Annotated in this window: 81 protein-coding genes; 37 read left to right on the top strand and 44 right to left on the bottom strand. The window is 72.7% G+C overall.

What is annotated here, in order from left to right; genetic code table 11:
- Positions 1–166 precede the first annotated feature (166 nt).
- From ACZ7HT_RS32810 to ACZ7HT_RS32795, 4 genes are all read right to left on the bottom strand, one after another.
- Positions 167–1675: a DUF4246 domain-containing protein gene (locus ACZ7HT_RS32810; protein ID WP_471172644.1), complete on the bottom strand. Its 1509-nt coding sequence runs from the start codon at positions 1673–1675 to the stop codon at positions 167–169.
- Between the two features lie 92 nt (positions 1676–1767).
- A complete protein-coding gene (gene lanL / locus ACZ7HT_RS32805; protein WP_471172641.1) occupies positions 1768–4311 on the bottom strand; it encodes a class IV lanthionine synthetase LanL in 2544 nt (847 codons plus the stop codon).
- A gap of 2 nt (positions 4312–4313) precedes the next feature.
- Complete coding sequence (locus ACZ7HT_RS32800; protein ID WP_471172639.1) at positions 4314–4484, bottom strand: SflA family class IV lanthipeptide; 171 nt, start codon at positions 4482–4484, stop codon at positions 4314–4316.
- 256 nt (positions 4485–4740) lie between these two features.
- Positions 4741–6129: a glycosyltransferase 87 family protein gene (locus ACZ7HT_RS32795; RefSeq protein ID WP_471172636.1), complete on the bottom strand. Its 1389-nt coding sequence runs from the start codon at positions 6127–6129 to the stop codon at positions 4741–4743.
- A gap of 113 nt (positions 6130–6242) precedes the next feature.
- On the opposite strand from ACZ7HT_RS32795, the gene ACZ7HT_RS32790 reads away from it, so the two are divergent.
- Positions 6243–7418 carry a molybdopterin-dependent oxidoreductase gene (locus tag ACZ7HT_RS32790; RefSeq protein ID WP_471172634.1) on the top strand — a complete coding sequence of 392 codons (1176 nt, stop codon included), beginning with the start codon at positions 6243–6245 and terminating at the stop codon, positions 7416–7418.
- The gene (locus ACZ7HT_RS32785; RefSeq protein ID WP_471172631.1) at positions 7415–7837 is read left to right on the top strand and encodes a hypothetical protein; all 423 of its coding nucleotides are present in this window, start codon (positions 7415–7417) and stop codon (positions 7835–7837) included. Before ACZ7HT_RS32790 ends, ACZ7HT_RS32785 begins: the two co-directional genes overlap by 4 nt.
- Here ACZ7HT_RS32785 and ACZ7HT_RS32780 read toward each other — a convergent pair.
- The 3 genes from ACZ7HT_RS32780 to ACZ7HT_RS32770 form a co-directional block, all read right to left on the bottom strand.
- Entirely contained in the window at positions 7810–8478 is a 669-nt protein-coding gene (locus ACZ7HT_RS32780; RefSeq protein ID WP_471172628.1) for a class I SAM-dependent methyltransferase, read from the bottom strand. The two genes, ACZ7HT_RS32785 and ACZ7HT_RS32780, sit on opposite strands and share 28 nt — an antisense overlap.
- Positions 8475–9089 (bottom strand): TIGR04282 family arsenosugar biosynthesis glycosyltransferase, encoded by a 615-nt coding sequence (locus tag ACZ7HT_RS32775; protein ID WP_471172661.1) that lies wholly within the window; start codon positions 9087–9089, stop codon positions 8475–8477. The genes ACZ7HT_RS32780 and ACZ7HT_RS32775 overlap by 4 nt, the downstream gene beginning before the upstream one ends.
- A 139-nt stretch (positions 9090–9228) precedes the next feature.
- On the bottom strand, positions 9229–9906 hold the full coding sequence (locus ACZ7HT_RS32770) for a glycosyltransferase family 2 protein (RefSeq protein WP_471172656.1): 678 nt from the start codon (positions 9904–9906) through the stop codon (positions 9229–9231).
- Between the two features lie 133 nt (positions 9907–10039).
- On the opposite strand from ACZ7HT_RS32770, the gene ACZ7HT_RS32765 reads away from it, so the two are divergent.
- Together ACZ7HT_RS32765 and ACZ7HT_RS32760 are read left to right on the top strand one after the other, a co-directional pair.
- Positions 10040–10768, top strand: a complete 729-nt coding sequence (locus ACZ7HT_RS32765) for a response regulator transcription factor (RefSeq protein ID WP_471172625.1) — start codon at positions 10040–10042, stop codon at positions 10766–10768.
- Positions 10765–11877, top strand: a complete 1113-nt coding sequence (locus ACZ7HT_RS32760; RefSeq protein WP_471172624.1) for a sensor histidine kinase — start codon at positions 10765–10767, stop codon at positions 11875–11877. Before ACZ7HT_RS32765 ends, ACZ7HT_RS32760 begins: the two co-directional genes overlap by 4 nt.
- 6 nt (positions 11878–11883) lie before the next feature.
- On the opposite strand, the gene ACZ7HT_RS32755 is transcribed toward ACZ7HT_RS32760, so the two are convergent.
- On the bottom strand, positions 11884–12945 hold the full coding sequence (locus ACZ7HT_RS32755; RefSeq protein WP_471172621.1) for an NAD-dependent epimerase/dehydratase family protein: 1062 nt from the start codon (positions 12943–12945) through the stop codon (positions 11884–11886).
- Positions 12946–13052: 107 nt separating this feature from the next.
- Entirely contained in the window at positions 13053–13667 is a 615-nt protein-coding gene (locus ACZ7HT_RS32750) for a hypothetical protein (protein WP_471172618.1), read from the bottom strand.
- 579 nt (positions 13668–14246) lie between these two features.
- On the opposite strand from ACZ7HT_RS32750, the gene ACZ7HT_RS32745 reads away from it, so the two are divergent.
- The gene (locus tag ACZ7HT_RS32745; RefSeq protein ID WP_471172616.1) at positions 14247–15062 is read left to right on the top strand and encodes a lipase family protein; all 816 of its coding nucleotides are present in this window, start codon (positions 14247–14249) and stop codon (positions 15060–15062) included.
- A 32-nt stretch (positions 15063–15094) separates the two neighbouring features.
- Here the strand turns inward: ACZ7HT_RS32745 and ACZ7HT_RS32740 are convergent, their stop codons facing one another.
- Positions 15095–15958 (bottom strand): NAD(P)H-binding protein, encoded by an 864-nt coding sequence (locus ACZ7HT_RS32740; RefSeq protein ID WP_471172615.1) that lies wholly within the window; start codon positions 15956–15958, stop codon positions 15095–15097.
- 127 nt (positions 15959–16085) lie between these two features.
- On the opposite strand from ACZ7HT_RS32740, the gene ACZ7HT_RS32735 reads away from it, so the two are divergent.
- Complete coding sequence (locus ACZ7HT_RS32735) at positions 16086–16538, top strand: MarR family winged helix-turn-helix transcriptional regulator (RefSeq protein ID WP_471172613.1); 453 nt, start codon at positions 16086–16088, stop codon at positions 16536–16538.
- Positions 16539–16637: 99 nt separating this feature from the next.
- Here the strand turns inward: ACZ7HT_RS32735 and ACZ7HT_RS32730 are convergent, their stop codons facing one another.
- Complete coding sequence (locus ACZ7HT_RS32730; RefSeq protein WP_471172611.1) at positions 16638–17483, bottom strand: SDR family NAD(P)-dependent oxidoreductase; 846 nt, start codon at positions 17481–17483, stop codon at positions 16638–16640.
- 129 nt (positions 17484–17612) lie between these two features.
- Between ACZ7HT_RS32730 and ACZ7HT_RS32725 the strand changes: the two genes are divergently transcribed.
- The 4 genes from ACZ7HT_RS32725 (at position 17613) to ACZ7HT_RS32710 (ending at position 24142) form a co-directional block, all read left to right on the top strand.
- The gene (locus tag ACZ7HT_RS32725) at positions 17613–18188 is read left to right on the top strand and encodes a TetR/AcrR family transcriptional regulator (protein ID WP_471172608.1); all 576 of its coding nucleotides are present in this window, start codon (positions 17613–17615) and stop codon (positions 18186–18188) included.
- Between the two features lie 127 nt (positions 18189–18315).
- Positions 18316–18621 carry an AFG1/ZapE family ATPase gene (gene zapE / locus ACZ7HT_RS32720; protein ID WP_471172606.1) on the top strand — a complete coding sequence of 102 codons (306 nt, stop codon included), beginning with the start codon at positions 18316–18318 and terminating at the stop codon, positions 18619–18621.
- 221 nt (positions 18622–18842) lie between these two features.
- Positions 18843–22742, top strand: coding sequence for a Pls/PosA family non-ribosomal peptide synthetase (locus ACZ7HT_RS32715; RefSeq protein ID WP_471172604.1), 3900 nt, complete (start codon positions 18843–18845; stop codon positions 22740–22742).
- 44 nt (positions 22743–22786) lie between these two features.
- Complete coding sequence (locus tag ACZ7HT_RS32710) at positions 22787–24142, top strand: M1 family metallopeptidase (RefSeq protein ID WP_471172602.1); 1356 nt, start codon at positions 22787–22789, stop codon at positions 24140–24142.
- Here the strand turns inward: ACZ7HT_RS32710 and ACZ7HT_RS32705 are convergent.
- Positions 24063–25121 (bottom strand): MFS transporter, encoded by a 1059-nt coding sequence (locus tag ACZ7HT_RS32705; protein ID WP_471172653.1) that lies wholly within the window; start codon positions 25119–25121, stop codon positions 24063–24065. The two genes, ACZ7HT_RS32710 and ACZ7HT_RS32705, sit on opposite strands and share 80 nt — an antisense overlap.
- Here ACZ7HT_RS32705 and ACZ7HT_RS32700 point away from each other — a divergent pair.
- From ACZ7HT_RS32700 to ACZ7HT_RS32690, 3 genes are all read left to right on the top strand, one after another.
- Complete coding sequence (locus ACZ7HT_RS32700; RefSeq protein ID WP_471172665.1) at positions 25021–25248, top strand: hypothetical protein; 228 nt, start codon at positions 25021–25023, stop codon at positions 25246–25248. The genes ACZ7HT_RS32705 and ACZ7HT_RS32700 overlap by 101 nt on opposite strands.
- A gap of 400 nt (positions 25249–25648) precedes the next feature.
- Entirely contained in the window at positions 25649–26863 is a 1215-nt protein-coding gene (locus tag ACZ7HT_RS32695; RefSeq protein ID WP_471172599.1) for a neprosin family prolyl endopeptidase, read from the top strand.
- Positions 26850–27158, top strand: coding sequence for a hypothetical protein (locus ACZ7HT_RS32690; RefSeq protein ID WP_471172596.1), 309 nt, complete (start codon positions 26850–26852; stop codon positions 27156–27158). Before ACZ7HT_RS32695 ends, ACZ7HT_RS32690 begins: the two co-directional genes overlap by 14 nt.
- On the opposite strand, the gene ACZ7HT_RS32685 is transcribed toward ACZ7HT_RS32690, so the two are convergent.
- From ACZ7HT_RS32685 to ACZ7HT_RS32650, 8 genes are all read right to left on the bottom strand, one after another.
- Complete coding sequence (locus tag ACZ7HT_RS32685; protein ID WP_471172593.1) at positions 27125–28495, bottom strand: Ig-like domain-containing protein; 1371 nt, start codon at positions 28493–28495, stop codon at positions 27125–27127. The two genes, ACZ7HT_RS32690 and ACZ7HT_RS32685, sit on opposite strands and share 34 nt — an antisense overlap.
- 38 nt (positions 28496–28533) lie before the next feature.
- Positions 28534–29622, bottom strand: a complete 1089-nt coding sequence (locus tag ACZ7HT_RS32680; RefSeq protein WP_471172592.1) for a WD40 repeat domain-containing protein — start codon at positions 29620–29622, stop codon at positions 28534–28536.
- Positions 29619–31343 (bottom strand): hypothetical protein, encoded by a 1725-nt coding sequence (locus ACZ7HT_RS32675; protein WP_471172590.1) that lies wholly within the window; start codon positions 31341–31343, stop codon positions 29619–29621. Before ACZ7HT_RS32675 ends, ACZ7HT_RS32680 begins: the two co-directional genes overlap by 4 nt.
- 2 nt (positions 31344–31345) lie before the next feature.
- Entirely contained in the window at positions 31346–36010 is a 4665-nt protein-coding gene (locus ACZ7HT_RS32670; RefSeq protein WP_471172587.1) for a hypothetical protein, read from the bottom strand.
- A gap of 14 nt (positions 36011–36024) precedes the next feature.
- A complete protein-coding gene (locus ACZ7HT_RS32665) occupies positions 36025–39570 on the bottom strand; it encodes an NACHT domain-containing protein (RefSeq protein WP_471172586.1) in 3546 nt (1181 codons plus the stop codon).
- Complete coding sequence (locus tag ACZ7HT_RS32660) at positions 39567–42233, bottom strand: DUF6603 domain-containing protein (RefSeq protein WP_471172583.1); 2667 nt, start codon at positions 42231–42233, stop codon at positions 39567–39569. Before ACZ7HT_RS32660 ends, ACZ7HT_RS32665 begins: the two co-directional genes overlap by 4 nt.
- Before the next feature lie 230 nt (positions 42234–42463).
- The gene (locus ACZ7HT_RS32655; RefSeq protein ID WP_471172580.1) at positions 42464–43534 is read right to left on the bottom strand and encodes a ferritin-like domain-containing protein; all 1071 of its coding nucleotides are present in this window, start codon (positions 43532–43534) and stop codon (positions 42464–42466) included.
- Between the two features lie 39 nt (positions 43535–43573).
- Positions 43574–44449 carry a hypothetical protein gene (locus ACZ7HT_RS32650; protein ID WP_471172577.1) on the bottom strand — a complete coding sequence of 292 codons (876 nt, stop codon included), beginning with the start codon at positions 44447–44449 and terminating at the stop codon, positions 43574–43576.
- A 259-nt stretch (positions 44450–44708) separates the two neighbouring features.
- On the opposite strand from ACZ7HT_RS32650, the gene ACZ7HT_RS32645 reads away from it, so the two are divergent.
- The 6 genes from ACZ7HT_RS32645 to ACZ7HT_RS32620 all read left to right on the top strand — a co-directional run bounded on the left by ACZ7HT_RS32645 (position 44709) and on the right by ACZ7HT_RS32620 (position 50045).
- Positions 44709–44993: an alpha/beta fold hydrolase gene (locus tag ACZ7HT_RS32645; protein WP_471172575.1), complete on the top strand. Its 285-nt coding sequence runs from the start codon at positions 44709–44711 to the stop codon at positions 44991–44993.
- Positions 44994–45161: 168 nt separating this feature from the next.
- On the top strand, positions 45162–46067 hold the full coding sequence (locus ACZ7HT_RS32640) for an ABC transporter substrate-binding protein (protein ID WP_471172573.1): 906 nt from the start codon (positions 45162–45164) through the stop codon (positions 46065–46067).
- A 2-nt stretch (positions 46068–46069) separates the two neighbouring features.
- Positions 46070–47038, top strand: a complete 969-nt coding sequence (locus tag ACZ7HT_RS32635) for an amino acid ABC transporter permease (protein WP_471172570.1) — start codon at positions 46070–46072, stop codon at positions 47036–47038.
- An 8-nt stretch (positions 47039–47046) separates the two neighbouring features.
- Complete coding sequence (locus ACZ7HT_RS32630; RefSeq protein ID WP_471172650.1) at positions 47047–47799, top strand: amino acid ABC transporter ATP-binding protein; 753 nt, start codon at positions 47047–47049, stop codon at positions 47797–47799.
- A complete protein-coding gene (locus ACZ7HT_RS32625; protein ID WP_471172568.1) occupies positions 47796–49010 on the top strand; it encodes a M20 family metallopeptidase in 1215 nt (404 codons plus the stop codon). Before ACZ7HT_RS32630 ends, ACZ7HT_RS32625 begins: the two co-directional genes overlap by 4 nt.
- 162 nt (positions 49011–49172) lie before the next feature.
- Positions 49173–50045 (top strand): MurR/RpiR family transcriptional regulator, encoded by an 873-nt coding sequence (locus ACZ7HT_RS32620; protein ID WP_471172566.1) that lies wholly within the window; start codon positions 49173–49175, stop codon positions 50043–50045.
- 267 nt (positions 50046–50312) lie between these two features.
- Here the strand turns inward: ACZ7HT_RS32620 and lanKC are convergent, their stop codons facing one another.
- Positions 50313–52913: a class III lanthionine synthetase LanKC gene (gene lanKC, locus ACZ7HT_RS32615; RefSeq protein ID WP_471172564.1), complete on the bottom strand. Its 2601-nt coding sequence runs from the start codon at positions 52911–52913 to the stop codon at positions 50313–50315.
- Between the two features lie 91 nt (positions 52914–53004).
- Here lanKC and ACZ7HT_RS32610 point away from each other — a divergent pair, with 91 nt between their 5' ends.
- Positions 53005–53835, top strand: a complete 831-nt coding sequence (locus ACZ7HT_RS32610) for a DNA polymerase domain-containing protein (RefSeq protein WP_471172561.1) — start codon at positions 53005–53007, stop codon at positions 53833–53835.
- 32 nt (positions 53836–53867) lie between these two features.
- Here ACZ7HT_RS32610 and ACZ7HT_RS32605 read toward each other — a convergent pair whose 3' ends face one another.
- From ACZ7HT_RS32605 to ACZ7HT_RS32585, 5 genes are all read right to left on the bottom strand, one after another.
- The gene (locus ACZ7HT_RS32605) at positions 53868–54890 is read right to left on the bottom strand and encodes a zinc-dependent alcohol dehydrogenase family protein (protein WP_471172647.1); all 1023 of its coding nucleotides are present in this window, start codon (positions 54888–54890) and stop codon (positions 53868–53870) included.
- A gap of 70 nt (positions 54891–54960) precedes the next feature.
- Positions 54961–55917 carry an NmrA/HSCARG family protein gene (locus tag ACZ7HT_RS32600; protein WP_471172558.1) on the bottom strand — a complete coding sequence of 319 codons (957 nt, stop codon included), beginning with the start codon at positions 55915–55917 and terminating at the stop codon, positions 54961–54963.
- A 168-nt stretch (positions 55918–56085) separates the two neighbouring features.
- Positions 56086–57948, bottom strand: coding sequence for a molecular chaperone DnaK (gene dnaK / locus ACZ7HT_RS32595; RefSeq protein WP_471172557.1), 1863 nt, complete (start codon positions 57946–57948; stop codon positions 56086–56088).
- Between the two features lie 185 nt (positions 57949–58133).
- Positions 58134–59711 (bottom strand): glycerol-3-phosphate dehydrogenase/oxidase, encoded by a 1578-nt coding sequence (locus ACZ7HT_RS32590; protein WP_471172554.1) that lies wholly within the window; start codon positions 59709–59711, stop codon positions 58134–58136.
- On the bottom strand, positions 59708–60307 hold the full coding sequence (locus ACZ7HT_RS32585) for a TetR/AcrR family transcriptional regulator (RefSeq protein ID WP_471172551.1): 600 nt from the start codon (positions 60305–60307) through the stop codon (positions 59708–59710). Before ACZ7HT_RS32585 ends, ACZ7HT_RS32590 begins: the two co-directional genes overlap by 4 nt.
- Before the next feature lie 74 nt (positions 60308–60381).
- Between ACZ7HT_RS32585 and ACZ7HT_RS32580 the strand changes: the two genes are divergently transcribed.
- The 5 genes from ACZ7HT_RS32580 to ACZ7HT_RS32560 all read left to right on the top strand — a co-directional run bounded on the left by ACZ7HT_RS32580 (position 60382) and on the right by ACZ7HT_RS32560 (position 66207).
- The gene (locus ACZ7HT_RS32580) at positions 60382–61977 is read left to right on the top strand and encodes an FAD-binding oxidoreductase (protein ID WP_471172548.1); all 1596 of its coding nucleotides are present in this window, start codon (positions 60382–60384) and stop codon (positions 61975–61977) included.
- A gap of 62 nt (positions 61978–62039) precedes the next feature.
- Positions 62040–62921 (top strand): diacylglycerol/lipid kinase family protein, encoded by an 882-nt coding sequence (locus ACZ7HT_RS32575; RefSeq protein ID WP_471172546.1) that lies wholly within the window; start codon positions 62040–62042, stop codon positions 62919–62921.
- A gap of 133 nt (positions 62922–63054) precedes the next feature.
- The gene (locus ACZ7HT_RS32570; RefSeq protein WP_471172545.1) at positions 63055–64227 is read left to right on the top strand and encodes a serine/threonine-protein kinase; all 1173 of its coding nucleotides are present in this window, start codon (positions 63055–63057) and stop codon (positions 64225–64227) included.
- Positions 64118–65158: a serine/threonine-protein kinase gene (locus tag ACZ7HT_RS32565; RefSeq protein WP_471172543.1), complete on the top strand. Its 1041-nt coding sequence runs from the start codon at positions 64118–64120 to the stop codon at positions 65156–65158. The genes ACZ7HT_RS32570 and ACZ7HT_RS32565 overlap by 110 nt, the downstream gene beginning before the upstream one ends.
- Positions 65125–66207 carry an outer membrane protein assembly factor BamB family protein gene (locus ACZ7HT_RS32560; protein WP_471172541.1) on the top strand — a complete coding sequence of 361 codons (1083 nt, stop codon included), beginning with the start codon at positions 65125–65127 and terminating at the stop codon, positions 66205–66207. Before ACZ7HT_RS32565 ends, ACZ7HT_RS32560 begins: the two co-directional genes overlap by 34 nt.
- Positions 66208–66274: 67 nt before the next feature.
- On the opposite strand, the gene ACZ7HT_RS32555 is transcribed toward ACZ7HT_RS32560, so the two are convergent.
- From ACZ7HT_RS32555 to ACZ7HT_RS32540, 4 genes are all read right to left on the bottom strand, one after another.
- Positions 66275–68026, bottom strand: coding sequence for a glycoside hydrolase domain-containing protein (locus ACZ7HT_RS32555; RefSeq protein WP_471172538.1), 1752 nt, complete (start codon positions 68024–68026; stop codon positions 66275–66277).
- A gap of 92 nt (positions 68027–68118) precedes the next feature.
- Positions 68119–68853, bottom strand: a complete 735-nt coding sequence (locus ACZ7HT_RS32550) for a D-Ala-D-Ala carboxypeptidase family metallohydrolase (protein ID WP_471172536.1) — start codon at positions 68851–68853, stop codon at positions 68119–68121.
- Positions 68854–69080: 227 nt separating this feature from the next.
- Positions 69081–69965, bottom strand: coding sequence for an alpha/beta fold hydrolase (locus tag ACZ7HT_RS32545; protein ID WP_471172535.1), 885 nt, complete (start codon positions 69963–69965; stop codon positions 69081–69083).
- Between the two features lie 155 nt (positions 69966–70120).
- Positions 70121–70585 (bottom strand): Lrp/AsnC family transcriptional regulator, encoded by a 465-nt coding sequence (locus ACZ7HT_RS32540; RefSeq protein ID WP_471172533.1) that lies wholly within the window; start codon positions 70583–70585, stop codon positions 70121–70123.
- A 110-nt stretch (positions 70586–70695) separates the two neighbouring features.
- Here ACZ7HT_RS32540 and ACZ7HT_RS32535 point away from each other — a divergent pair, with 110 nt between their 5' ends.
- A complete protein-coding gene (locus ACZ7HT_RS32535) occupies positions 70696–71691 on the top strand; it encodes a DMT family transporter (RefSeq protein WP_471172531.1) in 996 nt (331 codons plus the stop codon).
- Between the two features lie 47 nt (positions 71692–71738).
- Here the strand turns inward: ACZ7HT_RS32535 and ACZ7HT_RS32530 are convergent, their stop codons facing one another.
- Positions 71739–72650: a LysR family transcriptional regulator gene (locus ACZ7HT_RS32530; RefSeq protein WP_471172529.1), complete on the bottom strand. Its 912-nt coding sequence runs from the start codon at positions 72648–72650 to the stop codon at positions 71739–71741.
- Between the two features lie 70 nt (positions 72651–72720).
- Between ACZ7HT_RS32530 and ACZ7HT_RS32525 the strand changes: the two genes are divergently transcribed.
- The gene (locus tag ACZ7HT_RS32525) at positions 72721–73473 is read left to right on the top strand and encodes an SDR family oxidoreductase (protein WP_471172527.1); all 753 of its coding nucleotides are present in this window, start codon (positions 72721–72723) and stop codon (positions 73471–73473) included.
- Positions 73474–73968: 495 nt separating this feature from the next.
- On the opposite strand, the gene ACZ7HT_RS32520 is transcribed toward ACZ7HT_RS32525, so the two are convergent.
- Complete coding sequence (locus ACZ7HT_RS32520; protein ID WP_471172525.1) at positions 73969–74214, bottom strand: hypothetical protein; 246 nt, start codon at positions 74212–74214, stop codon at positions 73969–73971.
- 324 nt (positions 74215–74538) lie between these two features.
- Positions 74539–75021, bottom strand: a complete 483-nt coding sequence (locus ACZ7HT_RS32515; RefSeq protein WP_471172523.1) for a YjfA family protein — start codon at positions 75019–75021, stop codon at positions 74539–74541.
- A gap of 508 nt (positions 75022–75529) precedes the next feature.
- Here ACZ7HT_RS32515 and ACZ7HT_RS32510 point away from each other — a divergent pair.
- The gene (locus ACZ7HT_RS32510) at positions 75530–76363 is read left to right on the top strand and encodes a hypothetical protein (RefSeq protein ID WP_471172520.1); all 834 of its coding nucleotides are present in this window, start codon (positions 75530–75532) and stop codon (positions 76361–76363) included.
- Positions 76364–76639: 276 nt separating this feature from the next.
- Here ACZ7HT_RS32510 and ACZ7HT_RS32505 read toward each other — a convergent pair whose 3' ends face one another.
- Positions 76640–77413 (bottom strand): glycosyltransferase family 2 protein, encoded by a 774-nt coding sequence (locus tag ACZ7HT_RS32505; RefSeq protein ID WP_471172518.1) that lies wholly within the window; start codon positions 77411–77413, stop codon positions 76640–76642.
- A 193-nt stretch (positions 77414–77606) separates the two neighbouring features.
- Here ACZ7HT_RS32505 and ACZ7HT_RS32500 point away from each other — a divergent pair, with 193 nt between their 5' ends.
- Positions 77607–78230, top strand: a complete 624-nt coding sequence (locus ACZ7HT_RS32500; protein ID WP_471172664.1) for a hypothetical protein — start codon at positions 77607–77609, stop codon at positions 78228–78230.
- A 497-nt stretch (positions 78231–78727) separates the two neighbouring features.
- On the opposite strand, the gene ACZ7HT_RS32495 is transcribed toward ACZ7HT_RS32500, so the two are convergent.
- From ACZ7HT_RS32495 to ACZ7HT_RS32485, 3 genes are all read right to left on the bottom strand, one after another.
- Positions 78728–79642: an outer membrane protein assembly factor BamB family protein gene (locus ACZ7HT_RS32495; protein ID WP_471172515.1), complete on the bottom strand. Its 915-nt coding sequence runs from the start codon at positions 79640–79642 to the stop codon at positions 78728–78730.
- A 66-nt stretch (positions 79643–79708) separates the two neighbouring features.
- Positions 79709–80872 carry a bifunctional class I SAM-dependent methyltransferase/NUDIX hydrolase gene (locus ACZ7HT_RS32490; RefSeq protein WP_471172513.1) on the bottom strand — a complete coding sequence of 388 codons (1164 nt, stop codon included), beginning with the start codon at positions 80870–80872 and terminating at the stop codon, positions 79709–79711.
- Positions 80873–81114: 242 nt separating this feature from the next.
- Positions 81115–83058, bottom strand: a complete 1944-nt coding sequence (locus tag ACZ7HT_RS32485) for an ATP-binding cassette domain-containing protein (RefSeq protein WP_471172510.1) — start codon at positions 83056–83058, stop codon at positions 81115–81117.
- A 430-nt stretch (positions 83059–83488) separates the two neighbouring features.
- Between ACZ7HT_RS32485 and ACZ7HT_RS32480 the strand changes: the two genes are divergently transcribed.
- On the top strand, positions 83489–84538 hold the full coding sequence (locus tag ACZ7HT_RS32480) for an LLM class flavin-dependent oxidoreductase (protein ID WP_471172508.1): 1050 nt from the start codon (positions 83489–83491) through the stop codon (positions 84536–84538).
- Positions 84539–84656: 118 nt separating this feature from the next.
- Here ACZ7HT_RS32480 and ACZ7HT_RS32475 read toward each other — a convergent pair whose 3' ends face one another.
- Together ACZ7HT_RS32475 and ACZ7HT_RS32470 are read right to left on the bottom strand one after the other, a co-directional pair.
- Positions 84657–85319 carry a response regulator gene (locus tag ACZ7HT_RS32475; RefSeq protein ID WP_471172506.1) on the bottom strand — a complete coding sequence of 221 codons (663 nt, stop codon included), beginning with the start codon at positions 85317–85319 and terminating at the stop codon, positions 84657–84659.
- Positions 85316–86437: a sensor histidine kinase gene (locus ACZ7HT_RS32470; protein WP_471172503.1), complete on the bottom strand. Its 1122-nt coding sequence runs from the start codon at positions 86435–86437 to the stop codon at positions 85316–85318. Before ACZ7HT_RS32470 ends, ACZ7HT_RS32475 begins: the two co-directional genes overlap by 4 nt.
- Before the next feature lie 372 nt (positions 86438–86809).
- Here ACZ7HT_RS32470 and ACZ7HT_RS32465 point away from each other — a divergent pair, with 372 nt between their 5' ends.
- Positions 86810–88276, top strand: a complete 1467-nt coding sequence (locus tag ACZ7HT_RS32465) for an alpha/beta hydrolase family protein (RefSeq protein ID WP_471172500.1) — start codon at positions 86810–86812, stop codon at positions 88274–88276.
- 78 nt (positions 88277–88354) lie between these two features.
- On the opposite strand, the gene ACZ7HT_RS32460 is transcribed toward ACZ7HT_RS32465, so the two are convergent.
- From ACZ7HT_RS32460 to ACZ7HT_RS32450, 3 genes are all read right to left on the bottom strand, one after another.
- Positions 88355–89314: an EamA family transporter gene (locus ACZ7HT_RS32460; RefSeq protein ID WP_471172498.1), complete on the bottom strand. Its 960-nt coding sequence runs from the start codon at positions 89312–89314 to the stop codon at positions 88355–88357.
- Positions 89315–89497: 183 nt separating this feature from the next.
- Positions 89498–92743 (bottom strand): hypothetical protein, encoded by a 3246-nt coding sequence (locus ACZ7HT_RS32455; protein WP_471172496.1) that lies wholly within the window; start codon positions 92741–92743, stop codon positions 89498–89500.
- A 10-nt stretch (positions 92744–92753) separates the two neighbouring features.
- Positions 92754–95069: a CHAT domain-containing protein gene (locus tag ACZ7HT_RS32450; protein WP_471172494.1), complete on the bottom strand. Its 2316-nt coding sequence runs from the start codon at positions 95067–95069 to the stop codon at positions 92754–92756.
- A gap of 136 nt (positions 95070–95205) precedes the next feature.
- On the opposite strand from ACZ7HT_RS32450, the gene ACZ7HT_RS32445 reads away from it, so the two are divergent.
- From ACZ7HT_RS32445 to ACZ7HT_RS32425, 5 genes are all read left to right on the top strand, one after another.
- Positions 95206–95541, top strand: a complete 336-nt coding sequence (locus ACZ7HT_RS32445; protein ID WP_471172492.1) for a CATRA system-associated protein — start codon at positions 95206–95208, stop codon at positions 95539–95541.
- Complete coding sequence (locus ACZ7HT_RS32440) at positions 95528–97105, top strand: CATRA conflict system CASPASE/TPR repeat-associated protein (protein ID WP_471172490.1); 1578 nt, start codon at positions 95528–95530, stop codon at positions 97103–97105. The genes ACZ7HT_RS32445 and ACZ7HT_RS32440 overlap by 14 nt, the downstream gene beginning before the upstream one ends.
- 261 nt (positions 97106–97366) lie before the next feature.
- The gene (locus ACZ7HT_RS32435) at positions 97367–97801 is read left to right on the top strand and encodes a hypothetical protein (RefSeq protein ID WP_471172488.1); all 435 of its coding nucleotides are present in this window, start codon (positions 97367–97369) and stop codon (positions 97799–97801) included.
- Position 97802: 1 nt separating this feature from the next.
- Positions 97803–99215: a M64 family metallopeptidase gene (locus tag ACZ7HT_RS32430; protein WP_471172487.1), complete on the top strand. Its 1413-nt coding sequence runs from the start codon at positions 97803–97805 to the stop codon at positions 99213–99215.
- A 76-nt stretch (positions 99216–99291) separates the two neighbouring features.
- Entirely contained in the window at positions 99292–103308 is a 4017-nt protein-coding gene (locus tag ACZ7HT_RS32425) for a WD40/YVTN/BNR-like repeat-containing protein (RefSeq protein ID WP_471172484.1), read from the top strand.
- A gap of 166 nt (positions 103309–103474) precedes the next feature.
- On the opposite strand, the gene ACZ7HT_RS32420 is transcribed toward ACZ7HT_RS32425, so the two are convergent.
- The gene (locus ACZ7HT_RS32420; protein ID WP_471172480.1) at positions 103475–104134 is read right to left on the bottom strand and encodes a rhomboid family intramembrane serine protease; all 660 of its coding nucleotides are present in this window, start codon (positions 104132–104134) and stop codon (positions 103475–103477) included.
- 202 nt (positions 104135–104336) lie between these two features.
- On the bottom strand, positions 104337–105464 hold the full coding sequence (locus ACZ7HT_RS32415) for an NADH:flavin oxidoreductase (protein WP_471172478.1): 1128 nt from the start codon (positions 105462–105464) through the stop codon (positions 104337–104339).
- A gap of 118 nt (positions 105465–105582) precedes the next feature.
- Here ACZ7HT_RS32415 and ACZ7HT_RS32410 point away from each other — a divergent pair, with 118 nt between their 5' ends.
- The gene (locus tag ACZ7HT_RS32410; RefSeq protein WP_471172477.1) at positions 105583–106017 is read left to right on the top strand and encodes a MarR family winged helix-turn-helix transcriptional regulator; all 435 of its coding nucleotides are present in this window, start codon (positions 105583–105585) and stop codon (positions 106015–106017) included.
- Positions 106018–106447 lie beyond the last annotated feature (430 nt).

The following is a 106447-nucleotide window of genomic DNA, read 5'->3' as shown; positions in this document are numbered from 1 at the left end:
ACCCACACAGACTGGGGAAAAAACGCAAACAACACGCCCCCCTTATGCAGGGGGGCCAGGGGGCACTTTCCCCCCCCCTGTCCCCGCGCCTGGGGGGGGGGGGGGGGGGGGAACCCCCCCCCCCCCCCCCCCTCGACGCACCTCCGGGTCGGCCTCGCCCGGGCCTTCAGTGCTCGCAGAGCGAGAATTCCCGTTCGTAGAGCTGCTCGTTGTGCTCGTCGACGAAGAACTTGCGTTCCCGCATGAGCTCTTCGCGGTATTCCCTGGCCTGTTCCAGCGTCATGGTCGACGTGTCGGACCACGGCTGCTGCGGCGGCACATCGGACGTCGAGACGATCCTCTCCGACGGGTCGACCAGGAAGAACGCGAGTATCTTGCGATGCCCCGGACGGGTGGCGTCCGCGAGGCGGAACGAGCCGACGCGGTGCTGCAGGACGTTCGGGAACGCCAGACAGCGGCCCGCCGGCGTCGACGCCGACCCCAGTACCTGGTTCAGCGCGTCCTCGTCCTCAAGACCGAAGACGTCACGCAGACCGTCGTCGTCGTTCTGCTCGTACTCCGGGTCGTCCAGCGCCGCCCGGAAACTCAGCCGGCTCTCGGTGATGTTCTCGCTGTCCCAGTAGCAGATGGCGGTCGAGACGATCCGCTCGTTCAACATCCCCTCGACATGCCAGGAACCGCCCTGGTACTCCGGCTTGTCCGGCGTGAGATGGATGGTGGCGAGCTTGACGATGACCTGGAGACTCCGCCCGCGCAGGTCCACCCGTGCGGACTCCTCGGGCGACTCGGGCCGGGTGTACTCCGGGGCGTCCGGGACTTCCGGGCGGCGGTTCTCCCACCACGCGTCCATCGCCTGGTCCCAGGCGCGGCGGGCCTCCGCGTAGGCCTCGTCGTCGCTGTAGGAGGCCTTGCTCGGGTACTCCGGCTCCGCTCCGTACCACTTGTACGGATCGGCCTCGATCCGCGGGGGGCGAGGATGGCGCAGGTCGGTGAGCACGTTCTCGAACAGCGGGCGCACGCGCGCGAACAAGTCCGGGAGGACGGCGGCCAGTTCGCCATGGGCCTCGGGGTGGACGTTGTCGACGTACGACCGGAAGGCGACGTCGCCTTCGTCACCGACCTCGACGTCCGTGGGCAGCCACTGGAACCTCTCCGAGAACTCGTACCGCGAGTAGTGGTTCGTCGGGTTGCGCCAGGCCCGCTCGGGGGCGCCGCTCACCTCGTTCACGAGGCAGAACAGGGACGGATGAACCAGATCGAGCACCTGGCCGTCGGACCCGGGATGCCAGTCCCGTTCCGCCTCGGGGACCTCTTCCAGAACCCGGACGGCCTCGCGCAGCCGGCTCCTGAGCTTGTCGTCGAGCATGGCGTCCGACTGCCACACGCCGTCGACGGCCGACACCTCGATGCCGGTTCGTTCGTCCCGCAGCGAGGCGTAATGGGCGAGTTCGGCGAGCACGTAACGAACCTGCGCCTCGGTGAGGCCCTGGTCGAGTGCTTCCCGCGTCCACCGGGAGACGATGTCGGCGTCGTTCATCTTGTCGAACCATCCGGGCTTCGCCCTGAGGTGCGAGCTGCACTGCATCATCTGAAGTTCCCTCAGCGTTCGGGGATGTGCGAACGGCAGGGAACGGGCGGCGTGAAAGGGCAGCGGGAAAGCGGACAGCTCAGTCAATTCTCTTGGTCCTACCAGTCGGTGTGAGGTGCCGGGAACGATACGTCAGCCGACTGACACCGCCGTGGTGGAGGAAGGCGGGCTCGTGGGACTCATGCGAAGCCGAGCCGCGGGCCGCCCGGGTCGCGCAGACGTCGGAAGAAGGCGAGCACGCCCGCGGAGCCACCGGCCCACGTGCCGCTCGCCCGGGCGAGACCGGTGTCCGGGAACACCGGCCGGGACCATGTGCCGCCGCTGCGGCTCAGGATGAGCAGGGCGACGGTCTCGGCCGCGTCCCGGAACTCCTCGGACGCGGAGGCCTCCGCGAGGTCCACCATCAGTTCGCCCACTCCGGCAAGGCCGCAGCACTGCGTGACCAGCGGCATCCGCGGTGCCAGTGCGGCACAGGCCCGCGCGGCCCGCCGGGCGAGGTCGAGGTGTCCGGGCTCGTCGAGGCGTTCGGCGGCCCGGACGAGCACGCTCCCGATGCCGGCCAGGCCCCGGCACCACGAGCCGTAGCGGCGCGTCGCCCCCGGTGCGGCCGCCGCCGCGATGATGTCCGGTGTCAGGACGGCCAGGCGTGCGGCGGCCTTCTCGGAGCGGCTGATCGCGTCCGGGTCCGCGGTCGCGGCGCCGTACTCGAGCAGGAACCAGGCGACGCCCGCCTCGCCGTGCGCGATGCCCTCACGGAGCGCGGCGCTGCCGGCCGTGTCCGCACCGGCCGGGGTCAGTCGGGCGGTGCCCGATGCCAGCATCCGGTCGCAGTCGGCGGCGACGGCGAGGTGCCGGTCCGCCGCGTGCCGCTGCCCGGAGCCGAGGGCGTGCCGGGCGAGGAGCAGTCGGCCGAGGCCGGTTCCGGCGGCGCCCGCGATCAGGTCCGCCTCCGGAGGCCCGCCGTCCGGCGCGCGGTCCGGCAGCACGGGGTGTCCGGACTTCGCTTCGACGGCTGCCCCCGCCCGTGACGCCGCCTGGGTGAGGAAGAGTTCGACGCCGGTGCGCCCGGTGTAGAAGCCGGGCGGCAGGTTCCGCGACTGCTCCGCCGTCCAGTGCGCCAACTCGGCTACGGTCGAACGCACATGGGGCCGGTGGGCGTGGTGCAGGAGTTCGAGGCCGAGCCCCGCACTGCCGCCGTAGACGTCGATCGAGGTGGGAACGTTCAGCTGTGCGGCCCGTTCCGGGTCCACGATCGCCTGCGCTTCACCCACGCAGAAGGCGGTCGTGTGCGCGATGATCTCGTCCAGCAGGTCGCCGTCGATCCGGGGGCGCGCGGGCCCGCGTACGGTTCCGGGCGTGCCGGAGCGCAGACGCTCGGCCGAGACGGTCCGTACGGCCGGGTCGAAGCTCAGCAGGCCGGTGATCGTCGCCCGGATGCCCCGGTGGGCGTGCCCGGGGAGTGCCCCTGCCAGGCAGGCCAGGGTCCGGTCCCGATTGACCTCGTGGTTGGCGTCGACGATCACCGGGTCCATGCCGGTGGCGGCGAAGAAGAGGGTCGCGCCGAGGGCGTAGTAGTCGTCGGCTGCGGCGGCCGGTCCCGTCGCGGGCAGAACGGGCTCGCTGTATCCGGGGGTCGCCCCTCCGGGGCCGGTGCCGTCCCACTCGCTGATCCCGAAGTCGATCACGTGGCACCGGCCGGGGCCCGAGTCGTCGAGTACGACGTTGTCGGGCTTGAGGTCGCGGACGACCACGTTCCGGCCGTGGACCGCGTCCAGGACGCGCAGGAGCCGGGAGGCGAGGGCCGGCAGGCCGCGCGCCGACCGGGTGTCGTCGTCCCGGTAGGGGCCGTTCAGCAGAACGTCCCTGCGCAGGTCCCGCGTGCCGCAGTCGCTCATCACCAGATACTCGTCCGACTGGTGAGCGAAGTAGTCCAGCGCGCGCGGTACGCCCGTGACGCCGTCGAGCGCGGCCAGGACCGTGCGCTCGTTGCGCAGCCGGTGGCGGGCGTCCGTACCGGATGCGTCCTCGCCCACGAAGGCCCTCGCCTGTTTGACCACCACCGGCCGCCCGTGGGTGCGGTCGACCGCGCGGTAGACGTTGCCCCGGGGTGCGCGGGCGATGCCCGCGGTGACGGTGTAGCGCCCGCCGCCGAAGCCGGGCGCGACGGCCCGCTCGTCACCGCGCCCGGAGCCGGTCGCGAAGGGGTCCTCTGCCCAGGGAGGGCACCGGTAGCGGCCGACGGCCAGGCCGTCGAAGATCCGGCCGTCCGGCCCGGTCATGACCGACTCGAGCCGTCCGCTCCGGCCGGTGCGGTAGTCGCCCGTGAAGGGGCCGTAGCGGTAGTAGACCGGGGCCCTCGGGTCGACCCGCCGGTCGCTGACGACCCGCGGGCCCTCCCGGTCACGCAGTACGGCGGCGAGGTCCCGGGCGACGTCGACCACGGCATCGGCCACGGGGTAGACGGTGATCGCCTTGCCGACGGCTCCGGCGCTCACCACCCCGGAGTTGAGGCGGCGCAGGGTCTCCGGGTCACGGGCGAACTTCGCGTGGCAGACGTACCGGGACAGCACCGGCAGGACGAGCCGGGTCACGGCGTCGAGGTCGCCGGGACGCGCCGAGACGTGCAGTTTCCATCCGTGCTCCATCGCCGGCATCCGCGGATCGTTGAGGTACGACCATGTGGCGTCGGACCAGCCGCTGCGGCCGGCGATGGAGACGGCCACCGCTACGAGTTCAGGTCACAGGCGAAGCGGGTGGTGGCGGTCACCCAGGGGTCGGCGAGACACGCCGTGTGCTCGCGGTCACCGCGGTCGTCGTCCTCGAACGCGATCGCCTCGTCGTCGATCTCCAGCGGACCCGCGTCGCGGAATCCAACGGTTTCCAGAAGATCCGGCACGGCTAAGGGCATGTGACGCCTCCATCGTGTGTCGTGCACTGAGGAGCGGACAATGGCCGACGCGGGCCGGTGGACCCGCTGGGCCGGGACTCGCTGCACAAAGGTAGGGAGCGGGCGAACGCGCTGACAAGAGGGCCGCAGACGCCACTCCCGAGGACTCCCACGTTCCGGAACGGGCGTCAGATCCCGCCGGAAACATCCCGTTCTCGCCTTGCGCGTTGCGGTTCGTGGTCGCGGCTTTCCGGGAGAAAGCGCGTCACCTCGTGGGACTGGACACGCTGCGCAGGCCGACGCTCATGCTGCGGCGTCCCACGCTCCGTCGTCGTGACCACCACACGACGACGACCAGGATCCCCGCCGCCCCGTACGCGGCGGACACCACCACCGGGCCCGCGAGGTACGCCACCGCGCCGGCCAGGGCGACGCCGAGCCACTCCCAGCGGCCGTCCAGGGCGACGAGGGCGATGAGCAGCAGGGCGTACCAGGAGTAGCCGGGAGTCAGCAGGAGGAACGTGAAGCCCGTGGTCGACAGGGCGCCGTGCCAGGGGCGTTCGGGGTCGCCGCGCCACCACACCGCCGCCGACACCGCCGCGATGCCGAGGAGCGCCACGGGCAGCGCCCAGGTGTCGGGCAGCACGAGGCGGAGCAGGGCGTAGCGGCCGCCCGCGCCCGCGTCGTCGTAGCCCTCCTCCCGGGCGTAGCCGCTCAGGTAGCCCAGGACCGAACCGTCGGAGAGGAGGACGTACGGCAGGTACGTCAGCGCCACCGTCCCCGCGGCCGTCAGCGTCACGGCCGCGACCGTACGGGCCCGTCGGATTCCGGACAGCGCCCCGGGCAGCAGCACCGCGGGCAACAGCTTCGCGGCGACGGCCAGACCGAGCAGCACTCCGCCCGTGACGTGGCGGCGGTCTGCCAGCAGAACGAGCGCGCCGACGGACAGGAGCACGGCCAGGACGTCGACGTGGGCGTTGTTCACCGCCTCGACGGGGACCGCCGGGCACCACGCCCACAGGGCGGCCCTGCGCGGATCCCCTCGCCGGCGCAGAGCGCCGAGCAGGAGGCCGCTGACGGCCAGCGCGAGAACGGCCGAGCCCGCCTGGAGCCCCTTGTGGCGGACGCCTCGCGGAGACAGGGCGTGGACGAGGAGGAACCAGCCCTCGGCCACCGGAGGGTAGATCGTATGGACAGCAGGCCTGTTGATCCGGGTGCACCGGCCGTCGCCGAGGGGCGCGAGCGCGGCGCCGTCCCGCTCGCAGACCGCGGCGCGCGGGAAGAGCCAGTCGTCCCGGAGCCCGGCGAGGGCCGGGTCCGCGGGCGCGTGATCGTACGGGGAGGTGCCGGACGCCTGAACCCGGCCGTCCCACGCGTACCGGTAGGAGTCCGTGCTCGTCCGCGGCGCCGCCACCAGGCCCGTCGCCGTCACCGCGACCGCCCCGGCGAGGACGAGCGGGACGACGTGCCGGCGGGGGACACGACGCAGGGCGATCGCGGCCGCCGCGAACACCGCCCACGCACCCGCGTACTCGGCCAGGAAGCCGGTTCCGTGCGCGCCCGAGCGGAGCAGCAGGGCCAGCGACGCGGTCAGGAGCGACAGCAGGAGCGTGGTGACGACGACGGGAAGCGGGAGACGGCGGTCGCGGGTCATGGGCGCAGACTGGCAGCGCGTACGACGGGGGCGGAGGAGACCCGGCGGAGCGTTCGGGTTTCGTAAGGTGTCGGACCGCCCACGCCGCCGCACGCCGCGGTGTCATGGACGGCATGACGATCCGTATGCCCCGGCTGCCGCGGCCCGCGTTCCGGCCACCGGCCGTCCGGCCGCCCGCGTTCGCCGGGCGCCTCCACGACGCCAGAACCGCGACGGCCGTCGGCCGGTGGCTCGGGGCGGCCTTCGCCGTCTGCCTCGTCACCGGCCTCGTCAGCCACTACCTGCAACACCCGCCGGCCTGGCTCGCCGACCGTCTGCCCTCCCGGCCGGTCTGGGGTTACGCGTTCACCCAGGGCCTCCACGTCGCCACCGGACTGGCGGCGATCGTGCTGCTGCTCGTCAAACTGTGGGCGGTGTACCCCCGGTTGTTCGTGTGGCCGCCGGTGCGGTCCGTGCGGCACGCCCTTGAGCGGCTGTCCGTCGCGGTCCTCGTGGCCTCGGCCGTGTTCGAGGTGCTGACGGGGCTGCTCAACATCGTCGAGTGGTACCCGTGGCCCTTCGCCTTCGTCCCCGTCCACTTCGCCGTCGCCTGGGTGGCGACCGGCTCGATCCTGCTGCACCTCGCCGTCAAGGCCCCCGAGATCAGGGACCACTGGGGCCGTCGCTCGGCGGGCACCGGGGCCCTGCCGGTCCAGGACGCCGTCGACCGGCGCTCGTTGCTCCTCGCCACCGGCGGCGCCGTCGGCGTGGTGACGCTGACGACCGTCGGCCAGTCCTTCACCCCTCTGAAGGCCTTCGACCTGCTCGCACCCCGGCATCCCGACCACGGCCCGCAGGGACTGCCCGTGAACCGGACGGCCGCCGCGGCCGGCGTGACGGCGCGCCGTCTGGCGGGCTGGCGTCTGGAGGTCGCGGGACCCCGCCCGTACGTCCTCACACTCGACGCCCTCAGATCGATGCCCCACGCCGGAGCCCGGCTGCCGATCGCCTGCGTCGAAGGCTGGAGCGTCGGCGCCGACTGGGGCGGAGTACGCCTCCGGGACCTGATCGAGCGGGCCGGCGGCCGGCCCGGCCGGGACGCCGTGCGGGTGACGTCGCTTGAAGTGAGTGGGGCCTACCGGGTGATGGAGATGGGCGCGGAGTACGCGGACGATCCGCTCACCCTCCTCGCCCTCACCCTCAACGGGCGGCCGCTCACGCTCGATCACGGCTTCCCGGCGCGGATCATCGCCCCCGACAGGCCCGGGGTCCTGCAGACGAAGTGGGTGCACAGGCTGGAGGTGCTGTGAGAACGGTCAGCGTGCTGCGGTACGGGCTCGGCGCGCTGGGCGTCGCCCTCGTGGGGCTCGGAGCGTGGCTGGTGGCGGACCGGCCGGATCCGCTCGGTGTGTTCGTGTGGCTGGCGGGCGCGCTCGTCCTGCACGACGGGATCGTCGCCCCCCTCGTCCTGGCCGTGGGACTGCTGCTCGTGGGACGGCGCCGACGGGGCCTCTTGCGTGGGGCGTTGCTGGTCGCGGGGAGCGTGGTCCTCGTGGCGCTCCCTCTCCTCGTACGGCCGGGAGCGCCGCCCAACCCCTCGGCGCTGCCCCTCCCGTACGGGCGGAACCTCGCGATCGTCCTGGTGGCCGTGACCGTGGTGACGGGCGTGCTGTTCGCCGTACGGCAGGGGCGGGAGCGCCGTCAGGGGCGGGAGGCGGCGGACGACTGAGGGGCGCCGAGCGACAGGAACGTACGCCCGTCCAGGGCCCATTGTTCGCACACGTCCCACCCGGCACGTCGCGCGTGCGCGGCCAGGGCGCGGCAGCCGACCCGGGCCCAGGGGAACGGCGCCCCGCGCCCGCCCCGGCCGTCGTCGACCCGTACCTCGCAGCACTCGTCGACGTCCACGGACGCGCATTCCACGAGGGCGCGCCCGGAAGGCGACACGATCTGCCGGAGCCGGCGCAGCAGGGCGGTCGGGTCGCCACCGATCCCTATGTTGCCGTCGATGAGCAGCGCGGTGTCCCAGCGCCCCTCGGCGGGCAGCGGTGCGAAGACCGACCGGCACAGGGCCGCCCCGCCGAGCCGCAGCGTGCGGGCGACGGCCTCGGGGCTGACGTCGACACCCAGGGCGCGCCGGCCCTCGGCGGCCAGCGCGGCGACGAGCCGGCCCGGCCCGCAGCCGACGTCGAGGACGGCGCCCCGACACCGGTCGAGCACCGAGCGGTCGGCGCTGTCGGGGGCAGTGCACCAGCGCTCGATCTCGAGCGGCAGGAGCCAGCCGTCGTGCCGGCGCAGGAACAGCGGGCCCCTGCCGGTGCGCAGGGCGCAGTCGTACGGGTCGGCCCGCCACGCCGTGGTCGTGGTCAACGGCCCGCTCCCGTGGTCGCGGCGGTGAGCTCGGCGTACCGGGCGGCGAAACGGGTCCCCGGCGCGTCGGCCGCCACCTGCCGGGCGTCCGACGCCGTGTCCACGTCCCGCAGGACGGGCAGGGAGCCGACGCGCAGCCCGGCCGCCCGCAGGCGGGCGTACTGGACGGCCCCGGTGTCGGGTGCGGACATGGGGACGCCGTGGAGGAGGGAAGGGGCGGGGCGGGCGAGACCGAGGGCCCAGAATCCGCCGTCGGCGGCGGCACCGAACCAGGCGTCGTACGCGTCCCAGCGCAGCGCGGGGGCCAGGAGCTCCGGTGTGACCTGTGGAGTGTCCATGCCGATGAGCAGGGCCGGTCCCGGGCAGCCGGCGAACGCGGCGGCAAGGCGCACGTCGAGCCCGCCGCCGGTCTGGGGGACGACCGCGAAGCCCGGTGGCAGCCACGCTCCGGGCCGCCCGTCGAGCACGAGGACGTGCCGGTCCGCGGGGACGCGCGCGGCGGCGGAGAGCGTGTCGGCGAGCGAGGCCTCGGCGAGCGCGGCGGCCTCCTCGGGGGTGAACGGGGGAGTGAGCCGGGTCTTGACGCGGCCGGGCCGGGGCTCCTTGGCGATGACGAGGAGGGTGGTGACGAGGGGCGTGGTGACGTGGGGTGTGGTGACGAAGGGTGTGGTGACGAGGGGCGTGGTGACGTGGGGCGTGATCACGGGCGGCCACCGCCCGATGCTGCCGGTTCGTCCGGAAGGAAGGTGATCACGGACGGCCACCGCCCGTCGGCGCCGGCTCGTCGAGCACCTTGCGCATGTCGTGGACCGCCTGCCACGTGCCCTTCCACGTGCCCGTGACCTTGGACCGGCCGGCCCGGGGCAGGTACGGGACGTCGACCTCGCGCACCCGCCAGCCCGCGTCGGCCGCCCGGACGACCATCTGCAGCGGGTAGCCGCTGCGCCGGTCGTCGAGACCGAGCCCGAGCAGCGCCTCGCGGCGGGCCGCCCGCAGGGGCCCGAGGTCGTGCAGCCGCAGCCCGGTGCGCCGGCGCAGCAGCCGGGACAGGGCGAGGTTCCCGGCGCGGGCGTGCGCCGGCCACGCGCCGCGCTCGGTGGGGCGCCTGCGGCCCAGCATCAGGTCGGCGGAGCCGTCGGCCACCGCGCCGACGAGGCCGGGCAGCAAGCCGGGATCGAGGGAGGCGTCGCAGTCGCAGAAGCAGACGAACTCGGCGTCGGAGGCGAGCAGTCCGGCGTGGCAGGCGGCGCCGAAGCCGCGCCGGGGCTCGTGCACGACGGTGGCGCCGAGCGCGGCGGCGACGGCCGCCGATCCGTCGGAGGAGCCGTTGTCGACGACGATCGCCCGCCATCCGGCCGGAACGCGGGCCAGAACCCAGGGCAGGGCATCCGCCTCGTCGAGGCAGGGAAGGACGACATCTACGGTCATGGGGGTCACATGCCTCACCGTAGGAACCGGGGGGCCTTCCGGGGCCGCTCCACTCCTTACGAAACGCGAACGTCCTCCGACGTACGCCCGGGTGGCGGTGACCGCCCGGCGGGAGGATGCGACGCTGTGCGGCATGAGCGAGCACAGCGCCCCGCCGTCCCCGGCCAGGATCCTGGTGGTCGACGACGATCCGACCGTGGCCGAGGTGGTGACCGGATACCTCGGCAGGTCCGGCTTCGCCGTGGAGCACGCGGCCGACGGCCCCGACGCCCTGCTGCGGGCCGGGGAACGGCGGCCGGACCTCGTGGTGCTCGACCTGATGCTGCCCGGTCTCGACGGTCTCGAGGTGTGCCGGCGGCTGCGCGCCGCCGGACCCGTCCCGGTGATCATGCTGACCGCGCGGGGCGACGAGGAGGACCGGATCACGGGCCTTGAGGTGGGCGCGGACGACTACGTGACGAAGCCGTTCAGCCCGCGCGAGCTCGTACTGCGCGTCGAGTCCGTGCTGCGGCGCAGTCGCGGAGCCGGGCCGGCGGTCGGCCGGTCGGTCCTGCGTGCTGCGGACCTCACCGTCGACCCGGTCACCCGGAGGGCCACCCGAGGCGGCCGCGAACTCGCCCTCACCCTCCGTGAGTTCGACCTCCTCGCGTACTTCCTGGAGCGGCCCGGCGCCGCGCACACCAGAGAGGAGCTGATGCGCGGGGTGTGGGGCTGGGACTTCGGCGACCTGTCCACGGTCACGGTCCATGTGCGGCGTCTGCGCGCCAAGATCGAGGACGATCCGGCGCGACCCCGGCTCATCCAGACCGTATGGGGCGTCGGATACCGCTTCGAGCCGCGGAACGACGGGGGAGCGGCATGAAGGACGTCCTGCTGATCGCCGGTTTCGCCCTGGCGGGAGCCGTCTGCGCCGGTCTCGCCGGAGCGGTCGTCCTCCGTCTCGTACGGCACCGTTCGGTCGCGGTCTCGCTGACGGTGGTCGCGGCCGTCACGGTGACGGCGATGCTCGCCGGGACGCTCGCCGTCGCGCAGGCGATGTTCCTGTCGGGGCACGACCTGTGGGTGGTGACGGTCGTCGTCGCCATGGCGGCCCTCGTCTCGCTCGGCACCGCCCTCGTGCTCGGCCGCTGGGTGGTGGCCCGCAGCCGGGCCCTCGCCCGCGCCGCACGCGACTTCGGCGACGGCGGCAGCTTCTCGGCGCCCGACGGCGCGGCCACCGCCGAACTCGCCGCGCTCACCCGCGAGCTGGCCGCCACCAGCGCGAAGCTCGAAGCGTCCCGGGCCCGCGAGCGCTCCCTCGAGGCCTCCCGCCGGGAGCTCGTCGCCTGGATCTCCCACGATCTGCGCACCCCGCTGGCGGGGCTGCGCGCCATGGCGGAGGCCCTGGAGGACGGCATGGCCGACGACCCCGCCCGCTACCACCGGCAGATCCGCACCGAGGTGGAGCGCCTGACCGCCATGGTCACCGACCTCTTCGAACTCTCCCGCATCCACGCCGGCGCCCTGATCCTCAGCCCCAGCCGCATGTCCGTGTACGACCTGGTCGGCGACGCCCTGAGCGGAGCCGACCCGCTGGCCCGCGAGCACAGGGTGCGGCTCGTGGGAGAGGAGGTCGCGGCTGTGCCCGTCGAGGTGGACGGCAAGGAGATGACCCGGGTCCTCGCGAACCTCCTCGTCAACGCCATCCGTCACACGCCGGCCGACGGGACCGTCGCGGTCGCGGCCGAACACCGCGCGGACGCCGTCGTCCTGTCCGTCACCGACGGCTGCGGAGGCATCCCCGACGAGGACCTCACCCGCGTGTTCGACACCGGCTGGCGCGGCACCGAGGCCCGCACCCCGCCGGCCGGGGCCGGGCTCGGCCTCGCCATCGTCCGCGGCATCGTCGAGGCCCACGCGGGCCGCGCCGAGGTCCGCAACGTCCCCGGCGGCTGCCGCTTCGAAGTCACCCTGCCGGCGGCGGCGAACTGACCGGGGTCAGGAGAGGCCCACCGAGGCCCGCTGTCCGGCCCCGGCGAACTCCGTCATGCCCTCGGCGAAGCCGACCACGGGTCGCCAGCCGAGCTCGCCGCGCAGCCGCGACGAGTCGGCGGTGACGTGCCGGACGTCGCCGAGACGGTACTCGCCCGTCACCACGGGCTCGGGGCCACCGCACGCCCGGGCGAGCGCGAGGGCCATGTCGCCCACGGTGTGCGGCTCGCCGCTGCCGGTGTTGTACGTGCTGAGCGCGCGGGCCGGCAGACCGTCGGCGGCCTCGAGGGCGACCAGGTTCGCCGCCGCCACATCCCGTACGTGCACGAAGTCCCGACGCTGACCGCCGTCCTCGAAGACGCGGGGCGCCTCGCCCCGGGCGAGGGCCGAGCGGAAGAGGGAGGCCACACCGGCGTACGGGGTGTCGCGGGGCATCCCCGGCCCGTACACGTTGTGGTAGCGCAGCGAGACCGCCGTGCCGCCCACCGCGCGCGCCCATGCCGCCGCCAGGTGCTCCTGGGCGAGCTTCGTCGTCGCGTACACGTTGCGGGGGTCGACGGGGGCGTCCTCCGCGACCAGGCCGGGGGCGGGTTCGGCGCCGCAGGCGGGGCAGCGCGGCTCGAAGCGGCCGGCGGCGAGGTCCTGGGGCAGGCGGGCGCCGGGCCGTACGGCACCGTGCGCGGGGCACTCGTACCGCCCCTCCCCGTACACGACCATCGACCCGGCGAGGACGAGCCGCCGCACGCCGGCGTCCGCCATGGCGGCGAGCAGCACCGCCGTACCGAGGTCGTTGCTGCCCACGTACTCCGGGGCGTCGGCGAACTCCTTGCCGAGACCGACCATGGCGGCCTGGTGGCACACCGCGTCGACGCCGTGCAGTGCGGCGTGGACCGCGAGCCGATCCCGGACGTCCGCGTGGAGGAACTCCACGGCCGGCAGCTCCGGGGCCACGCCGTGCGCGCTGGGCAGCAGGGCGTCGAGAACCACCGGCTCGTGCCCGGCCTCCGTGAGGGCGGTGACGATGTGCGAGCCGATGAATCCGGCTCCTCCTGTGACGAGTACACGCATGGGAGCGACGCTACGGACCGGATCAGGGATCAGCGGGAGCCCGCGCCGGTCCGTAAGACTTCCGTCACGTCCATGCGGGCCATGGGGCTCGTCGACATGGCCGCGGGTCAGGCCAGGACGTTGACCGCGCGGGCGACCACCAGGCCGAGGATGAGCAGGGAGACGAGGGACTGGACGCCCATGGTGATCTTCGCCCACGGGGCCAGGGGCATGACGTCCGTGGGGCTGAACGCGGTGGCGTTGGTCAGCGCGAGGTAGAGGTAGTCGACGAACTGGGGCCGCCAGTCGGCGCTCGCCACTTCGGGGTTGAGCTGCTGGGGGAAGGCGAGCGCCGGCGCTGCGGGCATGTGGTGGGCGCGCGCCGCGGCCCCGCCGCAGTCGAGCTCGAAGTAGAGCAGGGAGAAGGCGAGGACCGTGCAGGCCCACACCGTGCTTCCGCTCTGCAGCAGGCTGGTGGCGGAAGCGGTCTCCTTGCCGCCCTGGAGGATGTCGTCGACCAGCCGGACGGTGGACCAGACGGCGCTGAGCGCGAGCACGCCCACCAGGGCGATCGACAGGGAGCGCAGCACCGTCGAGCGCCGGTCGATCCGCCCCGGGTCACCGGCGATGAGCGCGAGCAGCAGCAGTCCCTCGACGGCAGGGAGCACCCAGCGAGGCGCCAGACGGAGGTCGTCGGGAAGCAGGAGGGTCAGCGCCATGGCGGCGACGACGGCCGCGGCCATCGGCCACCGGTGCTCACCGACGGGCCCGTGCGGACTCGTTCTCTCGGCTGGCTCGGGGATGCGTCCGGTCACGGTGGCGGTCCCTTACGTTCGCGTGCGGAGTGGTGGTCGCCGTCCTGCTCTTCGGAACATATAGCGGGCCGGTGGGCAGGCCGCGCATCTCACCCTTCGGCGCCAGGGCCACGTGGCGCGTGTCGTGCGGAGGCCTCAGACGGGCGTCAGGTCCGCCTCCGCCAGACGCAGGTGCAGGCGAAGAGCGCTGCGACCGCTAGTCATCTACAACTTCCGCCACTACCACGGGCTCGCTCCCGAGGTAGGCCACGGCTTCCGCTCGGATTCGGCCCAGGCCGCCGCACCTGTGGGGTGACCGCCTCATCGAAGCCCCCTGGTCGCGAGCGAGCCCGGTCCGTCCGGGTGACGAGGGATCGTTCCTGCGGATCGGCCGGCCTGTGGGAGCCGGGAACCGCACCGGTTCCCGCATAGCGTCTGGCTGCCCGGTCGGCCCGGACCGGCCGGCGTTTCGGCCCGCGGGACGCTCCGCGGGCGATCCCACTCCTCACCATGGCCGGGAGAGAGGCCGTGTCCGTACCGTCCACGATCGACCACACCGCCACGAAGCACAGCCCCCAGCTCGCGTACTGGATGGTCAAGGCCGCCGCCCTCGCCTACAAGGACGAGGCCACCGTCGAGGCCACGGCGCGAGGCTGGGGCTTCGACCGGGTGCGTCACCACCACACGCGGTTCACCCCGCCGTTCCCGCTGGCGGACACCCAGGCGTACACGATCGCCAGCGACAAGATGATCATCACGGGGTTCCGGGGCACTGAGCCCGCGCAGATCCGGGACTGGCTCTCGGACGCCACCACGCCTCCGTGGCCGGGCAGGACCGGCTACATCCACTACGGCTTCGGCCAGGCCCTCGACTCGGTCTTCCCCGCCGTGAGGGACACGCTTGCGGACTTCCGCGACAACGAGCAGAGCGTGTGGTTCACCGGACACAGCCTCGGCGGCGCACTCGCGATGCTCGCGGGCTGCCGCATGTACCTGGAGGAGCCGCGGCTGCAGGCGGACGGCATCTACACCTACGGCCAGCCCCGTACCTGCGACCGGCTCCTGGCGGCTTCCTGCAACAAGACCTTCAAAGACCGCTTGCACCGCTACGTCAACAACAACGACATCGTCCCGCAGCTGCCGCCCGAGCCCGCCTACACCCACGTCGAGACCTTGCACTACATCGACGCGAGCGGCCGCGTCCGCTCCTCCATGCCGCTGATGGGCGCGCTGGCGGACCGGGTCAAGGGCGCCACCGCCGACCCCCTCGCCCTCGCCGGCGACGCTCTGCGCGACCACCCCGTCAAGAACTACGTCACAGCCATGGAGAAGAACCTGGCGTGAGGGTTCGAGGCCTTGGCCGACCTGCCGTCAGGTCATCCCGCCAGGGCTGCTCGGAACGTGTCCGCGTGGCGTGCGCACCATTGCGCGAACGTACGGGGGTTACGCCGAAGGAGGCGCTCTACCGTGTCGGTGCGCAGGCCCGCGGTGTCGGCGCGCATGAGAGCGAAGCCTTCGGCGAGGGCCTCGGCGAGGGCGGGCGGAGCTCCGCCGGGGAAGCGGGACCGTACGGCCTCGTCGGGCGTGGCCACTTCGCGTACGTCCAAGGGGCGGCCGATGGTCTCGGCGAGGACGCGGACCTGCTCGGCGACCGTGAAGAGTTCGCCGCCGGTGAGGACGCACGCGGTGCCCTCGTGGCCGTCCTCGGTCAGCGCGGTCGCGGCGACGGCGGCGATGTCGGCGGGGTCCACGGGTGCGTTTCGGCCGGGGCCCGTCGGGTCGAGGACGTATCGCCCCTCGCGCAGGGTCGGCAGCCAGTCGAAGGCGTTGGTCATGAAGCCGCCGGGGCGCAGGAAGGTGGCGGGGATGCCGCTCGCGCGGATGAGTTGCTCACGCGCGTGGTGCCAGCGCCCCATGGCGGGCATCGGGTCGCCGAGCACGTTGAAGGACGACAGGTGCACGATGCGGCGGACGCCGGCCTCGCGCGCGGCGCGTACGGCATGGGCGGTGTGGTCGATGCCGATCCCCGGGGTGGGCAGGAACAAGGCGTCGGCACCTCGGAAGGCGGCGGCGAGGGTGGCGGGGGCGTCGAGGTCGCCGATGCGGCGCTCGGCTCGTACGGGGAGGTCGGCCGCGCGGGCGGGATCGCGGACCAGGAGGCGGAAGTCGGCGCCCCGTGCGTCGAGTTCGCGCACGAGTTCACGGCCGACACGTCCGGTGGAGCCGGTGACGAGTAACATGAGACACCTCAGTTCATTAGCCGACTAATGAAAATGCGTGGGGGACGTTAGCCGGTGCATCATGAGCCGTCAACCGAACCGCCCGCCGTCGCCCCGCGGTCGTGTTCCGCCCCACCGGAAGGCCGCGATGTCCGAGTTCCTCGATCTGCACGGCAGGACGTCGAAGGCCCTACGCGCCCTGGCGGACCGCGACATGCGGCGGCACGGCCTGCACCTGGGGCAGAACCACCTGCTCGCCCTGCTCTGGGAGGCCGACGGCCGCACTCCGGGCGCCATCGCGGCCGAACTGCAGGTCACCACGCCCACCGTGACCAAGATGGCCACGCGCATGGCGGCCTCCGGGCTGCTCGTCCGACGCCCTGACGACCGGGACAGCCGACTGGTCCGGCTGTGGCTCACCGACGAGGGACGCGCACTGCGGGAGCCTGTCGAACGGGAGCGCCGCCTGCTGGAGGAGCGGGTCACGGCTCAACTCACCGCCACCGAGTGGAGACACCTGATGGCCGCACTGGGCAAGATCCACCGCACGGCCGGTGAACTGCTGGACGGCGGCGGCGGCACCGACGAAGCCGCGGTGTGAGGGGCGGAGGACCGGGTCTGGTGAGCCGCCGTGCGGGGGCATCCGTCCACCTGCCGCCGGAGCGCGCGCCGAGGTGCCGGTCGGCTGACGTGGAGTGCTTCAGCGGAGCCAGGAGCGGGTGAGGCTCTGGACGGCGGCGCCGTCGAGGTCGGCGAGCGTGGTGCCGACGAACTCGCGCGCCCAGTCGGAGGTCTGCACGCGGAACGGGGGGTGGTCCGCGGTCAGGGCCTCGATGATCGGGGCCGCGGCCTCGAACGGCGTCTGGGCGTTCCCGAAGGACGTCCGCGTGCGGGTGATGTACGCCTGGAGGGCCGGGGCGTACGGTCCGGACGCCGCAAGCAGGGCGGGGATGTCCAGGCCGAGGTTGGACACGAACTCGCTGGCCACCGCGCCCGGTTCGACCACGGTGACGTCGACGCCGACGGTGTCGGCCACGGGGGAGAGCGACTGCATGAAGCCCTCGACGGCGAACTTGGCCGCACAGTACGCCTCGTTGAAGGGCTGACCGACGGCTCCGCCCACACTGGTGACGGTGATCACCCGGCCCCGGGAGGCGCGCAGGTGGGGCAGGGCGGCGCGGGTGGTGGCGACGACGCCGAAGAAGTTGACCTCCATCGTGGCGCGGACGGCGTCGAGGCTCATCTGCTCGATGGTGCCGACCTGGGCGGCGCCGGCGTTGTTGACCAGGGCGTCGAGGCGGCCGTGCTCGGCGATCACCTCGTCGAAGCACGCGGCGACGCTGTCGGCGTCGGCGACGTCCAGGCGCTTGACCTGGATGCGGTCGGCGACCGCGTGCTCGGCCGCCGCCTTGAGCAGGGTCTCGGCCTTTCCGGTGTCGCGCATGGTCGCGATGGTGGTCCAGTCGGCCTGGGCGGCGGCCACGGCGGCGGCGAGGCCGATGCCGGAGGAGGTGCCGGTGATCAGAACGGTCTTTTCGCTGGCCATCAAGGGTCTCCTTGCCTGTCTGAAACGGAGCGCCGGGCACTAACCGGGGAACTCCCCACTTAACCGAGAGGCTAACCGGGGGATTCCCCGGTTGTCCAGATAGACTGGACCCTGACGAAGGGAGCAGCCTTGACCGCCCAGCCGAGCGTGTTGCGCGCGGATGCCCGCCGCAACCGGGAGCGCATCCTCGAAGCGGCCGTGCGCGCGTTCGCCGAGAAGGGCGCGGACGTTCCGATCGACGCGATCGCCAAGGCCGCCGGGGTCGGCTCGGCCACGCTCTACCGCCACTTCCCCACGCGCGAGGCCCTGGTCGAGGCGGCCTACCGCAACGAGCTGGCCCGCGTCTGCGACAGCGCCGCCGAGTTGCTGGCCGACCTTCCGCCGGACCGGGCGCTACGCCAGTGGATGGACAGGTTCATCGACTACCTGGCCGCCAAGGAAGGCATGGCGGACGCCCTGCGCGCCGCGGTCGCGTCCGGCGCGGACCCCTTCGCCGAGACCCTCGACAAGCTCGGCGCAGCGATCGACTCCCTCCTGCGCGCCGGAGCCGAGACCGGCCTCCTGCGCTCGGACACCGACCCCTTCGACGTCGGCCTGAGCCTCGCCGGTGTCGCCCTGATCACCAGCTCACCCGCCCAACGCGAACGCTCCGGTCGCCTGCTCGACCTGATCCTCGACGGACTGCGATACGGGACGGACACGTAGCCGCCTCCGCTCGCCGGCGGCCCCGAGCAGTCCCGCGACGGGTCGCGGCACCGGCGAACAGGTCTGCCGCCGGCCCGCGGGAGGCCGCCCCCGTCGGGGCTCACCTGCGGAGCTCCCGGCCCGCGCCGTGCGCGGTGACATCGTCTGGTTCGCGTTCGACGCCCTGTGCGAGGCCGCGACGGGGGTGCCCGCTTACCTGGCCCTCGCCGAACGTTTCCCCACCCTGGTCCTGGACGGTGTGCCCCCGCTGGCCGAGGCCTCCGCGGACGGACGGCAGCGGTTCGCGAACCTCGTCGACGTCGCCTGCGACCGTGACATCCGGCTCGTCCTCATCGGCGCCGACCCCCTGACCGCCCTCCCCGCCGACCAGGCCCTCACCCGCGACCCGGACCGCACGGCCGGCCGCCTCGCCATGCTCCAGCGGACGAACTGACCCGACGGCACCGCAGCAGGGCCGTACGGCCGTGACGGCACCCGCCCGCCCATGGCACGCGCAATACCGGACTTCCTCGGCAACGCGCAAGGGATTCGACCAGGAAAATCCCGGTCGCCGCACTAGACTGACGGGCTGTTTGGCGCCGGATCGGAACAACCTGGGCAGACCCGGGCTCCACCGGCGACCCGGACGCTTCCGGGAGCGAGACGCGAGGGCCGATGTCAGCCACACCTGAGCGCGCTGAACTCACTCTGCTCGACGACGGGGAGACGTACGAGGACTCCGGCAAAGCGGCCCGGTTCTCCGCCGGGCCCGCCGCCCCGCCCCGTACGCTCGTCGACATCCTCGACGCGACCGTCCTGGCCCACCCCGACGAGCCCGCGCTCGACGACGGCTCCGCCCAACTGTCCTACCGCGAGCTGGCGGCCGAGGTCGAGCGGCTGCGGCGCACCCTCGCCGCGGCCGGCGTCGGACTCGGCGACCGCGTCGGCGTACGCGTGCCCTCCGGCACCAACGACCTGTACGTGGCCATCCTCGCCGTGCTCGCCGCAGGCGCCGCCTACGTGCCGGTCGACGCCGAGGACCCGGACGAGCGGGCCGAACTGGTCTTCGGCGAAGCCGGGGTACGCGCCGTGCTCGGCGCCGGTCGGTCCGTCGAGGTGACCGCGGCCCCCGAGCCCGGCCACGCCCCCGCCGCCCGCCCCGGGCCCGGGCACGACGCCTGGATCATCTTCACCTCCGGCTCCACCGGACTGCCCAAGGGCGTCGCCGTCGGCCACCGCAGCGCCGCCGCCTTCGTGGACGCCGAGGCCGCGCTCTTCCTCGCCGAGGAACCGATCGGACCCGGCGACCGGGTCATGGCCGGACTGTCCGTCGCGTTCGACGCCTCCTGCGAAGAGATGTGGCTGGCCTGGCGCCACGGCGCCTGCCTCGTGCCCGTCCCGCGCTCCCAGGTGCGCAGCGGCGCCGACCTCGGTCCCTGGCTGGTGGAACAGGAGATCACCGTGGTCTCCACCGTGCCGACCCTGGCCGCGCTCTGGGACCCCGCGGACCTGGGCGAGGTCCGGCTGCTGATCTTCGGCGGGGAGGCCTGCCCCCCCGAACTGGCCCAGCGCCTGGTGACCGAGGGCCGCGAGGTCTGGAACACGTACGGTCCCACCGAGGCCACCGTCGTCGCCTGCGCCTCGCTCCTGACCGGTGAGGAACCCATCCGCATCGGTCTCCCGCTGAACGGATGGGAACTGGCCGTGACCGACGAGTCCGGCGAACCGGTGCCCATGGGCGGCAGCGGCGAGCTCGTGATCGGCGGCGTCGGCCTGGCCCGCTACCTCGACCCCGCGAAGGACGCCGAGAAGTACGCCCCGCTCGCCTCCCTCGGCTGGCGGCGCGCCTACCGCAGCGGCGACCTCGTCCGCGCGGAGCCGGAGGGCCTCGTCTTCCTCGGCCGCGGCGACGAGCAGATCAAGCTCGGCGGCCGCCGCATCGAACTGGGCGAGGTGGACGCCGCGCTCCAGGCCCTGCCCGGCGTCGCCGGAGCGGCCGCCGCGGTCCGCACCGCGCGCGGCGGCAACGAGCTCCTCGTCGGCTACGTCGTCACCCAGGAGGGATGGGACCACGCCGCGGCCGTCGCGCGGCTCCGCGCCGAACTGCCCGCGGCCCTCGTGCCGCTCCTCGCGCCCGTCGCCGAGCTGCCGACCCGTACCTCGGGGAAGGTGGACCGGAACGCGCTGCCCTGGCCCCTGCCCGAACTCGAGACCACCGGCCCCGCCGAGCAGCTCTACGGCACCGAGGCCTGGCTCGCCGAGCAGTGGAGCGAGACCCTGGGCGTGCCCGTCACCGGTGCCGCCGACGACTTCTTCGCCATCGGCGGCGGCAGCCTCGCCGCCGCCCAGCTCACCACCAGGCTCCGCACCCGCTACCCGAGCGCGGCCGTCGTCGACATCTACCAGCAGCCCACCCTGCGCAAGCTCGCCCGCCATCTGGAGCGGTCCGTACAGGACAGCGGGGCGGCCCGGACCGTCGCCCCCGTCCCGCTCCGGTCCCAGGTGACACAGTCGCTCATCCTGCTACCGCTGTTCACCCTGGTCGGACTGCGCTGGACGGTGGCACTCCTCGCCCTGGGCAACGTCCTCCACCGGTTCGGGCCCTACCCCTGGGCGCCCACCGCCTCCTGGTGGCTCGTCGCCGCCGGTGCCGTCCTGCTCCACAGCCCGCCGGGCCGGCTCGCCCTCGCGGCCGGTGGCGCCCGCATCCTGCTCCGCGGGGTCGAGCCGGGCCACTACCCGCGCGGCGGAAGCGTGCACCTGCGCCTGTGGACGGCCGAACGACTGGCCGACCTCGTCGGCGCGACCTCCCTCACCGGGACCTGGCTGGAGCGCTACGCACGCGCCCTCGGCGCCAAGATCGGCCCGGAGGCCGACCTGCACTCCCTGCCTCCCGTGACCGGCATGCTCAAGCTCGGACGCGGCTGCGCCGTGGAGTCCGAGGTGGACCTCTCCGGGCACTGGCTGGACGGGGACCGGCTGGAGATCGGCCCGGTCAAGGTCGGCGCGGGCGCCGTCGTCGGCACCCGGAGCGTGCTCTTCCCGGGCGCGCGGGTCGGCAAGCGGGCCGAGGTGGCCCCCGGCTCCGCCGTGACCGGACAGATCCCGACCGGCCAGCGCTGGGCCGGAGTGCCCGCCGGCAAGCTCGGCAAGGCCAAGCGGAACTGGCCCAAGGAACGCCCGCCGCGTGCCGTCCGCTGGCGCGCCCTGTACGGAGCGAGCGGCCTCTGGCTCACGGTCCTGCCCGTGCTCGCCGCCCTGCCGGCGCTGCTCGTCGTGAGCCTGTTCGTACCCGCCGACGCCGGGCTCGCCGACGCCCTGCGCGGCGCGCTGACGGCCGTGGTGCCCGGAGCGCTCGCCTTCGGGTTCGCGTACGCGCTGCTGCTGCTCGTCTCGGTGCGCCTGCTCAGCCTCGGGCTGCGGACCGGGACCCACCCGACGCACAGCCGGGTCGGCTGGCAGGCCTGGACCGTCACCCAGCTGATGGACCTCTCCCGGGAGACCCTGTTCCCGCTGTACGCCGGGCTGATCACCCCCGTGTGGCTGCGGCTGCTCGGCATGCGGATCGGCCGGGGCGCCGAGGTGTCCACGGTGCTCGCACTCCCGAGCCTGACGACCGTCGGCGACGGCGCGTTCCTCGCCGACGACACCCTGACCGCTCCGTACGAACTGGGCGGAGGCTGGGTCCGCATCGGACATTCCGAAATCGGCCGCCGGGCGTTCCTCGGCAACTCCGGAATGACCGCGCCGGGCCGCAGCGTGCCCGACGACGGGCTGGTCGGCGTCCTGTCGGCCACCCCGAAGAAGGCCAAGAAGGGCAGCTCCTACCTGGGGCTGCCACCGGTCAAGCTGCCGCGATCCGCGGCCGACGCGGACCGGAGCCGTACCTACGACCCGCCCGCGCACCTGCTGTGGGCCCGCGGCCTGGTGGAGCTGTGCCGGCTCGTCCCGGTGTTCTGCTCGGCCGCGCTCGCCGTCCTGACCGTGGCCGCGCTGTGCGCCCTGACCGCGACCGGCGGAGTGGGGGCCGCGCTGCTGTCCGGAGCGGTCCTGCTCGCCGCCGGGGCCATGGCCGCGGCGGTCTCCGTGGCCGCGAAATGGCTGCTGGTGGGCAAGCACCGGACGGGGGAGCACCCGCTGTGGAGCGGCTTCGTGTGGCGCAACGAACTGTCCGACACGTTCGTCGAGGTCCTGGCCGTGCCCTGGCTCGCCGGTTCGGTGCCGGGGACCCCGCTCCTCACGCTGTGGCTGCGCGGTCTGGGGGCCCGGATCGGCCGGGGCGTGTGGTGCGAGAGCTACTGGCTTCCCGAGACGGACCTGGTGACCCTTGCCGACGCCGCCACCGTGAACCGCGGCTGTGTGTTGCAGACGCACCTCTTCCACGACCGGATCTTGAGGACGGATACTGTGATCCTCCGCGAGGGCGCCACCCTGGGCCCGAACGGAATCGTCCTGCCCGGAAGCACGGTCGGGGCCCGCAGCACACTGGGACCGGCCTCGCTCGTGATGGCCGGGGAGTCCGTCCCCGCCGACACCCGCTGGCTGGGCAACCCGATCGAGGCGTGGCGGTCCTGAAGGGGCTACGGCGCACGAGCACAGCGCAGGGAGCGGAAGCGGCAGTGAGCGGCCAGAGGACAACGGCGTCGGACCCGTACTTTCCGGCCAACGGCGATCCCCGGTACCGCGTGCACCGGTACGAGATCGCCCTGGACTACCGTCCCGGCCCCAACCGGCTGGCCGGGACGGCCCGGCTCAGCGCGATCGCCGGCCGGGCGCAGCTCACCGACTTCGCCCTCGACCTGGCCGATTTCAAGGTCGGCCGCGTCCAGGTGAACGGCCGGGCGCCCCACTACACCCACCGGGGCGGCAAACTGCGCATCCGCCCCGCCAAGCCCCTCCCCGCAGGCGCCGCCTTCACCGTGGAGGTGCACTGGTCGGGCAACCCCAAGCCGGTACGCAGCCCCTGGGGCGGCCTCGGCTGGGAGGAACTGGCCGACGGCGCGCTCGTCGCGAGCCAGCCGGTCGGCGCGCCCTCCTGGTACCCGTGCAACGACCGGCCCGCCGACAAGGCCTCCTACCTGCTCTCGGTCAACACCCCTTCCTCGTACGCGGTGGTGGCCGGCGGCCGGCTGCTGACACGGACGACCAGGTCCTCCACGACCACCTGGGTGTACGAGCAGACCGCACCGACCTCCAGCTACCTGGTCGGCCTGTCCATCGGCACGTACCAGACCGTGCTGCTCGGCGACCCCGGACTCGGCGGCGTTCCGCAGAGCGCCCACGTACCGGCGCACCTCCTGTCGAACTTCTCCCGGGACTTCGCCCGGCAGCCCGCGATGATGCGGCTCTTCGAGGAACTGTTCGGCCCCTACCCCCTCGGCGAGTACACGGTCGTCATCGCCGACGAGGAGCTGGACGTGCCGGTGGAGGCCCAGGGGCTGTCCCTCTTCGGCACCAACCACGTGGACGGCGTGCGGGGTTCGGAGCGGCTCATCGCCCATGAGCTCGCGCACCAGTGGTTCGGCAACAGCGTGACCATCGCCGACTGGCGGCACATCTGGCTGAACGAAGGCTTCGCGAAGTACGCCGAATGGCTCTGGTCCGAGCGTTCCGGCGGTCGCACCGCACAGGAACTGGCGCTCGCCGCACACCGGTTGCTGGCCTCCCAGCCGCAGGACCTGGTGCTCGCCGATCCCGGTCGCAAGCTGATGTTCGACGACCGCCTCTACCAGCGCGGGGGCCTCGCGGTGCACGCGATCCGCTGCGCGCTGGGTGACGGGGCCTTCTTCCGCATGCTGCGCGACTGGGCCGGCGTGCACCGCCACGGCGTGGTGAGCACCACGAGCTTCGCCGCCCACGTGGCCCGCTACGCGACGGAGCCGCTGGACGCCCTGCTCACGTCCTGGCTCCACCAGCCCTCCCTGCCCCCGCCACCAGTGCCGTCAGGACTGCTGCCGAACCGCCAAGCACCATGACCGTCGAGGGCGAGGACCGGTCGAGGACGGCTCCTCCGGCCAGGGCCCCGATGGAGATGGTGGCCTGGAAGGAGGCGGTGAAGAGGACGGAGGACGCCTCGGGGGAGTCGGGTGCGGCCTTGGCGAACCAGGTCTGCGAGCAGACCGGCACGGCTCCGTAGCCGACGCCCCAGACGATCAGCAGTGCCACCGCGCCGGCGTCCGACTGTCCCAGGACGGGCAGGAGCAGGGTCGCGGCGGCGATCAGGGCCGCCGCCGCCGCGAAGGTGGACCGCGGAGAGCGGCCCACCGTGGATCCGCCGAGGAAGTTGCCGGCGATGCCGGCCGCACCGTAGATGAGCAGGTAGACGGTGATGAGACCCGAACCGGCGTGGGTCACCTGCTCCAGGAAGGGGGTGACGTAGGTGTACGTGCCGAAGTGGGCGAGCACGACGAGGAAGGTCATGACCAGGGCGAAGCGGGTGTCGACGCTTCGGAGCATGCCGCCGAGGACACCGATGCGCGTCGCCTGGTCGGAAGGGAGGGGCGGGACGACTACGAGGAGCAACACGAGGACGGCCAGCGTGAAGCAGGCCATGACGAGGAACGCCGTCCGCCAGCCGGCGATGTCGCCGATGAACGTGCCCAGCGGTACTCCGAGTACGGAGCCGAGCGGTACGGCGGAGAAGACCACCGAGGTCGCGCGGTCCACGGACTTCGCGGGAACCAGCTGACCGGCGAGTCCGGCCCCGATGGACCAGAAGCCGCCGATGGTGACGCCCACCATGACGCGGGAGACCAGGATCAGCCAGTAGTTCGGCGCCGCGGCGGCCAGGAAATTGGCCAGCGCCAGCAAGAGGATGAACGCACCCAGCATGACCCGCCGGTCGATACGCCCCGTGGCCACCGTGACCAAGGGTGCCGAAACCGCGGCCAGGAATCCCGGCATGCTCATCATGAGACCGGCCATTCCGTCAGAGACGGTGAAACTTGAACCGATCGAGGTCAGCAGCCCGATCGGCAGAATTTCCGTGGTGACGATCGAAAAGATTCCCAGCATCACCGACATCACAGCCAGCCAGGAAATCAATTTCGGGCATTCCGGAGGTGCCGGAGAGGGCGCATAAGTGGTGGTGGTTGCTGTGGACATGAATCCCGTCCTGAGTTGGGCATCGCCTGCAGAAGGTGTCCACCAGTCCAGCAGGAACGTGCGCCATCCTCTGGCGGATTCCCGACACCAACGACCGGTCCGTGCCGTCGAGCTGCGCCGGCTCCCGTGGAGGGGGAGGATGGGAGATAGCGGGGCTGTGCGGCCGCGACGACGTCGCCCGCATCCGACGCCAAGAGGTTGCGCATGACCGGTGACGCCTACGAATCCCCTGTCTCCGAACCGTCAGCGCATGTACCTGTGTCCGAACACCCGCAGCCCGGCCCCGCCGTCCCGGTGGTCAGTCCGGAAGGCATGCCCTCGAGTTCGGTGTCGGCCCCTGACGGGACGTCGCTCCTGAAGAGCTGAAGGAGGCAACCATGGAAGCGGGCAGGGTCGAACGCAACCCGGAGGCGCCGCAGTCGGCGCCGCCACCGCGCGCGGGCCGGGACTTGGAACGCGAGGCCGCGGAGCGGCTCGACGAGATCCGGCAGTACTTCAAGGACCAGTACGCGCGACGCGACGTCGTCGCCCGCACCACCACCCCGTACGGAGAGGACCTCGACTGGGTCCCCAGCGAGGCCGACGCCGAGCCGCCCGATCTCGAGTACCCGGAACGCCCCGGGACCGCCGACCGTCCCGCGTCCCCGCAACCCTTCGAGGCGGTCGCCGGCGGCGCCCAGACGGGCCCTCCCGGCACGGTCCCCCTGGTGCGCAAGCAGCTGGACAGCATCACCGCCGCCGGCACGCTCCAGGACTACCTCGCCAAGGGGACACGGGCGAAGGTCGTGACACCGCCCGACGATCCCGGCTTCACGCCCCCGGCCGTCTCCCCCCACAAGTACGCGCACGCCGTCCAGCAGGTCACGAACTACGGGACGGAAGGCGTCATCAACACCTGGCGGCCCTACGTCCAGTGGTCCGACGAGTTCTCCCTCGGACAGGAATGGGTGGTGCGGGGCAGCTTCGCGCAGGGCACGACCGACGGGCAGACCGTCGAAGTGGGCGCGCAGACCTACAAGGACCTCTACGGGGACTGGTATCCGCACCTGTTCATCTTCTTCACCACCAACAACTACACGGCCGGCGGCCCGAACATCGGCGGCTACAACACCGACGTGGCCGGCTGGAAGCAGGTGTCGACCTCGGTCTACCCGACCGTACGCCTCGCCGAGAGCGTCTACGGGGGAGACCAGTACGAACTCTCCATCAAGGTCACGCTCTTCAACGGCAACTGGTGGATCCGGATCGGCAACGAATGGATGGGGTACTACCCCGCCGGCCTGTTCAACGCCGCGGGACTGCTCAACCAGGCCCAGTCCATCGACTGGGGCGGTGAGATCGTCGACGAGCTCAGCCACCCGGGGGCCACGGCCACCTGGATGGGCAGCGGCCACTTCCCGTTCGAGGGCTGGAGCCATGCGGCGTACATGCGCAACCTGGCCTATCAGTCCGACCCCTCCGGAACGATGGTCAACATGGTGGGCTACACCCACGAGACCAACCCGAACGCCTACAGGATCGCGACCGACTTCTCCGGGACGACGACCTGGGGCTCGAACTTCTACTGGGGAGGCCCGGGTGGAGTCGAGTGACCTCCCGGCCGAGGACGACCGGCCCGAGGTGATCCCCTCCGAGGTCGATCCGGACATCGAATGCGTGCGGATCGAGGCGGGTAGGGCGGCGGAGCCGCCGCCCTACCCGCCCCCGCAGGAGCAGCACCCCCAGCCGGGGCGGGGCGTGCGGCTCTGCCCCGAGGGGTACGTGCCCCGGCGCCGCCGCCGCGACTACACACTGGACGGCAAACGGGTCGTGACCGACTCCCCGGCGACCCGCAACCCGGAGGAGCCGCCCGCTCATGGGGCGGCATCGCCGCCCCGGTCCCCCTGAGAACCCGCGGGAACGGTCATGCGGCACGGACCGTGCTCGTCGTCACCCTCGTACGCGACGACGATCCCGGCTCCGTCCGACGGCAGCTCCGCGGTCCGCAGCGTCGCCATGCCCACCTCGTCCAGGAGAACCGTGCCGAGCACCCGGCCGTCCGCGCTGAAGGTGACGGTGCCGCGCGGCGGGCGACCGCCGGGGACCGTCGGCGTGACCCGTACCGTCAACGTCGTCGGCGACCCGGTGGTCAGGGCAGGCCGGGCGGCGAAGGAGCGCGCGGTCGACGGATCGATGGCGAAGGCGCCCGCGCGGTCGATCCCGAAGGCGCTGCACAGGCCGTGCGCGGTCCGCGCGAGGTAGCCCCTCGCCGGGGCGAGGACGGCCGTCAGCTCGCGGGGGGTCTGGGGCAGGGCGTCCAGGGCCGTGAGACCGAGGAGGTCGCTGTCCGCCCCGACGGTCGAGAGCACCACCGGAAACCCGCCCACGACCAGCGTGTCCGTGCCGCGTCCGGTCAGGAACGGGTCGCAGGACTCCGCGTAGTCGACGGTGCCGTCGGACCGGACGGTGTACGCGAGGTCGGCGGTCACCCCGGGACCCGCCTGGAGGAGGTACCCGGAGGCCGGCAGCAGCGTGAGCCGGTGCGTCGAGGTGCGGGGCAGGAAGCCCGGCCCGGCGGCGGGCGCGCCGACGGGCAGCAGGCCGTGGGAGAGCGCGCGGCCGTCGACGGTGACCGTGTGCCCGTGGACCGTCAGGGTGTGCCCGGAGGCTTCGGCGTAGCCGGCCGCCTCCGGGCCGAGCCGGACCCGGCCGTCCGGTGAGACGGAGAAGCCGAGGCCGCCGTCGGCGGTGCCGGCCGCGACCCGCAACCCGTAACCGGAGGCGGGCAGCAGACGCAGCTCGTGGACCCGGTCCGGCGCCAGGGGTTCCGCGTCCGGCAGGTCCGGGACGAGCGGATGGTCGAGAGCCCGGCCGTCGATGGTGACGGGGACGCCGCGGACGGTCAGCCGCCGTCCGCCGCGGCCGTGGAGGACGGCGTCGAACTCCGGGGCGAAGTCGAGCGTGCCGTCCTCGCGCACGTCGAAGGCGACGGCGGCCGTGGTGCCGTCGGCGAGCCGCAGCCGGTAGCCCGTACGCGGCGGGAGCGAGACCTCGGGCGGCGGGTCGGCCGCCCCGTCGAGGAACCGTGTCCCGGGCCGGGCGCCGTACCGGGAAGGGGCCGCGGACGCTGCCCCGTCGGCGTACCCGGGCACGGCTCCGTACGCGGTCCCGGATTCGGCGTCGGCGTCGGCGACGGCGACGACGGGGAACGTGAGCTGTGAGGTGTCGAGGGTGATGGCCGGCATCGGCTCTCCCGATCGGTCGTCGGTGCGGGGGAGGGGGGTCAGAACGGTGTCGTGCCGGTGATCTCCAGACGCGGTACGAGGTCGATCCGGGTCTCCTTCCGGGCCGACCGGGTGGGCTCACCCGTGACGCGCGTCCAGCGGCGGATGCTGCGGTCCCAGCCGCAGGTGACGAGTTCGGACTCGTCCCGGGTGACCGCGAGCGACGGCACGCCCCAGGTGTGCGCCGCGACGGCCGCACCGATCCGCTGTCCCGCGCGGTCCCAGCGGTACAGGAGGCCGTGGGCGCTGCCCGCCGCGATCTCGCCGTCGCCGGTGAGAAGCAGTGACCACACCGGCGAGTCGAGGACGAGCGGCGGTCCGACCGGCCGGCCCGAGCCGAGGTCCCAGCGGCGTACCGTGCCGTCCCGGCCGCCGGAGGCGACGTTCCGCCCGTCGGGAGCGGCCGCGAGCGCCTGGATCGGACCGCTGTGGCCGAGGAGCGGCTCGCCGATCGGGGTGCCCGCAGACCGGTTCCAGCGCCGTACGGTGCCGTCCTGCCCGGCCGTGACGATGACGTCCTCGTCGGCGGTGAGGGCGACCGCCCGTACCGTTCCCGCGTGCCCCCGCAGGGGTTCGCCGAGCGGGGAGCCGGCCGCCCGGTCCCAGCGGCGTACCGTGCCGTCCTGCGAGGCGGAGACGAGCTCCCGCCCGTCACGGGTGACGGCGAGGCCCCGGACACGGCTCCGATGGCCGGTGAGGGGATCGCCCAGCGGGGTGCCGTCCACCCGGTCCCAGCGGCGCAGCACACCGTCGCCGCCGCCGATGACGATCTCGTGGTCGTCGGGGGTGAGCACCATCGCGAAGACGGTCCGTGTGTGCACCTGGACCGGGTCGGACAGCGGTCCGCCGAGCAGTCTGTCCCAGCGCTGGACGAACCCGATGTAGTCCACACCGACGATCTCGGCATCGTCCGACGTCAGGCGGAGGACCATCAACTCCTTGGGCGTGGTGATCTCGCCCACCGCACGGGTCGTGCTCCTCACGGCGGTGGATCCTCGCCGCAGGCGGTCGCCGCGCGAGGCGAGTCCGCTCCCCTCGTCCGGCAGGCCCGTCCCGGCGTACGTGTGCGGCCTGGCTTCCGCGTTCATGACGACCCCTTCGGCGGTACGGCCCCGTCGAACGCGAGGGCGCTGGACGCCTCGCCCCGGCCGGCCCGGACGCGGCGGCCCACCCACTGGTAGATCCGGCCGTCCTCGCCGCGCGCCACGACCGGCACGCGGCTGACGGTCACTCCCGCGCGCGGGACCTCCTCGTCGCGGAAGAACACCCGCTTCACCTCCGGTTCGAGGACCCGGCCCGCCGCCTTGACCTGCGGGAGCCGGGTGCCGTCCGCGCGGAAGCGGGGGATCTGCCCGCGGCGCAGGCAGATGGCCGCCGAGTCCTGCTTCAGCGGCACCGGCACCAGGGGGATCCAGTGCGGCGGGACCGGCGTCAGGAGGCGGTAGGCGAGCGCCGCCGGGTCGGCCGGCGGGACCTGCGGTTCGTCGTCCGGCGGTTCGTCGGCCCGGACGCGCGGTCTGCCGGTGGCGCTCTGCACGATCCGCTCGATCGCGAAGCCCAGGTTGGCCATCTCGTCGCGGGCGAAGAGGACTTCCTCGACGGGGGCGCCTTCGAGGCGGGCCGAGGCCGTCGGAAGGAGCGGAAGCAGGGGAGGCGCCGGCGCGCCGGTCAGGGCGTCCGTCAGCCGGAACACCGACCAGCCGTCGTCGTCGGCCGGCTCGATCACGGTCGTCTCCTCGAAGGTGTCGACGACCGTGAGCGAGGCGATCCGGTGCAGCGCGCTCGTGGCCAGCTCCACCGGGACGATCCAGTGGTCGTTTCCGTAGACGTTCGCGAACTCGACGACGAGGAGCCGGGCCAGGTCCGTGACGCCCGCGTCGACGCGGGGCAGATTGACGGTGCCGTCCTCGAACTCCCACCAGCGTTCGGCCGGCATGCCGGGATACGTGACCCGGGTGGGCAGCATTCCCACCGGTGTGCCGCCGGCCGGCGCGGGCAGGGCGTCGCCTCCGGTGTCGAGCTCGAAGTGGTACGTGTCGGCGGCGCCGCCCGTGTACTCGGGAGCGGTCAGCGTCACCGTCCGGCCGCCGGGCGCGGCGGTGACCGCGAAGCGGTGCTCCAGACGCTCCCGCGCCCAGCTCGACGTCACCGGCGGCCGGTACCGCTCCCCGAACCAGGCCAGCCAGAGTCCGGCCGCCTCGTCGAAGGCGGTCAGCTGGGGGCCGGTGAGCCCCGGCGGCCGCCAGCCGTCGGCCAGATGACCGGCGAGCGCGGCGCCGTCGGGCGCCCTGCCCGCGAGGACCTCGCGCAGGGCGCGCCCGGCCGGGTCGCGGAGCAGGGGGTCCTGTTCCGGATCGCTTCCGGGCCCGGGCAGCGGCGCCTTCGCGAGGACCGCCTCGTCGATGTCGTCCAGGACGCCGAGGGGCAGGTTCACGGTACGGAGGGTGGCGAGGAACCGCCCGCCGGCCCGGGCGGCGGCGCGCAGCGTGAGCTGTCGCGCGCTCTCGCCCGCCTCCGCCCCGGCCTCCGCCAGGAACTCCAGCGGCACACCCTTCGGCAGGGGCACCGCCGTGCCGTCGGCGGACGGACGGAAGGAACCGAGCGGGGTGCTCTCGGTGCTGAGGGTGCACCAGACGGGCGAGCCGCCGTCCTCGCCCGCGAACTCGGCGACCTGCCACTGCCGGGCCAGCAGGAAGAGCGGGTCGGCGACCCGCGCCGCGAGCGCGTCGTCGAGCTGGCCGCCCGTACCACTCGGCCTGACCACCGGTTCCACGCGGTGGAACTGGCCGAAGGACATGACATCGAACACCGTCAGGACTCCTTGTCGGTCAGCAGGGTGACGAGGGACGCCAGCTCGGCCCGCTTCATGAGGTCCTTCATGTTCACGGACGGGGCCGAGGGCAGCGCCGTCTCGGGCAGATAGGCCGCGGGCAGGTAACGCCCCAGCCAGCCCAGCGCGTCGAGGTCGACGAGCCGCAGCTTGGCCAGGTCGAGCGCCTCGCCGACGGTGGCGGCCAGGACGTCGGGCGTCCAGGCCACCCCCACCTCGGGCGGTACGGCGAGCAGGACGGCCTGCGGAGCGCGCGCCCCCGGCGCGTCGTAGTGGAAGGTGGCGCCCGCCGTGTGCCGCTGGGCGGGGATCAGCTCCGACCACTCGTCGACCACGAGGACGGCCGCCCGGTGCGTCGCCAGCGGCTGGGCGGGCCCGTGCACCACCAGGCCCGTCGCCGGCTTCTTCTCGTCCTCGGGCGTCCTCCGCGCGCCGACCCAGCGGTCGCCCTCCGCGAACGGGACCTGGCCGATCCGCAGGGCCTGGCCGGCCCCGGTCCCGGCGGCCTGGGTGTGCAGCAGCAGGTCCGCCAGGGCGCCGGTGCCGGGCCGGACCGTGCCCATCTGCTCCACCCAGTCGCCCGGGACGAGCCGGGCGTCGCCGCCCCGGTCGAGGCCCGGCCCGAACGAGGCGTCCAGTACGCCGGCCTCCGGTGCCCGGGCCAGGCTCACGGCCCGGAACCCGGCGCCGAACACCGCCTCCAGGGCGGCGGCCGCGGCCCCCGGGTCCGTCCGCTTCGCCTCCTCGTCGGCCCGGTCGAGCCGCTCCTGCCCCTTGCGGAGGGCGCCGGCCAGCTGGTCCGCCAGTTCCGCGGCGGAGCCCGACGGCGGGCCGGTCACCCCGTAGGCGGCGAGCGCCTCCAGGTCCTTGGCCGCGAGCGCCGACCGGAGGCCGGACCGCGCGGCGTCCGCCCGGTCCCTCAGCTCCTGGTCGACGGCCGGCTGCGGGGGGTTGTGGGCCGCGGACAGATCGGCCGCCGTGCCCGCCCTGCCGGAGGTGAGCACCGCGGCGACCGCCGCGCCCAGTGCCTCGGCCTGGGCGATGCCCACGGTGGTACGGGCCCAGGCCGGGGCCCTGCCGGTGCGCAGGACCGGCACGGCGTCGTCGGGCACGTTCGGGGGCCGCTCCTCGGTCAACGCGTGCTCAAGGACCGCCCGCAGCCGGCCCGCCGCGGCGAACGCCACCACGTCCAGGGCGCAGTACCGCGCGAGCGGCCAGGCGTGCTCGGTGACCGTGGCCGACCCGGCCCCGGGGTCCTGGCCCGGCCGTACCCAGGCGGCCCGCAGCCGGATCCGGCCCGTCGGACCCAACTGGTGCCCGGCCCACGCGTCGAGCCGCGGTTCGGCCAGCGCCCGGGGCCGTGCGACCTGCTGCGCGCCGTCCCAGCCCGCCGCCCGGTCCGTGCCCTCCGGGACGACGACGAGGACGCGGTGACCCACCGGGATGCCCCGGCGCGGGGTGTCGAGCACCTGCGGCCGGGGCGGCGGCTGCCCGCCCGCCGCGAGGGACTCCATGGTGGCGGCCGCCCGGTCATGGTTGCCGTTGGCCAGCTGATGGACGCTCTCGGCGAGCAGGAGGTCCGCCACCGCGTCGAGATCGTCGCGCAGGGCCTCCAGGTGCCGCCGTACGACGGCCTCCTCGTCGTGGGACATCGCCGTCGCCCCCGCCTGTGTCTTGAGGTAGTCGACGACCTGCTGCACCGGCACCTCGGCGAGCCGCGCGCCGTCCGTCACGTCGTGGGGGCCGATGAACTCCTGCGCCCCCGCACCCGGGTGCTGCGCGCTCTGCACCGACCACTTGGCGCGCAGCGGCGCGATGAACCGGTCCAGCTCCGCGTGCGGCGCGTCGGCGCGCTCGCGTTCGTCGTGCAGGCGCCGTTCGAGCCGGTAGCCGAGCAGCGCGCCCAGCGGCTGGCCCTGGGCCATCCCGTCGACGACGGTCATCGCCACGCGCATCCGGCGCGAGGACAGGTCGACGGCGAAGGCCCCGGGGTCGGTCGGGTGCGAGAGGGCGCCGCTGCGCAGGATGGCCGCGGTCGCCGCCTGCGGGATCGAGGGCGCGAACACCCATCCCCGGCTGCGCTTGCCGGGGTGTCGCGACAGGTTCTCCACCCATCCGTACGCGCCCAGCTGCACACCGGACGGGCGTCGGTTCCGCAGGGCGTGGAGCCGGGCGGTGGCGAGGGAGGTGATCCACGCGTCGAGCCGGTGCGACACGAGGTCGAGGGACTCGCCGAGGAGCCGTTCGACCGGCCCGAAGGCGTCCCCGCGCTTGTCCCACGCCTTCACCCGACCGGCGAGGTACTGGAGGGCGGAGTCCATCTCCGCGAGCCGCACGCTCCACGGGCGTTCGGTCCCCAGCGTCAGGAAGACGCCCCTGCGGTTGAGCGCCGCGTCCGAGATCTGCCCGACGAGGGAAAGACGGGCGTCGACGATGGCCTGGAGCACCGTCGGACCCCGGTCGGTCCCGGGTCGGCCGTCGGCCGGGGTGTCGTTCCCGGACGTTCCGCCGACTCCTCCGGCAGGCGACTGCATGATCTTGCCCAGGGTGAAGGTGTTCGCCTTGAGACCCGCGGAAGCGATCGTCTGGAAGGCCGTGCCGGGGTTGAGCAGCACCTCGGCGAAGCGCAGCCGGGGCCGGAGCACCAGCGGGTCCTTCGCCCCGGCGGCGGCCCGCCCGTACTCCAGGTTGGCGCTGTGCCGCAGCAGCGCCTCCAGGAGGGTGCGCGCCTCCTCCTTGCCCACCATCAGGGTGCGCAGTTCGAAGCGTTCGACCACGCTGTTGAAGAAGTCGGAGAGCGCGAGCACCGGATCCGTGCCGTCGGTCAGGTACGGTCGCGCGTACGGCAGCCAGAGCCGGGTGGCCCGGCCGTTGAGCTGATAGGTGATGCGCGGCCGGTAGTGGATGCCCAGGGCCGCGTTGAGCGCCCGGGACTGCCGGTCCTCCGGCGTGCTCTCCATGCACTGCTCCCCGGTGCTGAAGCCGGAGCCGAGGATGCCGAGGCCGAGGTCCCGGAAGCAGGCGAGCATGCCGCCCTGGACGGACCGCACCGACACCGTCCCGGACACCGGCGCCATGCCGAGGGCCCGCAGCACGTCCCGCTCGGGCTTGGCAAGGGTGAGCGTCTCGCCGGGCTGGTCGGGTCCGCCGACCCGGGGCAGCGTGCCGACACCCACCTCCCAGAACGGGCGCAGGACGCCCAGGACGCGGTGGAGCCCCGCGAGCCCGGACGGCTCGTGCTCCGGCGCGTCGGCCCGCCAGCGCGCCGTCGCGGTGACGGGCAGCAGCCCGTACGGCTGCTTGCCGACCCGCAGGACCGGCAGCGGGCCCCGGGCCCGTACGTTCTCGTAGTGATGGCGGCGCAGCCACTCCCGGTCGACGTCGAGCTGCCCGCCTCCCTTGTCCTGATCCATCAGCTCGTCGAGGAAGAAGTCCCCGGTGGCGCTCCACAGGGCGAGCTGCAGGCTGCGCGCGTCGGCCTGTTCCGGATCGTCGGCGCCGGGGAGCGCGTCGAGGCCGCCCGGCGGCAGGCCGAGGGCGGCGGCGGTCCGGGTGCCGTTGTCCCAGGCGTCGGCCGGGGCGGTCGGGACGGCCCCGAGCAGCCGGTCGACGTCCGGCGGCACGGGCGGCGGGACCTCGGTGTCGGGAAGGTTGTTGGTCGGCATGCCCTGCGGCACGAACGCCGCCTCGCCGTCCCCGTCCCGGCCGGACAGCAGGCCGGCGACGCGAGCCGCGGCCGCCTCGGGGTCGAGCGAGGCCGACACGCCGAACACGACCACGCGGGTCAGCAGCGGCTCCCGGTCCGGCTCGTACCCGTTCTCGGGGCGCAGGCGCAGGGTGACGGCGAGTCCGTTCTGCTTCGCCGTGTCGTACTGCTTCAGCCAGAGCAGCGCCGGATCGAGGTGTGGTCCGCCGGCAGCGGGCTCGGCGTCGGGGTCGGGGCCGACGTGCACGACGTCGGGGACCGGCTCCCCCGGCTCCTCCGCGACCAGGCGGTCGCCCTGGTAGGCCCGTACGACGAACATGTCCGGCAGCGTCGAGACGGTCGCCGCCCGGTTCCAGCCGCGGCCCCGGACGGGCACCTCGGGCCACTCCGGTTCGGGCACCGCCTCGGCGCCGGGCACCGGCGTCGGCGGCCGGGTGTCCGAGACCGGCTTCACGAGCCGGACCAGCCACCGGGCCCGCTGTGCGCCGACCGCCCCCGCCAGCCGGCCCCAGGCCGCGAGCAGCAGCCGCTCGCGGTCCTGGTCGGCGTTGTCGGCACGGCCCGCCCGCCACACGGTCCGCCAGTACAGCCGGGCCTGCTGGACCTCACCGTCGGTGGGGTGCGGCTCGTGCGACTCGACGTGGATGTCGTCGGGGAAGATGCGGACGAGCAGCTCGTCGGGCCCCGGACCGTCCAGGCGCAGCCGCGTCTCGATCCGTACGGGCAGGAGCATCAGCGGTACCTCGGGGTCCACTTGGCGCAGCAGCGGGGCGAAACCCCGGCCGGTGCGGGCGCGCAGCTCCTCGTCGACGGCCCGCCGGGCCTTGCCGAGCCGGGTGTAGGCGGCCTTGCGCGCGGCGTCGGTGGCCCCGGCGCCGAGCAGGGCGCGCTGCTCCTCGGCCTCGGCCGCGTCCTGGCGCAGTGCGCCGAGATCTCTCATCGGGTGTTCTCTCCTCAGGGGGCCAGGAGCCGTTCGGCGGGCAGGATGACCCTGACGGGCTGCTGGAAGCACTGGCGGGCCGTGCCGGCCGCGCTCCTGCCCCAGACCAGGCCGCCGTACGAGACGTTGGGCCGCAGGGTTCCCGGCGCGTAGGCGGCGGCCAGATAGGCGTCCTTGGAGTCGAAGAGGTGACTCCATTTCAGGTCGTTCCAGTCGTCCGCCTCGCTGGGAGTGTTCGGCGGGGTGTACGGGCCGCCCCAGGCGCCGGCGGGCGGCGGGGTGGTGAGCGCCTCGGGGTCGGGGTCGTCGAGCCCGAACCGCGGCTCGGTCGGCTGCTCGGCGATCACGAAGCACCAGGGCGAGGCCCTGAGTTCGGCTTCGGTGAGGTCGAAGCCCACCATGGCGGTGTCGGGGTCCAGACCGCCGCGGAAGATGGGGTGCCGGGCGTGTGCCTCGTCGGGCTCCGTGCCGAGCAGCGGAGCCGCGTAGATGATCGCGCCGGGGTAGCGGCGCAGCAGGGCGCTGCGCAGCAGCAGGACCACCCGGTCGGGCGGGGCGGTCAGATGCGCGCCCAGCGGCAGGTCGCGCTGCCAGGTGTGCAGCTCCGGCAGGTCCTTCCCGTACCCCCAGAACGAGGCGAAGTACGTGCCGCGCTGGTCGGTGGGGTACTCGCGCCAGCGCAGCTCACGCGCGAACTCGTGGTTGAGGCCGACCATGTAGGAGGCCACGAAGGGCGCGTTGGTCAGCGCGAGGACCGCCGAGTCGGCGGGGACGTGGTCGAGGCCGCCGAAGAGCCACTCGTTGGACTGCCGGGACAGCGGCGGCCACATGGCGTCCTGGAAGACGGGCGCCCACTGCACCGGTGCCTCCGGGTCGGTGCCCTCGGGCCGGTCCACCCGGGAGGCCACCACCGCGGGCACCGTCACCGACGGATCCGTCAGGGCCACGACGCCGTTCTGCGAGGTACCGGTCGGGAAGGGCTCGCGGTGCGGGATCGGCGGGGCGTCCGAGGGGCCGAGGACCCGGTCGTGCGCCGAGACGACCATGTCCTTGAGGTTCTCGGGACCGGCGCCGAGCACGGCGGGGGCGGGCAGCAGGTCCTGCTGCCCGGCGAGCAGACCGCCGCCGGTGAAGACGTCCAGGGGCAGTGTGCCGGTGGACTGCCAGCGGTCGACGAGCCCCGGGAGGGCGTCGGGGTCCCAGGGCTCCTGCGGCCCGCCGGGGCCCTCGCCGGTGAGACGGAGTTCGCCGTAGCAGTCGGCGCTCCACTCGCCGGTCAGGCCGCCGGCGGCGTCCCAGTCCCAGTCGCCCGGACACGTGCCCCGGAAGGTGCCGTGGTGGGTCCCGGAGCTCCAGGTCCCGGTGAAGACGCCGTCGGAGGAGGAGTTCCAGGAGTCCCAGGTTCCGGCGCACACGCCGCGCCACACCCCGCGCTCCCCGCCGGACTCCCAGGTGCCGGTGTAGAGGGCGAGCCAGGTGGGGTCCGTGCCGCCGGCGCCCGTGTTGTTGCTCCAGCTGCCGTGGAAGACGCCCTTCCAGGTGCCCGACCGGTCGGGACCCACCCGCAGGGTGCCCGAGCAGGTGCCCCGCCAGCCGCCGGCCGGCTCGCCCTTGCCGGCGTTCACGGTGTCCCACGGCCCGCTCCAGGACCCGGTGAACTCTCCCGGTGCCGTCCCGGTGTCCGCCGCCCCGGTGAACAGGTCGAGTCCGGCCGGTCCGGTCCGTTCGGTGGGGAAGACCAGATCGCCGTGCGGGTCGATCCTCGTCCTGGCCAGGAAGTCCTCGGGCGCCTCCACCTCGGGCAGTGCGCCGAGCCGGAAGGAGCGGTTGAGTCCGGAGGCGGGGAGCGGCTTCGTGGCGGCCAGCTGCTCGATGGTGACCGCGCGCTGCAGGGAGCGCGCGGTCGCGTCGGCCGCCACCTGCCGCCAGGCCTCCGCCGCCCCGTCCTCGGGCGCGAACACCTTCCGTACGGCGGCGAGCCGCTCCGCGCCGACGACCCGCTCGGGCGCGACGGAGAAGGCCACCGTGCCGTCCGGGTCGCGGCGGGCCACGGCGAGTCCGGTGGGGGAGGAGGCGACCGAGGTCAGCACGGTCGAGAACGGCGGCGGCTCGGGCGCGTCCGCCGCCCGCCCCGCGATCAGGCCCACCCGTCGGCTGAGGACGCCCATGGGGCGCACGGTGCGGTGGAACACCGTGGTGGCCATGGCGTTCGGCAGCAGGCTCGCCCGGACCGTCGACCACAGGGTGGTGTCCGCCGTCAGGGCGATCCGGCTCTGCAGGGGGGTGACGAGGCGCAGCACCTCGTCGGCGGAGAGCGGCTTCACGTGCCGCAGGTGCAGGCGGCCGGAGACCAGCCGGGCGAACCGGGCCAGGTCGAGGAACCGGTTGGCCGCCTGCACGTCCACCAGCTGGCGCCACGCGGAGGCCATGAGGGCCTCCTGGTCGGCCTGCACGGTCCGGGCGCCCAGACCCGCCGCGACCCGCCACCGCGGATCCAGGTTGAGCGTGTCGAGCCAGCCCGCCGAGGACGGGTCGGCGCTCTTGCGCAACGCGTGGAAGCCTCCGTACAGCGGCGGCAGGACGTCGGGGTCCTCGTCGCCGGTGCCGTCGGAGACCGGGACCAGCGCCTTCGCGAGCCGCTGCTGCCACTGCGCGCTCTGGGCGCCCGTGGGCCACGGGTCCCGGTTCAGGTCGCCCGGGGGGCGCAGGGCGCTCTCCACCTCCTGGACGACCGGCCCGGGGCCGTTCGCGAACAGGCCGGGGCGGCTGACGTCGAGCGGCCGGCGGCCGGCGTGCGGGGGGAGCGGGTGGGCCCGGAGACGCGCCGCGAGGGTCTCGAAGTCGCCGGCCTCGCCGGTCGAGAACACCCAGGAGAAGTAGACGGGCAGTTCGCACCGGACGGTCGCGGCGGGGTCCCACGCGGGGGCCAGGCTCGCGGAGTCGGCGGCCTTGCCGAGTCCGGCCAGCTTTCCGGCCAGGAACGAGGGGACCAGGCAGGCGGTGTACGCGGTCTGCGGCTCGAGCCGGCGGGGCGCGAGGAGCCGGGAGACCGACCGCCGCGGATCGGTCTCGTGGCCGGGGAGGGTCTGGGCGTGCGCCCACAGGTGCAGGGTGGTCGGATCGGGCAGCTCGCTGCCCGGGACCCGGAGGACCGGCAGCGGCACGCCGGGTTCGCGCTGCGGCCGGCCCGCCGCGACGGGCACGCAGACGAGGGTCAGCCAGGGGCGCAGCTCGCCCGCCGCGCCCTCTCGCAGCGGGGTGAACAGCCAGGGCAGCTCGGTGCGTTCGAACTCCACCAGCGGGAAGCGGGTCGGCTCCGCGTCCGGTGTGCCGGGCAGCGGGAAGACCCGCACGATCTCCTTGGGGTCGATCGCCCGGACGTCCCCGGGGCCGTACAGCTGGAGCGCGGGCACCGGGACCGGCCGGGCGGGACGGCCGTTCACCGACGCGGTGGCCGCGAGCGCCCCCCGTACGGGGGTGGTACGGGACAGGTCGTCGGCATCGGTGAGACAGGCGGCTGCGCCGGCCCGGTCCCAGGACGCGAAGGTGTACACGGTCATGGCCTCACCTCGTACGCGGGCACGATCTGGAGAAGCCCGGACCCGCCCGCGGTGTCCCTCAGCTTGGCTGCGGCTTCGGTGAACGTGCTCAGGAAGCCCGTCTGCGTCGTGAGCGTGTCGCGGCTCGCGATCGCGTACGTGCGCTCCTTCAGCACCGGCTTGCGCGGAGGCGTGGTGTACCGCGCGCTCAGCTCGTGGACGAGGCTGCGGCCGACGGCGCCGTGGGAGAGGGCGGCCTGGAGCGCCGCGTCGCTGATCAGCCAGGGAGGGGCGGGGGCCGTGCCGCCCAGCCACTTGGTCTCGTACTCGACCGGCACCGTCGTCCGGGTGGCGCTGCCCGCGGTGGGCGGCGGGGTCAGCTCGGCGCCGGAGCGGAACCGCTCGAACGCGGGCTGGGTGAGCTTCTGATCGTCCGTGAGGTCGAAGAAGTCGGCCCGCGCGAAGTCCTCCGTGACCGGCTGCGACGTCCCGGCCCCGGTGGGGAACGTGACGCCCACGTCGAACGCGGTCGCCTTGGGCAGCCTGCCGGGCCCGAACCGGACCACCTCGATCCCGAGCGGCACCGTGCGCTGGCTGAACCGCACCCGCCCCAGCGGATGCAGCAGGCGGCCGGCGGCCACGCCGTCGGCGCGCAGCGAGACCATCGTGCGCACGCCGTCCGGAAGGACCGGCTCCCAGCTGCGGGGATCGTCCAGGGCCTGTTCCAGGGCCCGGCAGACGTCCGGGGGCGTCGGGGCGACCGCCTGGCCGGTGCAGTTCCAGTGCTCGTCGAAGGGGAAGCTGACGTCGAAGAAGAAGAAGGACACGCTGGCGCGCCCGGCGACGTGCCAGCACGGCGTCGGACCGTCCACGTGGACGCGCAGCCCGACGGAGCACAGGGTCTCCCCGGCGAAGCGCAGCGCGAACGAGCCGCTGAGGTCGAGCATCACGCCGAAGCTCGGCTCCCAGCGCACCAGCGCGTCGAAGGAGAGCCGCCCGGACACGCCGGTGCCGCTCGTCCCGATGACGGCGGACAACTCCGCGCCGGCCTGGACGGTGCCGGGGGTGAGGGCGAAGTAGCCGGAGAACACGACCTTCAGGAACGGGCTGTCCGCGAGGGGGATCGTGAGGCGCTTCGGTGTCGGGAAGCCCGCGGGAGGGGTGTAGCGGGGGTGGAATCCACCGGCGCTGAGGATGAACGTCGCGTCCTGCCCCGACTTGGCCCGCAGGGCGAGGCCGCCTTCCACCGGGGCGGTGAGCAGCCGGGATCCGGCGAGGTTCGCGTTGATCTCGACCAGGCCGTTGGCGGCGTCGACGACGCCCGCGACCGAGGCCCGCAGGTCGATCACCGGCGCCTGCGGGGCGGGCAGCGCGATCCGCAGCCGGCCGAGGATGCCCACCACCCCGCTGGGCAGTTCGAGCACCACGCCGACATCTGCCGTGACGAACGAGACCGGGCGGCCCCAGCCGACCCGGAACATCGGCCCGACGACCGTGCTCCCGGGCCGCGCGGGGAAGACCGTCCCCAGCGTGGTCAGGATGCGCGGCGCCGCCGCGGCGGCGTCCGCGGGGAAGAGCAGATCGTCCAGGTGGCCGGACTGCACGGCCGCGGCCAGGCCCGCCCGGTCGAGCGCGCGCCCGACGCCGACCAGACCGCCGACGGCGTTGAGCGTGAACGCGAGGCCCAGTTCGATCGCCGGGGTGAACTCGGCGCTCAGCGCCACGAGCACCGACGGCGGGCGGGGCTGCAGGATCCCGAAGGCCTTGACCTCGACGACGCCCAGGCTCAGCGAGAGCGCGCCGTGGTACTGCCCGTCCTGCTCGCAGAGGAATCCGCCGCCCTTCGCCGGGCCGAGGGCCAGGGTGAGTCCGAGACCCCTCGGCGGCAGCACCGACGGCGTGAACCCGCCGGCCGTCGGACGGATGTCGAGCCCCACCCCGTCGACCGCCGCGTCCGCGACACCGAGCAGGGAGGCGCGGAAGGAGGTGGTGAGCTGGAGCCCGCCGTCGTGCGAGGCCACGTACAGCGAGGGTGCGCGCAGCGCGGAGGGGGCCCGGTCCAGGGGCAGGGCGATGCCCTTGCCGTTGCTGCCGCCCTCGAGCCGCAGCCCCTTGCCGTCGAGGCGGACGCCCAGACTCCCCTTGAGGGAGAGGCCGTCGGGGGCGAGGAGCTTCAGCAGCTCGTGGTCCGCGAGCGCGAGCTCCATGCCCTCGGCCCGGAACGCGAGGGTGGAGTCCTCGGGTACGGCGGTGGCCAGGGAGAGCACGAGGTTGATGCCGTCCCGCACGGCGAGCCCCGGCACCAGGCTGAGGGCGTCGCTCAGCCTGAACGTGAGGTTCAGTACCGGAGGAAGCGCGGTGCCGAGCGGCTCCACCTGGGTGGGGCCGGCACGGAGGACGTTCTCGATCACCAGCGACCAGTTCGGCGTCGCCCGCGTCGCGCCCCGTACGGCCGTCCGCAGCAGGTCGACGAGGACCGGCCACAGGTCCCCCGGCGCGGCCGCACCCGGCAGTGCGAGCCGCGCGAGCAGGGCCTCCGGGGTGAGCGCCTCGGAGGGCAGTCCGAGCGCCTGAGCCAGGCGCTTCGCACGTTCCGGGCCGGGAAGCCCCGGGAGGTCCGGGAGCAGGAGGACGAGCCCGTCGCGGACGTCGGCCGCCAGTTGCGGCAGGGGGGCGGCTGCCATCAGCGGGCCCGGGAGGGGAGGGGGACGTTCATCGGGTCGTCGCCGTTCTCCGCCCGCGGACGCACCAAGGGGCCCCCGGCCGGGCGGATGGGGGATCGGAACGCATCCGACGCTAACCCCGGTCACCGCGCGGGGCGCGCTCGCGAACCACCCCGGCGCGCCGAACCGGTCCCCTTTTCACCCGCCCGGCAGGGGCACGTGGACAGCCCGTGCGGGGCGCGCCGGCGCCGTCAGTGAGCCACGAAGCGGAACTCCGGCCCGTACGTCTTGCCGTCGGCGCCGGGGATCGGGCGGTCCATCAGCCGTTGCGCGGGGTCCTGCAGGGAGAACATCTGCCCCACCGCCTGGCCCAGAAGCCCCTTCGCCTCGCTTGCGTTGTTCGTCTTCCACGCCTTCTCCAGCAGGCTCAGCAGGGTGCTGAAGGCCTGGTTGGACTCGTCGAGGATCTGGATCGTCTCGGCGTCCGGTGCGGAGGGTCCCGTCCGGGGCCAGCCCCCTTCGGGCACGACCGCCATGGGCTTGGCCAGGGGCATCACGATCGGCGCTCCCGTGAACTCGAACTTCCCGGTGTCCGGGTTCTTCTGCAGCTTGCGCTCGTGGAAGATCTCCCGGAACGCGTAGAAGTGGGCGCGTTCTCCCGCGGCCCCCGGGTGCGGGTTATCGGGCGAGGCCGACGTGCCCTCACCCTGCTCCTTGATCACGTCGATGGCCGTCTCGACGGCGGCGAGCGAGTCGAGGGGCACCACGTCGTTGCCCTCACCGTGCTGGGGCATGAGCTTGGTCAGCTGCCGGGCGCCGGTGATCCGCTCCGGATGCGCACGGAACGCGTCCAGGAGCGCGGTGTAGAAGGCCCCGATCGACGTGTGCTCCGCCACGGCCCGTACGAGCGGATGGTCCGGTTCCTCGATGCGGGAGTACATGTCCACCGCATCCTTCGTCAGTCCGCTGAGGAGGACCTTGAGTCCGGGCCGCACACCTCCGGGAAGCGGGCCCGGGTACCTCGGCACCACCGTCTCGTCGGCGAGCACGGGAGTCCCGCCGATCGTGGTGAGCAGGTTGCACGCCAGACCGAGGTGCGACATCTCGTCGAAGACGATCTCGTGCAGGGTGTCGAAGACGGAACCGTCCCCGGTCGAGGTGTCGATCGACCACAGACCGCAGAGATACGGCGGGAGCGTGGCGAGTTCCAGAAGGACCGCCTGCTGCGCCGCCTCCTGCATCCAGTCGGCGTCACGCTGCTCCGCGGGCTGCTCCATCAGTTCGACGATGCGGTTGTTCCGGGCATACAGAAGGGGGTTCACCGCAGTCTCCTTCCGGACGCGGCTGGTGCTGGAACGCGGTCACCACTGGTACATGTACTGGCGCCACGTGCCGTGCCAGCCCGTCCCGTAGTACGTCCACGAGTCGGAGTCGAAGAGCGCCACGTGACCGCCCCAGTACACGCTCTCGTCGAGCTGGAAGACAGCCCACCATCCTGTGTACGGCGTCGGCGTGGAGCTCGTGCGGACCGCCTTCGACGCGAACCAGGCCCACATGTCGCGTGCCCTGATGGGCCGGCGGGCGGTGGTGTAGCACCGGGCGTTGATGTACGGGTTGGGGGCGGAGAGTTCCGTGTACCCGGCGCGGATGAACGCGTCCGAGAGGAAGTGGGCGCAGTTGTTCGGGAAGGCGTCGCCGCCGACGCAGCTGTTCGTCCAGTAGCCTCCGACGGTGGAGAGGGGCGGGGCGAGCACCCGGGGCTGGGCCGCCTGCGCCTGTTCCATGCCCGCGGCCGCGTAGCGCGGCGCGCCCGGCACGTCCACGGCCGGCGGAGGAGCCAGGTGCTCCATCGCCTCGGCGTTCGCCAGCCCGGCCGGTCCGCCCGCCGGCCTCGGCTCCCCGGGCAGTCCTGGGCTCGTCGGCGGCGCGATGTTCTCCATGGCGACCATGAAGGGGTCCTGCGGTTCACCGGCGCGCATCCGGCCCAGCCGGAATGCCGTGGCGCCCTCCCGCACGTACACCCTGATCCGGTCTTCGCCGATGGTCTCCCGGTCCATGATGTCGGACTTGGCGAAGGAATAGACGCAGTCGCCGGCAGCGACGATCAGGATGTTTCCCGGGATGTTTCCGTCATCGCGGCTGTAGCCGTCGAAGGGGACGGTGGAGTCACGTTTCGACGCCCGCTCCATGAGTGAACTGAGGTCGTTCTGTTGACTTTTCATGATGTTCTCGGCCATGGCTCTCGCCTCCTGCGTGCGGGCGTGCGGCCGTCAGATCCCCTCTTTCAGCGTGGACCGGGAGCCGTGCTCGCGCCACCCGTGGAGGCGGTCCCCGCGCGCCAAATGTGGTTGCGGGACGTACTATTGAAAGGGACTGTGGTCTTCGAGGCCGAGCTCCTCGTGATCCACCGACGGGCCGTCAAATCGCCGTCAAGGCAGGGCCGTTCGCCCTTCCCACAGGGGTATCCGCGCCCGTGGCAGTCACCGTCATCCGATCGTGCGGTACCGGCCGGGCCTCCAGCCGCGCGAGGAGCTGGTCGACTGGTTGACCCTGGTGTCCCGGCACGTCCGCTCCGGCGGAGCACCGGGGGCGGCCGAGCTCCCGGCTCGGGACGTTCCCCGGTTGATCGTCAACGGTTCACACGACGTCTTCCTGCCCTTGAGCAGGCTCCGCCCGGCGGTCCGCACCAGGCTCGGCGTCGATCTGAACGCCATCGACGGCGCGGGGCATCTGGTGGTCGAGGAGCATCCCGCGGCGCTGGCCGCCCTGGTCGGGGGCTGATGGCCTCGCGGGGGCAGCCGTCGGTGCGTAATAAACATTACATCTAGCCATCGCGAACATTGATGTGTAACGTCTGGAACGTCGGCGGAGCTGATTCCGCTCGCTTCGTACGTCCGAGAGGGAACGACGTTGATGCACATCTCTGCGCCCCGCCGAGGGGCGACTGCCGTGCTGGCCTGCACGGCTCTGGCGGTGGTCGCCGGCTGCGGCGCGAGCGGTGCCGGTGAGCCCGCCGCCGGAGGCAGGATCGCCGGGGTCACGGTCACGCCGGACGCGGCCCTCCACGAGGCCCTGCCCGAGCCGATCAAGAAGGCGGGTACCGTGCGCGTGGCCACGGACGTCCCCTACCCCCCGTTCGCGATGTTCGTCACCGAGGGGAAGAGCGACCTGACCGGCCTGGACTACGACCTCGGCCAGGCCCTCGGCGCGAAGCTCGGCGTCAGGTTCGCCTTCACCCCGACGAAGTTCGACGGCATCGTGCCCGCCCTCCAGGCCGGCAGGTTCGACGCCGCGATGTCCGCACTGACCGACAACAAGGAGCGGCAGAAGGTCGTCGACTTCGTCGACTACTCGCGCTCCGGCTCGGGCATCCTGGTGGCCGAGGGCAACCCGGCGGAGATCGGCACGCTGGACGACCTCTGCGGCCGGAAGGTCGGCGTCCAGGCGGCGACCAACCAGTACAAGCTGCTCACGGCCCACCAGGCCACATGCCGGGCCGCCGGCCGGAAGCCGGCCGACATCCAGACCTTCCCCAAGGACTCCGACGCCCAACTCGCCCTGCGCTCCGGCAAGGTGGTCGCGGAGGTCGTCACCAAGCCCGCCGCCGGCTGGTCGGCCAAGACCGCCGACGGCGGCAAGGCCTTCGACCTGGCCGAGGACCCCGAGGCGCCGGCCGGCTACCGTGCCTCGCCCAACGGCATCGCGGTCAGCCGACGGCTCCCGCAACTGACCGAAGCGATCAGGCGGGCACTCCAGGCGCTGATCGACGACGGCACCCTCACCAAGATCTGCGACAAGTACGGCGTCGCCTCCATCGCCGTGAAGGAAGCCACCAAGAACGCGGCGGTGGACTAGAGATGACCACCGCCACCACCCGCCTCGGCACACCGCACACCGGTGCGGGCCTCGCTCCCGACGCCTTCGAGATCGTCCCCGTCCGCCACTGGGGTCGCCGGTTCTCCGCGGTGGCCGCCGTCGCCGCGCTGGCCGGCCTCAGCGGCTCGCTGGCGAAGAACGGCAACCTGCACTGGGACGTCGTCGGCCACTACCTGTTCGCCGGGCTGATCTTCGACGGACTGACCACCACCCTGTGGCTGACCGCCGCCGCGATGACCCTCGGCCTCGTCCTCGGCACCCTCGTGGCCGTCATGCGGCTCTCCGACAACGGGGTCCTGTACGGCCTCTCGTCGCTGTTCGTCTGGGTCTTCCGCGGCACCCCGCTGCTCGTACAGATCATCTTCTGGGGTTACGCCGGAGCCCTCTACCAGCACGTGATGATCGGCATCCCGTTCACCGGTATCACCTTCTTCCAGGCCGACACCAACGCCCTGCTCACCCCGTCCGTCGCGGCCCTGCTCGCGCTCGGCCTGAACGAGGCCGCGTACGCCTCCGAGATCGTCCGCGCGGGGATCCGGTCCGTCGACCCGGGGCAGACCGAGGCGGCCCACTCGCTCGGCATGAGCCCGGCACTCACCATGCGGCGGATCGTGCTGCCCCAGGCGATGCGGGTGATCATCCCGCCGCTGGGCAACGAGACGATCAACATGCTCAAGATGACCGCCCTCGTGTCGGTGATCGCGGCGCACGACCTGATGTCCAACATCCAGGACGTGTACGGGCAGAACTACCAGGTCATCCCGATGCTCGTGGTGGCGTCGCTCTGGTACCTGGCCCTGGTCACCGCCCTGAGCGTCCCGCAGGCCTGGCTCGAACGCCGCTACGGGCGCGGCACGGCCCGAGGCACCGAGATCTCCCCCCTGCGACGCCTGTGCGCCGGACCCCTCACCGCCCTGCGCGGCCGCACCCACAAGGAGGAGGGCCGTTGAACGCGCCCATGGTGCACGCCGAGGGCGTGCGCAAACACTTCGGGAAGCTCCAGGTCCTCCAGGGCATCGACCTGACGGTCGAACGCGGACAGGTGTGCTGCCTCCTCGGACCCTCCGGGTCCGGCAGGTCCACGTTCCTGCGGTGCATCAACCATCTGGAGAAGATCGACGGAGGACGGCTCTCCGTCGACGGCGAACCGGTCGGCTACCGGCCGCAGGGCACCCGCCTCCACGAGTTGCGCGAGCGCGAGGTCGCCGCCCGGCGGCGCGACATCGGCATGGTGTTCCAGCGGTTCAACCTCTTCCCGCACATGACCGTCCTGGAGAACGTCGTCGAGGCCCCCGTCAAGGTCGCCGGAGTCGCCAGGGACCGGGCCCGCGACGAGGCGAGGGCCCTCCTGGACCAGGTGGGGCTCGCCGACCGGGAGGGTCACTACCCGGCCGAGCTCTCGGGCGGCCAGCAGCAGCGCGTCGCCATCGCCCGCGCCCTCGCCATGAAGCCGAAACTGATGCTGTTCGACGAGCCGACGTCGGCGCTCGACCCCGAACTCGTCGGCGACGTCCTCGACGTCATGCGCCGGCTCGCGGACGACGGCATGACCATGGTCGTCGTCACGCACGAGATCGGCTTCGCCCGCGAAGTCGGCGACCTGGCGGTCTTCATGGACGAAGGCGTCGTCGTCGAATCCGGTGACCCCCGACGGGTCCTGGCCGAACCGGAGCAGGAGCGTACCCGCGCCTTCCTGTCGAAGGTCCTGTGAGCGCCCCGCTCCGGCAGCAGCCCCTCGACGCAGCGCTGCTGTCCCTGTCCCACGCACACCAGGCCCGGTACCTGGACGACCTGGCCGAACTCGTCGCGGTCGACTCCGGCTCGCACAGCGCCGACGGCGTCGACCGGGTCGCCGACCTGGTCCGGGCCCACCTCGAGCGGCTGGACTTCTCCGTGGAACGCGTCCCGCTGCCGCCGGCCGCCGGACACCGCACGGGAGATGTCCTCATCGGCCGCAGGCAAGGTCGCCTCGCCGTCGCCGACGGAGGCCGCAGAATCCTCCTCGCCGCGCACATGGACACCGTCTTCGACGACGGGGCAGCCGCCGAACGCCCCTTCTCCCTCGACGGATCCCTCGCCCACGGACCCGGCGTGTGCGACGACAAAGGAGGCCTGGTCGCCGGGCTCGCAGCCGTCGAGATCCTCGCCCTGGCAGGCGTCGAGGACTACGCGGAACTCGTCTTCCTCGCCACACCCGACGAGGAGATCGGCTCACCCGCCAGCAGGCCGGTCACCCGGCGAGCGGCCGAAGGGGCGCACTACGCCCTCGCCCTCGAATGCGCCCGGGAGAACGGCGACCTGGTCATCGCGCGCAAGGGGGTGGCCGACTTCAGGCTGACCGTCACCGGCCGCGCCGCACACGCGGGCATCGAACCCGAACGCGGAGCGAATGCGGCCCTGGCCGCCGCCCACCTCGTCATCGCCGTCCAGGCGCTGAACGGCACGTGGGAGGGCGTCACCCTCAACGTGGGCGTCGTGCGCGCGGGCAGCCGCTTCAACATCGTCTGCCCCGAGGCGGAACTCCTCGTCGAGATCCGCTCGGCCACGGACAGCGGCATGCGCGCGGCCACCGCCGCCCTCCAGGAGGCCGCCACGCGGCCCGTCGTCCCCGGCACCCGCGTCACCGTCGAGGAAATCGCGTCCTGCCCGCCGATGGAAGACACCCCCGCCGCCCGCCGGATGCTCGACCGGGCCCAGGACATCGGCGTACGCCTCGGCCTGACCTTCGGCGCCACGGCGACCGGCGGCGTGGGGGACGCCAACACCATCGCCGGCACAGGGGTCCCGACGCTGGACGGTCTGGGACCGGTCGGCGGCGCCGACCACACCCCCGAGGAGTGGCTCGACGTCAGTACGGTCCCGGCCAGGGTCGCCCTGCTCGCCTCCCTCATCGCCGACCTCGGCGACAGCCGCAGCGACTGACGCTGCCCCCGACGCTCCCGCACCGGCTTACCGCGCCGTTGCCCGGTGCGGGAGCACCCACCGTCACCCCCGGGCGCGGTGGCCGCGATCGCGGCCAGGACGACCGGCATTAGGCTCGGCACGCGGGCGCACGCCCGCCGACGACCGAGAAAGGAACCCGCGATGGCCTCCGGCGCACTCGCCGACGTGATCCGGCACAAACTGGGCGACCTCAGCCCGGCCGAGCGCAAGGTCGCCCGCGTCCTCCTGGCCAACTACCCCTCCGCCGGCTTCGAGACCGTCGCCGTCCTCGCCGAACGGGCGGGCGTCAGCGCCCCCACCGTCATCCGCTTCGTCAACCGGCTCGGCTACCGGGGCTTCCCCGACTTCCAGACCGCCCTGCGCGAGGAACTCGACGAGCGCAACGCCTCACCCCTGTCCCTGTACGAATCCGCCGACCGCGCCCGCACCGACGAGGCACCGGACGGCGAGGCATCCCTGCTCGAACAGGGCAGCAGGCTGTTCAGCTCCGCCGTCGCGCAGACCCTCGGCGAACTCCCGCCGCACGACCTGGAACACGCCGTCTCACTCCTGGCCGACGGCAAGCGGCGCATCATCCTGACCGGCGGCCGCTTCACCCATCTCCTCGCCCAGTACCTCGGACTGCACCTCATGCAGTTGCGCGGCGACATCCGGCTCCTGCCCGCCGGCGACGTCGAGCGGACCGCGGCACTCGGCACGCTCACCCGCCGCGACGTCCTGGTCGTCTTCGACTACCGGCGTTACGAGGAGGACAAGGTCACCATGGCCCGACTCGCCCTCGAACAAGGCGCGAAGGTCGTCCTGTTCACCGACCGATGGCTCTCCCCGGTCTCCGCGCACGCCGAGGTCGTCCTTCCCAGCCTGGTCACGACACCCTCACCGTACGACAGCTTCGTCCCCACCCTCGCCGTGGTGGAGACCGTCGTCGCCGGGGTCGTCACGGCACTCGGCGACGACGCCCCCGCACGCCTGCGGCACACCGAGGAGACCGCACGGCGCCTCGGACTGCAGTGACCCGCGGCAGACGCAGGTCCCGCCGGGGGCCTGCTGGTCACATCGGGTCGGGGAAGATGTCGCTGATGCTCCAGGCGACACTGAAGCAAGGGGCGAAGGCGTCGGCCTCCTGCTCGGTCTCCAGGGCCTGGAGCGCGAGGATCTGGATCTGGGACATGGATGATCTCCTCTTTCCTGTCGGGGTCGTATCGGTTGGTCCTTGCGTACCTCGGCCCGGAGGTGTCCGCCGCCGTGCCGAGGGGTTCATGGGAGGCCCGTCCGGTGACGTCAGACGGCTGCCAGGCGCCGGGGGCGCGCAGGGTGGGGCCCCGTCAGGAGCGGGCCGGACAGCAGGCGGTGGAGGACCAGCAGGACACCGGCCCCGCCACTGGACAGGTCGGCGGTGAACCGCTGCGAACCCGCCCCGAGGAAGCGGACACCGCGCCGGTGGGGGACGGCGTACTTCAGCAGGCCGGTCGCGGCGCGCACGGCGTCCGCGCGGGCGGCGTCCGTGCCGGTGAGCTCGGCGTGCCCGGTCAGGAACCAGGTCAGTCCGGCCAGCCCCCGGTACAGGCCCGCCTCCTTCGTGGCGCAGGAGACCCGGATGCCGGCGACGAGCCGCGGCAGTGCCGCGGCGCAGCGCTCGTCCGGCGCGGTGGCCACGTAGCGGGTGAGGACCGCCGCGAGACCGGCCGCGCCGGTGGCCAGGTACGGCATGGCACGGGTGAGCCGTGCGTTGTCGGAGAGGGACAGGGCGCCGTCCTCCAGCGGAAAGGTCCGGTCCAGCTCCTGGTGGAGCAGTCTGCGCCCCGCCTCCAGGAAGCGGGCCTCGCCGGTGTCGCGGGCGAGGCGGTGGAGGAAGAGGGCGAGCCCCGAGCGGCCGTGCAGCAGGCCGCGGGCGTCGTGCTCGCCGAGTGCGGCCGGCAGGTCGGCGGTGCGCAGCAGGCCTTCCCCCGCCGCGGCGGCCCGCTCCAGGTGGCCGCTCTCCCCGGTCAGCCGGTGCAGGGCGAGCCAGCCCAGGCCGACCCCGGCCCGCCCGCCGGCCAGCGTGCCGCAGGAGGCGGTGAGCGGGTGCCCGTCGGCGTCCCGGAGCAGGTCGACGGCCTCGTCAAGACGGCCGAGGCCGGCCAGTACCCGGGCGATGCCCGCCGAGCCGACGAGGAGTCCCGGGGGCAGCGCGTCGCGGAGCGCCAGCGCGTCGCGGCGCAGCCGTTCCCGGATCTCCTCCGGTACCCCGGCCCCGGCGCGGTGCAGGGCGTGCACCACCCCGGCCGTGCCGTAGGCCAGGCACACGTTGTTGGTCCGGAACGCCTCCGGCGAGGGCGGGAACGCCCACTCCGGCCGGTCGGCGTCAGCCATCTCGAGGAGACCCGCGGCCACCTCCCCGGCCAGCCGGGTGAGGCAGCCGCGCGGATCGGTGTCCAGCTCGACGGGGGAGGGCGGACGGTAGGGACCGTCCTGCTCCTGCGCCCTGTTCTCCGTCAGGTGGAAGGCGGTCGCCCGCTGCCACAGGTCCGGCGGCGGCGCCACGTCCGCCAGATCGCGGCGCAGCAGCGCGAGGTTGACGGGCGCGTGCTCGGCGATCTCGTGGAACGGCGCCACGAAGGCGAGCGCGACGGCCGACGTGCCGTACCGGTCCTGCAGCAGCGGATCGGTGTCGGCCCGGCGCAGTCCGGGCGGCGGCGTGAACCCCGGAGTGCCCATCCCTGACGGGGCCGCGGACAGCGCCGAGGCCGCCTCGAAGTCCACAAGCCGGACCCCGCCCGACGGCGTGACCAGGACATTGCCCAGGCTGACGTCACCGAACCGGTAGCCGGCGCCGTGCAGCCGCTCCAGCGAGGCGTCCAGCGCGGCGAGCAGCCGGCGGCACGCCTCGTAGTACGCGGCGACGGACTCGGCCGTGCGGTCGGCGCGGGCCAGCGGGGTGGACCGGCTCAGCCAGCCCACCAGCGGCTGCCCCGCGACGTACTCGGTGACGAGGAAGTCGTGCTCCCACTCCGTGAAGTGGTCCAGCGGCTCCGGGCCCACCCCCGGGGCCGCCGCGTGCAGCTCGCGCAGCACGTCGTACTCGTGCCGCAGCCGCTGCCGCGCGTCGGTCCCGTCGAAGACCAGGCCGTTGTGCGCGCGGGCCTCCTTGAGGAAGACGGTGCGGCCGGTCCGCCGGTCGCGGGCCTGGTAGGCGCCACCGGCGTTGCTGAGGCGCACCGCGCGGGTCACCTCGTAGTCGCGGATCAGGATCGGGCCCGCGTGCGGCTGCTCCTCCTGCTCGGCGAAGGGGTCCGTGATCCCCGCGGGCAGGTGGAAGGCGGGCAGGCGCGCGTCCACGACCTCGCGGCCGGAGCCGTCGCGGACCAGCCCCTCCCGGGTGCCGTCGGCCAGGAGCCGGCTCCGGGCGCCGTCGAAGGAGCCGTAGCGGTAGTGGACCGTCCGCGAGTCGCGAAAGCGCCGGTCGGTGAGGACGTACGGCCCCTCCTCCCCGTCGAGCGCATCGCGCAGGCGTTCGAGGAGTCGGCGGGCGGTCGCCGTGTCCGGTGGGTAGACGGTGCAGAACTTGCCCGCCTGGGCCCGCGCGGCGTGCTTGTGATGGAGAAACAGGAAGAAGAACCGGGCGCTCAGGTGCTTGAACGGCACGCCTTCGGAGAAGCAGATCCCGGCGACCGTGTCGAGCACGTGCTGCGCCCGGTCAAGCCGCGCCGACACGTGGATCTTCCAGCCCTGCTCGGCGAGCCCGGTCCGCGGACCGCCCCAGACCGTCCAGATGCCCTGGGCGGAGCCGTGCAGGCCCGGCGGCACCTCGCCAGGAGCGAAGCGCGGCCCGGGGTCGGCCACGCCGGCCGGCGGCAGGTAGTACTCCCGGTCCGCGAGCGCCTCGCCGAAGCCTTCGAGCACGGGATCTCCTCACAGGGGGGTGGTGGGCCGCGACAACGTTCTCGCGCTCCGGAGGCCGGGACCGGCAGGTACGGAGGCGGTTCGGGCGGCGGTGTGCGACCGGACCCCCGGGTGCGAGGGGGCCCACTACCGCCGGGTCGGACAGCGCATCCTGCCGCACCTGCGCGGACGCCCGCTGATGCTGGAGCGCCACCCCGACGGCATCGACGACGGCCGCTTCATGCAGAAGGACACCCCCGACTACGTCCCGGACTGGATCCACCGCAGCGAGCTGCCCAAGGAGGACGGCACCGTCACCTACCCGGTCTGCGACGACCTGGCCACCCTGGTCTACCTGGTCGACCAGGCGTGCATCACCCCGCACCGCTGGCTGTTCAAGACGGACCGGCCCGACCACCCCGACCGGCTGGTCTTCGACCTCGATCCGCCCGGCGACGATTTCGCGCCGGTGAGGCGGGCCGCCGCCCTGCTGCACGAACTCCTTGACGAACTCGACCTGCCCGCGGCCCTGATGACCACCGGCTCCCGCGGCCCGCACGTCCTGGTCCCGCTCGACCGCCGCGCCTCGTTCGACGACGTTCGGGCGTTCGCCCGCGGCGTGGCCGAGCTGCTCGCCCAGCAGCATGCGGACGAGCTCACCACCGCCGCGCGCAAACAGGCCCGCCGGGGACGGCTCTACCTCGACATCCAGCGCAACGCCTACGGTCAGACGGCCGTCAGCCCGTACGCCGTGCGCGCCCTGCCCGGCGCCCCGGTCGCCGCACCGCTGAGCTGGAGCGAACTGGACGATCCGGACCTCACCGCGCAGCGCTGGACGCTCGCAAGCATCGACGAGCGCCTGCGGACCGACGACCCCTGGAAGCGGGAGCTGCGCCGCGGTCGTTCCGTACAAGCTGCCCGTGGACGGCTGGACAAACTCTGAGACGGGCGCGGGCCATCGCGTCGGCCATCGCGTCAAGGACCGTCCTCCGCCCTCTCGGTTCCGGGCATCCGCAGGACCGCCGCGCCGTGGACCCGGCCGGCGGCGAGGTCGTCCAGGGCACGGTCGGCATGGGCGAATGCGTAGGGGGAGAGGGTCGGGCGGAGGTGGTGTGCGGTGGCCGCGGCGAGGAACGCGCGTCCGTCCTCGCGGGTGTTGGCGGCCACGCTGCGGACGGTCCGCTCCCGGAAGAGGTGCCTGGCGTAGTCCAGGGGCGGGATGTCGGAGAGGTGGATGCCGGCGATGGCAAGAGTTCCGCCGCTGTCCAGCGCTTCCAGGGCCGACGGGACGAGGTCGCCGGCCGGGGCGAACAGGATCGCGGAGTCCAGTGGCTCGGGCGGTCCCGCCCGGGCGTCGCGCGCCGAGGCGGCGCCGAGCTCCATGGCGAGGGCCCGGGCGTCCGGGGAACGGGTGAGGACGTGCACGGTGGCGCCCTCGGCGGCGGCGGCGAGCTGCGCGGTGAGGTGGGCGGAGGCGCCGAACCCGTAGATGCCGAGCCGCCCGCCGTTGGGCAGCTCCGCGCGGCGCAGGGCCCGGTAGCCGATGATCCCGGCGCACAGCAGCGGGGCCAGCTCCTCGGCCGAGTACCCGGCGGGCAGCTCGTACGCGTAGGCGGCGGGCACGGTGGCGTACGCGGCGTAGCCGCCGTTCGCGTCCCAGCCGGTGTAGCGGGAGGCGGGGCACAGGTTCTCCCGGCCACGCGTGCAGTACGGGCACGTCCCGCACGTGCGCCGCAGCCACGGGACGCCGACCCGGGAGCCGGGTTCCGGTCCGGTGACCTCGTCGCCGACGGAGACGACATCGCCGACGGCTTCGTGTCCGGGGACGACCTGATCCTGGTGCGGAGGAAGGTCGTGATCGCGTACGTGCAGATCGGTGCGGCACACGCCGCACGCGCGCACCCGGACCAGCAGTTCGTCCGGCGCAGGGACGGGTACGGGCAGTTCCCGGCGCTCGATCGTCCCGGGGCGGCCGGCGAGGACGACCCAGGCGGCCATCGTCTCCGGAAGAGCGGCAGTCACGTTGGCTCCAGTCGGCTCAGTCGCCGGCGACGACGGCGGCCGGGTGTCATGCCCAGGCGTTGAGCAGTCTGTCGTGGTGGGCGGCGAGCCAGGTGGCGAAGTCCTGGAGGGCCGGGTTGAGGTCGCGGACGGCCGAGAGGTCCCGGGCCGCGGTGAAGCGGTGCTCGCAGTCCGCGTAGTACTGGAACATGTTCCCCGACTCGTCGGCGCCGGGCAGGCCCTGCGCGCGCCACTCGTCCGGGCTGAGGGGCCGGTACCGTACCGGTTCGCCGAGCGACTCCGTGAGCGCCGCGGCCATGTCGGCGACCTTGAGGTGCTCGCCGGCGATGCTGATCGTGGCGGCGACGAAATCGGCACCACCGCGGAGGACGGCGAGGGCGGTCCTGCCGATGTCGTCGACCGCGATGCCGGAGAGCCGGCTCTCGCCCATGGGGTAGGTGAGCTGGAAGGCGCCGTCCGCGCCGCGCTGCGGGGCGAAGGCGCCGAGCAGGTTGTCCCAGTAGAAGGTGGTGCGCAGGAAGGTGGTCGGCACCGCTTCGTCGGTGAAGTAGTGGTCGGCCTCCGCCTTGCCGTCGAAGTGCGGCACCTTGTAGCGCTCCTGGAGCGTCGGCACGCGGTCGTCGTCGAGGGGGATGCAGTCGCGCGTGTCCTCCAGGGTGGACCAGATCGCGTGCTGTACTCCCGCGTGGGACGCGGCCCGTGCGACCGCCTGGGCCTGGGCCTTCTCCCGCTCCGCGGACATGTGCTCCCAGAAGTTGGTGACCACGAAGGCGCCGTACGCGTGCTCGAAGGCCGGGGCGAGACTCGGCGGATCGTCCATGTCGGCCCGGACGATGTCGTCGACGCCGAGGCGCTTCAGTTCCCGGGCGGGTTCCCCGTCGGGGTGGCGGGTGACGGCGCGTACCGTGAATTCACTCGCGCGGTCGGCGAGCACGGCCCGCACGAGTCCGCCACCCTGCTTTCCGGTCGCTCCGATCACCGTGATGATCTTCTTCTCGGTCATGGCTCGATCGCCTCGCACCTCGGACACGTGGTTCGGCTGCTGTCGTCCCGCTCACCGTGCGGTCCTGCTCGCCTTCGCTCTCCCGCTCACCGTTCGGCACTGCTTCCCTTCGCTCTCCCGCTCACCGGCCGTCCTGCCTGCCCTCGCCCTCCCGCTTTCCGTTCGGCCCTACTTGCCCTCGCCCTCCCGCTTGTCCTCGTCGACGATCTCGGCGTCGACGATGTCCTCCTCACCCTCCCCTCCCGCGCCGCCCGCCGTGGGCCCGGTACCTCCTTGCGCCTCCTGGTGCTGCGCGTACATCGCGGTGCCGATCCGCTGGGCGGCCGTGTTGAGCCGGTCGACGGCCGTACGGATCTCCGCGGCGTCCTCGCCCTTGAGCTTCTCCTTCAGCTCGCCGACCGCGGCCTCGACCTCGGACTTCACGTCACCGGGGATCTTGTCCTGGTTGTCGCGCAGCAGTCTCTCGGTCTGGTAGACGAGCTGCTCGCCCTGGTTGCGGGTCTCGGCCTCCTCCTTGCGGGCCCGGTCCTCCTCCGCGTGCCGTTCCGCCTCGCGGATCATGCGGTCGATGTCGTCCTTCGGCAGCGAGGAGCCGCCGGTGACGGTCATCTTCTGCTCCTTGCCCGTGCCCAGGTCCTTCGCGGTCACGTGCATGATGCCGTTGGCGTCGATGTCGAAGGCGACCTCGATCTGCGGGACGCCACGCGGGGCCGGCGGCAGACCGGTCAGCTCGAACATGCCGAGCTTCTTGTTGTACGAGGCGATCTCGCGCTCGCCCTGGTACACCTGCACCGTCACCGAAGGCTGGTTGTCCTCCGCCGTGGTGAAGACCTCCGAGCGCCGGGTGGGGATCGTGGTGTTGCGCTCGATGAGCTTGGTCATGATGCCGCCCTTGGTCTCGATGCCGAGGGACAGCGGGGTCACGTCGAGCAGCAGGACGTCCTTGACCTCGCCCTTGAGGACGCCGGCCTGGAGGGCCGCACCGACCGCCACGACCTCGTCCGGGTTCACTCCCTTGTGCGGGTCCTTGCCGGTCAGGGACCTCACGAGGCCGGTCACCGCGGGCATGCGGGTCGAGCCGCCGACCAGGATCACGTGATCGACCCGGGTCACGTCGATGCCCGCGTCGTCGACCGCCTGGTGGAACGGCGTCTTGCAGCGCGCAAGGAGGTCCTCCGTCATCTGCTCGAACTGCGCCCGGGTGAGCTTCTCCTCCAGGTGCAGCGGGCCCTCGGCGGAGGCCGTGATGTAGGGCAGGTTGATCGTGGTCTCCGTCGCGGAGGAGAGTTCGATCTTCGCCTTCTCGGCGGCCTCGCGAAGACGCTGCACGGCCATGCGGTCCGTCGACAGGTCGATGCCGTACCCGTTCCTGAACTGCCGCACCAGGTGGTCGACGACCCGCTGGTCCCAGTCGTCACCACCGAGATGGGTGTCCCCGTTCGTGGCCTTCACCTCGACGACGCCGTCGCCGATCTCCAGGAGCGACACGTCGAAGGTGCCGCCACCGAGGTCGAAGACGAGGACCGTCTGGTCGCTCTCCTTGTCCAGTCCGTAGGCGAGCGCCGCCGCGGTCGGCTCGTTCACGATCCGCAGCACCTTGAGACCGGCGATCTCGCCCGCCTCCTTCGTCGCCGTGCGCTGCGCGTCGTCGAAGTACGCCGGTACGGTGACCACCGCGTCCGTGACGTCCTCGCCGAGGTAGCCCTCGGCGTCCCGCTTCAGCTTCTGCAGCACGCGCGCCGAGATCTCCTGCGCGGTGAAACGCCGGCCGTCCATGTCGCCGCTCGCGGGGAACCGCCAGTCCGACTCGCCCATGTGCCGTTTCACCGAGCGCACGGTGCGGTCCACGTTCGTCACGGCCTGCCGCTTGGCCAGCTCCCCGACCAGCACGTCGCCGCCCTTGGCGAAGGCGACCACGGACGGCGTCGTCCGCGCACCCTCCGCGTTCGCGATGACCGTCGGCTCGCCGCCTTCCAGTACGGACACCACCGAATTCGTCGTTCCCAGGTCGATTCCGACCGACCGAGCCATGTCGGCCTCCCGTCATCCACGAGAGCGTGCCGCGACGGCGCTCCTCTCCCTGGAGCGCCTGCCCCGCGCGGAGGCCGACATGCGCCGACGACCCGCCTCGGCCCTGCCGGGGACGACGGTGCCCCTGCCTGGACGCCGGGCGGGGGCACCGTGTCCGGACGCCAGGCAGGAGGCACCGTGTCCGTTCACCGCACCTGGGCCGTACGGGCGAGGGCGTCCCGGGCCGACTCCTCGGCGAGGGCGCGGTCCTCCGGGACCACACCGATGCGGGTGCGGCGGTCGAGGAGGTCGGAGACGTCGAGGGCGCCTTCGTGGCGGACCGCCCACACCAGTTCGGCGCCCGTGACGGGGTGGCCGGGTACGACGGGCTCGGCCAGGGCGGGGTCTTCGAGCCCGAGGGCGTGGACGGCCGGGGCTTCGGAGCCGTAGCGCTGTACGAGGCGGGGCGGGACGTCGAGACCGGCGAGGGTCTTCGGGCCGGCCGCGCCGACGAGGGGGACGGACGCGGTGCGGCAGGCGCCGGCGGTCAGGCCGCGGACGTCGACGGCCGCGTCGACGGCGTCCTGGGCCATGCGGCGGTAGGTGGTCAGCTTGCCGCCGACGACGGTGACGATGCCCTCGGGCGAGGTGAGCACGGCGTGCTTGCGCGAGATGTCGGCGGTGCGGCCCTCCGCGTCCCGGGTGTCGAGCAGGGGCCGCAGTCCGGCGAAGGCACCGACCACGTCGGAGCGGTCGACGGTGACGTCGAGGGCGGAGCCGAGGACGTCGAGGAGGAAGCCGATGTCGGTCTCGGGCACCTCCGGCACGTCGGGGATGTCGCCGTCGACGGGCTCGTCGGTGAGGCCGACGTACACGCGCCCGTCGCCCTGGGGGAGGACCAGGACGAAGCGGTTCGTCTCACCGGGGATCGGGATGTGCAGTCCGGCGGAGAGCCGGCCGAGGGTTTCCGACCGCACGACGAGATGGGTGCCGCGCGAGGGCCGGAGACGTACGTCGTCGATGAGGCCGCCCGCCCACACTCCCGCCGCGTTGACGACCGTACGGGCGCGGATGCGCAGCTCCTCGCCGGTGGTCTCGTCGCGTACCAGCGCGCCGTCGCCGTGGAGTTCCAGGGCCCGCACGCGGGTGAGGACGCGGGCACCGTAGGCGGCCGCGGTGCGGGCGATCGCGGTCACCAGGCGTGCGTCGTCGGAGAGCCGTCCGTCCCAGGAGAGCAGTCCGCCGCGCAGGCCGACGGGCCGCAGGGCCGGGGCGAGGTGCCGGGTCTCGACGGCGGTCAGCGTGCGCGGCTGCGGCAGCGTGCGGCGCGAGGTGCGGGCGCCGACGCGCAGCAGGTCGCCCGCGAGGAATCCGGCGCGGGCGAGGGCGGCCTGGCCGCGGCTGACCAGGGGGGTGAGGGGGAGTACGAAGGGCTGGGCGCGGACGAGGTGGGGGGCGGTGCGTTCCATGAGGATGCCGCGCTCGACGGCGCTCTCGTGGGCGACGTCGAGCTGCCCGGACGCGAGGTAGCGCAGTCCGCCGTGGATCAGCTTCGAGCTCCAGCGGGAGGTGCCGAACGCCAGGTCGTGGGCGTCGATGGCGGCGACGCTCAGTCCGCGGGTGGCGGCGTCGAGCGCGGCTCCCGCGCCGGTGGCGCCGAGCCCGACGACGAGTACGTCGACGGTGTCGCCGTCGGCGAGCCGGTCCAGTTCGCGCCGGCGCCGCTCGGCGTCGAGCGAGGAGCCGGGCAGGGCGGTGCTGCTCGTGGGGTTGACGGGGTTCATGGCGTGAGGGTCCTCTCAAGGAGGGTGCGCAGCTCTTCGAGGAAGGCGGCTTCGCTCAGTTCGGGATCGTTCTCGTCGGCCATGGTGCGCATCGAGAGCGTGAAGGACTGGACGACGAGCAGCAGGGACCGGGCTTGCAGGTCGGGGTGGGCGCGGCGTACGGAACCGTCCTCGTGCCCTTCGTCCAGCGCGGTGACGAGGAGCCCGAGCAGGGCGTCCTGGCTGGCGCCCCGCCGGTCGAGGACGTACGGCAGCAGCAGCTCGGGGTCGACGTCGAGGATCTTCTGGAACAGCGGATGGGACCGGAACGCGGCGACTCCCGCCACCAGCCCCTCGACGATCCGGGCCCGTTCGGGCCGGTCGTCGTCGGCGGGCGGCATGGCGCCGGCGGCGACGGCGATCCATTCACGGGTCATCAGGTCGCCGACGAGGGTGCGCACGTCGGGCCAGCGTCGGTACAGCGTCATCCGGGACACGCCGGCCCGCCGGGCGACGTCGGTGAGGGTGGTTCGCCGTACGCCGACGGCGAGCACGCAGTCGCGTGCTGCGTCGAGCACGGGATCTGCGTCCGCATGGTTGTGACGAATGGGCGTCATCTGTCACAGTGTAATGCCAGTGCGGGCCGAGCGGCAGCGCCGTCCGTGAAACAGACCGTGAGGAACCTCTCGAAGTGGACATGTTGTGGAGCGGCTGGGGCGACCCGGCCAAGGCGGCGCCCCTGCCCGAATCGGTGACCGGCCTCCTGCGGGACCTGCTCGGCGTCACACCGCGCGAGAGCGGCCCGTCCGGCCTCGCCGACATCGAGGTGCCCGCCCCGGCACTGACCGACGAGGCGAGCGCCGCCCTGCGCGCCGCCGTCCCCGCACCGGACGGAGTACGGGACGACGCCGAGAGCCGCGTCCGGCACACCCGGGGCAAGTCGACCCCCGACCTCCTGCGCATCCGCGCCGGCGAGGTCGACGACATCCCCGCCGCCGTCGTCCTTCCCGGCGGCCACGACGAGGTCCTCGCCGTCCTGCGGGCCTGCGCGGACCACGGCCTGTCCGCCGTCCCGTTCGGCGGCGGCACCTCCGTCGTCGGCGGCCTCGCGCCCACCACGAAGCGGCCCTTCGTCGCCCTGGACCTCCGCCGCCTCGACCAGCTCCTGGCCGTCGACGAGGTGTCCCGCACCGCGACCCTGCAGCCCGGTCTGCGCGGCCCGCAGTGCGAGGCCCTGCTCAACGAGCGGGGCTGGACGCTCGGCCACTTCCCGCAGTCCTTCGAATGGGCGTCCGTCGGCGGATTCGCCGCGGCCCGCTCCAGCGGCCAGGCCTCGGCCGGCTACGGCCGCTTCGACGAGATGGTCCTCGGCCTGACCGTCGCCACCCCCGAAGGCACCCTGGAGACCGGCCGGGCCCCGCGCTCGGCGGCCGGTCCCGACCTGCGCCAGCTGATCCTCGGCTCCGAAGGCGCCCTCGGCGTCATCACGGCGGTGACCGTACGCATCCGCCCCCTGCCGCAGCGGCGGATCTACGAGGGCTGGCGCTTCGCCTCCTTCGAGGCGGGCACGGCCGCCCTGCGCCGACTCGCCCAGGACGGCCCCCGGCCCACCGTGCTGCGCCTCTCCGACGAGTCGGAGACCTTCATCGGCCTCGCGCAGCCGGACGCCATCGGCACCACCGAACTCCCGCAGAACCCCGGCTGCATGGCCATCGTCGGCTTCGAGGGAACCGAAGCCGACACGGCCGCCCGCCGCGCCGCCGCGCGCGAGGTCCTCCTCGCCTGCGACGGCGAGTTCATCGGCGAAGAGGCCGGCGACAAGTGGGAGCACGGCCGGTACAACGCCCCCTACCTGCGCGACGCGCTCCTCGACGCCGGCGCGTTCGCCGAGACGCTGGAGACGGCCGCGTTCTGGTCCGCGATCCCCGGCCTGTACACCGCCGTACGGGACGCGCTGACCAGCACCCTCACCGAGGCCGGGACCCCGCCGCTCGTCATGTGCCACATCTCGCACACGTACGAGAACGGCGCCTCGCTGTACTTCACCGTCGTCTCCGCGCAGGGCGAGGACGCCGTCGCGCACTGGGCACCGGTGAAGCGGGCGGCGAACGACGCGATCCTGGCGGCGGGCGGCACCATCAGCCACCACCACGGCGTCGGCACCGACCACCGCGACTGGTACGCCCGCGAGATCGGCCCCCTCGGTGTCCGCATGCTCCAGGCGGTCAAGTCCGAGGTCGACCCGAACGGCGTGCTGAGCCCCGGGGTCCTGATCCCCGTCCGCTGAGCACCGCGTCCCCGAACCCCTCCTTCCCGAACCCCTTCTTCTGCCGCCCGGAGGCCAGATCCATGCGACAGTTCACCGCCGTCGTCAACCCCACCGCAGGGGGATCCAGCGGCACGGCGAGCCTGATCCCGCTGGCCCGGCTGCTCCGGGAGGCGGGCGCGCGGCTCGACACCGTCTACAGCCGTAGCCTGGAACACGCACAGGAACTCGCCCGGGACGCCGGAGCGAAGGGGCACGTCGTGCTGGCCGTCGGCGGTGACGGCATGGCCGGCACCGTCGGCGGCGCGCTCAGCGGCACGGACACGGTCTTCGGCCTGGTCCCCGCGGGCCGCGGCAACGACTTCGCGCGCGCCCTGGGGCTTCCCACCGACGCCCCGGGCCTGGCCGAGGTGCTGCTCCACGCCGAACCGCGGGCCGTCGACACCATCGAGGTGGAGTCCGCCAGGCACACCGGGACCTGCGTCCTCGGCAGCGTGTACGCGGGTGTCGACGCGGTGGCCAACCGCCACGCCAACGCCTCCCGGCTGCTGCGCGGCGCGGCCTCCTACTACGCCGGCGGCCTCCGGGCGGTCCTGTCCTGGAAGCCCGCCGCGTACCGCATCACGATCGACGGGATCCGGCACGAGCGCACCGGCTACACCGTGGTCGTGGCCAACTCCGGCTTCTACGGATTCGGGAGGAACATCGCACCGGGCGCGCGGGTCGACGACGGCGTCCTCGACGTCGTGGTGATCAAGGAGGCGCCCAAACGTCTCTTCTTCGCCATGATGAACGAACTGAAGACGGGCGCGCACGTGAAGCGCCCTCAGATCGAGATCCTGCGCGGCAAGGAGGTCCGCATCGAAGCCGACCGGCCCCTCCCGTACGGCGCGGACGGCGAGGTCGACGCGACCCTGCCGGTCACCCTCAGGGCGCGGCCCGCGTCTCTCCGCGTACTGGCCTGACCTCGTTTGCCGCCGAGGGCGCACACGGCGGCGCCGTCGAGTCGCCGGCCCCGCTCGAAGCGGTCCGAGCAGCCGCCGAGGAAGTCCGGTTCTTGATCCCCGACTCCCTCGGCGCGCCGTACGATCGGCGGATGTGAAGCGACTGACGGGGGAACTGCGGCCGGGCGATCCGAGCACACTCGGGCCGTGGCGGCTGCTCGGCGTCCTCGGCGAGGGCGGCATGGGCGTCGTGTATCTGGGCCGCAGCGGGCGCCGGGTCGCCGCGGTGAAGACGCTCAGGCCCGAACTCCTCGACGAGGCCCACTTCCTGGCCCGGTTCCGCCGGGAGCGGCAGGCCGCCGACGCGACCCGGCACCCGTATCTGCCGCGGCTGCTCGGCACAGGCCTGGACGGCCCGGTGCCCTGGCTCGCGACCGAGTTCGTCGGCGGGCCGACACTGGAGCGCTGTGTCGACGACCACGGCCCGCTGCCCGAGCCCACCGTGCGGGCCCTGGGCGGGATGCTCGCCTCGACCCTCGCCGCGCTGCACGCCGCCCAGGTGGTGCACCGCGACCTGAAACCGTCCAACGTACTGCTGGCCGGCGACGGCCCGCGCCTGGTCGACTTCGGCATCGCACGCCTGCCCATGGCGACGACCGTGACGGTCACCGGGCAGCGCCCCGGCTCGCCGGGCTACATGTCGCCCGAGCAGGTCCTGGGACGGGAACTCGGCCCGCCCAGCGACGTGTTCACCCTGGGCGCTCTCCTGGTGTACGCGAGCACCGGACATCCCGCGTTCGGCGGCGAGGGCTTCGTGGCCGTCGACTACGCCATCGCGCACGAGGACCCCGACCTCTCCCGCGTCCCACCCCCGCTCGCACCCGCCCTGCGCCGCTGCCTGGACAGGTCCCCTCAGGCGCGCCCCACGGCCGCGGAGCTCGCGGCACTCTGGTCGCCGCCGGTCCGGCGCCGCAAGGCGGCCGAAAAGTGGCTGCCCCCGTACGTGGCCGCCGCGGTCGGTGAACGGGAGCACAGGGCCCGGGAGTTGACCGGGATGCCGCGCCGCCGGGTGCTCGGCGCGGCGGGCGCCGTCCTCGCGCTCGGCACGGGCGGCGGCTGGTGGGCGTACGGCCGGAACGGGGACGACACCGGTGTGCCGCTCTGGGACGGCGCCCCGGGCACCCTTCACCCTGCTCGGCCGGCTCGGCGGCGGGGGCATGGGCACCGTGTATCTCGCCCGCTCCGCCGGAGGGCGGATGGTCGCCCTCAAAGCGGTGCACGAACACCTCGCCCGCGAGCCCGAGTTCAGGATCCGGTTCCGTCTTGAGGCGGAGGCCGCGCGGACCATCGGAACCGTGCACGGCGCGACCGTGGTGGATGCCGACACGCAGGCCGCCACACCCTGGCTGGCCACCGAGTACGTGCTCGGGCCCTCGCTCGCCGAAGCCGTGGAGCGCCACGGCCCGCTGCCCGAGCCCGCCGTGCGCGCCCTCGGCGCCCGTCTCGCCGACGCGCTGGCCGGGATCCATCACGCGGGCCTCGTGCACCGCGACCTCAAACCGTCGAACATCCTGATCGACGCTGCGGGCCCGCGCATCATCGACTTCGGCATCGCCCGCGCACTCGGCGCCCACCGCCTCACCCGCACCGGGCAGGCCGTCGGCACCCCCGCCTACATGTCCCCCGAGCAGGCCATGGGCCACGACCACGAACCGCCGGGCGACGTCTTCGCCCTGGGCGGCGTCCTGGCGTTCGCGGCCACCGGGCACGGTCCCTTCCCCGGCGGTCAGGCGGCCGACGTCCTCCGTCGCGTCCGCCACGAAGACCCGGACCTGTCCCACGTGCCCGCCACGCTCGTCCTCTTACTGGAACGCTGCCTCGCCAAGGACCCCGCCGCACGGCCTCGGCCCGTCGCACTGTCACACGCATGGGGCGGCCCGGACGGGGCCTTCGCGGCCCTGCTGCCCGACCCGCTCCTCGCCGACATCGGGCGGCGTGCCGCGGCGGTGTGGGAGCTGCGGCCGCAGCGTCTTCCGGGGCCGCCCTCCGACACCGACACGCCCGTCGGCCCGTCGCGGCGACGGCTGCTCACGGCCGTCGGAGGCGGGCTGCTGACGGTGGGCGCGGGCGGCGCCGTATGGGCCGCGACCCGCGGCACGGGACCCTCGGGCCGGCCTCGTGCGGCCCCGCCGTCGCGGGCTCCGGGCTCCGCCCCCGAACCCTTGTGGAGATACCGGGCAAGGAGGAGGCCACACTGATCGCCGCCCGGGACGGCGTACTGATCGTCTCCGTGGGCGACGTGGAAGGCCAGCGGTCGGTGATCGGCCTCGACGCGGGCACCGGCAAGGTCCGCTGGCGGCAGCCGCGGGCACTGGCCTTTCCGGAGGCCGGTGCGGGGAGCGTCGTCATCGTGCCCGACGCCGTGGGCTGGGGCGCACAGCGCCTGCTCCTGCTCGACGCCGCGACCGGAAGGCTCCGGCCGTGCCCGGGCGAACTCGCCCGGATGACCGTGGGCGAGAACTCCCTCCTGCTCGCGACACCCGACCTCGTCGTTCTGAGCCTCGACGCCCGCGAGGGGCGGGTGTTGCTCGCATACGACGCCGCCACGGGCCAACGGCGATGGCGGGTCCGGCCCAGCACCAAGGCCCCGGCGCTGACGGCTGTCCTCGACGGGGACACCCTGGTCTACACGACGGCCTGGGAGGGCGCCGCGCTCCATGTCCGCGACGGCGGACAAAGCTGGCGGGCGGAGCTCGCCACCTCGCCCGACAGCCTCGGCAAGGTCCACCCCAGGTCGCTGGCGACCGGCCGGCTGTACGTGGGGGGAACCAGGCTGACCGCCGTGGACACGGCCACCGGGAGGGTGCGGTGGCGCTTCGGCGCGGAACGGGCGAAGGCGAACGGCGGCCGCTCCTACTACGGGATCCCCGCCGTCCATGACGGAGTGGTGTACGTGGCGAGCCTCGCCTCCACCACCCGGGGGATCAACGGCTTCTACGACATCGTGGCGGTGCGCGCGTCCGACGGCCGGGAGCTGTGGACGTACCACATCGGTGCCGGGGCCAAGACCTCACCGCCGCCGGTCCTGCACGACGGAACCCTCTTCCACGACACCGGCGAGGTCCCCCAGCCGCTCCTCGCCGTCGACCTGAAGAAGCACCGCCCGCCCTGGACCTTCCGCAGTGGGATCCCCGACGACGGCCACGCACCGCTGAACGTCACCACCGGCCGCACCGCCCTCGTCCAGGCGAACGACCGCCTGTACCTGTCCTGCGGCACACAGGTCCTCTCCCTCCCTCCACGGTGAGGCCGGCTGGCCGCGCACCGGTCAGCGCGTCGTGGCTGTCACGGTGCCTGAGGGGGCGGACACGCTTTCACCCTCCCGCCTGGAGGCTGCCCCAGGTGCCCGAGCCGACGATGCCGTCGACTGTCAGGGCGTGTGAGGACTGGTAGTCGCGCACGGCCTGGTCGGTGACCGGGCCGAACGCGGCGTCGATGGCCACCGTCCGGCCCAGCGCGGCGGTCAGGGAACGCTGGAGTCGGGTGACGGCTTCTCCCGTCGAGCCGCTCTGGACGGTGGGGGTGGATCCGCGGGACAGCAGGGCCGTCCACGTCTTCGGCCCGATCGCTCCGTCCGCGATGAGCCCTGTGCCGGTCTGGAAGTTCTTGACGGCGGTCGTCGTGGCGGTGCCGAACGTCCCGTCCGGGGTGCCCGGGTCGTATCCGGCGGCCTTGAGCAGGCACTGGGCCGCCTTGACCTGGTCGCCGGTCGAGCCGCTCCGGACGGTGGGGTACGCGGTGAAGTCGAGGCTCGCTCCCGTGCAGTTGGGCGCGGGCGCCGTGCCCGTCCCCACGTCCAGGTAGTCGCGGTCGATGTTGATCGAGTAGCCGCCGTAGGACTCGGTGACCTCGCCCGCGTACTGGTGGATGCGCTGGTGGCCGGCCCAGGAGGTGGACGGGACGTAGGAACCGGTGAGGGTGTCGGCGGCGCCGTTCCACCAGCCGTAGAAGATGTCGTCGACCCGCGTGTAGGCGCTGTTGCCGTACTCGCTCGCGGCGTCCCTGATGCCGGAGGACGCGCTGGAGTAGAAGCCCGACAGGTAGCCGCCGCTGTGCAGCCGCTCGGTCCAGCCGGACAGGTACGACAGCACGGCCGCCTTGCAGGAGGCCGTGGAGGCGTATCCCTCGATGTCGCTGTAGACGGCGCTGCCCGCGGGGATGCCGAGGTTCGCCGCGGCGGTGAGGGCGGCGGCCGCCGCGGTGACGCCCTGGGACTTGGCCGTGGCGGGGTCGGTGGACATCTTCAGGGAGAAGCTCGTGCACGGGGCCTGGCGGCCGACGTCGATGGGGATCAGTCGCCATCCGTTGCCGGTCTGACTCGTCACCCAGCTCGCGGTCAGATTCGGCTGCGCACAGCCGCGGAAGGAGCCGCTGATGTAGACGCCGACCGCGCTGTACGGTGAGCCGGCCCGCCAGGCGTTCATGGCGGCCTGGGAGGGCGCGGCGCAGGTGTCGAAGCCCTTGCCCAGGTAGCTGCCGGGTTGCGGCCCGGCCGCGGTCAGGGCAGTGGCGTCGGGCCGCTGGGCCGCGCGGGGCAGGTCGGTTCGCCTGGCATCCGGGGTGAGCTCGGCCGAGGCCAGAACGTCCCGCACCAGTTGCTCGGTCGCCGGGGTGTGGGCCGCGGTGACGAGCACACCGGCGTCCTCGACCGCGATCTGGATGGTGTCGTTGCTCGACACGGCGGTCGGGGCGGTGGCCTTGCCGCGTGAGGTCCTCGCGGTCGCCGCCGTCGCCTGTCCGGCGGAGCGGGCGGTGAGGGGCTCGACGACCAGGCCTGCCGTACGGCCCACGAGGTGTGCGGGGCAGTCGCTCTGCTCGGCGGGCTCGCCCAGGTACACGGCGGGTCGGTCGAAGCGGATACAGGCCTGCGGGTTTTCGGCCAGATCGACGACCTGCCAGTCGGCGGGGACCTCGATGCGGTAGCCGTGGTAGCTGACGGTCTGTCGGCCGGCCCCCGGCGGGGAGGCGGCCGAGGCGGATCCGGGTGCGGCGAACGCGCCGAAACCGGCGAGCACCGCCAGCGCGGCCGTTCCGGCACGGACGCGCCAGGGGATGCGGGAGGACATCGGAGCACTCCTACTCGAAGCGGGGAGGGAGGAAGGGGGAGGGTGAAGGGTGACGGGGCAGGTATGCCCGCTGTTCGCTACGTACGTACGCGTCAGACGCCGCAGTTGGGCGCGGACCAGGAGCGGCTGGTGCGGCCGTCCACGTGGGTGTGGTCGTTGTGGTCGGGGTAGCCGGGGCCGAAGATTCCGCCGAAGCCGTGGTAGCGGGCCCGCTGGGCCAGCGTGCACAGCGACGGGCTGCCGGTCAGGTCGGCGGCGTCACCGTACAGGTGCCGGCTGTTCGAGGCGCCGCCCACCGCGCTGTTGCAGGCGTACGAGCGGAATCCGCTGGTCACGGTCAGCGGCACGTCACCCAGGGCGTGTCGCATGGCCTCCAGCTTCCACATCGTCCGCAGGGCGTTGGCCTTGGCCGTCGCGGCGCTGACCGCTCCACCGGACCAGTCGGAGTTGCACTTGTTCAGTTCGGCGTAGGTGAAGTGGACGGGGGTGCAGTCCGGGTCCTGCAGGGCGCAGATCCTGCTGAACGTCTGGGGACCCGCGATACCGTCCGCGGTCAGTCCGTACGCCTGCTGGAATCTGGTCACCGCGGCCTTCGTGGCCGGGCCGAAGGCGCCGTCCACGGCGATGACCTCGCCGTACGCCGCATGCCCGGCCACGCGGATCTGCAGCTGCGTCACGTCGGAGCCCGACATGCCCTCGGACAGGGTGCGGCCCCAGCTGTAGCACTCGTCGGCCTGGGCGGATCCGGCCGTGGACAGTATCCCGCCCAACGTTGCCACCATGACCATGACAACCGACAGGGTGAGTTGAACCGTGCGCCGAAGCATCGCGTCTCCGTCCTGCGTTCCGATTCCCCGCCGAGGGGCTGAGGCGAGTGTGATGCCCGTGAGCGGTGCGTGTCCACACCATCACCATCTGCCACAGGATCAGACCTTCGGAACAACCCGTCTGCAGGCTGACCGTCGTGGTGACGTCGGCCGCGCACCGGGCCGGACGTGCGCCGTTCCACGGAATCAGACGCACGCTCGGCCCGGTCGTCACGTCGGGTCCGGAGCTACATCTGCTTGAGCTCCGCGCGCACCGCCTCCGCGATGGCCGCCGTCGCGTGCTCCGCGAACAGGATCGTGTAGTGGTTGGTGTCGTCGACCCGGCGGGTGACGATCCGGTCCGGCGAGAGGGCGCCCGCGGCCAGTCGCCCCTCGTCGTAGAGCCCCTGAGGCTCGTTCATCACCCCTCGCTCCGCCCACAGCATGGTGCCGCGCACCTCCGGCCGGTGGATGGCGGCCAGCGTCTCGGCGTCGCCGATGGGCCCCGCGCCGTCGGCCCGGATCGCGTCCAGGACGCAGCTACTGCGTATCGCGGGGGGCTCGCCGGCCAGGTCGCGGTCCACGTACGCCTGGACGTGCGGGCCCCAGTGGGCGGCGAAGGCCGGGTGCTCACGGAAGAGCGCGCGGTAGGCGTCGCTGTCCGGGTAGGTGGTCTTGAGCCGGCGCATCGCCGGGCCGATGACCGACTCGATCACCGCGTCGATGTCCGCGCCGCCCGGAATCGGGAATCCGAGGCCACCGTCGACGAGGACCACGCGCGGGACGCGGTCCGGGTGCCGCGCGGCGGTCACCGCGGTGGTGAAGGCCCCCAGGGAGTGGCCGAGGAGCAGCGCCTGACGCAGGCCCAGGTGATCGAGGACGGCGAGGACGTCCTCGACGTGGGCGGGCATGCCGTAGGGAGCCGGCAGAGCGGCGCTGTGGGCGCGGCCGCGCAGGTCCGGGGCGTACAGATCGATGTCGCCGAGCTGCTCGGCGACGGCGACGAAGCTCAGGCTGTTGCCCGTGATGCCGTGCAGGGCGATGACCGCAGGCCCTTCGCCCGGCCAGCGGGTCACGGCGAGGTCGCCTCCTCGTACGGGGACGGCGAGTTCCTGCGGAGTACGCGTGGTCATGCGGACCTCTCCCATCTGTTCGGTCTCCTGCTGCCCGGCGCGGCGAGACCGCCCGCGGCCATGGAGACGGCCGACACGAAGCGTGTCCCGAGAACGGGCAGGGGTTCAAGGCCTGGGTTCGTCCCCGCGACCGGCGGGGGAATCGCGGAGGGCGGTCAGGGGATGGGAAGGGGCGACGGCGGTTTGGTGACGGCGAAGGCGAATGTCGTCTTGATCGAGGACAGCGACGGCAGGGGCCGCAGCTCGCGCCGTACCAGGTCCTCGTACGCGGCGAAGGAATCGATGACGATCTTGACGAGGTAGTCGTCGTCGCCGGCGAGCAGGTACGCCTCGACCACCTCGGGAATCGAGCGGAGCCTCTCTTCGACGGCGTCGACGACCTGCGGGGTGTGCGCGAGGAGCGTCATCCGCACGAAGGCGGTGATCGACAGCCCGAGCGCGTCCTGGTCGAGCATCGCCGCGTAACCACTGATCACGCCGTTCTCCTGCAGGAGCCGCACGCGCCGCAGGCACGGTGACGGCGAGAGCCCGACGCGATCCGCCAGCTCCTGGTTGGTGAGCCTGCCGTCTCGCTGGAGTTCGAGGAGGATGTGCCGGTCGATGTCGTCCAAGGTCACCATGTAGCAGATTCTGCCACAGAGGGCCGCTCAATCGGCAGGAATTCCAATCATCTGCGCATGGCCACTTCCTAAGATTGCTCGCTGTACAGCAGGAACGGAAGGAGCCGGCCATGGCCGATCGGATGCGTGCGAGGCTGACGGGAGCGGCCGCTCTCGTGGCCGCGGTGGTGTTGTGGTCCTCGTTCGCCTTGACGGTGAGGGGGATCGGCTCGTCCAGCCTCACCTCGATCGACGTGGCGTTTCTCCGCTTCGCGATACCGGTCGTCTTCCTGGCGCCATGGCTTCCGCGTACCGTCCGTGCGCTCCGGGGCGAGCGGGTAGGCGTCCTGCTCATGCTCGGCATCGGGGGACTGCCGCACTTTCTTCTCTGCGCACTAGGCGGACACCTGACCTCTGCCGCGCTCATCGGTCTCCTCGTCCCCGGCACGGTCCCGCTGTTCGTCGTGGTGATCGTCTCTCTCCGGTGGCGGGAACGGATCTCCTCCCGACGTCTGATCGCCCTGGCCGCGATCACCACGGGTGTCGCAGCGGCCGCGATGCAGACGACGTCCACCGCGACGACCGCGGGCATCGGTGTTCTCCTCGCCGCCGGATGCGCCTGGGCCGTCTACACGATCGGCCTGCGCCGGACGGGGCTCGGTCTCGTCGGCGTCGTGCTCGCCGTCTGCACACCGGCCGCGATCACGGCTGCCCTCCTCGCCGTCTCTGGCGCCATGCCCTCGCACCTGATGACCGGCGCCGCCGGCATCTCCGACGTCCTGCTCTTCACCGGCCTCCAGGGCATCGGGACGGGACTGCTCTCGACCCTGTGTTACGCCCACGCCGTGCGCGCACTCGGCGGCAACCTCGCCGCGACAGCGGGCGCGATCAGCCCCGTACTGACCGCCCTCCTGGCCATTCCCCTCTTCGGCGAGCCGATCACCCCGGGTGTCGGCGTTGCCCTCACGCTCATCGTCACCGGCGTGGCGGTGTTCAACATCGCACCGCGCCCTCGTGAAAACGGACCAGAGCGTCCAGCGTCTACGGGGAGGGCGCTGGGCCGGAACTCCGGCATGACGCAGGGGACGCCGCCGGTCGGCGCGACGTCAACAACCGAAGTGGCCTGACCGCTGGAGACGTCCGTGCGCGTCTGGAAAGGAGCAGCGTGCCCAGTTCAGGTCAGCGTGTCCTGATGCCTGATCTCACCTCCGCGCACCGCGCCCGCTCCCGCCACCTCCGCCGCCTCCGCGCTGGCGCGGATCAGCGCGGCCACCGCCCGTGATGTCGTCCGCTCCGGCCAGGCGACGACGACCGAGGTGGGCGGCGCGTCGAGCAGCGGCACGCACTCCACGTCGGGCCAGGCGTGCCGGCGCACCGACTCGGGCACGATCGCGACCAACTGGCCCAGAGCGACCAGCTGCATCACCTGCGAGATGTCACGCACCTCGGGCTGACGGGCATCGGTGGTATCCCCATCGTCCCCATCGTCACCAGGCCATCGGGGCAGCCGTTCGCCGGTCAGGTCGGCGAGCGTCAAGGCGGCGCGGCCGGCGAGACGGTGGGCCCGGGGGAGCACGGCCATCTGGTCCTGGGTCAGCAGCGTTTCGGTGTCGAAGCCCGCGAGGTCGTCGTAGGGCGCGGTCAGGAACGCGACATCGGCCCTGCCGTCGCGCAGCATCGGAGCCTGCTCCCCGATGCCGCAGACGATGACCTCGATGTCGACGGCGTCCGGATCGCGGCGGTAGTGCCGCAGGACCGACTCCAGCAGTCCCGCATCCCCGTTGGGCTTCATCGCCAGCGTGAGCTTCGGATCGGTCCGTCCCGCCCGTTGCGCGCGCCGGACCGACCCCGTGACCGCGTCCAGTGCCTTGCGGCTCTCGGTCAGGAAGACCTGGCCGGCGCCGGTGAGGTTCACCGATCGGCTGGTGCGTTCCAGCAGCTGCACGCCCATGCGTCGCTCCAACTGGGCGATGGCGCGGGACAGCGGCGGCTGTGCCATGCCCAGGCGCTGTGCGGCGCGGCCGAAGTGCAGTTCCTCGGCGACGGCGACGAAGTAGGCGAGCTCACGCGTCTCCGGCACATCCATACCCGCAGGGTATCGGTCGAGACGCTACGGGTGTTGGCCGGCGCGTTCGGTGCGGTGGTGTCCTGGACCCATGAACGAAACCATGATCACTCTGGTGACCGGCGCGAACAAGGGCATCGGCCGCCAGATCGCCGCCCAGCTCGGAGCCCTGGGCCACAGCGTCGTCGTCGGCGCCCGCCATGCCGAACTCGGACAGAAGGCCGCCACCGAGCTGCGGGAAAGCGGTGCTGATGTCACGTCGGTCCTGCTCGACGTGACGGACCCGGACTCGGCCGCCGCAGCCGCCGCCGAGATCGAAGCCCGCTACGGCAGGCTCGACGCCCTGGTCAACAACGCCGGTATCAGCGTCGCCCCGGGCAGTGACTTGGGCGATCAGCGCCCGAGCACCGCGGACATGGACGTCCTGCGCGCCGTCTTCGAGACCAACTACTTCGGGGTCGTCACCGTCACCAACGCGATGCTGCCGCTGCTGCGCCGATCGGCCTCGCCGCGGATCGTCAACGTGTCCAGTTCGGTGGGCTCGCTCACCGTCAACGCAGACCTGAAAGGCACCGACGGACCGCCGCTGATGCCGGTCTCCGCCGGGTACGTCACGTCGAAGACGGCGCTGACTTCGCTCACCCTGCAATACGCCTGGGACCTGCTGGCCGAGGACATCAAGGTCAACGCCGTCTGCCCCGGCTACGTCGCCACCGACCTGAACGGCCACCGAGGCCACCGCACGCCGGCCCAAGGCGCGGTGGCCGCCGTCCGGATGGCCACCATCGGCGCCGACGGACCGACCGGCACCTTCACCGACGACGAGGGAACGGCGCCCTGGTGAGCTGACCAGAGCTGTTCACCCCACCCCAGGGGCGACCCGGGCGGCGGCTCGGACGCCAGGGCACCTTCGCCGCACCGGTACTCCGAGCTGCCGTGACGGCTGCGCCACCGACGGGCGGCCGCCCGTGTCAGGCCGTCCGCACCAGAAGTCGCCATCCCCAAGGCGGGGGCCTAGGGTTGAAGAACGGGGGTTCCCCGTCGCGTCGAGCCGCGATCCCGCCGACGCCGCGATCCCGCCGTCGCCCTCACCCGGAGTTCCCTCACGCCCACCGACGGTCATGGCCGTAGTGCCGAAGCGGCGTACCTTCCTGCCATGTGACCGGCAAGGAGGGGTCAGCGGAGATGGACCCGAAGGTACTCCCGTAGTCCTCGGCAGGGATCAGGACCAGTTCATGCGCGGTGGCGCGCGAATGCACCGCGTCGTTGCCGTTGAGGAACAGCCGCAGGTCGTGGGACAGTGCCCGCCCGTCGAGCGTGACGGGGAAACCGCGGAGAATCAGCGTGCTGGTGCCGCGGCCTCCGAGGAAGGCGTCGTTGGCAGGGGTCGTACTTGACCAACCCCCCATTCTGTGACGCGGAATTCGAAGCTGGCCGGCCGACCGGGGACCTGCTCGATGCCGTAGACCCCGGGGGCCAGGGAGACGACCGGCGCGGTCGCGCCGTCGACGAGATCGGGGCTGTGTCCTGAGACAGAGAACTTGGTGAAGGTGAGACCACTGCTGTCAATTCTGATCTCGGCCATGTCGCTTCCCTGAAGCTCTGAACATCCTGGAAGACGTTCCGGCAACGGAGACGTCCCGCAGACTCCGTGTCGCGCCATGGGAAGGGGAGCACGGAGCCGGGGTTCGTGTGCTGCACCCCGCCAAGGTGGTGACGGCACGCGCCGATCTGCTCATGTCTCCACAATCCAGGATGTCACGTAGACACCAGGTCGCAACACGGCTCCATGCCACCAAGAGCGCCATTCGGCAGTCGAGCTTCGGCACTGGGCAGCGTAGGAGGCCTCCCGGGCGCCACGCCCCGAGTCCCCGGACGCTTTCTGTCCAGCCGGCAGCCGGTCTGAAACTCAATAGAAGATCGTGCACTTTGTTCCAGAGTCACCCGGAAGATAGTCGAATTCCGTGCACGCGGTCGCCTTCAAGTCCTTGTCGTTCACCATCGGTGTGTACACACTGTTCCCGCTCCACGGCATGACCGTGACGCTGTTCACGGCGACCGTCTCTCCGTTCTCCACGGTCCGCACGTAGGCCCTGTCACCAGGCTTCCCGTACCAGAGCTGTGCCCAGGCAGCCCTGCACTGTGCGCTGTACCGCAGTCGGACGATGCGGCCGTCGAGGACGACGTCGTCGATCGTCACTGCGTCGTCGAGGCAGTGGGTCTCGATGGGATCGAGGCCGTGACATGTGGTGGCGAAGCAGGTCGCCGGTGCTCTCGCGGGTGTCTCCGCGGCCGCCGGTGCGGCCTGTGCGGGAGCGGAAACGGCTGAGGCGGTGGCCGCCGCGGTGATCAGCACCGCGGCGAGCGCCACCGCCGGGCGGCGTGTGCTCATCGTGACGGTCCTTCCCGGTGAAGCGTGGTACATGGGATTCCAACTCCCCGAATTCCAGGACACACCCGCTGACCTGCGGGTGCAACCGGTCGTCCGCAGCGGGTTGTTGAATAAGCACGCGTTGCTCCGGGGCCGTGCGGGGGCCATCCTGACCATGTGGCTGCCTATCTGCCGGCCCGCTCCGAGGACCATCTGGCGGTCTCGACGCCGCCGCCCGTCCCGTCGCCGGAAGAGGGCGCGGCACGCGCATGGCGTGGCCCTCTGTCGAGACCTGGCGGTGTGGTCGTCGTGCCAGAACAGAGACGTCCAGGCCTTGGCCAACCTGGCTCGTCGCAGGTCATCAGACACACGCGCCCCCTGCCCGAGAGCCCCGAGCCGCCCCCGAGCCGCGCGCACGGCCGATCTACCTCGACGACGACGACGAGGACGACGCTTGCCCGGCTGGCTGGTGCTCCGCCCACCGCGTCCCACTCCGCCCACCCCTTCGGCACCGACGGAAGGCAGACCCATGAGCGACGTCCCAACAGCCCTGGCCAACGTGGAAGCGTTCCGTACACAGTCGGACCAATCCGTGTCCTGGGGACTCAGCCGCAACGACGTGATCCAACGGTTGACAGCGCTGCTGCAGAACCCGAACCTGCTGGACCAACGCGGCCTCAACGCCTGCGCACCCGCCGTCTTCATGCGTATCTGGCTCGCGCGGGACCCGGTGGCCGCAGCCGCCTTCACCTGCCAGATGCTGCGTCACGGCGCGTCGACGATCGGATCCCTGGTCGTCGAACCCGACGCGGATCTGACGGGGCAGGACTACAGCACCCTGCGCGCGAACACGAACGCACAACACCCCAATGCCATGCCGGAATCCACCGACTGGATGCTGCTGAGCGCACTGAGGGACTCGGAGAACATCTTCTTCGACTACCTCGGCCAGCCCTACACCCTGGGCGACTCCGTCGCCGGCCTCACGCTCCCCGGCACGCTGGCCGGATGGCTGAGCGCGACCAACCTCTACTCGTCCGTGTCCGACAACACGACACTCCTCGGCCCGGCAGACCTGCCCCCGCTGCTCAACCTGATCCCCACGAGCAACGTCGACATCCTGCTCTTCGTCAATGCCAACGCGATCTACGATCTGGCCACCACTCCAGGCCCGCCCGAAACGCCTTTCCCGACGTTCGCCGTACCCGACCACTACGTGCTCATGACCGGGCCCTTCGTCCAGGCAGACGGCACCAACTGGATCGACATCGACGTCTGGACGTGGGGCAGCATCAAGACCGGGTGGCAGAAGATCCCCCGATTCCTGAACAACTCCTTCGGATGGATGGTCGCCACGGTCTGAACGCGCCATGCGGTCTCACAGGGAACGACGGGGCCACTCCTACGCCATCGGCGCGCTCGTCGACCTGTCCGGTCCCGGTGCCTCCGGAGGCCTCCGCTGCGGCCCTGCGTCATGCGCTGACCGGCGCGGGCGGCGGCGGATACGCCGTGCTGCGCCCGGGACCCTGGCAGCCCGCGGCCGGTTCAGGCGGCTGGCGACGGCCTTCGCGACCGAGGTCGCGGTCCCCTTCTCGTCGTTCCCGCGGTGGCCCACCGAGTCCCGGGCCCGTGCACGGACCTAGATCCGCGAGTTACGCAGCGACTGCCACACAGCGCCGGCCAGCGCCCCCGTCGCCCGGGGGACCGACAGATGCTCGTGCTCGCGGTACAGGGACCAGTTGTATTGCACGAGCGACAGCTTGTTCGAGGACAGCGATCCCGCCTGGTGGGCCCTGTACACCGCGAGCGGCTCAGCCAGGCCCCGGGCGTCAGCGCCGTCCCGCATGATCGACAGCCAGAGGGCGTAGTCCTGGCGCTTGCGCATCTCCGGCATCAGCCTCGTGCCCAGGACATTGCGGTCGTACATGGCAGTGAGGGCACCGATGTGGTCGCGGACCAGCATGGCGCGGTAGTCCACGTGCTCCCGCGCCCGGATCACCCGTCCGTTCGGGACCCAGTCGGTGCTGTCGCCGTCGTAGTCGGCGTCCATCTTGTAGTACGAGGTGAACGTCAGAGGCGCGGTGCCCTCCGCCGCGAAGGCGAGCTGCTTCTCGGTCTTCTCCGGAAGCCACATGTCGTCGCTGTCGAGAAAGGCGATGTAGTCCCCGCGGGCCCGTGAGATCGCGAGGTTGCGGGCCCGGCCCGCACCACCCCGCTCAGGTGCCGACTCCGGCAGGACACGCTCGTCCTGCTCGGCGAACTCTCGGAGCAGGTCCATGGAGCCATCGGAGGACTGGTCGTCGGTGACCAGCAGCTCCAGGTCGCTATGGGTCTGCGTGAGCACCGACCGGACTGCGGCGCTCAACGTCGCTGCCGAGTTGTACACGGGCATAACGACAGACACCAGGGGCACAGCACTTCTCCTTGCCAGACCAGGAACGACGGTCCATTCAAGCACCGCAACGGAGCAGGAGTCGCCATGCAGGGAGTCGTCGCAGGTCAGGGCTATGCAGGACTCCCACTGGGGTGCTGTCGCGTACCTGGACGGCACCCACTGACACGATCCCGGATCGGACCGTGTCAGTGGCTGGTGACAGGATCGAGGGGTGCTGATCGAGGGATGCGACGTCGGCCGGTTGGTGCCGGGCGAGTCATTGCTGGTCCACCCGGGCTTCTGGTCGAACTACCTCCTGGCGATGTGCAGCGACGGGAGGTGTCCCGAGCGCCCGGTTCCAGAGTGGTTCGGCGAGGACGGCGCCGATGTCGATGCCCTGTCCGAGGTCCTCTTCGATCCTGAGCACTGGCCAGCGTTCAGGGTGCCGGCAGAAGACGGCCCCGGAGCAGTGGTGATCTACCGCAACCTGGATGGCGATTACGGCACCGACTACCTCCTCACCCATCCAGGCAGAAACTACGCCGAGCAGATCGCCAGCTGGGACGGAGATTTCTCGGGCACCGGGCTGACATGGCACGAGCTGATCCGGATCGCCGACAGCCCGTCGTTTGCGGACGAAGGCGTCCAGGACACGGCCACCCGCTTCCTGCTGCTGCTTCCCCTCCTCGCCGACCCGGACGTGCCGGAAGTAGCATCTGCAAGGCTTATCGCCGCCCTGACCGCAGTCAGCGCGCCGCAAGACACTGCCTCCATCGCGGCGGAGCACCTCCTGGCCCACCTCACGAGGAGATCCCGACACGACCCCACGTGGGCGTCTCCCCTGAGCGGCAGCTGAGCCCGCGAGCCTTCGGGAAGCTGGTGACGGTTCTGCGGTTCCAGGGTGCGGACGCGGTCCGCAAGGGCCGGCCGTGGAGCCTTCCGCTGGAGGACCGGGATGATCGGGGTTTGTGTCACCAGGGGCGGTAGGCCGTGCAGGGGCGGGCTCCGTCGCCCCATTGCACGGCGATGACCAGGTCGTCGTGGACGATCAGATCGGCGACGAGCTTGTCGTGGTTGACGTCCTCCGAGTAGCTGCGCCGGTCTTCCTCGTCGCCGGTGGCGGCGTCCAGGACATACAGCCTTCCTCCCTCGACTGCTTGAGGCCACGGTCGACCAGGACCGCCCCCCGGTCGCCGACGGTCCGCAGGGAGAGTCCCTCGTCCTGGTTGTTCAGGACCGCGCGCCACAACTCACGACCGTCCGACAGATCGAAGGCGACGACCTGGTCGCACTGCCACTTCCGGCATCGGGTGCTGGTGACGGCAAGGAGTCGTCCCCGGTCCCCGTCCACGGTCACGCGGGCCGGCACGTACTCGTCGATCTTCCCCGCACCGCCGTCGAACTCGACACGCCCCTGGGGCGGCCGACCGTACCGAACGCAAGGGAGGCCCGCAGCCCGCTCGCCTCCGCTTCTCCGACCCGTACGACCAGCGGGTCGGCGGACATGAACGTCACGTCGGCCCGCGCGTCCACCGAACGCCGGTCCAGGGGGACAGCCCATCGTTCCTTGCCGTCGGCGGGGTCGAAGGCGGCAAGCTTCAGCTCCGTGCGGTCGCACACGAGGACGGCCACGACCTGCCGCGCGGCGGCGACGACCCGGTGCGGGACGCAGCCTTCGGCCACCGCGGTCTTCCAGCGTGGAGCGCCGGTGCGCAGGTCGAAGGCGCGCAGGGCCTGGTCGCCGCGCAGGACGCCGCGCGCCCCGGCCGGCTCGTACTGCCAGTCGTCGTCGCCGTCACGGTCAACCGCGAGGCCGCCGCCGGTGGCGACGAGATCGAGCACGGCGGCCGGCTCACCGGTCTCGGTGGCGCGGCGGGTGTGCCACAGTTCTCGGCCGCTGGTCAGATCGAGGGCGGTGACGGTAGCGCGGCCGTTTTCCCGCGGCGCCTCGCCGTGGGCGAGCAGGGCGACGGAGCCGTCGGTCTCCTTGCTGACGGCGCAGATCTCGTCTCGGCCAGGCACCGCGTACTCCCAACGGCGCTGCCCCGATCCGGCGTCGAAGGCTGTGACGGAGTCGAACCGGCTGCGGACGACGGTGCTGCCGACGAACCAGTCGCCATTGCCGTATGCGGCGGCGCCGCGGTCGGGCGGGGCTTGCCAGGCGAGCTCCATGGAGTCGCCGGGCAGCAGGCCTTCGTCGGAGAGGACGCCGCCGAGGATGGCGCCGCCGCCTCCCAGGACGACCAGCGCGCCCGCCAAGGCGGCCACAGCACCGAGTTCGCAACCCCCGCAGGGCGGTTGTGAGCGCCGTTCCGGTGATCCCGAAGAAGCGGGCTAGTCGCGGCCAGGGGCGGCGAAGGGCTGGAAGTGGGCGGGTGGATGGTCGAGGGGGAGGTCCGGGTGCCAGGCCGTCAGGCACTGGCTGGACGGGATGAACAATGCCTGCGGCAGGGCGTCCTGGGGCCAGAAGCGCCAGTCGCCGATGGCGTCCTCGCGCTGCTGAGGGACGCCGGACCAGCGGGTGACGAGGACCGGCACCGTCACCCGCACGACGTCACCGACACGGTCGAGGAGCGTGCCGAGCACCTGCACGTCGGCGGGATCGGCGACGAGGCCGGCCTCCTCGGCGAGTTCGCGTACCGCAGCCTCCGCGAACGTCTCGCCCGGCTCCACGACACAACCCGGGAGCTCCCACGTGCCGAGACGGTGCCTCCCCAGCAGGAGGCCGTCCGGGCCGTGCACGATCACGCCCACCCCGACGACGGCGTTCGGCGGGGGCGGGGTCGCCGAGCGGGGGCGGCTCGGCACCCGCTCGGGGCGGCGGGCCGTGTACAGCCGGTACGACAGCGGCTGGTCCGCCTTCGGTGAGTCGACCGTCGTGACCGTCTCCATGACGAGACCGTGGTCGACGAGAAGGTCCTCCCACAGCCGCGGTTCGAGGACCCACATGTGCATCCGGTGCTCAGTGTCCGTGGCGGGCAGCCGGAGGACTTCGGGGCGCGCGGTGACGGAGTGGGACGGTCCGATGCCGTGGGAGTTGGTGTGCAGCGCGCTGAACACGAGCCGTCCGCCGGGCCTGAGGCCGTTGGCCAGGGCGGGCAGAAGACGATGCGGGTCCAGGAAGGGAATGCCGCTGACGGAGTAGATCAGGTCGTAGGGGGCGGCTTGCCGGAGATGGTCGACGGCGTCGGCGCACACCAGGCGCAGGCCGGGGGTGTCGGGGTAGCGATCGAGGGCCCGCTGGTGCTGGGTGGGGGAGGCGTCGACGGCGGTGACGTCGGCGCCGAGGGCGGCCAGGCGAGCGGCGTGCCGGCCGACACCGGCGCCCAAGTCCAGGACGCGCAGGCCGGCGACCTCGCCGAGCACGTCGACGCCGGGCCCCGCCTGCGGGATGTCCCAGACCCACCCATCCAGCTCGGGCAGGTCGAAGGTCCGGTCGAGCTGGTGACGGCCGTAGAGGGTCCAGGTCTCGGCGGCGTGCTTCTCGATGTCGAGCACCAGATTCTTCCTTCCGATCGTGGGGTGGGGATCAGGGGCTCAGGGTGTAGCAGCGCAGGACGTCGATGTCGGCGGTGCGCACGATGGACCAGCCACCCGCTGGACAGGCTGGTGGTCATCAGGCTCCTTCTCGGGCGGGCGGCACGGCCGCGAGGCGTACGGGGCGGGCATGGTCTGCCGCCGTCGTAGGCGGCCGGCTCCACGCCGGTGGCGACGGCGCTCACTGGAAGGGACGCCGACCGTCAGGCGGGACGGTTCACCTCATGGCCGGTGCGCTGCTCCAGTTCCCACAGCGTCCGGAACAGCCCGGGATCCCGGGTGAGCTGTTCGTATGTCCCCTCCTGTACGAGGCGTCCCCGGTCGAGGACGACGATCCGGTCGGCGACGGCGACATTGGCGAGCCGGTGGGTGATCAGGAGGATGGCCCGGTCCTTGGCCAACTGCCGCAGGCCGGTGAAGACATGGTGCTCGGCGCGGGCGTCGAGGGCGGCCGTGGGTTCGTCCATCACGAGCAGGGCGGCCTGCCGGTGGAACGCTCGGGTCAGGACGACGCGCTGCCACTGCCCGCCGGACAGCTGGTGGCCGCCGAACCACTCGCTTGTCAGGAGCGTGTCGAGCCCGGACCGCAGCTCCGGCAGCATGTCCGCGGCCCCGGACGCCTCGCAGGCCGCCAGGAGGGCGGCGTCGCTGGTGTCTCCCTGCCCGAGGGTGATGTTGTCGCGAAGGGTCAGCGGCAGGTAGGTGAACCTCTGCGGGGCGAGCGCGACGTGCTTCCACGCTGCCCACGGCTCAAGCCGCGCGGTGGTCGCGTGGTCCCATGCGACTTCGCCGGAGGTCGGCAGCAGCAGACCGCAGATCAGCCGGGACAGCGTCGTCTTTCCCGACCCGTTCTCCCCGACGAGTGCCACGATCTCCCCGCGTCGCACCTGCAGCGACACCCCGGTGAGGCTGTCCTTCTGGGCACCGTCGTACCGGTAGGTGACGTCGCGGACCTCGAACCGCTCCGGCGCCGCCGGTAGCAGCTCGGAACCGCGGGAGGCCGTCATCGCCTGCCCGTGGGCGTTGTCGAGGAAGTTCTGCCAGTCCTGCACGTACCAGCCGGTGCGCACCAGCCGGGCGCCGCCGTTGATGATGCCGCGCACGGAGCTGGTGGCCGTCTGCAGGGCGAAGACCGCGCCGCCGCCGGCGGCCAGGTCCATCCGGCCGGAGACCAGGAGCCACAGCAGCGTGGTCCAGACCGCCGCCGACGCGACCCCGCCGGCCGCCGCCCCGATCAGGCCCATCCAGGCCCCGGTGCCGGCGGCCTTGCGCTCGGCGGCGTTGACCGACGCGGCGAGGCGCCGGTAGCGGCCCAGGAGGAACGGGCCGGCCAGGCAGGCGCGCATCTCCTCGCTGGACTCCATGTAGGACATGTGCCACCGCAGCTTGTGCAGCATCCGCCGGCGCCCCGACGTCTCCAGGCCCGCCAGGTACACCACCCGCGCGGCCCGCACGTACGCGGCGGCCTGCGGCAGGCACGCCAGGAGCAGCAGGGGAAGGAGAAGGGGGTGGATCACGGCGAGGACGGTCGCTCCGGCGGCGAGGGTCGCGGTGGCGGCCAGCACGTCCTGGGCCTCCTCCACGAGGTCGGGAGTGACCTGGGCGCCTCGGTCGGCGATGTCGTACGAGTCGTTGTAGCCGGGCCTGTTGTTCGCCGCGGCCTCCGCGCCGAGCGCCGCCTCGACCATGCTCACCTCCGCGGCCCGGGCGAGCACTGGCCGCAGCCGGCCGGTCAGCCACGTCACGGTGATCCCCAGCACGGCACGCAGACCGGTGGCCGCGGCGATGACGCCCAGCTGCGGAGCCGCCTCCCGCATCCGCTCCGTGATGTCACCGGAGGCGACCAGCGCGGTGAGGGTCCCGGTGACGGCGAACAGGCCCATGGCAGCCAGCACGCCGGAGCCGATCTGGCACGACAGCAGCCCGGCCGTCGCTCCCCGGTCCACCTGCCAGGCCATGGCCAATGACCGCCGTACCAACGAGGGCAGACGCCGTGCCATCGTGGCGGTCGTCATCTGTTCGCCGGCCCGCAACCGGGACTCGTCCCGGAACCGGAACTCCTCCTCCTGCGCGGTGCTCGCGTTCTCCGGGTGGGTTTCCTCGGCTTCGCCTGCGCTCGCCTGTTCGGATGTGCTTTCCACGGTCAAGCTGTCCCCCTGTCTCGTGGTCGGGGCCGGTTCGCGAGGCTCAACGAGCCGGCCCGGGACATCGAACGTGTGTATTTCGGTCGGGCATGAAATCCCGGGGTGGTGGGGGTGAAGGAGCGTGAAGGATGCATCGACCCGCATCCCGTAACAGGACCGCAGAGAAGAGCGGTTGGCCGAAACGCCGACGGTGCCGCTGCCCGCACGACATGACCCAGCCCCTGGACGCCTGCGGCCGACGGAATGCCCTTACTCACACGGCGCGTTGACCTGGTGGGAGTGTACGGTGATCAACAATTACTGAGCTGGGGACCACCACACCGTGGTCTCCCGAGTCGACCGGGTCGCACCGGCCACGAAGGGTGGCCCGCTTACTCGTCACCGTGAGCGCTACGTACGGCTGGCGCGCCCCGACACACAAGGAGGCATGCCAGTGAAGGCCAACAGCCATCCGATCGAGATCTTGGTCAACATCGGTGCGGGATCCGTGGCGGAGGCGGTCGCGGCGGCCAAACGGGCGGAGTCACACGGCGCGGCCCAGATCGGGGTGTGGGATTCACCGGCCGGGGTCCCGGACTGCTGGACCACGCTCGGGGTGTTGTCACAGTGCGTTTCGACGGCGCCCATCGGGACCGCGGTCACCAATCCGGTGACCCGGCACCCGGTAGTGACGGCGCGAGCGCTCGCCAGCCTCTCCGAAGTCGCTCAGGGCGGTGTGTTCCTCGGAATAGGCACGGGCGACAGCGGGGTGTACAACCTGGCGAAGCGCGCGGCGACGCTGCGGGACCTCCGGGAGTACGTGACATGTGTCCGGGAACTGCTCAGTGACGGCCGGGCTCGCTGGCACGACGCGGATCTGCGGCTGAAGCGGGAATCGGACGCGGCAGTGCCCGTCTACGTGGCGGCTCACGGCATGAGATCGCTCGAACTGGCCGCCCAGATAGCGGACGGCATTTTCATCGGCCTCGGCTACAGCGAGGACGTCGTCGATGAAGTGATGCGCGTGGTACGGCGAGGGGCCGAGCAGGCGAACCGGGATCCCGACGCCATCGACCTCGTCTGGAACACCGGCGCGATCAACATCAACAGCGACTCGGATCGCGCGGTGACCGACGCCGGTTGGATCGTGGCGTCCCTGTCACACCACTTCGCCAGATTCGGCATGTCGTCGAAGCTCGTCCCGGCCGAGCTCCAGGAGGGAGTCAGGAAGCTCGGTGAGCTGTACGACCTCTCCCAGCATGGACACCAGTCGACTGCGCGAAGGCAGGAGTACATCGAGGCCGCGATGGACCTCGGGGTCTGGGACTACCTGAGCGACCGGTTCCTCATCGCTGGTGACGAGGCGGACGTACAGGCCAGGATCGAGGCTCTGCGGTCGCGCGGCGTTCGCAAGTTCGAGATCGGGTTGTCCGTCGGCGGCCCGGACGGCGTGGCGTCGGTTCTCGACCTGGTGCACCGGATCAACGACACTGACCGTTCTTGAAAGGCCTACCCATCGGGCGCAACCCGTGAGGGAATGACTCATACCTGAGGCCGGCACCACACGCGGTCGGCCCAGTCCGCGCCGTGGTCTGGCCGCTGTTCTGAGCCACCGGCCGGCGTCAGGCCGGCGGGACCAGGCGGTTCTCGTGGGCGAAGACCACGGCCTGGATCCGGTCGCGGAGATCCAACTTGAGCAGGATCCGCCCCAGATGGGACTTCACGGTCGCCTCCGCCAGGTACAGGGCGGCCGCGATCTCGGCGTTGGACCGGCCGCGGCCGACCTCGACGAGCACCTCGCGCTCCCGGGCGCTGAGCCGGTCCAGCCGCTCGTCGCGGACGGCGGCGTCCCCGCCCGGCAGGTGCGGGCGGACGTCCTCCAGCAGGCGCCGGGTGATCCGCGGGGAGAGCACCGCGTCGCGCGCCGCGACGTTGCGGATCGCGGTGAGCAGCTCCTCGGGTCGGGTGTTCTTCAGCAGGAAGCCGGAGGCCCCGGCGCCGAGCGCGGCGAAGGCGTACGCGTCCAGGTCGAAGGTGGTCAGGATCAGCACCCTGCTCCGCGGGGACGCCTCGACGACCTGCCGGGTCGCCTCGATCCCGTCCGTCCCGGGCATCCGGACGTCCATCAGGACGACGTCGGGCCGCAGCTCCCGGGCGAGGCGGACGGCCTCGGCCCCGTCCGCGGCCTCGCCGACCGGTGCCATGTCGGGCTGGGCCTCCAGGACCGTGCCGAAGGCCGTCCTGAGCAGCGCCTCGTCGTCGGCGATCACGACCCGGATTGTCATACGGAGGCCGCCCCGCCGCTGTGGAGGAGGAGCCGCGTCCGCACGCCCCAGCCGCCGCCCGGAAGCGGTCCGGCCCGCAGCGTCCCCCCGTAGGCGGCCGCGCGCTCGCGCATGCCGGGGATGCCGTGGCCGGACGGTGCGGCGGCGGGAGGCGCAGGCCGGGGGCCGCTGTCGGTGATGTTCACGCCCACGCTCCCGGCCGAGCAATCGACCAGGACCGTCGCGCAGGTGCCGGCGGGGGTGTGCTTGAGGGTGTGGGTCAAGGCTTCCTGCACCAGGCGGTAGACGGTGAGTTGCGCGGTGGCCGGTACGTGGGCGTGGCCGCCGCGGACCTCAAGGCCGGTCGGCAGCCCGGCGGCGGCCATCTGGTCGGCGAGCGCCTCCAACTGGGCGATGCCGGGCGGCGGGTGGCGCTCCGCATCCCGCTCGTCGGCCCGCAGGACGCCCAGCGGCCGCCGCATGTCGGTCAGGGCCTGCCGGCCCGTCTCGGAGATCTGCAGCATCGCGGCGGTGGCCCGGTCCGGGGACCTGCGCTGCGCGTAGACGGCGGCATCGGTGAGCGCGACCATGACGGACAGGCTGTGGGTGACGATGTCGTGCATCTCGCGAGTGATCCGGGCCCGCTCCTCGGCGACGGCCAGTCGCGCCTGCTGCTCCTGGTGCAGCGCCAGCCGCTCGGCCCGTTGCTGCACGGCGGCGAGGTAGGCCCGGCTGGTCCGCACGTTCACCCCGTGGACGGCGGCGGTGACGACCGTCGCGGAGAGCGCGACGAAGGGCGTCAGGAACGCGCCGTCCGGTGCCCAACGCAGGCAGGCCAGTACGGCCCCGCCCTCCACGACGGCGGCGGCGGCGAGCACCGTGCCGCGCCGGCCCTTGTGCGCGGCCGCCGTGTAGAGCGCCACCAGCAGGACGACGTCCGCGGGCAGTTGGACGTCCGCCAGCCACTGGACGAAGGCGGCGGCCGCCACGGCGACGAACACCGCGAGCGGGGCCCGGCGCCGCCACACCAGCGGCAGCGCCAGGGCCGCGGTGAGCGCCACCGGCACCGCGCGAGGCCGTCCGGTGCCCGCCCGGTCGTGATGGCGAGCAGGAGCAGCGCCGGCAGTACCGAGTCCCACACCAGGGGCGGTACCCGGTCCCGGCGGCGCACCGTCACACCTCTCCGTTCCGTCGATCCGGCACGGTGGCGGCCCCGACCGGGGTCGCCACCCGCGTACACCCGGAGCCTGGGCCGCGGGACCGCTCCGCACATGAGCCCGGCGTCGGACATCACCGCGCCGGGGTACGACCGCAGGAGGAGCCCCGCCACCTCCCGCGGTCGCAGACCGGCCGCCGGTCGGGGGTGCCTGGTTGCCACTGCGGTCGCAGTAGCGCCCGCCTCCGTTGCCCCTGCGGTCGCAGTCGCGCCCGCCCCGGTTACGATCCCGGTCGCAGTCGGCGGCGACCCGGGACCGATGCGGCGGCGCGGACCCGGCGCCGAGCATGGCCGGGTGACCGAAACCGTCCCGGGACCGTCCATGTCCCTTCCGGAAGTCCTCGTCCTGCTGGGCGCCTTCGCACTGGTGGCGGCGCGCTGGCTCCCCCCGGCCGTCCGCCGGCCCGTCACCGTCGCGGCCGGGGCGGTCCTCGTGTCGTCGGCGATCGTGCTGGGCATCGCCGGGATCCGCTGGCAGATGATGCCGGTCCTGGCCGGCGCCGCCCTCGCCTCGGCGTTCGCCCTCCCGCCCCTGCTGCGGCGCCGTACCGGCCGACCGACGTGGCGGGCCCGCTGGTGGCTGGCCCTGCCGGGATCGCTGGCCTGCGCCGGCCTGATCGCCATCGGCCCGGTGGCCGCCTGGGCCTTCCCCGTGCCCGTTTTCCCCGAGCCGTCGGGCGCGTTCGCGGTCGGCACCCGGGTGGTGCAGTGGACCGATCCGCTCCGCCCCGAGAGCTTCACCGCCGATCCGGACGACCGGCGCACGGTCGTGGTCCAGCTCTGGTACCCGGCGCAGCAGAGCCCTGCGGGCACCCGGCGGGCCCAGTACCTCGGACGCACGGAGCAGGAGGCGCGCACCGTCGCCGACGCCCTCGCCGGCGGGGTCGGCCTGCCCGGCTTCGTGGTGGACGGCGTCCCGCGGGCCCGCAGCCGCGCCGTGGTCGACGCGCCGGTGGCCGGCGGGGGAGAGCGGTTCCCGGTCGTCCTCTTCTCCCCGGGGTCGGGCGGGGTGCGGACCCAGAACACCGCCTGGGCGGAGGAGCTGGCCAGCCACGGCTACCTGGTCGCCGCCCTCGACCACCCGTACGACTCCGCCGTCGTCGTCCTCGCCGACGGCCGCACGATCCGCGCCACCACCGCCTCCTCCGGGGACCGCGGCAGGGACGAGGAGCTGGCCGCCGACTGGACCGCCGTCCGGGCCGCCGACCTCCGCTTCGTCCTCACCCGGCTGGAGCACCTGGACCGTGGCGCGACCGCCGACCCGGTGGCCGGGCGCCTGGACACCGGCCGCGCCGCGGTGGCCGGGCACTCCCTGGGCGGTGCCGCCGCCCTGCAGGCAGCCCGGCAGGACCGGCGGTTCGACGCCGTCGTCGATCTGGACGGCTACCCCCACGGTCCCACCGCGCCCGCCCTTGAGCAGCCGGCGCTCGCGCTCACCCAGGAGATCACCGCCGGCACCGACCCGCGCTACCTGCCCCGTCTCACCGAGGCCCTTGAGTACACCACCGCGACGAGCTACCGGCTCACCGTCCCCGGCGCCGGACACCTCACCTTCATGGACGGCCCGCTCTACCTGCCGCCGGTGCCCTCGATCGTCGGCACCCTGGGCCGCACAGAAAGCCCGCGCGTCGTCGCCGCGGCCATCCTCGCCTTCCTGGACGCGGTGCTGCGCGGCCGCCCCGGCGACCCGGCCGACACCCTCCGGACCTACGGCACGGTCACATCGTCAGGGGCTCGGGGAACCGCGACGCCGACCAGGTGATCGGCCAAGAGCGCGCGAGAGGCCGTCCACGTGGTCGGCCTCACGGTTCCCCGAGCCCCCGGGCGTGATCCAGCCGAGCTACTTCCCCCGTTGTGCGGCGAAGGCCCCCGCCAGGACGAGCGCGCCGCCGGCGAGTTGGGGCAGGCCCAGGTGCTCGCCGAGCAGGACCCAGGCGAGGACGGTGGCGACCACCGCTTCCAGGTTGGCGACCACGCCGGCGACGGGCGGGGAGAGGTGCTGGACGGCGACGACGCCGGTCAGGTACGCGAGGACGGTGGCGACGAGGATCATCCAGGCGGCGGGGAGGGCGGCCGGCAGGGAGTGTCCGTTCATGGTCACGGAGCCGGTGAGGACCGGCCAGTCCGCCTCCCAGGGCCGGGTGGCGACGGTGAGGACGAGCGCGCCGATCAGCAGGCCGTAGGCGCTGACGGCCATCGGGTCGACGGGCTTCTCGCCGCGCCGGCCGGCGTCGGCGAGCACGAAGTACCCGACCTGGCAGCACGCCGCACCGAGCGCGAACAGAACCCCGAGCGCGTCGAACCGCAGCCCGTTCCACACCTCGACCACGCAGGCGAGCCCGGCGACGGCCACCGCCGCGCCGATCGTGGCGCCGCGCCCGACGGGCTTGCGCTGCACGAACTTCACGTACCCGAGCAGCAGCGGCGGCCCGAGGTACTCGATCAGCAGCGCGACGCCGACCGGGATGCGGGAGATCGAGGCGAAGTAGCAGGCCTGGACACCGGCCACGGCGAGCAGGCCGAAGCCGAGCAGCAGGCCGGGCCGCTGGCGGACCGCGTCGCGGTGGCGCCAGGCGAGCGGGAGCAGGACGACGGCGGCTCCCGCGACGCGCAGCCACACGGTGTGGAGCGGGGAGAGCCCGGCTTCGATCAGCGGTTTGGCGGCGGTGCCGGAGCCGCCGAAGGCGACGGCGGAGATCAGGGCGAGGGTGAGCCCGGCGGTGAGGGCGGGCCGGGTCGCGGGCGCCGGGGCGGCGAGTGGCGTTCCGGCGTCGGTCGGGGGATGGGTCTGGCTGTGCACCGACGCATTGTGCCAGCCGGCCCCGCCGCTCCGTAAGGTGCTATCTCACCGTTTGGTCCTGTGGTTGGGTCGGGTGCCGGGTCGGGTGCCGTGTCCGCCGTGCCACCGCCGCCGGCCGAGGGCGTCGGGGTGCCGCTGGGGAGGGGGTCGCGGTGCCGCTCGGGGTGCGGCTGGGCCGAGGGTTCAGGGCGCCTGCTGCCCGGGGTTGCCCGTCAGCTGTTCCAGAATCCTGCTGACCATCTCCGCCTCGTCGGGCCGCATTCCCTCCTGGAACAGAGCGGGGCCATGCGTTCCGTAGGCGAGGCGCTCGAGGGATGCGGCGAAGGGGCAGGCGTCATGGCCGTACTCCCGGCGCAGTTCGCGGAGGACGAGGAGCAGGTCCGGATCCTCGGTGCGGCCCGCGCGACGGCACAGCACGACGCGAACGATGAGCTGGTCCGCCGTGAGACCGGCGTAGGAACGCCCGTGTCGCCGGTCGGCGGCGCGCGGAGCAGGGCAGTCGAGCCCCAGAGCCTCGGCGACCGCGACGGGGACCTTCCGGTCGAGGGCGGCGAGGCTCGGCAGGACGAAGTCCCAGTGCCGGCCGATGCCGCAGAGCGCGCGGGCGAGCAGTCGGCAGATCCATGCGGGGGGTTCAGCCTCTCCGCCCCTCGCGGCGCGGGAGGTGTCCTCGTCCCGCGCGTGCTCGGCAGCGTCGGCGAGCAGTCGGGCGGCGCCCGCCTCGTCGCCCGCCTCCTTCAGCCAGCGAGCCACCTCGGCGACGACCGCGGGTACCTCACCCGGTTCCTTGGACTGCCACGCCCGCCGAGGCGCGTCCCCGGCTACCGGTTCCGTGCGCGCCGCGGACAGCGTCTTCCGCGCGGCTTCACGTTCGTGGTAGTCGCGGATCGTGCCGACCGCCTGCTCGGCCTCGGCGAGGTCACCGAGGCCGAGCAGGGCACCGATGACGGCGATGAGCGCCGGCCCCTGCCCGTAGAACAGCTCCTGAGCGATCCCCTTGGCCTCCGCGGCGACCACCCGGGCACCGTCGCTGTCGCCGCGGCGCGTCAATGCTGTCGCGACCGCGGCCATCGCCCGGACTCTATGTGCATGCCCGCTGTCCATGGCGTCCACGACGGACTGTGCCCGGGCGACGTCGCCCGCGGACGCATACGCCGACGCCACGGCTTCCAGGGCGGGTTCCCGGTGTGACCAGAACGAGAAGGAGCGGGCCAGGGTTTCGGCCCGGGAGAGGGCTCCGGCGCGGGCCAGTATGACCGTGGCACGGCTGAGCAGAACATCATTGGAGGTTCCGGCCAAGGCGGCCGCACGCTCGGTGAGTTGGCACGCGAAGGCGTGCTCTTCCCCTTCCACCAGCGCCTCGGCGAGCAGGAGCAGTCGGAGCGGGGGAAGCCCTGGTGTGGTGTGCGGCAACGCCGCCGCACGCCACGCGAGCCGACGAGCGGTGGCCGCGTCCCCTTCGGCGGCGGCCGCGGCGGCGATGGTGGCCAGCATCTCGGCGTGATGCGGCAGGGAGGCGGGCCCGGTGTCGAGCGCGCCGACGGACCCACCCTCGGCACCGGCCGCGGTGCCCTCGACGCCGTCGTCCGGGCTTGCCGCGAGCTGTTCCGCTTCTGCGGTCCTTCCGTTCTCGACCAGCCACACCGCGATGTCGCGCAGAACCTGCCGTGCCAGATGCGGTGTGGCGGCAGTGTGCGCCGTCCGTAGGGCCGCGTCGAGGGCGCCCGTCTCCAAGTGGGTGAGGGCCACCGCCTTGAGCACCGCAGGGCCGTCGAACTTGTGGCGGCGGCGGTGCTCCGCGTACAGGGCCTCGGCTCGGGCCGTGTCGCCCGCCGTGGCGAGGGCCACGGCCAGTTCGCAGGAGGCCGTCACACGGTCGCCGTCGTTCGAGATGCGGCTCACGAAGGATTCGGCGAGGTCTGGTCGGCCTTGCTCCACGAGCACCCGCACGAGGCCTGGCCGTGGATGGTGGCCGAGTGCATCCAGCAGGAGCTCGGTATCCGACAGGTCTGTCTCCTCCCGCAGCGCGCGGACAAGGGGCCCGACGGGAATCTCCCGCGCGACGGAGACGGCCCGTTTGGTCTCTCCTGCCACCAAGAGCCGGACGACGACGCTCCTCAGGGCATCGGCCCTGCCGAGATCGTCGGCGACGGAACGTGCCTCCTCCTCCGCCTGGTCGATGTCGCGGGCCGCGGCCATCGTGGCGGTCGTCAGCAGCCTTTTACGGGTCTGCTCGTCGGGCACCACGCGAAGGAGCCGGTGGAACTGCTCGTCCTGCCCGGTCGCCGCGAGTGCCAGGGCAAGCTGCGGCAGGGCCAGGACGCCCCCATGCTCCCGAACCGATACGGGGCCGGGGAACGCGCGGGCCAGCGACTCGGCCCGACCGCCCTGGCCGTCGGCAGCCAGCGCGACGATCACCGGTATCAGCGCCGTACGGTCGGCGCCGCCGGTGTCGTTGCCGCGGTCGCCTTCGGTGCCGTCGTCGTCGGAGGTGAAGGTCAGGGCGAGATGTTCGGCCTGGTCGAGATGGCCCGCGGCGATCTGAGCGTCCACCAGCGCGCGCAGCGCGACCGCCCTGTCCGTCACTGAGGGGGCCGCCCGGGCGACGCGCTCGGCCGACGTCCACTGGCCCGCTGCGGCGAGCCGCAGCACCGCGTCCTTCGCCGGCTTCTCGTCGAATGAACCCAACTTGGCGACGGCGCACGCGAGTTCGTCGATCGCATGCCGTGCCTGAGCGATTCGGCCCTCGTCCAGGAGCGCGAGAGTCAGGCCGGTGAAAGCGGCAGCCCTGCGAGCCGGTGCGTCGAAGGAGCGGGCGAGCTGATCGGCCCGTACCGGGTCGCCGGCAGCGGCGAGCGTCGCGGGCAGGCTGGTGGGCAGTCGGTCGCCGCGCCCGGTGAGTTCCTCGCGGAGCAGCGCCAGGACGGCGGCAGCGGCCAGGTCGGGGGCGTCCTGCACGGCGAGGGCGGACTGGCAGGCCGTGACCTCGTGCACGGCGGCGACATCGCCGCCGGTCAGCGCGCGCAGCCGCGCGTGCCGTGCCCGGTCGGTGCCGCAGGCCGCCATGCGGTGTACGTCGCCCGTCGACTCCAGAAGGCGGAAGTAGCCGTCCAGCAGGTATTCCGGGGTGCCGTCGGGCCAGCCGCCCACCTGGTACGACTCCGCCCACGCGTGCAGGGCCGCGGCGCAGTCCGCCGTGACGCGCTCCCCGGCCTCGCCCCTGACATGCTGCCGCTGCCCGCCGTCGGCGATCACGTGGACGGTCCTGCCGGTCCAGCGGCTCGCGGCCCGGCGGAGGCCGGTCCTTGAGGCAGCGGCGATCTCCCCGTCCAGCTCGTCCGGCGGGAGAGCGGTCAGGGCGAGCAGGTCGGCACGGGTCAGCCCGCCGCCGGCGACGGCGACGAGAACGGAGAGGCCCCCCTGGGGCACGGGGGCCACGCTAGACGCCCACATGGATGAACGGCACCCACGTGCTCGGGTGGCGGGGACGCCGCCGTCGTTCCCGGCTCACGGCATCGTGCAGCAGGGTCGCGGCAGAATCCGGCCGCGCCTCGGGGCGGGACTCGGCGAGCCGGCCGTAGACCGCCTTGGCCACGCGCTCGGTGCTGGTGTCGAGGACGGGCGACATCGTGCCGATGACGGACTGATAGCCGCGGTAGTGCAGGACGGAGGTCACGGAGATCATCTCGTCGAGGTCCATGTGGTCCGGGGCCGCTGTGGAGCACGCGGCGAGGAAGGCGAACTCCGGCCGCCTCGCACGGGCTTCGGCGAGGTCGGCGATGGTCAGATCCTGGTCGTGCAGCACCAGGCCGGTACGCTCCGGCGACACGGGGTCCTGCCGGCCGTGGCAGTCGAAATGGACCCGGCTGTGCCGCCCCAGCGCGCGTTTCACGTTCCCGGCGGTGGCCTGCGCCCCGTACAGCGTGGTCAGTACGTCCTCCGGGAGGAGGCCGGTGAGAAAGTCACGGAAGCGGGCCGTTGCCGGAAGGGCCTGATGGCCGGCGCGGCCGCCTGCCGACACCAGGAGCAGCCGATCCCGGTCGCCCCGATTCCCGTTCCGCTTGCCACTGCCACTGCCACTGCCACTGCCACTGCCACTGCCACTGCCACTGCCGCTGTTCTGGCGCAGGTCCCGGGCCTTGCGGGCGGAGATCAGGCTGCGCAGGGTCGGGGTGTACGAGGAAACGACCCGTTCCCCGGCCCCGGCAGGTGTACTGCCCGCGACCGGCCGTGGTGCGGCGGCGTGCAGCGGGAGCACCGCGAGCGGCCCGGAGGGGCACCACCACAGACGCGGGATCTCGCCGTCCCCGCTCTCCCCGGTGCGTCCGGGCAGGGCCAGCGCGGCGAAGACGGGCGCGGCGACGGTGTCCCACAGCCAGTGCAGTGTCGCCTGGATGCGCGCCTCCCGCTCCGCCCCGGTCAGTTCGTTCAACGCGGTGAGGTAGCCGCGGGCGTTGCGTCGTGCTGCCCGCAGCGTCAGGGCAGGCAGCGGGACGACCCGCGGCGCGTCCTCCTCCGCCGTCACGAGCAGGGCGTGACAGCCGAACCGGCTGAGGATCACCGCCACCACGGGCCCTTCGGCGGCGGCGGGCCTGATGTCGGAGAGGTAGCTCACCGTCCGGAAGGTGGCGTCGGGCAGGAGTCCCTGCGCGCGTTCGGCCGCCCGCGCCCAGCGCCGTTCGCGCCGCGCGGCGCCCTTCTCCGTGAGCTGGAGGACCAGTCCCCACCGTCGTGTGACCGCTGCGGAGGGTGTGTCGGGACGGGCGGTCCGCTCTGCCGCCACGTCGCGCTCGGCATAGCGATCGGGTGCCTCGCCGGGCCGATCGGGCCGTTCGAGATATCGGCAGGCCCGGTCCACGCGTCGGGCGAGCCGGCGGTCCACGGCCCGTAACTCGGCCCGGATCGTGGCGTGCAGCAACTGGTCCCACACCACCCCGCGGCCGGTCTCCAGCAGCTCGATCGCCTCGACCGGGCGCCCGGCGGCGATGGCGCAGGCCGCCGCGTCCGCCGTGACCGCGGCCTTGAGCGTGACCTGTTCGGTCGCCGGTCCCGGGCTTCCGGAGGGCACGCCCCATCCAGCCGTCCGGGGCAGCAGGGTGACGGCGGCGACCATGTCCTCGTACGCGGCCCCGGGCCCGTCCGAGGCCGCGCGGGCGCTGCCGCAGGCGTGCAGCGCACGAACCCGCTGTCGAGCCGGCGCCCCCGCCATCCCGGCAAGTCGCCGCCGCAGCACGTCGAGGTCCGGAGCCCACCCCATCTCTGCCCGCGACCTGCCCGGAGGTGCGACCCGCTCGATGACCTCCCACTCCTCAAGACACTCGACGAGCAACGCCACCCGCGCGGCATCCGCCGAGCTGCCCGATCCCACGATCCGCTCCACGCGGGCGTCGTCCACGGCGTGTTCACGGCCGGCCGCGTCCCCGGCCGACCGTCCGTCCGCCGCTTCGCTCAGCAGCCGGATCGCCGTCACGAGGTCGGCGACGTCCTTCTCCGGGCTCCGGCGGAAGCGGAGGAGCAGTTTCGCGGACAGGGCCGTCACGGCGGTCGCCCGGCGCCGAGTGCCGGGCTTCGCGCGTGCGACCGCCACGGTCAGGCGGTCCACGTCCGTCGGGGTGTCGCGCCCGGCACGAACGTCGCCGCGCAGACGGCGGCTCGCACGCTCGCGGACCTGCTCCTGAAGCGCGCGCCGCCGGGCTCGTTCGCGACGCTCCTGCTCCTGCTCCTCGCGGGACCGTTGATGGGAAACACTGGCCATAGGTGCCTCGCCTCGCAGCAACGTCTCGGACCCCACAGAACATGATGGGTAGTCATCCACCTTACTGTCATGGACCTTTGATCAATTTCTTGAATGGACGCGCATCGGTTCCGTTGCGCCGCTAGGTTCTGCGTACATGGAGGAAGAGCTGCGGCAGACGGCTGCCGAGGTCTTGGCGGATGTCGAAGTCTGGCAGCTCCGTGCCAAGAACTGGGACGCGGTCGGACAGGGTCTGAAGGCCATGCGGGATGCGCTCGCGGCGGGAGACCTCGCCGCCTTCCAGCAGGCCCTGGGGGATGTCGAGCTGGCAGGCCCTCAGCGCATCTCCGGGCTGGAGGACTCCTCCCTGCTGCCGCTGCCCGAGGAGCATCGCGAACGACTCGACGAGCTGGTCCATGCCCTGGACGGCGACAACCGGGCCTCCCGCGCCGCATCGGGCGCCGACGCCGCAGGTCCTGATGCTCCAGGCTGAGGCGCTGGGGGTGCATCTCTTCGTCGTCACCACAGGGGACGACCGTCACGACGCTCTCGCCTTCGTCAGGAAGCTGTGGAACACGTGCGGCGAGATGCTCGGGATGACCGTTCCGGTGGAGGGCACTGGTGCGGGGCTGGAACCGGGGGGCGGCTGGGACGCGTGCTTGGCGGGCGCCGCCGGGAGCGCGGATGTCCGGGGCGCGCGGGGGCTGCTCGCGGCGAGGAAGCGACCGGGACCGGGTGTGTGGCAGGCCGCGCTCCGGCGGGAGCACGACGTCCTGTGCCTGTCGGTCATGCTGGCGCCCGAGGCCGCCGACGGGCTGGGTTGGGCGGAACTGGACGCGCAGTGGTCCGGGGTCGTGCGGGCGTCCCGGAACACACAGCGGCACGAGTCAGGCGTACTCGGATCGGCCCGGCTGTATCTGGCACGCTTGGCCGAGCCGCCGGATTCCCCTCCTCCTTCGAACGGGCTCTGGGCTGCGCCCTCGGTCGCGCCGGAGGGCCCGCTGACCACCCACGTACGTACCCATGCGCCGACCGCTGACGACGCGTCGACGGGCTGGCCGTACGAGGGCGTCGTGGTTCCCCAGGGGTTCGCCGTGTGGGAGACCTCGGCGTCCCGGGATGCCCGCGATGAGCGCCGCCTGCTCGTCGTCGCCGCGCACGATCGCGACCCCGAGTTGACCGCCTGGGTCTGGACCACGCGTACACGCGCGCTGCCGCCCTTGGGGAAGTACCTGTTGCATGCGGCCAAGCTCCGCTACCAACTGAGGGTGTGGGCGTCGGCCGAGGGCATCGGCCGCCTGCGCGCCGCTACGGACAGGGTCGTCGGCGACGTACTGGAGAAGACGGACGCCACGCGGCGCGGGGCCGGCCGCCACTCGGAGTTGCTCGCCGCGTCCCGGGCTCTGGTCGATCTCCAAGCACGCGAACGCGGTCTGGTCGACCGCTCGACCCGCAGTCGCGAGATGTCCCGCACGGTGGAGATCGCCGCGGCCAATCTCGAAGCCCTCAGCGGCGGTCCGGATCTCGGCGGACTGTTCGCAGACGACCGGGCGCTGTCCGAGTGGTTCCTCCAGCGCCTCGACGACGATGCCACGTATCTGGAGGCGGCGCTGCGCCGGTGCACCCAAGTCGGGGCACTTGCCGACCAGTTGGTTCAACGCAGTCTGCAGCGACGGCAGGAGACGGTCAATCTCGGGCTGACGGGCGCCATCGGCGCCATCCTGATGAGCCTGGCAGCCGTGCAGTCCCTCCAGTACACCGTTCCGCTTCCCGGTTCGGTGAAACCCGCCGTCGTGGCCGCCCTGGGCGCCCTGGCCCTGGTGGCCTCCCTGGTGGTGCTGCGTGTCGTCGTGCCTGAGCGGCGGTGGTCGCTCGTCATGCTCAGACTGGGGGCAGGAGCGCTCGGAGGAACCGTCGCCTGGGTCGCGGCGTCCGCGCTGGGAGGCGGCGCCTTGGGGCCGGGGTGGACGTGGCTGTGTGCGGCGGCCGGGACAGCCCTCGCCCTGGCCGCGGCAGCAGCGAGCGCCAGGCGCGGCGACCGCGGCGGAGGCACATGACGCTGCTGCTCCCGGCCGTGCCACGGCCGCTCGAAGAGCTGGTGGCCGGACCGGCCGCGGCGCACAAGGGGGGAGCCACCGTCCGGAGCGTCACCCGTTCGGCGTAGGTCGATCGTCTCCTGCTCACCGGCCGGCGCGTCGCTGTCCGGCCCGCCACGGCCTGCGGAGGGGTGTGCCCGTGGTGTGGCGCGCCCCGTCCGATGGTGGTCCGGTGGACGTGACGACCGTGTCCGGGAAACCGGATCCGAGGAGGCGTACCTGATGAGCGGTGCGATACGGCTCACCTTCGAGTACCGGGGCCACCACATCGAACTGGTCGCCAGTGAGCACGTCGACCTGGTGATTCCGGGCGGCGTGGCGGCACAGCAGGGTTTGGCGGTCGGCCTGGCCCCGGCCGGCCCCACCGAAGAGCCGGGCGTCTCGGTCGGCTACCGGGTGGACCTCTTGGACGCGCGCGGACAGCGGATCCACAGCCATCCGCTGGACAACCCGATCACCGAAGAGGCGGAGGTCCTCTCCGCCGACCCGGACCGGCCCTTCACGCACCAGCCGGTCTCCCAGCCCAAGGGACGCTTCTTCGTCCTGGTACCCGCATTGGCGGAGGCCAGGGAAGCGTCGCTCCTGCGCATCACCGTGAAGACGCAGGCGGTCGCCCGGTATCCACTGGGACACGACGCCGAGGGGGGTGGAACCTGACATGGGTACCGGCGACGGCACCGTCCTCGGCACGACTGTGCTCCACAACAGCGGCCCGGCCGCCTCGCGGTGGAACCTCGTTCTGCTCTCGGAGGGCTACAGGAGCAGCGAGATGACCCAGTGGCACACGGACGCGCAGTTCTTCGTCAGCCAGCTCTTCGCCATGCCACCGTTCGACGAGCCGGCGGTCCAGGGCCGGATCAACATCCACCGCGTGGACGTCACCTCCACCGACAGCGGCGCCGACGACCCCGCGCCCTGCGGCGGCACGGGAGCCACTCCGAAGACCTATTTCAACGCCACGTACTGCACCGGCGGACTCGCCCGACTGCTGACGGCCGACACGGCGATCGTGCAGGGCGTGCTCACGGCCCAGGTTCCTTCCTGGCACCAGGCGATCGTGGTGGTCAACAACACCAAGTACGGAGGCTCGGGTGGAGCCATCGCCGTGAGCTCGACGACCACCAACTGGGTCACGGTCGCCGCGCACGAACTGGGACACGCCGCCTTCGGACTCGCCGACGAGTACGAGTCCTGGGCCGGTTGCGGCAGCGGGGAGACCGGACGCGACTCCTACAGCGGCATCGAACCGACCGCGCCGAACATCACCCTCGACACCGGCCGCACCACGATCAAATGGGCGGCGCTGGTCCAGGCGACGACGGCGATGCCCACGTCCAAGAACGCCGACTGCGCGCTGTGCGACCCGCAGGCCAACCCCGTGGCCGCCGGCACGATCGGCGCCTTCGAAGGCGCGGGCAACTACCACTGCGGTCTGTACCGGCCGGCGTTCAACTGCATGATGCGCAACCTCACCCCGTTCTGCGCCGTGTGCCGGCGCGTGATCCGCCGTACGCTGCTCCCCTTCGAATGGGACCTGCGCGCGGTGGACGTGACGTCCACCATCGTCGAGTGCGTGTTCGCGCCCTCGGGCGCGCCCGTGCCGAACGACATCGCCCCGGCCATCCAGATCGCGGGCGCCACGGGATCGGGTTCGCTCCAGTCGCGTCTGTACCCGCCCGGTGTCGCCGGCTCGGTCGGCGCGGGTCGCTACCCGTACCAGTACCGCGTCGACATGACACCGGTCTCGGGGCCGCTGCCGGCGTCGGCCGTCCGCACGCTCAGCCTCGACTTCGGGCCCGTCAGCCGTATCGACTACGACGGAACCGGCGGATCGGACCTCTACGTCATCACCCAAGGCGGACCCGGAACGGTCCGGCCCACCTCCGTCACCCAGCGGGACAACCGCCTCACCATCGCCTTCGGCGCCTCCGGTGTCGCGGCCGGCAACAGCAGCTTCACCATCGGCCTCACATCGGACCATCCGCCGCGCGACACCACCGCCCAGGTCACCGACGGAGCCGGGAACACGTACACCATCGCCACCCGCGCCCCCGCGTTCCCCCCACCCTAAAACCCGGCGTCGAGTCCCGTTCAAACATTGAAACTTGCACAGGAAGTGCCTCTGACCTGCGCCTATCGTGAGATTCATGGACGGCTACGGAAGCGACACCGGCCGGTCCGACGGTGGACCGGCCGCCACCCCTCACCTCGACGTCAGCCTCCCCGAATGCAGGCAGGGCATGCCGCTCGAGATCCGCGGGACGGGCTGGCAGAGCTGGCCGATCCGCCTGTCGGTCGACGGGCAGGCGGTTCTGCCCGACCGGGTACTACAGGGCCTCACCGTGCCCGATCCCGCCCGGGACAAGGGCGAGGCGATCCGCCCGGACGGCACCGGGGCCTTCCTCTGCCGGCTCTCGACGCTACGGATGGACCCGGGCGAGCACCACATCGGGGCGGCGTACGCAGAAACGGGGGAGGGGTACGCGCAGGACGAGTACGAGGGCAGCGCCCACACGCGGGTGGTGATCAGGGCGCGGGGCGGCGAGGTCCCGCCGCCGGACCTCGATGACGGGCGGGGAACCGGCGCCGGTGAGGAGCCGGAGGCGAGCGACAGCGCCTTCGAGCGCGAGCGATTCCACTGGGAGCGCCGCTTCGGGCACCTCGGCCGCATCCCGCCCGGCGTTCGGGAGACGCAGATCTCGCAGGTCAGGGCGCTCCGGGAGCGTCGGGACCGCATCGAGGCGGGCCTTCTGGCCACGGCGGACCAAAGCCCGGGCACCTTCCCGCCGCCGCCGGTGACCGGCGGCACCAACTGGACGCCGGTGGGCCCCGGCCCGGTGGTGTCCTTCGGCACCGGCTACAGCGGCCGCGCCCTCGCGATCGCCATCGACCCCACCGACCCCAAGACGGTGTACCTGGGCACGGCGAACGGCGGCGTGTGGAAGAGCACGGACCGCGGGCTGACCTGGACCCCGAAGTCGGACTTCCAGCACAGCCTGGCGATCGGCGCCCTGGCCGTCGACCCCGACGACCATCTCCACATCGTCGCGGGAACCGGTGAGTTCCAGTCCTCGGCCGACACCTACTACGGCAACGGCCTGCTGAGTTCCTCCGACGGCGGCGACACCTGGACGGAGCTGGCGACGGCGCGCTTCGAACGGGCCGAGATCACCCGCCTGGCGTTCGATCCGACGGACGCCACGGGCAAGGGCCTGCTGTTGTCCTCCAGCATCGGTGTCTTCGAGAGCACCGACGGCGGTGTGAACTGGACGCTCCTCACGGGCCCCGGCCTCTACACCGACATGGTGGTCCTCCGCGTGCCGGGCCCCCAGGGCACCGTCAAGGTCATCACCGCCCTCTTCGGCCAGGCCCTGTTCACGAGCACGAGGACCAACGGGACGTGGTCCGCCTGGACGGTGATCAACAGCCCCGAGCTGCCCGCGGCCGGCACCTTCGACCGGGTGGCGCTGACGCAGCAGGCGGAGAACCCCACAGTGATTCTCGCCCTGTTCGCCTGGTTCCCCGGCTTCGTCGCGCTCGCAAGGACGACGGACGGAGGCGCCACGTGGTCGGCGGTTCCGATGCGCCTCAACTCCCCGGCGGCGCCGACGACATCCGCGAGTGCGGGGCACGCCCACGACTTCACCGTGCCCGCCTCGGACATGACGGCGGCGACGGCTCCCCACACGTACACGAGCTCGTCGACCGGAACCCCCACCCACGCACACACCGTGTCGTTCACCGCTCAGCAGTTCGCACGTCTGGCCGGCGGCGGACAGGTGACCCTGACCACCGACGATGTCGCGGGTCACACCCACACGGCCACCTTCGGCTTCACCGACCAGAGCTGGTGGGCCCTCAGTGTGGCCGTGCACCCGACGGATCCCAACATCGTGTTCGTGGCCGAGCGCAGCCTGTGGCGCTCCAGCACCGGTGGCGGCGTCTTCGACTACGTCGCGAACGTCCACGACGACCACCATGCTCTCGTCTTCGATCCCGTCAACCCCGCGACTTGCTGGGAGGCCAACGACGGCGGTATCCAGATCTCCACGGACACCGGAATGACATGGAGCCACCGCAACCGCGACCTGGCGACGCTGCAGTTCGAGTCGCTCTCCCTCCACCCCGAATGGGAGAACGTCATGCTGGGCGGCACCCAGGACAACGGCGTCCAGCGCTACGCGGGGACTCCGGCCTGGACGCTGTCGAGAGGCGGGGACGGCGGCTTCACGGCGATCGACCCGTCGAAGCCCACACGGATGTTCATCCAGTACACCTACGCGAGCATCCTGCGGTCGGACGACGCCGGATCCTTGTGGAACACGAAGAACAGCGGGATCGCCGACGGCGACGTCGAGTTCTACGGCCCGTTCGCGCTGGACCCGGCCACCCCCACGACCTGCTACTACGGCGGCGGACTGCTCTGGCGCAGCGCGAACAGCGGGGACACCTGGTCTGCGGTCTCGGCGGCGCCGGTCAAGGCGATCACGGCGATCGCCGTCCATCCCACCGACAGCACCATCGTGTACGCCGGAACGAAGGACGGGCACGTCTACCAGTACCGGCGTACCGGAGCGACATGGAACCCCGCGGACGTGACGCGCACCGATCTGACCGCCGCGCCCCTCCCCGCGGTGTGGATCTCGGACATCGCCGTCGACACCGCGGGCAATCTCTGGGTGACGATCGGAAGCCTGCTGAAATCCGAGGCGACCGGAGAGTTCACCAACGACCACGTCTACCGGTGGTCCGCGACCCTCGAGGCGTGGACCTCGCGCTCCCACGGCCTGGCGCAGGCGAATCCCATCAACACGATCGTCATCGACCCCACCGACAGCAACCATCTCTTCTGCGGCGGTGACCTCGGCGTCTTCCGGACCGATGACGCCGGCCTGAACTGGCTCCCGTGGGACGAGGGCCTGCCCAACTCCCCGGTGTTCGACCTGGTTCTGCACGCCAAGAGCCGGCTGCTGCGCGCGGCCACCCACGGCCGGAGCGTCTGGGAGCGCCCCGTCGACACGGCGCAGACGAAGATGGTCGACCTGTACGTGCGCGACACGGTCCTCGACTCCGGACGGGTCCAGCCGTCCCCCTCGGGCGTCGCGGACCCCTTCGACCCGAGCGCCACGCCGGGCGTGATGTGGTGGTGGCAGAGCCCCGACATCGTCGTGGACGCCCCGGAGCCGACCTACCAGACGGTCACCCCGGTCGGCGACTACGTGGCGCTGACCACGATCGCCCACCGGAGCGCCCGTCGGGACCGCCTGAACCGCTTCTACGTCCAGGTGCACAACCGGGGCGTGAGCGCGGCGACGAACGTGCGCGTACGGGCGTTCCTGGCCGACGCCTCGGCCGGCCTGCCGGCGCTGCCCCCGGACTTCTGGTCCGGCGGCAGGCCCTTCGACGCGGATCCCGCGGCCACGGCGTACACGCCGCTGGGCCCGGCCAGGACGTTCGCGCGGCTGGAGGCGGCGGAACCGGGCGTGGCCGAGTGGGACTTCCTCATCCCGGCCACGGCCGCCTCGCACTCCTGCGTCCTCGCCGTCACCACGTGCGACGAGGACCCCCTCCAGGCCGCCCAGATCTTCGACGTGGGGACGCTGGTGACCTCCAGGAAGCATGCCGCGCTGAAGAACCTCCAGGTGGAGAACGCCCTGCCCGGCGGTGTCACACCGTCCAGGGCCTTCGTCGTCATGCTGAACAACCTCCAGCAGACCGCCCAGCCCTTCACCGTACGGTTCGACTGGGCGAACCTGCCCGCGGGGACCCGGCTCTACATCACCTTCGAGAAGCTCGGGAACGCCCAGGGGCCGCAGCCCGGCCACGGGGTGGAACAGCTGGAGAACGCGGGCCAGTTCCTCCCGGCCACCTTCACCGATCGCAACGGACAGGTGCGCAAGTTCGACTTCGCGCGCTCGTTCGTGATGACGCCCGACGAGCACCGCAAGAACGTGCTGAAGGGCGTGCACATCGACCCCGACCGCGGCTCGCGCGGTCTCGCCGTCAACGTCCGGCTGCCCGAGGGAGTGGCCGACCGCCCGGTGGAGTTCCACGTCCTGCAGGAATTCCAGGACAAGGTGCTGGGCGGTAGCACCTACGTCGTCCGGCCCACCCACCCCGATCCCGCGAGTCGGTCGGGCAACCAGACAGGGGAGACCCTGTGATGCCCCTCAGCCCCCACGCTCCGACCCTGGTCCTGGAGGGGAATTGGTCCTGGGATCCCGGTCCGTGGGCACGTTCGCCAGGGGCCGGTACGCCGGTTGGGGTCGCCTGGTCGCCTGCAGTTGGCAGGTTCTGGGCAGCCGTCTGGCGGCCGTCCGTCGCTCGGGGTCAGGCCACCAGGTATCGGCGGACAGGAGACGCCAGTCCGACCCCGAGTACGCAGCCGACGAGGAGCCCGACGCCGTGGTTGTTGGCGAGGAGGCAAAGGACAAGGCCCGCGGCGGGGATGAGGAGGGCCACCCTCCGCAGGGCGGTGACGCTGCCGCGCGTCGCGTAATGGGTGCCGAGGGCGCCGACGAGGCCGCAGATCGCGACCGAGTCGCCGCCTCCCTGGAGACTCCAGCCGGCCATGCTCACCGCCTGTGCCGTCACACCGCTTGTCGTGAAGATCAGTACCATCCGCCAGGGACCGAACTGTCGCTCGGCGATCGGAGCGACAACGGCCAGCGCGGCGAGGTTGAAGAGGAGTTGAAACCACCCGGACGACTGGACCAGCAAGGCGGTCACGGCTCGCCACCACGCGCCATGAGGGTGGCGCTCCAGCGCATCGATCATGGCGGGTGCGACCACCTGGGCCATGCCGAACGCGACCATGGTGCCCATCAGCCCCGCAGCGGCTCTCGGGACAGGCCGCCGCCATGACTGCAACAGGGCCAGTGGAGGAGCCTTCTCCTCGCAGTCCTTCACGGCGAGCGCCGCCAGGAGTCGGACGCCCGACACGACGACGGCCGCGGCGCACCCGTAGAGCAACACGTAATGCATGTCCATGCCAGCAGCCTGCCAGATGGCGCAGCAGACCCTGCAGGTACTTCCCTCCCGGCGGCGACGCACCCCCGGCCCGGACAGCGTCGAAGGCGGGATGGGGACACGTCACCCGTCAGGTAGCCGCGCGACGGCCCGCCAGCCTCCCGGCCAGAACGCGAAACGGTTCGCCGACGGGACGCGGCGAACCGTCACGAGAGTTCGAGGCCTAGCTCAGCGTCTTGACCGCAGCCGCGTTGTACGGCTTCAGCTCGTCGGTCCGCCCCGCCAGGACCTTCGCCGCCCATTCCGGGTCCTGGAGCAGTGCGCGGCCGACGGCGACCATGTCGAACTCGTCGCGCTCCAGGCGGTCGAGGAGGTCGTCGATGCCCTGGACCGGGGCGCCCTCGCCCGCGAAGGCGTGGATGAAGTCGCCGTCGAGGCCGACCGAGCCGACGGTGATGGTGGGCTTGCCGGTGAGCTTCTTGGTCCAGCCCGCCAGGTTCAGGTCCGAGCCGTCGAACTCGGGTATCCAGTGGCGGCGGGTGGAGGCGTGGAACGCGTCGACGCCGGCCGCGGCCAGCGGGGTCAGGATCGCCTCCAGCTCCTCCGGGGTCTCGGCGAGCCGCGCGTCGTAGGCGTCCTGCTTCCACTGCGAGTAGCGGAAGATGACCGGGAAGTCGGGCGAGACGGTCGCGCGCACCGCGGCCACGATCTCGGCCGCGAACTTCGTACGGGCCACAGGGTCGCCGCCATAGGCGTCGGTACGGCGGTTCGTCCCCGCCCACAGGAACTGGTCGAGGAGGTAGCCGTGGGCGCCGTGCAGTTCGACGCCGTCGAAGCCGATGCGCTCGGCGGCCGCGGCGGCCTCGGCGAAGGCGCCGATGACATCGTCCAGGTCGCTCTGGGTCATCGCCTTGCCCGTGCCCTCGGTGCCGTCGGGGCGGATGCCGGAGGGGCCCATCGCCGGGGCATCGGGGTAGGGGGCCTGGCCCTGCTCGCGCACCATGCCGATGTGCCACAGCTGCGGCACGATCGTGCCGCCCGCCGCGTGCACGGCCTCGGCGACCTTCGCCCACCCCGCGAGCTGCTCCTCGCCGTGGAAGCGCGGCACACGGTCGCTCTGCCCGGCCGACTCGTGGCCGACGTAGGTCCCCTCGGTGACGATCAGGCCCACGCCGGCGGCGGCGCGGCGGGCGTAGTACGACCGCACGTCCTCGCCGGGGACTCCGCCGGGGGAGAACATGCGCGTCATGGGCGCCATCGCGATGCGGTTCGGGACGGTCAGGCCGTTCAGCGTGACGGGCCGGGACAGGATCTCGGCCGCGCGGGAGGTGGGGGACTCGGTGACGGTCACGGGGACGCTCCTCATGGCTACTACTTGACAACCTTGATGCTTGAGAACTTCATGCAATGAGGAGACGGTAGAGCCACATACTTGAGATGGTCAAGTACTTCCGGGTAGTGTGGCCTCCATGACAGAAGGCCCCCGCGTCGACACGGCCGGGCTCATGGAGCTGCTCTCCGTGTCGCTCGGCGTCTACTACGGCGATTTCACCGTCGCGGCGGCGAGTGAGAACCTCACGGCGAGCCAGGGCAAGGCGCTCACCGTGCTGCGCCGGGGACCCGCCGCGATGCGCGCCCTGGCCGAGAGCATGGCCTGTGACGCTTCCAACATGACGGGGATCATCGACCGGCTGGAGCAGCGAGGCCTCGTGCGACGCGAGGCCGACGCCTCCGACCGGCGCGTCAAGAACGTCATCCTCACGGCCGAGGGCGAACGCGTCACCGACGCGATCCGCGCGAAGATGCGCACCACGCAGGAGGGCCTGGACAGACTCGACGACCAGGACAGGGACTGCCTGTACACCCTGCTGGAACGGGTCTTCGTCTCCCGCCCCGCCGTCTGACCCCGGCCACGCTGCGCCTCCTCCGAGACCCTGTTCGCCAGACCTCCCGGCGCCGGGGAGACACTGACGTCCGTCGCCTCGATCGGGCCGCGGTCGACACCGGACGCCGCGTCTACTTCACCACCGCCGCCAAGCTCGCAACCAGGTCCCCGCTTGCGCCGGCCCTCTGACCAGGGGTGTGCAGCTGTCCGAGACCCTGTTCGGGCCAGAGTCCGACGGGCGAATCGGACCCGACGGGTATCGCCGAGCCCCGGCCACGATCCATAGGGGGCGCTATGCCCTGGAGCCCGAGGCATAGGAAGCCCCCGAACCCTAGTGATCTGGTTTTGAGGTCTTGGGTCGCCACGTGAGGCGACCCCTGTTTCAGATTGCGGTGTTCGCCTGCGGCCGGTCGCGCGTTCGCGCTGTCCTGTGGGCATGGGCGATACCC

The organism is Streptomyces sp. NPDC037410, assembly GCF_055602235.1.
This window is presented reverse-complemented; position numbering and strand designations above follow the sequence as displayed.

What these genes read in the sequence shown, in the direction of transcription:
- dnaK (WP_471172557.1), bottom strand. Translation starts at nt 57,948, where the DNA reads ATGGCTCGGTCGGTCGGAATCGACCTGGGAACGACGAATTCGGTGGTG.
- ACZ7HT_RS32450 (WP_471172494.1), bottom strand. Translation starts at nt 95,069, where the DNA reads ATGGCCAGTGTTTCCCATCAACGGTCCCGCGAGGAGCAGGAGCAGGAG.
- ACZ7HT_RS32535 (WP_471172531.1), top strand. Translation starts at nt 70,696, where the DNA reads ATGGCCGATCGGATGCGTGCGAGGCTGACGGGAGCGGCCGCTCTCGTG.
- ACZ7HT_RS32730 (WP_471172611.1), bottom strand. Translation starts at nt 17,483, where the DNA reads ATGGCCAGCGAAAAGACCGTTCTGATCACCGGCACCTCCTCCGGCATC.
- ACZ7HT_RS32795 (WP_471172636.1), bottom strand. Translation starts at nt 6,129, where the DNA reads ATGACCCGCGACCGCCGTCTCCCGCTTCCCGTCGTCGTCACCACGCTC.
- ACZ7HT_RS32665 (WP_471172586.1), bottom strand. Translation starts at nt 39,570, where the DNA reads ATGACCGTGTACACCTTCGCGTCCTGGGACCGGGCCGGCGCAGCCGCC.
- ACZ7HT_RS32765 (WP_471172625.1), top strand. Translation starts at nt 10,040, where the DNA reads ATGAGCGAGCACAGCGCCCCGCCGTCCCCGGCCAGGATCCTGGTGGTC.
- ACZ7HT_RS32685 (WP_471172593.1), bottom strand. Translation starts at nt 28,495, where the DNA reads ATGCCGGCCATCACCCTCGACACCTCACAGCTCACGTTCCCCGTCGTC.
- ACZ7HT_RS32680 (WP_471172592.1), bottom strand. Translation starts at nt 29,622, where the DNA reads ATGAACGCGGAAGCCAGGCCGCACACGTACGCCGGGACGGGCCTGCCG.
- ACZ7HT_RS32635 (WP_471172570.1), top strand. Translation starts at nt 46,070, where the DNA reads ATGACCACCGCCACCACCCGCCTCGGCACACCGCACACCGGTGCGGGC.
- ACZ7HT_RS32540 (WP_471172533.1), bottom strand. Translation starts at nt 70,585, where the DNA reads ATGGTGACCTTGGACGACATCGACCGGCACATCCTCCTCGAACTCCAG.
- ACZ7HT_RS32740 (WP_471172615.1), bottom strand. Translation starts at nt 15,958, where the DNA reads ATGTTACTCGTCACCGGCTCCACCGGACGTGTCGGCCGTGAACTCGTG.
- ACZ7HT_RS32435 (WP_471172488.1), top strand. Translation starts at nt 97,367, where the DNA reads ATGAGCGGTGCGATACGGCTCACCTTCGAGTACCGGGGCCACCACATC.
- ACZ7HT_RS32755 (WP_471172621.1), bottom strand. Translation starts at nt 12,945, where the DNA reads ATGCGTGTACTCGTCACAGGAGGAGCCGGATTCATCGGCTCGCACATC.
- ACZ7HT_RS32510 (WP_471172520.1), top strand. Translation starts at nt 75,530, where the DNA reads ATGAGCGACGTCCCAACAGCCCTGGCCAACGTGGAAGCGTTCCGTACA.
- ACZ7HT_RS32520 (WP_471172525.1), bottom strand. Translation starts at nt 74,214, where the DNA reads ATGGCCGAGATCAGAATTGACAGCAGTGGTCTCACCTTCACCAAGTTC.
- ACZ7HT_RS32555 (WP_471172538.1), bottom strand. Translation starts at nt 68,026, where the DNA reads ATGTCCTCCCGCATCCCCTGGCGCGTCCGTGCCGGAACGGCCGCGCTG.
- ACZ7HT_RS32475 (WP_471172506.1), bottom strand. Translation starts at nt 85,319, where the DNA reads ATGACAATCCGGGTCGTGATCGCCGACGACGAGGCGCTGCTCAGGACG.
- ACZ7HT_RS32750 (WP_471172618.1), bottom strand. Translation starts at nt 13,667, where the DNA reads ATGGCCGCGGCCGTCGTCGCCGCCATGGCGCTGACCCTCCTGCTTCCC.
- ACZ7HT_RS32660 (WP_471172583.1), bottom strand. Translation starts at nt 42,233, where the DNA reads ATGGCAGCCGCCCCCCTGCCGCAACTGGCGGCCGACGTCCGCGACGGG.
- ACZ7HT_RS32770 (WP_471172656.1), bottom strand. Translation starts at nt 9,906, where the DNA reads ATGACCGTAGATGTCGTCCTTCCCTGCCTCGACGAGGCGGATGCCCTG.
- ACZ7HT_RS32590 (WP_471172554.1), bottom strand. Translation starts at nt 59,711, where the DNA reads ATGAACCCCGTCAACCCCACGAGCAGCACCGCCCTGCCCGGCTCCTCG.
- ACZ7HT_RS32445 (WP_471172492.1), top strand. Translation starts at nt 95,206, where the DNA reads ATGGAGGAAGAGCTGCGGCAGACGGCTGCCGAGGTCTTGGCGGATGTC.
- ACZ7HT_RS32440 (WP_471172490.1), top strand. Translation starts at nt 95,528, where the DNA reads ATGCTCCAGGCTGAGGCGCTGGGGGTGCATCTCTTCGTCGTCACCACA.
- ACZ7HT_RS32790 (WP_471172634.1), top strand. Translation starts at nt 6,243, where the DNA reads ATGACGATCCGTATGCCCCGGCTGCCGCGGCCCGCGTTCCGGCCACCG.
- ACZ7HT_RS32735 (WP_471172613.1), top strand. Translation starts at nt 16,086, where the DNA reads ATGTCCGAGTTCCTCGATCTGCACGGCAGGACGTCGAAGGCCCTACGC.
- ACZ7HT_RS32600 (WP_471172558.1), bottom strand. Translation starts at nt 55,917, where the DNA reads ATGACCGAGAAGAAGATCATCACGGTGATCGGAGCGACCGGAAAGCAG.
- ACZ7HT_RS32630 (WP_471172650.1), top strand. Translation starts at nt 47,047, where the DNA reads ATGGTGCACGCCGAGGGCGTGCGCAAACACTTCGGGAAGCTCCAGGTC.
- ACZ7HT_RS32605 (WP_471172647.1), bottom strand. Translation starts at nt 54,890, where the DNA reads ATGGCCGCCTGGGTCGTCCTCGCCGGCCGCCCCGGGACGATCGAGCGC.
- ACZ7HT_RS32585 (WP_471172551.1), bottom strand. Translation starts at nt 60,307, where the DNA reads ATGACGCCCATTCGTCACAACCATGCGGACGCAGATCCCGTGCTCGAC.
- ACZ7HT_RS32695 (WP_471172599.1), top strand. Translation starts at nt 25,649, where the DNA reads ATGGAAGCGGGCAGGGTCGAACGCAACCCGGAGGCGCCGCAGTCGGCG.
- ACZ7HT_RS32650 (WP_471172577.1), bottom strand. Translation starts at nt 44,449, where the DNA reads ATGGCCGAGAACATCATGAAAAGTCAACAGAACGACCTCAGTTCACTC.
- ACZ7HT_RS32565 (WP_471172543.1), top strand. Translation starts at nt 64,118, where the DNA reads ATGGGCACCGTGTATCTCGCCCGCTCCGCCGGAGGGCGGATGGTCGCC.
- ACZ7HT_RS32760 (WP_471172624.1), top strand. Translation starts at nt 10,765, where the DNA reads ATGAAGGACGTCCTGCTGATCGCCGGTTTCGCCCTGGCGGGAGCCGTC.
- ACZ7HT_RS32420 (WP_471172480.1), bottom strand. Translation starts at nt 104,134, where the DNA reads ATGGACATGCATTACGTGTTGCTCTACGGGTGCGCCGCGGCCGTCGTC.
- ACZ7HT_RS32525 (WP_471172527.1), top strand. Translation starts at nt 72,721, where the DNA reads ATGAACGAAACCATGATCACTCTGGTGACCGGCGCGAACAAGGGCATC.
- ACZ7HT_RS32530 (WP_471172529.1), bottom strand. Translation starts at nt 72,650, where the DNA reads ATGGATGTGCCGGAGACGCGTGAGCTCGCCTACTTCGTCGCCGTCGCC.
- ACZ7HT_RS32550 (WP_471172536.1), bottom strand. Translation starts at nt 68,853, where the DNA reads ATGCTTCGGCGCACGGTTCAACTCACCCTGTCGGTTGTCATGGTCATG.
- ACZ7HT_RS32715 (WP_471172604.1), top strand. Translation starts at nt 18,843, where the DNA reads ATGTCAGCCACACCTGAGCGCGCTGAACTCACTCTGCTCGACGACGGG.
- ACZ7HT_RS32620 (WP_471172566.1), top strand. Translation starts at nt 49,173, where the DNA reads ATGGCCTCCGGCGCACTCGCCGACGTGATCCGGCACAAACTGGGCGAC.
- ACZ7HT_RS32670 (WP_471172587.1), bottom strand. Translation starts at nt 36,010, where the DNA reads ATGAGAGATCTCGGCGCACTGCGCCAGGACGCGGCCGAGGCCGAGGAG.
- ACZ7HT_RS32515 (WP_471172523.1), bottom strand. Translation starts at nt 75,021, where the DNA reads ATGAGCACACGCCGCCCGGCGGTGGCGCTCGCCGCGGTGCTGATCACC.
- ACZ7HT_RS32575 (WP_471172546.1), top strand. Translation starts at nt 62,040, where the DNA reads ATGCGACAGTTCACCGCCGTCGTCAACCCCACCGCAGGGGGATCCAGC.
- ACZ7HT_RS32430 (WP_471172487.1), top strand. Translation starts at nt 97,803, where the DNA reads ATGGGTACCGGCGACGGCACCGTCCTCGGCACGACTGTGCTCCACAAC.
- ACZ7HT_RS32410 (WP_471172477.1), top strand. Translation starts at nt 105,583, where the DNA reads ATGACAGAAGGCCCCCGCGTCGACACGGCCGGGCTCATGGAGCTGCTC.
- ACZ7HT_RS32545 (WP_471172535.1), bottom strand. Translation starts at nt 69,965, where the DNA reads ATGACCACGCGTACTCCGCAGGAACTCGCCGTCCCCGTACGAGGAGGC.
- ACZ7HT_RS32425 (WP_471172484.1), top strand. Translation starts at nt 99,292, where the DNA reads ATGGACGGCTACGGAAGCGACACCGGCCGGTCCGACGGTGGACCGGCC.